Origin of the sequence: Paracoccus sp. M683 (genome assembly GCF_007096355.1) — a bacterium.
In the GTDB taxonomy this organism is placed as follows: domain Bacteria; phylum Pseudomonadota; class Alphaproteobacteria; order Rhodobacterales; family Rhodobacteraceae; genus Paracoccus.
Window position 1 is genome coordinate 55,713 of sequence record NZ_VKDF01000002.1, and the last position, 114,717, is coordinate 170,429.

General features: G+C 64.1%; 103 protein-coding genes (1 of these 103 cut by a window edge). 68 read left to right on the plus strand and 35 right to left on the minus strand.

The window, feature by feature from the left end; genetic code table 11:
* The first annotated feature begins 45 nt into the window (after positions 1-45).
* The 7 genes from FNJ84_RS03480 (at position 46) to FNJ84_RS03510 (ending at position 7,181) form a co-directional block, all read left to right on the plus strand.
* Positions 46-561 (plus strand): DUF2478 domain-containing protein, encoded by a 516-nt coding sequence (locus tag FNJ84_RS03480; RefSeq protein WP_143791545.1) that lies wholly within the window; start codon positions 46-48, stop codon positions 559-561.
* Positions 558-842, plus strand: a complete 285-nt coding sequence (locus FNJ84_RS03485) for a sulfurtransferase TusA family protein (RefSeq protein ID WP_370454561.1) — start codon at positions 558-560, stop codon at positions 840-842. The genes FNJ84_RS03480 and FNJ84_RS03485 overlap by 4 nt, the downstream gene beginning before the upstream one ends.
* Before the next feature lie 14 nt (positions 843-856).
* A complete protein-coding gene (gene mbfA / locus FNJ84_RS03490) occupies positions 857-1,837 on the plus strand; it encodes an iron exporter MbfA (protein ID WP_143791546.1) in 981 nt (326 codons plus the stop codon).
* 20 nt (positions 1,838-1,857) lie between these two features.
* A complete protein-coding gene (locus FNJ84_RS03495) occupies positions 1,858-2,529 on the plus strand; it encodes a nitroreductase family protein (protein WP_143791547.1) in 672 nt (223 codons plus the stop codon).
* Positions 2,529-3,458: an AEC family transporter gene (locus FNJ84_RS03500; RefSeq protein ID WP_143791548.1), complete on the plus strand. Its 930-nt coding sequence runs from the start codon at positions 2,529-2,531 to the stop codon at positions 3,456-3,458. Before FNJ84_RS03495 ends, FNJ84_RS03500 begins: the two co-directional genes overlap by 1 nt.
* A gap of 3 nt (positions 3,459-3,461) precedes the next feature.
* The gene (locus tag FNJ84_RS03505; protein ID WP_143791549.1) at positions 3,462-4,259 is read left to right on the plus strand and encodes a crotonase/enoyl-CoA hydratase family protein; all 798 of its coding nucleotides are present in this window, start codon (positions 3,462-3,464) and stop codon (positions 4,257-4,259) included.
* 84 nt (positions 4,260-4,343) lie between these two features.
* Positions 4,344-7,181 carry a GMC oxidoreductase gene (locus tag FNJ84_RS03510; protein WP_185968409.1) on the plus strand — a complete coding sequence of 946 codons (2,838 nt, stop codon included), beginning with the start codon at positions 4,344-4,346 and terminating at the stop codon, positions 7,179-7,181.
* Here FNJ84_RS03510 and FNJ84_RS03515 read toward each other — a convergent pair.
* Together FNJ84_RS03515 and dapD are read right to left on the minus strand one after the other, a co-directional pair.
* Entirely contained in the window at positions 7,178-7,633 is a 456-nt protein-coding gene (locus FNJ84_RS03515; protein WP_143791551.1) for a YaiI/YqxD family protein, read from the minus strand. The two genes, FNJ84_RS03510 and FNJ84_RS03515, sit on opposite strands and share 4 nt — an antisense overlap.
* Complete coding sequence (gene dapD, locus FNJ84_RS03520) at positions 7,630-8,451, minus strand: 2,3,4,5-tetrahydropyridine-2,6-dicarboxylate N-succinyltransferase (protein ID WP_143791552.1); 822 nt, start codon at positions 8,449-8,451, stop codon at positions 7,630-7,632. Before dapD ends, FNJ84_RS03515 begins: the two co-directional genes overlap by 4 nt.
* Positions 8,452-8,546: 95 nt before the next feature.
* On the opposite strand from dapD, the gene FNJ84_RS03525 reads away from it, so the two are divergent.
* Entirely contained in the window at positions 8,547-9,377 is an 831-nt protein-coding gene (locus FNJ84_RS03525; RefSeq protein ID WP_143791553.1) for a TIGR00730 family Rossman fold protein, read from the plus strand.
* Here the strand turns inward: FNJ84_RS03525 and FNJ84_RS03530 are convergent.
* Positions 9,343-10,284 (minus strand): EamA/RhaT family transporter, encoded by a 942-nt coding sequence (locus tag FNJ84_RS03530; RefSeq protein ID WP_143791554.1) that lies wholly within the window; start codon positions 10,282-10,284, stop codon positions 9,343-9,345. The genes FNJ84_RS03525 and FNJ84_RS03530 overlap by 35 nt on opposite strands.
* Before the next feature lie 60 nt (positions 10,285-10,344).
* Between FNJ84_RS03530 and FNJ84_RS03535 the strand changes: the two genes are divergently transcribed.
* Positions 10,345-10,848, plus strand: coding sequence for a MarR family winged helix-turn-helix transcriptional regulator (locus FNJ84_RS03535; RefSeq protein WP_143791556.1), 504 nt, complete (start codon positions 10,345-10,347; stop codon positions 10,846-10,848).
* Positions 10,849-10,854: 6 nt separating this feature from the next.
* On the opposite strand, the gene FNJ84_RS22310 is transcribed toward FNJ84_RS03535, so the two are convergent.
* From FNJ84_RS22310 to FNJ84_RS03550, 3 genes are all read right to left on the minus strand, one after another.
* Positions 10,855-10,995 (minus strand): hypothetical protein, encoded by a 141-nt coding sequence (locus tag FNJ84_RS22310; protein WP_255471022.1) that lies wholly within the window; start codon positions 10,993-10,995, stop codon positions 10,855-10,857.
* A gap of 201 nt (positions 10,996-11,196) precedes the next feature.
* The gene (gene rlmN / locus FNJ84_RS03545; protein ID WP_143791558.1) at positions 11,197-12,384 is read right to left on the minus strand and encodes a 23S rRNA (adenine(2503)-C(2))-methyltransferase RlmN; all 1,188 of its coding nucleotides are present in this window, start codon (positions 12,382-12,384) and stop codon (positions 11,197-11,199) included.
* Positions 12,385-12,521: 137 nt separating this feature from the next.
* Positions 12,522-13,046 (minus strand): invasion associated locus B family protein, encoded by a 525-nt coding sequence (locus FNJ84_RS03550; RefSeq protein ID WP_143791561.1) that lies wholly within the window; start codon positions 13,044-13,046, stop codon positions 12,522-12,524.
* 150 nt (positions 13,047-13,196) lie between these two features.
* On the opposite strand from FNJ84_RS03550, the gene FNJ84_RS03555 reads away from it, so the two are divergent.
* A complete protein-coding gene (locus tag FNJ84_RS03555; protein ID WP_143791563.1) occupies positions 13,197-14,183 on the plus strand; it encodes an asparaginase in 987 nt (328 codons plus the stop codon).
* 117 nt (positions 14,184-14,300) lie between these two features.
* On the opposite strand, the gene FNJ84_RS03560 is transcribed toward FNJ84_RS03555, so the two are convergent.
* Both FNJ84_RS03560 and FNJ84_RS03565 read right to left on the minus strand, forming a co-directional pair.
* Positions 14,301-14,585 (minus strand): hypothetical protein, encoded by a 285-nt coding sequence (locus FNJ84_RS03560; RefSeq protein WP_143791565.1) that lies wholly within the window; start codon positions 14,583-14,585, stop codon positions 14,301-14,303.
* A 297-nt stretch (positions 14,586-14,882) separates the two neighbouring features.
* Entirely contained in the window at positions 14,883-15,704 is an 822-nt protein-coding gene (locus FNJ84_RS03565; RefSeq protein ID WP_143791568.1) for an ABC transporter permease, read from the minus strand.
* A 129-nt stretch (positions 15,705-15,833) separates the two neighbouring features.
* Here FNJ84_RS03565 and cysQ point away from each other — a divergent pair, with 129 nt between their 5' ends.
* From cysQ to FNJ84_RS03605, 8 genes are all read left to right on the plus strand, one after another.
* The gene (gene cysQ, locus FNJ84_RS03570; RefSeq protein WP_185968410.1) at positions 15,834-16,631 is read left to right on the plus strand and encodes a 3'(2'),5'-bisphosphate nucleotidase CysQ; all 798 of its coding nucleotides are present in this window, start codon (positions 15,834-15,836) and stop codon (positions 16,629-16,631) included.
* Between the two features lie 3 nt (positions 16,632-16,634).
* Entirely contained in the window at positions 16,635-17,435 is an 801-nt protein-coding gene (kdsB, locus tag FNJ84_RS03575) for a 3-deoxy-manno-octulosonate cytidylyltransferase (protein ID WP_143791569.1), read from the plus strand.
* Between the two features lie 148 nt (positions 17,436-17,583).
* Positions 17,584-18,477 (plus strand): UTP--glucose-1-phosphate uridylyltransferase, encoded by an 894-nt coding sequence (locus FNJ84_RS03580; RefSeq protein WP_143791571.1) that lies wholly within the window; start codon positions 17,584-17,586, stop codon positions 18,475-18,477.
* A gap of 3 nt (positions 18,478-18,480) precedes the next feature.
* The gene (galE, locus tag FNJ84_RS03585; RefSeq protein ID WP_143791572.1) at positions 18,481-19,467 is read left to right on the plus strand and encodes a UDP-glucose 4-epimerase GalE; all 987 of its coding nucleotides are present in this window, start codon (positions 18,481-18,483) and stop codon (positions 19,465-19,467) included.
* Complete coding sequence (locus FNJ84_RS03590; RefSeq protein ID WP_255471023.1) at positions 19,464-20,534, plus strand: glycosyltransferase family 2 protein; 1,071 nt, start codon at positions 19,464-19,466, stop codon at positions 20,532-20,534. The genes galE and FNJ84_RS03590 overlap by 4 nt, the downstream gene beginning before the upstream one ends.
* Positions 20,535-20,672: 138 nt before the next feature.
* Positions 20,673-21,623, plus strand: coding sequence for a glycosyltransferase family 2 protein (locus FNJ84_RS03595; RefSeq protein ID WP_143791871.1), 951 nt, complete (start codon positions 20,673-20,675; stop codon positions 21,621-21,623).
* The gene (locus FNJ84_RS03600) at positions 21,620-23,311 is read left to right on the plus strand and encodes a beta-1,6-N-acetylglucosaminyltransferase (protein ID WP_143791576.1); all 1,692 of its coding nucleotides are present in this window, start codon (positions 21,620-21,622) and stop codon (positions 23,309-23,311) included. The genes FNJ84_RS03595 and FNJ84_RS03600 overlap by 4 nt, the downstream gene beginning before the upstream one ends.
* Positions 23,308-24,708 carry a sulfotransferase family protein gene (locus FNJ84_RS03605; RefSeq protein WP_143791578.1) on the plus strand — a complete coding sequence of 467 codons (1,401 nt, stop codon included), beginning with the start codon at positions 23,308-23,310 and terminating at the stop codon, positions 24,706-24,708. The genes FNJ84_RS03600 and FNJ84_RS03605 overlap by 4 nt, the downstream gene beginning before the upstream one ends.
* Here the strand turns inward: FNJ84_RS03605 and FNJ84_RS03610 are convergent.
* Together FNJ84_RS03610 and FNJ84_RS03615 are read right to left on the minus strand one after the other, a co-directional pair.
* Positions 24,675-26,081, minus strand: coding sequence for a phosphomannomutase (locus FNJ84_RS03610; protein WP_143791580.1), 1,407 nt, complete (start codon positions 26,079-26,081; stop codon positions 24,675-24,677). The two genes, FNJ84_RS03605 and FNJ84_RS03610, sit on opposite strands and share 34 nt — an antisense overlap.
* A 150-nt stretch (positions 26,082-26,231) precedes the next feature.
* Positions 26,232-28,319: a response regulator gene (locus FNJ84_RS03615; protein ID WP_143791582.1), complete on the minus strand. Its 2,088-nt coding sequence runs from the start codon at positions 28,317-28,319 to the stop codon at positions 26,232-26,234.
* Positions 28,320-28,463: 144 nt separating this feature from the next.
* On the opposite strand from FNJ84_RS03615, the gene FNJ84_RS03620 reads away from it, so the two are divergent.
* From FNJ84_RS03620 to FNJ84_RS03645, 6 genes are all read left to right on the plus strand, one after another.
* Positions 28,464-28,865 carry a ketosteroid isomerase-related protein gene (locus FNJ84_RS03620; protein ID WP_143791583.1) on the plus strand — a complete coding sequence of 134 codons (402 nt, stop codon included), beginning with the start codon at positions 28,464-28,466 and terminating at the stop codon, positions 28,863-28,865.
* Positions 28,862-29,446 carry a GNAT family N-acetyltransferase gene (locus tag FNJ84_RS03625; RefSeq protein WP_143791585.1) on the plus strand — a complete coding sequence of 195 codons (585 nt, stop codon included), beginning with the start codon at positions 28,862-28,864 and terminating at the stop codon, positions 29,444-29,446. Before FNJ84_RS03620 ends, FNJ84_RS03625 begins: the two co-directional genes overlap by 4 nt.
* Complete coding sequence (locus tag FNJ84_RS03630) at positions 29,443-30,285, plus strand: carbon-nitrogen hydrolase family protein (protein ID WP_143791587.1); 843 nt, start codon at positions 29,443-29,445, stop codon at positions 30,283-30,285. The genes FNJ84_RS03625 and FNJ84_RS03630 overlap by 4 nt, the downstream gene beginning before the upstream one ends.
* Before the next feature lie 100 nt (positions 30,286-30,385).
* Positions 30,386-30,808, plus strand: a complete 423-nt coding sequence (gene arfB, locus FNJ84_RS03635; RefSeq protein ID WP_143791589.1) for an alternative ribosome rescue aminoacyl-tRNA hydrolase ArfB — start codon at positions 30,386-30,388, stop codon at positions 30,806-30,808.
* Positions 30,805-31,254 carry an NUDIX hydrolase gene (locus FNJ84_RS03640; RefSeq protein WP_143791591.1) on the plus strand — a complete coding sequence of 150 codons (450 nt, stop codon included), beginning with the start codon at positions 30,805-30,807 and terminating at the stop codon, positions 31,252-31,254. Before arfB ends, FNJ84_RS03640 begins: the two co-directional genes overlap by 4 nt.
* A 35-nt stretch (positions 31,255-31,289) precedes the next feature.
* Positions 31,290-32,735, plus strand: coding sequence for an inorganic phosphate transporter (locus tag FNJ84_RS03645; protein ID WP_143791593.1), 1,446 nt, complete (start codon positions 31,290-31,292; stop codon positions 32,733-32,735).
* A 13-nt stretch (positions 32,736-32,748) separates the two neighbouring features.
* Here FNJ84_RS03645 and pncB read toward each other — a convergent pair whose 3' ends face one another.
* Together pncB and pncA are read right to left on the minus strand one after the other, a co-directional pair.
* The gene (pncB, locus tag FNJ84_RS03650) at positions 32,749-34,053 is read right to left on the minus strand and encodes a nicotinate phosphoribosyltransferase (RefSeq protein ID WP_143791595.1); all 1,305 of its coding nucleotides are present in this window, start codon (positions 34,051-34,053) and stop codon (positions 32,749-32,751) included.
* On the minus strand, positions 34,050-34,646 hold the full coding sequence (gene pncA / locus FNJ84_RS03655) for a bifunctional nicotinamidase/pyrazinamidase (protein ID WP_143791596.1): 597 nt from the start codon (positions 34,644-34,646) through the stop codon (positions 34,050-34,052). The genes pncB and pncA overlap by 4 nt, the downstream gene beginning before the upstream one ends.
* Positions 34,647-34,828: 182 nt before the next feature.
* Here pncA and FNJ84_RS03660 point away from each other — a divergent pair, with 182 nt between their 5' ends.
* The 3 genes from FNJ84_RS03660 to FNJ84_RS03670 are packed head-to-tail and all read left to right on the plus strand — an operon-like array spanning position 34,829 to position 38,193.
* Complete coding sequence (locus tag FNJ84_RS03660) at positions 34,829-36,418, plus strand: DASS family sodium-coupled anion symporter (RefSeq protein ID WP_143791598.1); 1,590 nt, start codon at positions 34,829-34,831, stop codon at positions 36,416-36,418.
* A 42-nt stretch (positions 36,419-36,460) separates the two neighbouring features.
* A complete protein-coding gene (locus FNJ84_RS03665; RefSeq protein WP_143791600.1) occupies positions 36,461-37,366 on the plus strand; it encodes a rhodanese-related sulfurtransferase in 906 nt (301 codons plus the stop codon).
* The gene (locus tag FNJ84_RS03670; protein WP_143791602.1) at positions 37,363-38,193 is read left to right on the plus strand and encodes a hypothetical protein; all 831 of its coding nucleotides are present in this window, start codon (positions 37,363-37,365) and stop codon (positions 38,191-38,193) included. The genes FNJ84_RS03665 and FNJ84_RS03670 overlap by 4 nt, the downstream gene beginning before the upstream one ends.
* A gap of 6 nt (positions 38,194-38,199) precedes the next feature.
* Here the strand turns inward: FNJ84_RS03670 and FNJ84_RS03675 are convergent, their stop codons facing one another.
* From FNJ84_RS03675 to speB, 5 genes are all read right to left on the minus strand, one after another.
* The gene (locus FNJ84_RS03675; protein WP_143791604.1) at positions 38,200-40,479 is read right to left on the minus strand and encodes an NADP-dependent malic enzyme; all 2,280 of its coding nucleotides are present in this window, start codon (positions 40,477-40,479) and stop codon (positions 38,200-38,202) included.
* 30 nt (positions 40,480-40,509) lie between these two features.
* Positions 40,510-41,793: an MFS transporter gene (locus FNJ84_RS03680; protein WP_143791606.1), complete on the minus strand. Its 1,284-nt coding sequence runs from the start codon at positions 41,791-41,793 to the stop codon at positions 40,510-40,512.
* Positions 41,794-41,901: 108 nt separating this feature from the next.
* Positions 41,902-42,738: a 2-keto-4-pentenoate hydratase gene (locus FNJ84_RS03685; protein WP_255471024.1), complete on the minus strand. Its 837-nt coding sequence runs from the start codon at positions 42,736-42,738 to the stop codon at positions 41,902-41,904.
* Between the two features lie 76 nt (positions 42,739-42,814).
* The gene (locus FNJ84_RS03690; RefSeq protein WP_143791608.1) at positions 42,815-43,543 is read right to left on the minus strand and encodes a peptidase; all 729 of its coding nucleotides are present in this window, start codon (positions 43,541-43,543) and stop codon (positions 42,815-42,817) included.
* 159 nt (positions 43,544-43,702) lie between these two features.
* The gene (gene speB, locus FNJ84_RS03695) at positions 43,703-44,806 is read right to left on the minus strand and encodes an agmatinase (RefSeq protein ID WP_221931928.1); all 1,104 of its coding nucleotides are present in this window, start codon (positions 44,804-44,806) and stop codon (positions 43,703-43,705) included.
* Here speB and FNJ84_RS03700 point away from each other — a divergent pair.
* Positions 44,787-46,760: a bifunctional 2',3'-cyclic-nucleotide 2'-phosphodiesterase/3'-nucleotidase gene (locus FNJ84_RS03700; RefSeq protein ID WP_143791610.1), complete on the plus strand. Its 1,974-nt coding sequence runs from the start codon at positions 44,787-44,789 to the stop codon at positions 46,758-46,760. The two genes, speB and FNJ84_RS03700, sit on opposite strands and share 20 nt — an antisense overlap.
* 88 nt (positions 46,761-46,848) lie before the next feature.
* Here the strand turns inward: FNJ84_RS03700 and FNJ84_RS03705 are convergent, their stop codons facing one another.
* From FNJ84_RS03705 to FNJ84_RS03725, 5 genes are all read right to left on the minus strand, one after another.
* Entirely contained in the window at positions 46,849-47,340 is a 492-nt protein-coding gene (locus tag FNJ84_RS03705) for a GNAT family N-acetyltransferase (RefSeq protein WP_143791612.1), read from the minus strand.
* The gene (locus FNJ84_RS03710) at positions 47,337-48,599 is read right to left on the minus strand and encodes a SulP family inorganic anion transporter (RefSeq protein ID WP_143791614.1); all 1,263 of its coding nucleotides are present in this window, start codon (positions 48,597-48,599) and stop codon (positions 47,337-47,339) included. The genes FNJ84_RS03705 and FNJ84_RS03710 overlap by 4 nt, the downstream gene beginning before the upstream one ends.
* Positions 48,600-48,674: 75 nt before the next feature.
* Positions 48,675-49,430 (minus strand): ABC transporter ATP-binding protein, encoded by a 756-nt coding sequence (locus FNJ84_RS03715; RefSeq protein WP_143791616.1) that lies wholly within the window; start codon positions 49,428-49,430, stop codon positions 48,675-48,677.
* On the minus strand, positions 49,424-50,497 hold the full coding sequence (locus FNJ84_RS03720; RefSeq protein ID WP_143791619.1) for an iron ABC transporter permease: 1,074 nt from the start codon (positions 50,495-50,497) through the stop codon (positions 49,424-49,426). Before FNJ84_RS03720 ends, FNJ84_RS03715 begins: the two co-directional genes overlap by 7 nt.
* Positions 50,498-50,548: 51 nt before the next feature.
* A complete protein-coding gene (locus FNJ84_RS03725) occupies positions 50,549-51,673 on the minus strand; it encodes an ABC transporter substrate-binding protein (protein WP_143791620.1) in 1,125 nt (374 codons plus the stop codon).
* 120 nt (positions 51,674-51,793) lie between these two features.
* Here FNJ84_RS03725 and FNJ84_RS03730 point away from each other — a divergent pair, with 120 nt between their 5' ends.
* On the plus strand, positions 51,794-52,606 hold the full coding sequence (locus FNJ84_RS03730; protein ID WP_255471025.1) for a class I SAM-dependent methyltransferase: 813 nt from the start codon (positions 51,794-51,796) through the stop codon (positions 52,604-52,606).
* 38 nt (positions 52,607-52,644) lie between these two features.
* On the opposite strand, the gene FNJ84_RS03735 is transcribed toward FNJ84_RS03730, so the two are convergent.
* Complete coding sequence (locus FNJ84_RS03735) at positions 52,645-53,211, minus strand: DoxX family protein (protein ID WP_143791625.1); 567 nt, start codon at positions 53,209-53,211, stop codon at positions 52,645-52,647.
* Between the two features lie 282 nt (positions 53,212-53,493).
* Between FNJ84_RS03735 and FNJ84_RS03740 the strand changes: the two genes are divergently transcribed.
* From FNJ84_RS03740 to FNJ84_RS03775, 8 genes are all read left to right on the plus strand, one after another.
* A complete protein-coding gene (locus tag FNJ84_RS03740; RefSeq protein WP_143791627.1) occupies positions 53,494-54,060 on the plus strand; it encodes a LemA family protein in 567 nt (188 codons plus the stop codon).
* A 2-nt stretch (positions 54,061-54,062) separates the two neighbouring features.
* Positions 54,063-56,033, plus strand: coding sequence for a DUF2207 domain-containing protein (locus tag FNJ84_RS03745; protein ID WP_143791629.1), 1,971 nt, complete (start codon positions 54,063-54,065; stop codon positions 56,031-56,033).
* A gap of 90 nt (positions 56,034-56,123) precedes the next feature.
* Positions 56,124-61,556: an alpha-2-macroglobulin family protein gene (locus FNJ84_RS03750; RefSeq protein WP_143791631.1), complete on the plus strand. Its 5,433-nt coding sequence runs from the start codon at positions 56,124-56,126 to the stop codon at positions 61,554-61,556.
* A 2-nt stretch (positions 61,557-61,558) separates the two neighbouring features.
* Positions 61,559-63,607 carry a penicillin-binding protein 1C gene (gene pbpC, locus FNJ84_RS03755; RefSeq protein WP_143791633.1) on the plus strand — a complete coding sequence of 683 codons (2,049 nt, stop codon included), beginning with the start codon at positions 61,559-61,561 and terminating at the stop codon, positions 63,605-63,607.
* A 107-nt stretch (positions 63,608-63,714) separates the two neighbouring features.
* Positions 63,715-64,713, plus strand: coding sequence for a Gfo/Idh/MocA family protein (locus FNJ84_RS03760; protein ID WP_143791634.1), 999 nt, complete (start codon positions 63,715-63,717; stop codon positions 64,711-64,713).
* A 1-nt stretch (position 64,714) separates the two neighbouring features.
* Complete coding sequence (locus FNJ84_RS03765; protein WP_143791636.1) at positions 64,715-66,286, plus strand: acyl CoA:acetate/3-ketoacid CoA transferase; 1,572 nt, start codon at positions 64,715-64,717, stop codon at positions 66,284-66,286.
* Positions 66,283-67,050, plus strand: coding sequence for an enoyl-CoA hydratase/isomerase family protein (locus tag FNJ84_RS03770; protein WP_143791638.1), 768 nt, complete (start codon positions 66,283-66,285; stop codon positions 67,048-67,050). The genes FNJ84_RS03765 and FNJ84_RS03770 overlap by 4 nt, the downstream gene beginning before the upstream one ends.
* A 3-nt stretch (positions 67,051-67,053) precedes the next feature.
* Positions 67,054-68,577 (plus strand): aldehyde dehydrogenase family protein, encoded by a 1,524-nt coding sequence (locus tag FNJ84_RS03775; RefSeq protein ID WP_143791640.1) that lies wholly within the window; start codon positions 67,054-67,056, stop codon positions 68,575-68,577.
* Between the two features lie 14 nt (positions 68,578-68,591).
* On the opposite strand, the gene FNJ84_RS03780 is transcribed toward FNJ84_RS03775, so the two are convergent.
* On the minus strand, positions 68,592-69,614 hold the full coding sequence (locus FNJ84_RS03780) for a LacI family transcriptional regulator (protein WP_143791642.1): 1,023 nt from the start codon (positions 69,612-69,614) through the stop codon (positions 68,592-68,594).
* Positions 69,615-69,832: 218 nt separating this feature from the next.
* On the opposite strand from FNJ84_RS03780, the gene FNJ84_RS03785 reads away from it, so the two are divergent.
* The 11 genes from FNJ84_RS03785 (at position 69,833) to FNJ84_RS03835 (ending at position 81,719) form a co-directional block, all read left to right on the plus strand.
* Positions 69,833-71,089: an ABC transporter substrate-binding protein gene (locus tag FNJ84_RS03785; protein ID WP_143791644.1), complete on the plus strand. Its 1,257-nt coding sequence runs from the start codon at positions 69,833-69,835 to the stop codon at positions 71,087-71,089.
* A 117-nt stretch (positions 71,090-71,206) separates the two neighbouring features.
* Complete coding sequence (locus tag FNJ84_RS03790; RefSeq protein WP_143791646.1) at positions 71,207-72,109, plus strand: carbohydrate ABC transporter permease; 903 nt, start codon at positions 71,207-71,209, stop codon at positions 72,107-72,109.
* On the plus strand, positions 72,109-72,990 hold the full coding sequence (locus tag FNJ84_RS03795) for a carbohydrate ABC transporter permease (RefSeq protein WP_143791649.1): 882 nt from the start codon (positions 72,109-72,111) through the stop codon (positions 72,988-72,990). Before FNJ84_RS03790 ends, FNJ84_RS03795 begins: the two co-directional genes overlap by 1 nt.
* Before the next feature lie 4 nt (positions 72,991-72,994).
* A complete protein-coding gene (locus FNJ84_RS03800; RefSeq protein ID WP_143791651.1) occupies positions 72,995-74,113 on the plus strand; it encodes an ABC transporter ATP-binding protein in 1,119 nt (372 codons plus the stop codon).
* Positions 74,113-75,609 carry a GMC family oxidoreductase gene (locus FNJ84_RS03805; RefSeq protein WP_143791653.1) on the plus strand — a complete coding sequence of 499 codons (1,497 nt, stop codon included), beginning with the start codon at positions 74,113-74,115 and terminating at the stop codon, positions 75,607-75,609. Before FNJ84_RS03800 ends, FNJ84_RS03805 begins: the two co-directional genes overlap by 1 nt.
* Positions 75,606-76,364 carry a 3-ketoacyl-ACP reductase gene (locus tag FNJ84_RS03810; protein ID WP_143791655.1) on the plus strand — a complete coding sequence of 253 codons (759 nt, stop codon included), beginning with the start codon at positions 75,606-75,608 and terminating at the stop codon, positions 76,362-76,364. The genes FNJ84_RS03805 and FNJ84_RS03810 overlap by 4 nt, the downstream gene beginning before the upstream one ends.
* A gap of 7 nt (positions 76,365-76,371) precedes the next feature.
* Positions 76,372-77,967, plus strand: coding sequence for a GMC family oxidoreductase (locus FNJ84_RS03815; protein WP_143791657.1), 1,596 nt, complete (start codon positions 76,372-76,374; stop codon positions 77,965-77,967).
* Positions 77,968-77,971: 4 nt separating this feature from the next.
* Positions 77,972-78,298: a Dabb family protein gene (locus FNJ84_RS03820; protein ID WP_143791659.1), complete on the plus strand. Its 327-nt coding sequence runs from the start codon at positions 77,972-77,974 to the stop codon at positions 78,296-78,298.
* Positions 78,292-79,461 carry a dihydrodipicolinate synthase family protein gene (locus tag FNJ84_RS03825; RefSeq protein ID WP_143791662.1) on the plus strand — a complete coding sequence of 390 codons (1,170 nt, stop codon included), beginning with the start codon at positions 78,292-78,294 and terminating at the stop codon, positions 79,459-79,461. Before FNJ84_RS03820 ends, FNJ84_RS03825 begins: the two co-directional genes overlap by 7 nt.
* A 9-nt stretch (positions 79,462-79,470) precedes the next feature.
* The gene (locus FNJ84_RS03830; protein WP_143791664.1) at positions 79,471-80,484 is read left to right on the plus strand and encodes a LacI family DNA-binding transcriptional regulator; all 1,014 of its coding nucleotides are present in this window, start codon (positions 79,471-79,473) and stop codon (positions 80,482-80,484) included.
* Entirely contained in the window at positions 80,481-81,719 is a 1,239-nt protein-coding gene (locus tag FNJ84_RS03835) for a glycerate kinase (protein ID WP_143791666.1), read from the plus strand. Before FNJ84_RS03830 ends, FNJ84_RS03835 begins: the two co-directional genes overlap by 4 nt.
* A gap of 149 nt (positions 81,720-81,868) precedes the next feature.
* Here the strand turns inward: FNJ84_RS03835 and FNJ84_RS03840 are convergent, their stop codons facing one another.
* The 4 genes from FNJ84_RS03840 to araD are packed head-to-tail and all read right to left on the minus strand — an operon-like array spanning position 81,869 to position 86,762.
* Positions 81,869-82,579, minus strand: a complete 711-nt coding sequence (locus FNJ84_RS03840; protein ID WP_143791668.1) for a ribonuclease activity regulator RraA — start codon at positions 82,577-82,579, stop codon at positions 81,869-81,871.
* A gap of 2 nt (positions 82,580-82,581) precedes the next feature.
* Positions 82,582-84,102: an aldehyde dehydrogenase (NADP(+)) gene (locus FNJ84_RS03845; RefSeq protein ID WP_143791670.1), complete on the minus strand. Its 1,521-nt coding sequence runs from the start codon at positions 84,100-84,102 to the stop codon at positions 82,582-82,584.
* A 12-nt stretch (positions 84,103-84,114) separates the two neighbouring features.
* Positions 84,115-85,011, minus strand: coding sequence for a dihydrodipicolinate synthase family protein (locus FNJ84_RS03850; RefSeq protein WP_143791672.1), 897 nt, complete (start codon positions 85,009-85,011; stop codon positions 84,115-84,117).
* Positions 85,012-85,019: 8 nt separating this feature from the next.
* Positions 85,020-86,762 (minus strand): L-arabinonate dehydratase, encoded by a 1,743-nt coding sequence (gene araD / locus FNJ84_RS03855; RefSeq protein ID WP_143791674.1) that lies wholly within the window; start codon positions 86,760-86,762, stop codon positions 85,020-85,022.
* Between the two features lie 231 nt (positions 86,763-86,993).
* Between araD and FNJ84_RS03860 the strand changes: the two genes are divergently transcribed.
* The 4 genes from FNJ84_RS03860 to FNJ84_RS03875 all read left to right on the plus strand — a co-directional run bounded on the left by FNJ84_RS03860 (position 86,994) and on the right by FNJ84_RS03875 (position 91,165).
* The gene (locus FNJ84_RS03860; RefSeq protein WP_143791676.1) at positions 86,994-88,034 is read left to right on the plus strand and encodes an ABC transporter substrate-binding protein; all 1,041 of its coding nucleotides are present in this window, start codon (positions 86,994-86,996) and stop codon (positions 88,032-88,034) included.
* A 90-nt stretch (positions 88,035-88,124) separates the two neighbouring features.
* Positions 88,125-88,544 carry a tripartite tricarboxylate transporter TctB family protein gene (locus tag FNJ84_RS03865; protein WP_143791679.1) on the plus strand — a complete coding sequence of 140 codons (420 nt, stop codon included), beginning with the start codon at positions 88,125-88,127 and terminating at the stop codon, positions 88,542-88,544.
* Between the two features lie 11 nt (positions 88,545-88,555).
* Positions 88,556-90,076 carry a tripartite tricarboxylate transporter permease gene (locus tag FNJ84_RS03870; protein WP_143791681.1) on the plus strand — a complete coding sequence of 507 codons (1,521 nt, stop codon included), beginning with the start codon at positions 88,556-88,558 and terminating at the stop codon, positions 90,074-90,076.
* Between the two features lie 45 nt (positions 90,077-90,121).
* Positions 90,122-91,165, plus strand: a complete 1,044-nt coding sequence (locus FNJ84_RS03875; RefSeq protein WP_255471026.1) for a LacI family DNA-binding transcriptional regulator — start codon at positions 90,122-90,124, stop codon at positions 91,163-91,165.
* A 324-nt stretch (positions 91,166-91,489) separates the two neighbouring features.
* Here FNJ84_RS03875 and FNJ84_RS03880 read toward each other — a convergent pair whose 3' ends face one another.
* Both FNJ84_RS03880 and FNJ84_RS03885 read right to left on the minus strand, forming a co-directional pair.
* The gene (locus FNJ84_RS03880; RefSeq protein ID WP_143791683.1) at positions 91,490-92,149 is read right to left on the minus strand and encodes a response regulator transcription factor; all 660 of its coding nucleotides are present in this window, start codon (positions 92,147-92,149) and stop codon (positions 91,490-91,492) included.
* Between the two features lie 20 nt (positions 92,150-92,169).
* Positions 92,170-94,479, minus strand: a complete 2,310-nt coding sequence (locus FNJ84_RS03885; RefSeq protein WP_143791685.1) for a cache domain-containing protein — start codon at positions 94,477-94,479, stop codon at positions 92,170-92,172.
* Positions 94,480-94,722: 243 nt separating this feature from the next.
* Here FNJ84_RS03885 and FNJ84_RS03890 point away from each other — a divergent pair, with 243 nt between their 5' ends.
* From FNJ84_RS03890 to FNJ84_RS03905, 4 genes are all read left to right on the plus strand, one after another.
* The gene (locus FNJ84_RS03890) at positions 94,723-95,580 is read left to right on the plus strand and encodes a sulfotransferase (protein WP_143791686.1); all 858 of its coding nucleotides are present in this window, start codon (positions 94,723-94,725) and stop codon (positions 95,578-95,580) included.
* A 203-nt stretch (positions 95,581-95,783) separates the two neighbouring features.
* Positions 95,784-97,106, plus strand: a complete 1,323-nt coding sequence (locus FNJ84_RS03895; protein ID WP_143791689.1) for a hypothetical protein — start codon at positions 95,784-95,786, stop codon at positions 97,104-97,106.
* Positions 97,103-98,290: a glycosyltransferase gene (locus FNJ84_RS03900; RefSeq protein WP_143791692.1), complete on the plus strand. Its 1,188-nt coding sequence runs from the start codon at positions 97,103-97,105 to the stop codon at positions 98,288-98,290. Before FNJ84_RS03895 ends, FNJ84_RS03900 begins: the two co-directional genes overlap by 4 nt.
* A 43-nt stretch (positions 98,291-98,333) precedes the next feature.
* Positions 98,334-99,185 carry a sulfotransferase gene (locus tag FNJ84_RS03905; RefSeq protein WP_143791694.1) on the plus strand — a complete coding sequence of 284 codons (852 nt, stop codon included), beginning with the start codon at positions 98,334-98,336 and terminating at the stop codon, positions 99,183-99,185.
* 70 nt (positions 99,186-99,255) lie between these two features.
* On the opposite strand, the gene FNJ84_RS03910 is transcribed toward FNJ84_RS03905, so the two are convergent.
* Positions 99,256-99,933, minus strand: coding sequence for an ABC transporter ATP-binding protein (locus FNJ84_RS03910; protein WP_143791696.1), 678 nt, complete (start codon positions 99,931-99,933; stop codon positions 99,256-99,258).
* Positions 99,934-99,935: 2 nt separating this feature from the next.
* Positions 99,936-101,354, minus strand: coding sequence for a capsule biosynthesis protein (locus FNJ84_RS03915; protein ID WP_143791698.1), 1,419 nt, complete (start codon positions 101,352-101,354; stop codon positions 99,936-99,938).
* A gap of 100 nt (positions 101,355-101,454) precedes the next feature.
* On the opposite strand from FNJ84_RS03915, the gene FNJ84_RS03920 reads away from it, so the two are divergent.
* Entirely contained in the window at positions 101,455-102,261 is an 807-nt protein-coding gene (locus FNJ84_RS03920; protein WP_255471027.1) for an ABC transporter permease, read from the plus strand.
* 169 nt (positions 102,262-102,430) lie between these two features.
* On the plus strand, positions 102,431-103,444 hold the full coding sequence (locus FNJ84_RS03925) for a nitronate monooxygenase family protein (protein ID WP_143791700.1): 1,014 nt from the start codon (positions 102,431-102,433) through the stop codon (positions 103,442-103,444).
* On the opposite strand, the gene serB is transcribed toward FNJ84_RS03925, so the two are convergent.
* Positions 103,434-104,309 (minus strand): phosphoserine phosphatase SerB, encoded by an 876-nt coding sequence (serB, locus tag FNJ84_RS03930; protein ID WP_143791702.1) that lies wholly within the window; start codon positions 104,307-104,309, stop codon positions 103,434-103,436. The two genes, FNJ84_RS03925 and serB, sit on opposite strands and share 11 nt — an antisense overlap.
* Before the next feature lie 136 nt (positions 104,310-104,445).
* On the opposite strand from serB, the gene FNJ84_RS03935 reads away from it, so the two are divergent.
* The 6 genes from FNJ84_RS03935 to hspQ all read left to right on the plus strand — a co-directional run bounded on the left by FNJ84_RS03935 (position 104,446) and on the right by hspQ (position 109,586).
* The gene (locus FNJ84_RS03935; RefSeq protein WP_143791704.1) at positions 104,446-105,591 is read left to right on the plus strand and encodes a phosphoserine transaminase; all 1,146 of its coding nucleotides are present in this window, start codon (positions 104,446-104,448) and stop codon (positions 105,589-105,591) included.
* 108 nt (positions 105,592-105,699) lie between these two features.
* Entirely contained in the window at positions 105,700-107,289 is a 1,590-nt protein-coding gene (gene serA, locus FNJ84_RS03940) for a phosphoglycerate dehydrogenase (protein ID WP_143791706.1), read from the plus strand.
* Between the two features lie 74 nt (positions 107,290-107,363).
* Complete coding sequence (locus FNJ84_RS03945; RefSeq protein ID WP_143791708.1) at positions 107,364-108,098, plus strand: metallophosphoesterase family protein; 735 nt, start codon at positions 107,364-107,366, stop codon at positions 108,096-108,098.
* Entirely contained in the window at positions 108,095-108,664 is a 570-nt protein-coding gene (locus tag FNJ84_RS03950; protein ID WP_143791710.1) for a DUF2585 family protein, read from the plus strand. Before FNJ84_RS03945 ends, FNJ84_RS03950 begins: the two co-directional genes overlap by 4 nt.
* A gap of 9 nt (positions 108,665-108,673) precedes the next feature.
* Entirely contained in the window at positions 108,674-109,141 is a 468-nt protein-coding gene (locus FNJ84_RS03955) for a CreA family protein (RefSeq protein WP_143791711.1), read from the plus strand.
* A 112-nt stretch (positions 109,142-109,253) separates the two neighbouring features.
* Entirely contained in the window at positions 109,254-109,586 is a 333-nt protein-coding gene (hspQ, locus tag FNJ84_RS03960; protein WP_143791712.1) for a heat shock protein HspQ, read from the plus strand.
* Positions 109,587-109,618: 32 nt separating this feature from the next.
* Here hspQ and FNJ84_RS03965 read toward each other — a convergent pair whose 3' ends face one another.
* Both FNJ84_RS03965 and FNJ84_RS03970 read right to left on the minus strand, forming a co-directional pair.
* Positions 109,619-110,155 (minus strand): ATP-binding protein, encoded by a 537-nt coding sequence (locus tag FNJ84_RS03965; RefSeq protein WP_143791713.1) that lies wholly within the window; start codon positions 110,153-110,155, stop codon positions 109,619-109,621.
* Entirely contained in the window at positions 110,155-110,487 is a 333-nt protein-coding gene (locus FNJ84_RS03970; RefSeq protein ID WP_143791714.1) for an STAS domain-containing protein, read from the minus strand. The genes FNJ84_RS03965 and FNJ84_RS03970 overlap by 1 nt, the downstream gene beginning before the upstream one ends.
* A 99-nt stretch (positions 110,488-110,586) precedes the next feature.
* Here FNJ84_RS03970 and FNJ84_RS03975 point away from each other — a divergent pair, with 99 nt between their 5' ends.
* The 4 genes from FNJ84_RS03975 to FNJ84_RS03990 all read left to right on the plus strand — a co-directional run.
* The gene (locus tag FNJ84_RS03975) at positions 110,587-111,747 is read left to right on the plus strand and encodes an acetyl-CoA C-acyltransferase (protein ID WP_143791876.1); all 1,161 of its coding nucleotides are present in this window, start codon (positions 110,587-110,589) and stop codon (positions 111,745-111,747) included.
* Between the two features lie 241 nt (positions 111,748-111,988).
* Positions 111,989-113,398, plus strand: a complete 1,410-nt coding sequence (locus FNJ84_RS03980) for a circularly permuted type 2 ATP-grasp protein (RefSeq protein ID WP_143791715.1) — start codon at positions 111,989-111,991, stop codon at positions 113,396-113,398.
* Between the two features lie 12 nt (positions 113,399-113,410).
* On the plus strand, positions 113,411-114,367 hold the full coding sequence (locus tag FNJ84_RS03985; protein ID WP_143791716.1) for an alpha-E domain-containing protein: 957 nt from the start codon (positions 113,411-113,413) through the stop codon (positions 114,365-114,367).
* Between the two features lie 3 nt (positions 114,368-114,370).
* Positions 114,371-114,717: the 5' portion of a transglutaminase family protein gene (locus FNJ84_RS03990; protein ID WP_143791717.1), read on the plus strand. 463 nt of this gene lie beyond the right edge of the window; the window shows 347 of its 810 coding nt (coding positions 1-347); its start codon is at positions 114,371-114,373; the stop codon falls past the right edge of the window.

The following is a 114,717-nucleotide window of genomic DNA, read 5'->3' on the forward strand; positions in this document are numbered from 1 at the left end:
TCGGGCGATGCCCATATCCTGCGGCCAGCAAAAGGAGCCGACGCCATGCTGGGTTGTTTCACCCTGACCAATGCCGAAGCCGGCACCGCCGACCGGATGCTGGAATTGCTGGCCACGCAGTTGACGGCCGAAGGGCTGCTGGTCAAAGGCGCGGTGCAGGTCAATACCGCGCCCGATCCCGATTGCGCCTGTGACATGGACCTGCGGGTGCTGGGCGAGGACGGATCAGCCATTCGCATCTCGCAATCGCTTGGTGCGGGCTCCAGCGGTTGCCGGCTGGATACCGGGGCGCTGCAAGTCGCGGCGGGGCGGGTATCGGCACGACTGGCCGAGGGGGCCGATCTGTGCATCCTGCCCAAGTTCGGCAGGCAGGAGGCATCGGGCCTGGGGTTTCGCGAGCTGATCGCGCAGGCGCTGGACCGGGGCATTCCGGTGCTGATCCATGTGCCGGCCGAACAGCGCGCCGCCTTTGACGGCTTTGCCGGTGAGTTCGCCGAATGGCTTGATCCGCAATCGCTGGCCGGCTGGTGCCGCCGCGCGGCCAGTGGCGCGGCCGCATGATGGCCATTGGCGAGAAAGACGAGGTCGATGCGCGCGGGCTGCTTTGCCCCCTGCCGGTTCTGCGGTTGCGCAAGCGGCTGATGGCTTCCCCGCCCGGCACGCGGCTGCGGCTGATCGCCACTGATCCGGCCGCCGTGATCGACGTGCCACATTTCTGCGCCCAGGGTGGTCACAGGTTGATCGGCACGCGCGATCTGGCTGGCGGGGCGCGGGAATATACGGTGGAAAGGGGGCCGCTGGCCCCCTCGGCCGCAAGCGGCCTCACCCCCAGGGATATTTAGACACGGATGATGACATGGCGTTGATCTCGTTTGCCGGCCGAAAGACCTTTTCCGAGTTGAGTGAACAGGAAGTGCTGGCACTGGCGATCTCGGCCGAAGAGGATGACGCCCGGATCTATCGTAACTGGGCCGCCTTTCTGCGCGAGGAATATCCGGCCACGGCGGCGATTTTCGATGGCATGGCCGAGGAAGAGGACAGCCATCGCCAATTGCTGATCGAGGCGCATCAGGCGCGGTTCGGGCAGGCGATTCCGCTGGTGCGGCGCGAGCATGTGGCGGGGTATCACGCGCGGCGGCCGGCCTGGATGATGCAGAACCTGTCGCTGCGCTCGATCCGTGCCGAATCCGCGCATATGGAGCGGGCGGCGGCCAGTTTTTATACCCGTGCCGCCCAGCGCAGCAGCGATGCGGCGACGCGCAAGCTGCTGGGCGATCTGGCCGCTGCCGAGATGGGCCATGAACAGCGGGCCGATGAGCTGGCGCAGCAGCACTTGACCAGCGCGGCAAAGGCTGACGAGGACGAGGCCGCGCATCGCGGCTTTGTGCTGACCTGGGTGCAGCCGGGGCTGGCGGGGTTGATGGATGGCTCGGTCTCGACCCTGGCGCCGATCTTTGCCACGGCCTTTGCCACGCAGGATACCTGGACGACCTTTCTGGTCGGGCTGGCCGCCAGCCTGGGGGCCGGGATCAGCATGGGCTTTACCGAGGCCGCATCCGATGACGGCGTGGTGTCGGGGCGCGGCTCTCCGATCAAGCGAGGCATCGCATCGGGGGTGATGACGGCGATTGGCGGGCTGGGCCATGCGCTGCCCTATCTGATCCCGCATTTCTGGACTGCAACAATCACCGCCATGATCGTCGTTTTCGTCGAGCTTTGGGCGATTGCCTGGATCCAGAATCGTTTTATGAAGACGCCTTTCTGGCGCGCCGCCTTGCAAGTGGTGGTCGGCGGTGGTTTGGTCTTTGCCACCGGGGTGCTGATCGGATCAGGCTGACCCCGCCAAGGGAGGATGCCATGAGCTATGTTCCGCTGCCGTTGCCTGACCGGGTGCAGCTGTCGCCAGGCGCGTCCTTGCAGCAGGTGCAGGCATATCGCGACTATATGCGCCGTCGCCATTCGGTGCGCGATTTCGCCCCCGATCCGGTCGAACGCGCCGTGATCGAGGCCTGTATCGAGGCCGCCGGCACCGCGCCTTCGGGCGCCAACCAGCAGCCCTGGCATTTCGTGGCGATTGCCGATCCCGCCATGAAGGCCCGCATCCGCGAGGCAGCCGAAGAGGAAGAGCGCGCCTTTTATGCGGGCGGTGGCGGTGATGAATGGCTGACCGCGCTGGAGCCGGTCGGCACCGGCCCCGAAAAGCCGCATCTGACCATCGCGCCCTGGCTGATCGTGGTATTCGCCCAGCGTTACGGGCTGGACGACGAGGGTGGGCGGCACAAGCATTATTATGTGCCCGAAAGCGTGGGCATCGCCTGTGGCATGCTGATCGCCGCGATCCATCATGCCGGGCTGGTGACGCTGGAACATACGCCCAATCCGATGAAATTCCTGAATGCGCTGTGCCATCGGCCCGAGAATGAAAAGCCGGTGATGATCCTGCCGGTCGGGCTGCCATCACCCGCCGCGACCGTGCCGGCGGCAGCCAAGCGCAAGAAGCCCCTGTCACAGATCATGTCCGTCTTCTGATGCTGCCGATCTTCCTGAAGACGCTACCCTTCTTTCTGCTGATCGGCACCGGCTGGCTAGCCGTGCGTCTGCGGATCATCCCGTCCGAGGCCGCGGCCTGGCTGACCAAATTCGTATTCTACTTCGCCCTGTCGGCGATGCTGTTCCGGTTTTCGTCACAGCTTGATCTGGCCGAACTGTTCGATGCCCGCTTTGTGGCGGCCTATCTGTCGGGGTCGGTGCTGATCTGGGTGATCGGCATGGCTGTTGCGCGCCGGCGCGGGTTGCCGCTGGATGAGATGGCGATCGAGGCGCAATGCTGCATGATCGGCAATACCGGCTTTCTGGGCGTGCCGATGCTGCTGGTGCTGCTGGGCGAGCGCGCCGTGGGATCGGTTCTGCTGGTGCTGGCCATCGACACGATCGTGTTTTCGACGCTGATCACGCTGGTGATCGGCGTGGCGCGGCAGGGACGCTTCCGGCTGGCGGTGATTTGGCCGGCGCTGAAGGGGGTCGCCGCCAATCCCATGGTCGTGTCGATGCTGGCGGGGCTGGCCTGGGGCTGGTTCCGCCTGCCCATGCCGGCCGCGCTGGATGAATATCTGTCGATCCTGGGTGCTGCCGCGACGCCCGGCGCGCTGTTCGCCATCGGCGCCAGTCTGACCGGCATTCAGCTTGCCCGCACCGGCCCGGCGCTGTGGCTGTCATTCGCCAAGCTGTTCCTGCACCCTTTGGCCGTTGGCATCGCCGCCTTCCTGATCTTCAAGGTCGAGCCCTTTGCCGCCGGCGTCATGGTGGCCGCCGCCGCCCTGCCGGTGGCCGGCAATGTCTATATCCTGGCGCAGTATTTCGGGGTGGGCGTGCAGCGGGTCTCGTCGGCGATCCTGATCTCGACGGCGGCCAGCATCGTCACTATTCCCCTGGTCATTCACTGGATTACTCAAGGCTGAGCCATGCGCAATATCTCTGACCTGCAATTGCAGAACATCCTGCTTGACGTGGATGCCGATGGCATCGCCACCGTCACCCTGAACCGCCCGGCCAAGCGTAACGCGCTGGATCTTGCCACCATCGACGAGTTGGTCGACATCTTTACCACCCTGCCGCGCGCCGGCGTCAAGGCCGCGATCCTGCGCGCCAATGGCGATCATTTCAGCGCCGGTTTGGATCTGGTGGAACATCACCGCGAACAGCGCAGCGCCAGCGATTTCATGCATGTCTGCCTGCGCTGGCACGAGGCCTTCAACAAGATGGAATATGGCGGCGTGCCGATCATCGCCGTCTTGAAAGGCGCGGTCGTCGGCGGCGGGCTGGAACTGGCCTCGGCGGCCCATATCCGCGTGGCGTCGATGGACACCTATTTCGGCCTGCCCGAGGGCCAGCGCGGGCTGTTCACCGGCGGCGGCGCGACGATCCGCGTGGCCGATCTGATCGGCAAGGCGCGGATGATCGACATGATGCTGTCGGGGCGTCTGTATCGCGGCGCCGAGGCGGTGGATGTGGGCCTGTGTCAATACATGGTCGAGGATGCCGAGGCGAAGGCCTGGGACATCGCCCGCGCCGCAGCCCAAAACCCGCCCTTGTCGAATTTCGCCATCTGCTCGGCCATCAGTCATATGCAGAACATGTCGGCGCTGGATGCCGCCTATGCCGAGGCGGTCGTGGCCGGCGTGGTCAACACCCAGGAAGCCGCCAAGGCCCGGCTTGAGGCTTTTGCCAAGGGAACGGCGGCGAAGGTCAAACCCGAGTAAGGACCAGCCACCCGGCCCCTGACTGGCGCATTGTGTTGCAGCGTTATTGCTATAGGCTTCACTGGCATCAGCATGGGGGCCAGCGTGAGCCTGAAAGACCTGAACGACCAGCCTGTGCAGGCGGCAGAATATGACCTGATCATCATCGGTGCGGGCCCTGCGGGATTGGCCATCGCGGCCGAGTTTCTGGGCAGCGGTCTGCGGGTTGCGGTTCTGGAAAGTGGCGGCAAGGAACGCAACGGCGCGGCCGACGATCTGGATGCGTTCGAGAATGTCGGACATGCGCGTGCGCCTCATGCCGAAACGCGCAGCCGGGGTCTTGGCGGCACCAGCGCCATCTGGACCGGCCGTTGCGGCATGCTGGACGATATCGACTTTCACGCCCGGCCCTGGCTGCCGCGATCCGGCTGGCCGATCAGCGCGGCGACCCTGCGGCCCTATTACCACCGCGCCGGCCCCTATCTGGGGCTGTCGGCAACCTTGTCCGGGGCCGAGGCCGGCCACGATCTTTACCAGGGCTTTGACAAGCCGCCATGGGACAGTGCCGTCTTTCGCGATGCGGTCTGGCAATTCAGCAATGCCGACAATGACGGCATGTCGCTGTTGCGCCAGTTGGCCGATGCCGAAGTGATCGACGCCGCAGGGACCGGGGTTTTGCAGCATTCGGGCCGGACCTCGGCGGTCAATCTGGGCGAAAGGCTGCGCAAACCGCTGACCGACAGCACCGATATCGACATTGTCCTGAACGCCACGGCCCTGGAAATCGAGGTTGACCCGGCCAGCGCGACGGCGGCGCGTTCGGTTCTGGTCGCACGGTCGGATGGGCAGCAGGACAGGTTCCACGGCCGGCGCATCGTCCTGGCCTGTGGCGGGATCGAAAATGCCCGGCTGCTGCTTGCGTCCCGCAGCGGCAATCCCAAAGGCCTGGGCAATGATCACGATCAGGTCGGACGCCATCTGACGGATCATCATTTCTCGGAAATCGGTCGCTATACCGATGGCGGCGGCAAACAGATCCGGCGCCGGTTCGGCAGTCGCTGGCATTCGGCCGCTGATTCCAAGACGATCTATTGCATGGGCGTCCGAACCGCGGAAGCCACCCAAAGAGACAAGCAGCTGCTGAACGCGACGATCCATATCGTCGATTTTGGCAGCCGCCTGAATGCGCTGAGCACGCTGGCAAACGGGGCAAGAGCCGCAAAGCAAAAGGATGCGGGCACAGCCGCCAGAAACCTGTCGCAGGCATTGCGGCGTCCGGGCGATCTGGCAGTCTCGGTCCGCGATCGCTTTGTCAGGGGAACGCCGCCGTTGAACCTGCCACAGCTGACGTTGTTGGGATGCGTCCTGGAACAGGAACTTGACCCTGACAGCCGCGTGACCCTGTCCTCGCGGACAAACCGGCTTGGCCAACCCATTGCCAAGATCGACTGGCGCATCTCGGATCGGGAATTTCGCACGGCCCGCGCCATGGCCGGGATGTTTCACGCCGAAACCGACAGGCTTGGCCTTGCGCCTCCGGCGCGGCCCGACTGGCTGGACGGTGATTTCGACGACTGGTCGCAGGGGCTGACCGATCTGGCCCACCCATCCTGCACGACGCGCATGTCCGACGACCCCGCCACCGGCGTCGTCGATGCCAATTGCAAGCTGCATGGCGTCGAGGGTGTGTATGTCGCGGGCAGCTCGGTTTTCTCGACACCCGGACATATGAACCCGACGCAGACCATCCTTGCGCTTGGCATCCGGTTGGCCGACCATCTGAAACAGCAGATATTGTCCGGCCCATCCGCGCCGCCAGCCAGCGTTGCACGCCCGCGCCGCTTGCGCATCGGCTTTATCGGCGGCGGCAATCGCGTCGCCACAATCTATCACCCCGTCACGCAGGCGCTTGCCGACCGGCTGGAGGTCGTCGGCGCCGTCACCGGCAGCGACGAGGGCGCAGCCCGCATCGCCAGCCAGACAGGCTGGACCGCACATACCGATCCTGGCCGCCTTGTGGCCGAGGGCCGGCCGGATTTTCTTGTCGTGGCGCTGCCGCCGTCGATGAATGACGGTCTTTATCCGTCACTGATCGGCCTGGACGTGCCGCTGCTGCTGGAAACGCCCTTTTGCTGGAACGAGGTAAGGGGCCGCAAGTTGCTGCGCCAGATCGGCAAGGCTGGCCGTCTGGTCGGCGTGGCCGAGCAGTTTCCCTTCCTGCCCGAATATCAATTGTGGCAAAAGCTGATCGGGCTGGGGCTGATCGGCAAGATCGAAGCCGTCGTCAATGATTTCGCCGTCTACGACTATCACGGCATCGGCCTGCTGCGGACGCTGATGGGGCGCGAACGTCGCCCGGATCTGGCCAATGGCAGGATTGCCGCACTGAATGACGACGAGGCTTGGGCGCTTGGCTCGGTCAGGTTCACTGATGGCAGTTTTCTGATCAACAATTACTCGGCCAGCTATGCCGCCAACCCACATCGTCCAGCTGGTGAAATCCGCGTCTGCGGAACACAGGGAACGCTGCGGACGGGACAGGCGCTGTTCGCGAATGGCGGCCCCGGCGGCCAGCCGTTGCTGTCCCCAATCCGGCGCGAACAGCAGGGCGGCGCCTTGACCGCGCTGTCTGTCCTGACGCCCGATGGCGAAATCCGGTGGGACAATCCCTATGCCGGCCCCCATGCCGGCCATCGACTGACGGATGAACAGATCGCGGTGGCGGAACTGCTGACGCGCATGGGCGAGGCCGCCCGCAGCGCAGCGCCGCCGCCCTATGCCCCCTGGGCCGCGCTGGAGGACGTAGAGCTGCTGGCGGCCCTGCGCTATTCGGCGGCGCGTGGCGGGGCCGCGATCCCGTTGCCGCTGGCCGCAACCAGGGAAAAACTGCGCGGAAAGGCGCGGCAGACCGCCGGAAAGATCACCGGCCGCCTGCGCCGTTAGGTCAGGCGCCGCGCCTGCCCCAGCACGCGATCCAGCGATTGCAGGAACTGCGCGCGCTCGGCCTTGCCAAAGCCCTTGCCGCCGCCCTGATGGAACGGATCGGCCGAGCGGATATCAGCCATCAGATCGCGCGTGGCCAGCCTTGGCCCGATATTGGCAACCGTCAGCACCTCGCCGTCGTGCTGGATCACCAGCGCCCCCGCCTTCAGGCAGCGATCGGCCAGCGGCAGGTCGCTGGTCACCACCACATCGCCCGGCCCGCATTGATCCGCGATCCATTTGTCAGCCTCGTCCGGCCCTTCCGCCACGATCTTCAGCGTCACCAGGGGATTGGCGGGCATCCGCAGCCCGCCATTGCAGACCAGCACCATGGGCACGCGCAGGCGCGTCGTGACCCGTTCGGCCTCGGCCTTGACCGGGCAGGCATCGGCGTCGATGTAAAGCGTGGTCAATCGCGCAGCAGCTCGTTGATCGAGGTCTTGCTGCGGGTCTTGGCGTCCACGCGCTTCACGATAACCGCGCAGTAAAGGTTGATCCCGTTCTTCGACGGCATGGACCCTGCCACCACCACCGAACCGGCGGGAACCTCGCCATACATGACCTCGCCCGTCTCGCGGTCGACGATCTTGGTCGACTGGCCGATGAATACGCCCATGCCCAGAACGCTGCCTTCGCGGACGATGCAGCCCTCGACCACCTCGGACCGGGCGCCGATGAAGCAATCATCCTCGATGATCGTCGGGCCGGCCTGCAAGGGTTCCAGCACGCCACCGATGCCGACGCCACCCGACAGGTGCACGTTCTTGCCGATCTGCGCGCAGGAACCCACCGTGGCCCAGGTGTCGACCATGGTGCCCTCACCCACATGCGCGCCCAGGTTCACGAAAGAGGGCATCAGCACCGCGCCTTTGGCGATAAAGGCCGAACGCCGCACGATCGCGCCCGGAACGGCGCGAAAGCCCGCCGCGCGCCACTGGTTGTCGCCCCAGCCCTCGAACTTGGTCGGCACCTTGTCCCACCAGCTCGACCCTTCGGGCGCGCCGGACATCGGCCCCATGTCATTCAGCCGGAACCCCAGCAGCACGGCCTTTTTGGCCCATTGGTTCACATGCCAGTCATTGCCGCGCTTTTCCGCCACCCGCAGCGCGCCCGAATCGAGCCGGTTCAGGGCCTCTTCAATGGCCTCGCGCGATTCACCCTTGGTCGCCGGCGTGATGTCCGCCCGGTGTTCCCAAGCGGCTTCGATGGCGGTTTCCAATGCAGCGGTCATGGCAGGCCTCTCTTTGGGTGGTGTTAAGGTTTCATCGGCTATAAGCGTGGAAGCCTGTGGGCGCAATCGCGCCACCCGCCAATGCCGAGGATTAGATGAGCAAAGACGACGACCGCGCCCACCCGTTCCGCGCCAGCCATCAGGACGCCGCCGCCGCCCAGCACACGCCCGACACGCCGCAGACCCGCGCGCCGGCCTATCGGCTGGCCTTTATGGATCCCGATTTCCTGCTGCGCGAAGAATTGCGGCCGGTCCGCTTTCAGCTGGAACTGCTGAAGCCGCAGATGATCATGGACGAACGCGGGATTGAAACCACCGTGGTCATGTTTGGCGGCGCCCGGATTCCCGCACCAGCCGATGCCGACAAGGCGCGGACCAAGACGCTGGCCGAGCTGTCGAAATATTACGACGAGGCCCGGCGCTTTGCCTATCTGATGACCGAGCGCAGCATGAAGACCTATGGCCGCGAATATGTGATCTGTACCGGCGGCGGTCCCGGCGTGATGGAGGCCGGCAATCTGGGCGCGCAAGAGGCCGGCGGCCAGTCCATCGGGCTGAACATCGTGCTGCCCCATGAACAGGCGCCGAACCCCTATGTGACGCCGGACCTGTCGTTCAACTTCCACTATTTCGCCATCCGCAAGATGCATTTCCTGATGCGCGCGGCGGCGATCACGGTCTTTCCCGGCGGCTTCGGCACCATGGATGAACTGTTCGAGACCCTGACCCTGATCCAGACCGGGCGGATGACCCCGATCCCGGTCCTGCTGTTCGGGCGCGAATTCTGGGACAAGGTGATCGACTGGCAGGCGCTGGCCGAGGCGGGCACGATCAGCCAGTCGGATCTGGATCTGTTCCATTTCGTCGAGACCGCGGATCAGGCCGTCGAGATCATCGACAATTGGAAGCCGGCGGAGCGGCGCTGAGCGTCAGGCGTAAACGCCCGCGCCACAGCATCAGGACCACGCCTGCCGCAACCAGCGCCCCGGCCAGGGCAAAGCCGTGTGGCAACGCCTCGCCGAACAGCGGCATCGCGGCAATGGCACCGACGACCGCCGCGACCGGCCCCATCAGCGACAGCGTGACCGGCCCGCCGATCCGTTGCAAATTGAAATATGCGATGTATTGCACCACGAACACCGCGACATCGACCAGCAACAGCACGCGCACGGTGTCGTTGGCTAACAGCGGCGCCGGGCTTCCCTCGATGGCCAGCGCGAAGGGCGCCGTCAGCACCGCACCCGTCAGCAGCAGCAGCGCCGCCAGCGCCACAGGCTGCGCGCCGTCGGGCCAATAGCGGGTGCGAAAGATATTGCCCGCCGCGATGATGACCGGAATCGCGCTGGCCAGCAGCACCCACCCCGTCGCAGCGCCTGAGACGCTGCCCAGCTTGCCCAGCGCCAGAATGACGCCTCCGCCCAGCCCCAACAGCACGGCCAGCAACCGGCGCGGATCGCGCCCCTCCATCCCCAGCAGGCGGGCAAAAACCCAGGTCAGCAGGATCGGGAAGGCAAAGGTCATCGACATATAGCCCGCGCCAACATGGGCCACCGACAGATATCCAAGCGCGGATGGCAACGCCCCGATCGCCCCCGCACCGACCGAATAGGGCATCATCCGCCGCCAGCCCCGCATCTGCCCCAACCGCGCGGCGATAGCCAGTTGCACCAGCCCCGACAGCGCCAGAACCACGGTCAGAAACCACAGCATCGGCACGCCTTGCTGGGCCACCGCCTTGGAAATCAGGACCACGACGGCCAACGATACACCGGCAATCGACAGGCAAAGCAGCGTCAGCCCCGCGCCGCCCTGCGGCTGGGTAAGATTACGCATTGCAGATTCCTCCGATTCGATGATATTATCTTACCAGAAAGTATCTTTATGGCAAGATAAATGTCTGAACAGGATCGGGCGGCGCGGGCCGTGGCAGAATGGCGCAAGGAAATGCCGGGGATGGATGTTCTGGCGATGGAGGTGATCGGTCGCCTGAACGACCTGTCAGCCGTGATCGGCCGCGATCATCTGGAACCTCATTTCGCGGGCTTCGGCCTGCAACGCGGGGAATTCGACGTGCTGGCCACGCTGCGCCGGTCCGGCGCGCCCTTTACCCTGACGCCGACCGATCTTTACGAGGCCACGATGATGACCTCGGGCGGCATGACGGCGCGGCTGGACCGGCTGGAAAAGCGCGGGCTGATCGCACGCCAGCCCAATCCCGACGACCGGCGCGGCACGCTGGTCAGCCTGACCGATCAGGGCCGCGATCTGGTCGAGGCCGCCGTGGTGCCCCATGCCGCGAACGAGACGCGACTGCTGGCAGTGCTGACCCCCGACGAGCGCGACCAGCTTAACGGGCTGCTGCGCAAGCTGCGCGCAGAACTGCCGGATCCTGCCTGAGAAACGCTAGCCACCTGTCCTGCTGATCCGCCCCAGCCTTTTGGTCACAAGTTCGACCAATTCAGGCTTCATGAACTCATAATCGTCAGGAATATCCAGGCAAACCAGACGCTTAACCTTTAAAGACGCGCCCAGCTGACGCTTCATCCGCGACAATTGCGCCTTTACCATGACCGCGATGATGTCGGCACAAGCCAGATGTTCGGGGCCGACCCTTTCATCCGCATCCGCACTAAGCCCGGCGAAATCAGTCGGCTGCCCAAGAAGGTCGGCGGCAACCGCGGCCGCCGTCGGGCTTCATTTCCGGGCTTTGCCGCAAATGAACAGGATATTTGTCGTTCGCAGTCGTCAGCCCTGCGCCTCGGCAGCAATCTGCGCCTTGCTTTTCCGCCCACGCTCGGTCGCGGATTTCAGCTGCCCGCAGGCTGCCATGATATCCTCGCCGCGCGGGGTGCGGATGGGGCTGGCATAGCCGGCTTTGTGGACGATGTCGGCAAAGGCCTCGATCCGCTCCCAGCTGCTGCGCTTATAGGGCGCGCCGGGCCATTCGTTGAAGGGGATCAGGTTGATCTTGGCCGGAATACCCTGGATCAGCTTGACCAGCCGGCGGGCGTCGGCATCGCTGTCGTTCACCCCATCCAGCATCACATATTCAAAGGTGATGCGTTCGCTGTTCGACAGGCGCGGGTATTCGCGCAACGCATCCAGCAAGGTCTTTATGTTCCAGCGCTTGTTGATCGGCACCAGCCGGTCGCGCACCTCGTCGGTGGTGGCGTGGAAACTGACGGCCAGCAAACAGCCGATTTCCTCGGCGGTGCGGGCGATTTCGGGCACGACGCCGCTGGTCGACAAGGTGATGCGACGGCGCGACAGGCTGAGCCCCTCATTATCCATCACCACCTTCATGGCATCGCGGACATTGTCGAAATTATACAACGGCTCGCCCATGCCCATCAGCACGACATTGCTGACCAGCCGGGTTTCATCCTTGGGCGCACCGGGAATCGGCCATTCTTCCAGATCGTCGCGCGCCACCAGAACCTGGCCCACAATCTCGGCCGGGGTCAGGTTGCGCACCAGTTTCTGCGTCCCGGTATGGCAGAAGGAACAGGTCAGCGTGCACCCGACCTGAGACGAGATGCACAGCGTCCCCCGATTCTCTTCGGGGATATAGACCGCCTCGACTTCGTGACCGCCGGCGATGCGCAGCAGATATTTCCGCGTGCCATCGGCGCTGACCTGCCGTGTCACCACCTCCGGCAGGGCGATCTCGAACCGCTCGGCCAGCAGGGCGCGATAGTCCTTGGCCAGGTTCGTCATCTGCCCGAAATCGCGCACGCCCCAGTGATAAATCCACTGCCAGACCTGCCCAACCCGCATCTTTGCCTGTTTCTCGGGCGTCCCGGCCTCGACCAGCGCATCGCGCAGCTGGTCGCGGGTCAGCCCGACAATGTTCACGGGGCCGCCCTCGGGCAGCTTGCGGGGAATGGTCAGAACGTCCTGCGTGATGGGGGCGGACGGAACAAGGGCGGTCATGGCGCTACCGGGATCTGGCGTGAAAGACATGCAGATAAGAGAAAAGGGCCGGCAAATCAACCGACCCTTTCATCATGCCCCAAATATCCCCCGAGAGTCGCCGAAAAGCGACGGGGGCACCAGCCCCAGGACCCGGTCTATTTGCAACGCTCGCGCGCGGTGTTCGTGGCAGCGGTAATGCCCGACAGGCTGAACGTATCCGCCGTCACAGTCCCGCGCGAGGACCGCCCGGTGATCACCGCGCTGGATCCTGCACGCAGCGCGCCGATCAGCTTGCCATCCTCGGCCGGGCTGCCGGTCCAGGCGCTTTCGCCTTCGGTGAACAGGTTGAACTTCTGGCCAGCGACCGCGACCTCGACGGTGGAATCCGGCGCGAAAGGATAACCGCCCGAGAAGGAAATCTCGCCTTCCTGGCCGGGGCGATAGGCGACGTACAGGCGGATATCACCGCGCGTCACGTCTTTCGCATTGCCCTGGGCATCGGTGTTCTTCGTCGAGGTCGGGGGCGAAACCGCCCAGCATTCCTTGGGGCTGTCCATGGCGAACACCGTCCAGTCGCCCTCGGTCGCGACAACATTCGTGGTTTCCTGGGCCTGGGCGGTGGTCATCGCCCCGGCTAGAACTGCAATGGCAACCGTGCCGCGCAGGGTAAATGATTTCATGCTCTGGCCTCCTGCCAACTCGCCGGTTTTCCGGCGTTCTTTCCGATTGCGGTGGCGTTTTCAACCGACTGCCGGCAGGATAACGCAAAATCATCGGCGCGAAAAAGGCCCATTGGCGGGAAATCGCGCAATTGTCAGGGAAAAGTGCAAATGGCGGCGATGGATCTGATCGAGTTGTGGCGGGGCGACATGCTGGAAAGCGTCCATCGGGGGCATGCGGTGGTGTGCGATCCCTCGGGCGTGGTCCAGGCCTGGGGCGATCCCGATGCGGTCATCTTCCCCCGATCCTCTTGCAAGATGATCCAGGCACTGCCGCTTCTGGAAAGCGGCGCGGCGCGCGCGGCGGGGCTGCAACCCGAACAACTGGCGCTGGCCTGTGCCAGCCACAATGGCGCAGCGCTTCATGTCGAGCGCGTGGATAGCTGGCTGAAGGCCCGCGGGATGTCGGAACGCGACCTGCGCTGCGGCTCGCATATGCCCGGCGACAAGGACGAGGCCGCGCGGCTGACCTGCTCTGGGACCAGCCCCTGTCAGCTGCACAACAACTGTTCCGGCAAGCATGCCGGCTTCCTGACGCTGAACCAGCACCTGAAAGGCGGCAGCGAATATGTCGAGCCTGATCATCCGGTTCAGCTGGCCGGAAAGGCCGCCTTTGAAGAGGTGACAGGCGAGACCAGTCCCGGCTTTGGCATCGACGGCTGCTCGGCGCCCAATCACGCCTGCACGGTGACCGGGTTGGCCCGTGCCATGGCCGCCTTTGCCGCGCCGGGTGGCGGCGCGCGGGGCGAAGCGATGACCGCGCTGGTCCAGGCGATGTGCGCCTTTCCCGAACTGGTGGCCGGCAAGGGCCGGGCCTGCACCGCGCTGATGCGCGCGATGAACGGTCGCGTCGCCGTCAAGACCGGGGCCGAGGCCGTCTTTGTTGCGATCATCCCCGAAAAGCAGCTTGGCGTCGCCCTGAAGATCCTGGACGGTGGCACCCGCGCCAGCGAGGCCGCCATCACTGCGCTGATGGTGCATCTGGGCGTGCTGGACCCGGATCATCCGGTGGTCGAGACCTATCTGACCGGCGATCAGAGAAACTGGCGTGGTATTGTCACCGGCCAGTTGCGTCGGTCGGCCGGTTTCCCGGCCTGACCGGCAGGTACTGGTATAGCCAACAATGATCGCAGGGCGGAAGAACCCGCCCTATGTCAGTGGCCGGGCCATGCAGCCTGCTTGCCGGTTTGCGACCGGCGAAGCGGACAGCCCGAATTACAGCGCGGGTTCTTCTGCCGGGGCAGCGGCGGCGGTCGTCGCACCGGATTTTTCGCGCTGACCTTCTTGCAGGCAGATATTGTCGGCGGTCTTGACGTCCATATTGTTCGGGCGCGCGATGGCGCGATCCCAGATCACACGTTCCTTGGTGTAAAGCTGGCAGGTCACCGGCCCGGCGGCGGTCTCGACAACGACGGGCGTTGTTTCGTAATCGCGGGGGTCGACCGAGCAGGCCGCAACAAACACGACCGCAGAAGCGGTCATCACAAGTTTACCATACATATTCTTAGTCCTTGATCGTGGGGTCGCCTGAACACGTGAAACATTCCGGCCAGCAGAATTGGGCGTGACAGCCTCCTCCGCCATCACGATCACACCGGAATACCAACAATCAATCACGATAGCCCACTGGTGTAAAAGGAAAAACAGATCAAAACTGACGTATCTGCCGATTTGGACAGGCTGACGGGGCCACCCGTTGCATTCCGGGCCGCTCTCTCAACCTGTTGGGGTTGCCACACAGGGCCGGGACCATCCTCCGATGAAGCCCGCGAACCGGTCAGGGCAAGGCCACAAAGGCTATCGCCCGGCCGACCAGCTGGCCGAGACGCTGCGGCGGGTTACAAATTCAGCCATCAGCCCGATCATCGCCAAGGTTATGGTGAAATAGATCGGATAGGCCAGGTTGGTCTTGTGCGGCACATAGTTGATGAAGGCATAGCCCCGCGTCTGGTCGATAATGTGGAACAGCGGATTCCACTCAAAATAAGGCAGCATGAAATTCGGCAAGGTATTCGCCACGAACATCTTGCCCGACGCGATCATGTTCAACCGCGCATAAACCGTGGTCAGCAGGCCCGCGGCCTTGGGCGCCCAGGGCCGGATCGACAGGAAGATCAGCCCGACACAGCACCCTGAAAGCCAGGCCAGCATCAGCATGGCCAGACAGCCGACCCAATCGTTGATGACCACCGGCGTCACCAGCGCATGATACAGCCACAAGATCACCACGCAGCTCAGCATCTGGCGATACAGCACCGCCAGGGCAGCCCCCGCGATCAGCACGGCCGAGTTCATCGGTGCATGCTTGGTCATCCCCGATGTCAGCGCGCCCGACCCCGACACCGCCCCCGAGGCCTGCACATGGGTCACAAAGACAAAGATGCCCGTCATGATGAAGATCAGGAAATCGCCGCGAATGGGCGAGGTCCGCACCCCGATCACCAGATACAGCAGCAGAAACATCCCCACCATCAGCGAGGATTGCACGATCGTCAGAAACAGGCCGATGATCGGGCTGCGATGTTCGCTGCGCAGCACATAGATGGTCTGAAAATAGATCAATTGCAGCGTGTTGAACGCCGCCTCGACCAAATTGCGGTTACGGTGCTGTACGAACAAGGCTGAAACCTGCCTGACCCAAACTGCCGGGGCGCTTGCTCATCCCCTTCATGGCGATCATAAGAGGACAAAGGTTAAGATTCAATCAGCGGCGGCTGCGGCCGGCCCTGTCAGAAAAGGCAAAATCCAATGGAATTCGACCGATTGTCAGCCGAGATGCGCCGCCTTGCGCTGGCGGCAGGCGAGAAGATCATGGAAATCTATGATGCCGAGGATTTCGAGGTCCGCGCCAAATCCGACGACTCGCCGGTGACGGCCGCCGACGAAGCCGCCGACCAGCTGATCGCCGCGGGGTTGCGCGCAGCCTTTCCCGAAATCGCCCTGATCACCGAGGAACAGGCCGCGACCCACGCGCAAACCGCCCAGACCTTCCTGATCGTCGACCCGCTGGATGGCACCAAGGAATTCGTCCAGCGCCGGGGCGATTTCACCGTCAATATCGCCTATGTCGAGAATGGCGTGCCGCTGCGCGGCGTGGTCTATGCCCCGGCCAAGGGGCGGCTGTTCTATACCACCGCCGATGGCCGCTCGGTCGAGGAAAAGGGCCCGTTCGGCGATCAGCCCGGCGAAACCAGCCCGATCGGCGTGAACCCCATGCCCGACAATCGCGGGCTGATGGTGGTGGCATCCAAATCGCATCGCGACGCGGCGACCGATGATTACATCGCCCGCTATGCCGCGCGCGACATGACCAGCGCGGGATCCTCATTGAAATTCTGCCTGGTCGCGACGGGCGAGGCAGATCTTTATCCGCGTCTTGGCCGCACGATGGAATGGGACACGGCGGCGGGCGATGCGGTGCTGCGCGGCGCGGGTGGCGAGGTCGTGCGATTCGACGATCACACGCCGATGACCTATGGCAAGCCCGGTTTCGAAAACCCCTTCTTCATCGCCTTCGCCCCCGGCGTCTTGCTGGTCAAGGACTGAACCATGTCGGTGGTGATCATCATTCCCGCGCGCTTTGCCTCGACCCGCTATCCGGGCAAACCGCTGGTCGAACTGCGCGGCGCGGGCGGTCAGGCACGCAGCCTGATCCGGCGCAGCTGGGATGCCGCCATGGCCGTTCCGGGCATCGACCGCGTCGTTGTCGCCACCGATGACGACCGCATCCGCGACCATGCCCAGGGCTTCGGCGCCGAGGTCGTGATGACCTCGACCGCCTGCCGCAATGGCACCGAACGCTGCGCCGAGGCGGTGGCCAATATGGGCATCTCGCCCGAGATCGTGGTCAATCTGCAAGGCGATGCGCCGCTGACCCCGGCCTGGTTCATCGAGGATCTGATCGAGGGCATGCGCGCCGATGCCGGCGCCGATCTGGCAACGCCAGTGCTGATGTGCAACGGCCGGATGCGGGCCGAGCTGATCGCGGACCGGCAGGCCGGCCGCGTCGGCGGCACCACCGCCGTTTTCAACCACGACATGCAGGCGCTGTATTTCTCGAAAGAGGTGGTGCCCTATGCCGCCGGCCCCTTTGCCGATGATGAGGAAACCCCGGTTTTTCATCATGTTGGCGTCTATGCCTATCGCCCCGATGCGCTGGCTGCCTATGCCGGCTGGCCCGAAGGGCGGCTGGAAAAGCTGGAAGGTCTGGAACAGCTGCGCTTTCTGGAACGCGGCCGGCGGATCCGTTGTGTCCGGGTCGAGGCCCGCGGACGCGAGTTCTGGGAACTGAACAACCCCGAGGACGTTGCAAAGCTTGAAACAATGATGACCAGGATGGGTCTCGACTAGCGCAGCGCCATATTCCGCCGAAACTTGCTGTTTGTTAAGCCTGTTGCCCGAGATGGGTTGAAGCGGGCTTGTTGGTGTATGATAATTCTGCTGGGCGCGTCGCGGCTGATGCTGACGACTGTTGGCACTGGTTTGCAGGAGAATAGCGATGAGCCGCAAAGTAACCAAAGCGATCTTTCCGGTCGCGGGGCTGGGAACCCGCTTCCTGCCCGCGACGAAAAGCATCCCGAAAGAGATCATGACGCTGGTTGACCGCCCGCTGATCCAATATGCGATCGACGAGGCGCGGGCGGCCGGCATCAAGGAATTCATCTTCGTCACCTCGCGCGGCAAGGGCGCGCTGGAGGATTATTTCGACCATGCGCATGAACTGGAATCCAGCCTGCGCAAGGCCGGAAAAAAAGACCTGCTGCAATTGCTGAACGAAACCAACATGGAATCGGGGGCCATCGCCTATATTCGCCAGCACAAGGCGCTTGGGCTGGGCCATGCGGTCTGGTGCGCGCGTCGCCTGCTGGCGAACGAACCCTTTGCCGTGATCCTGACCGATGACGTGATCATGGGCGAGCCGCCCTGCCTGCAACAGATGATCGAGGCCTATGGCGAAACCGGCGGCAGTATGGTCGCCACGATGGAAGTCTCGCCGGCAAAGACCTCGTCCTATGGCGTGCTGGACATTGCCGAGGATATGGGCGCGATCGTCAAGGCCAAGGGCATGGTCGAAAAGCCCAAGCCCGGCACCGAGCCGTCAAATCTGGCGGTCATCGGGCGCTATATCCTTGCGCCGACGGTGATGCAGAACCTGAACAAGCTGAAACAGGGATCCGGCGGCGAGATCCAGCTGACCGACGCCATCGCCGACGAGATCACCGAAGGCCGCGATGTCTTTGGCCTGCGCTTCCGTGGCCAGCGTTTCGATTGCGGGTCAAAGGCGGGTTTCCTGCAAGCCACCGTCGCCTTCGGCCTGGCGCGAGACGAGTTGAAGGACGAACTGGCCGAATTCCTGACCGACATCATGTCGATGCGCAAGGCGGCCGAATAGACGATGACCGATTGCGTTCTGGTAACAGGGGGGGCCGGGTATATCGGCTCTCATGCTTGCAAGCAGCTTCGCGCGGCGGGTTACCTGCCGGTCAGCTTTGACAATCTCAGCACCGGCTGGCGCGATGCGGTGAAATTCGGGCCGCTGGTGCAGGGCGATCTGCTGGATGCGCAGGCGCTGCGCGACGCCTTTGCCGAATATCAGCCGGTTGCCGTGATGCATTTCGCCGCGCTTAGCCAGGTGGGCGAGGCAATGGGCGATCCCGGCCGTTACTGGCGCGAGAACGTCACCGGAGCGCTGAACCTGATCGAGGTCGCACTGACCGCCGGGTGCAAGCGCGTGGTGTTTTCCTCGACCTGCGCCACCTATGGCGATCAGGACGGGGTGTTGCTGGACGAAGCGACACGGCAGCAGCCGCTGAACGCCTATGGCGGCAGCAAGCTGGCGATCGAACGGATGCTGACCGATTTTGGCGCCTCGCACGGGCTGGAATCGGTGATCTTCCGCTATTTCAACGTCGCCGGCGCGGACCCGGATGGCGAGATCGGCGAGTATCACCGGCCCGAAACCCACCTGATCCCGCTTGTGCTGGATGCGGCCAGCGGAAGGCGGGCGGCGCTGACGGTATATGGCACCGACTATCCCACCCGCGACGGCACCTGCCTTCGCGACTATGTTCACGTCATGGATCTTGTTGACGCCCATATCCTTGGCCTTCGCTGGCTGTTGGGCGGCAAGGGCAATGCCGTCTTCTGCCTTGGTAGCGGCAGCGGCTTCACCGTCCGCGAGGTCATGGCCAAGGCGGCCGAGGTCACCGGTCTGACCATCCCGGTCGAGGAAGGCCCGCGCCGGGGCGGTGACGCGGTCAGCCTGATCTCGGGCAGTCAGCTGGCGATCGACCAGCTGGGATGGCGCCCCGAACGGTCGCGTCTGGACCAGATGGTCGCGGATGCCTGGCGCTGGCACCAGACGGGCGGCTATCGCGGGTGAGTGGACACGACCGACCACTGCCCTGGTTATCGGACCTGTGGTGGGCCTATCGCCTGCGGTGGAAGCGGCGCGAATATCTGTGGCGGGCGATCCGCGCGCGGCATCAGTTGCGGACACAGGGCAATCGGACGGCGGCGATCCGGCCGGGGCAGGTGCTGTGCTTTGCCACGATCCGCAACGAAAGCCTGCGCCTGCCGGGCTTTTTGCGCCATTATCGCAACCTGGGTGTCGATCATTTCCTTCTGGTCGTTCATGACAGCAGCGATGGCACGCTGGATCTGGTCGCGGATCAGCCCGATATTTCCGTCTGGACAAGCAGCGGATCCTATCGCGACGCCCGGTTCGGGATGGATTGGCTGGGCTGGCTGCTGGCGCGATACGGCCACGGCCACTGGTGCCTGACGGTGGATGCGGACGAGTTGTTGATCTATCCGCATTGGACCGATCAGAATCTGCACAGCCTGACCCGGCAGCTTGACCGGGACGGCCAGCCGGCCCTGGGCGCCCTGATGCTGGACCTTTACCCCAAAGGCCCTGTGGATCAGCCATCACCGCGGGATGATGATCCGCTGTCGGGCCTGGACTGGTTCGATCCCGGCCCCTACCGGATGGCCATCCAATATCCGAAATGGAACCGGTGGGTGCAGGGAGGCCCGCGCGAGCGTGTTTTCTTTCCTGACGCGACCGACCGGGCGCCCACGCTGAACAAGTTGCCACTGATCCGCTGGCACCGGCGCTATGCCTATGCGAATTCGACCCATTCCGTTTTGCCGCGACGGCTGAACCAGCTTTATGACGGACCAGGCGATCCGCGCCTGTCAGGCGTGCTGCTGCATACCAAGTTCATGCCCGACGTGGCCGACCGGGCGCGCGACGAAAAGCGGCGCGGCCAGCATTTCAACGATGCCAAAGCGTTCGACAGCTACTACGATGCCCTGACCCTGGCGCCGCAGCTGTGGCATCAGGGCTCGGTTCAGCTGGCGGGCTGGCAACAATTGGTCGATCTTGGCCTGATGTCGGCTGGCCACTGGAATCCCGACATGCGGATTGTTGACGAAAAAATCTGAATATGCAGGCTTATTGGTGCTATGCAGACCTCAAAAGACCAAAGGCGAATGGCCCGATAGCCCGTGAGCAGTATCTTTCATAGCGAATACGGACGCTTCAAGCGGCGCATCCGGCGGCAGTATTACATGCTGCGCGCCATGCGCCGGGGCGCAAAGATGCGGCTGCTGACCGACCGGACCAACCGGATCCGGCACAGCGATGTGCTGGTCTTTACCACATTGCGCAATGAACGCGCCCGGCTGCCTTATTTCCTGGATTATTACAGAAAGCTTGGGGTCGGCCATTTCCTGTTTGTCGACAATGACAGCACCGATGGCAGCGCCACCTTTCTGGCCGGGCAGCCGGATGCCTCGGTCTGGCTGACCAGTGACAGCTATAAGACCGCGCGTTTCGGGATGGATTGGATCAACCGCCTTTTGCGCCGCTATGGGCACGATCACTGGTGCCTGACCGTCGATCCTGACGAGTTTTTCATCTATCCCCACCATGACAGCCGCCCCCTGCGCGCCTTGACCGAATGGCTGGACGCAGCCGGCGATCGCAGCTTTTCGGCCATGCTGCTGGATGTCTATCCGCGCGGCCCGGTCGAACAGGCCTTTTGCGCGGAAGGCCAGAACCCGCTGGAGGTGGCAAACTGGTTCGACGCCGCGAATTACACGCTTCACAAGAACAACGATTACGGCAATCTGTGGATTCAGGGCGGACCGCGCGGGCGGGTGTTCTTTGCCAACCATCCCGGTCGCAGCCCGGCCCTGAACAAGATTCCGCTGGTCAAATGGAACTGGCGATATGTCTATGCCAGTTCGACCCATATGCTGCTGCCGCGCCATTTGAATGTGGTCTATGATCAGGAAGGTGGCGAACGGGCCTCGGGCTGCCTGCTGCACACCAAATTCCTGTCCAGCCTGACCGAGAAAGCCGCGGAAGAGCTGAACCGGCGTCAACATTATGCCGGCAGCCATGAATACCGGGCCTATCACAACCAGCTGAAGGCCGGCACGGTCCTGTGGTGCGAACAGTCACGAGAGTATCGGGACTGGCGCCAACTGGTCGATCTGGGTCTGATATCGGCGGGGAACTGGTCGTGACGGATGCAACGGTCGATATCCGGCTTGGGGTGCTGCTGCTGTGTCACTGGCAGCTGGAAACCGCGACACGGATGGCGCAGATCTGGGCGGATGGCGGTGCCGAGGTCGTCATCCATGTCGACGCCAAGGCCGATCCGGGCGAGTTTCAGACGATGCAGGCGGTTCTGGCCTCTCATCCGCGCATCCGCTTTTCGGCGCGCCGCGCCTGCCACTGGGGTCGCTTTGATCTGGTTCAGGCGACACAGGATGCCGCCACCGAATTGCTGCGCACGGTGCCCGATGTCAGCCATGTGTTCCTGGCATCAGGGTCATGCCTGCCGCTCCGCCCGGTCGAGGAACTGGTTGCCTATCTGCACGCAAACCGTGATCGCGATTTTATCGAAAGCGTGGCGGTCCAGGACGTGTTCTGGGCGACCGGCGGCCTGAACGAGGAACGCTTTACCTGCTTTTTCCCCTTCGACTGGCGCAATCAGCGCAAGCTGTTCGACATGTCGCTGGAGTGGCAGCGCCGGCTGAAGATCAGGCGCCGACTGCCAAAGGGGCTGGTGCCGCATCTGGGCTCGCAATGGTGGTGTCTGACCCGGAACACGATGGATGCCATCCTGAACGATCCGCGCCGGGCCGAGTTCGATCGCTTTTTCCGCTTCAGCTGGATCCCCGACGAAAGCTATTTCCAGTCGCTTGCGCGATTGCATTCGCGCAATATCGAAAGCCGGTCACTGACGCTGTCACGCTTTGATCATCAGGGAAAACCCTATCTGCTTTACGACGATCACCTGCAAATGCTGGAGGAATCAGGCTGCTTCGTCGCCCGCAAGGTCTGGACCGGGGCTGACCGCCTGCTGTGGCATTTTCCGCGCTCGGCCGGGGCCGACAAAGCGGCGCGAGAACCCGACCCGTCGCGTCTGGAACGAATGCTGAGCCGCGCGACCATGCTGCGAACCCAGGGACGGCCGGGGCTGTACATGCAAAGCCGGTTTCCCCGCCAATACTCGGAACGCGGCAAGACCGCCCGCCGCTATGCCGTCCTGCACGGCTTTTCCGACGTGATCCCCGGTTTCGAGGACTGGCTGGCGCAGCGCGTCAATGCCGATGTCCATGGTCACCTTCTGGCGCCCGATGGGGCGCAGTTCGCCGGCGGCGCCAAATACGGGCCGGGGGCGCTGTCTGGCAATCCGAAGCTGCGCGATTACGACCCCGAGCGCTTTCTCGCATCGCTGCTTCGACTTGGTGACCGGATGCAGATCTTTCAGCAGGGGCCAAACGACAATCAGGCCCTGAACTGGTTCATTGCCACTGATCCCAATGCGCAGCTTCTGGTGATCACCGGCGCCTGGATCGTGCCGCTGTATCGCTCGGACCTGCCTTTCGGCAAGCTGCGGAAGGTGGCCGCCCTGATGCAGCGCGCCGAGATCGAGCAGTTCAAGATCCTGAACTCACCCTGGCTGCGCGCCCGCTTGCAGATCTGGGACCTGGCCGAGTTCGCCGCCCGCCCCGCCGCGGTCGTATCATCCGCCTTGTCGCGGCTTGACCCGACCAACGGTTCGGTTGACGATCTGCCGCCACTTCACGACCTGTCCGGCATCGGGGCGTTTCTGCAAAGCCTGCGCAATGCCGGCCTGCGGCCCGAACTGACCGGGCATTTCCCGCCAACCGGACCAGCGACCGAGAAAAGACCCTTGCCATGAACCAGCCCTTCCGCAGCTTTGTGATCTTTGCCGAGATGCGCACCGGCTCGAACCTGCTGGAGGCGACGATGAACGCCGTCCGCCGCGTCACCTGCTTTGGCGAGGCGTTCAATCCCTATATGCTGGGCTGGCCGGACACCGAGACGCTGCGCGGCATGACCATGCAGGAACGCGATGACGACCCGCTGAAGCTGCTGGGATTGCTGATGGACAAGCCCCAGCATCTGCCGGGCTTCCGCTATTTCCACGATCATGACCCGCGGGTTCTGGATGCAATCATGGCGGAACGCAGCTGCGCCAAGATAATCCTGACGCGCAATCCGCTGGACAGCTATGTCTCGACCCGTCTGGCCTGGGAAACGAACCAGTGGAAGCTGAATGAAACCGAGACGCCGATTCCGGCGCGGATCCGCTTTGACCCCGAAGAATTCCGCAAGACACTTGGCCAGGTCGAGGATTTTCTGGCGCGGATCCAGCACGGTCTGCAAGTGACCGGGCAATCCGCTTTCTGGCTGAATTACGACGACCTGCGCGACCCCGAGGTGATGACCGGCATGCTGCACTGGCTGGGGCGCACCGATCTGGAACGGGTGAACCCGGCCAATGACCAGGTGCCGCAGAACCCACGGGAAATGGCCGAAAAAGTCGAGAATTACGACGAAATGCAGGCGGAATTGCAGAAAATGGACCCGTTTTCCCTGCAACGCATCCCGACATTCGAGCCCCGGCGCGGCCCCGCCGTTCCGTCATTCATGGCCAGCGAAGCCGGGTCGGGGCTGATTTTCATGCCAGTGCGCGGCGGACCGGGCGAAACCGTCAGCGACTGGTTGCGCGGGCTGGGCAAGACGCGGCAGGACTTCACCCAGAACAGCCTGCGCCAGTGGAAACGCGACCATTCCGGTCATCGCAGCTTTACCATTCTGCGCCATCCCGCGCGGCGTGCCTGGGATGTGTTTCGCAATCTGATCACCGGCGGTCGGGCGGCCGAATTGCGGCAGCTGATGCGCGACACGCATCGCATAGCCCTGCCCGAGGACGAGGCGCTGTCGCGGCTGGTGCCGTCGGATATGGCCGAGATATTCGAACAGTTTCTTGGCTTTCTCAGGCGTAACCTGAACGGCCAGACAACGCTGGCGACGCATCCGGGCTGGGCCAGCCAGACCGAGGTTCTGGCCGGTTTCGCGCGGTTTTCCACACCCGATGTCATCCTGCGCGAAGAGACGCTGGACCGGGACATCGGCTGGCTTGCCACCGCCGTCGGACTGGACCCGGACAAGGTCGGCGCGCCGCTGGTTGGCAGCTTTCCCGGCTTTCTGGACGATCCGCAAATCCTGAAGGCCGCGCGGGCCGCCTATCTGCGCGACTATGTCACCTTTGGTTTTGACGATCCGGCCTGAAGCAGCGCCTGGATCCGCGCCTGCTGCGCCCTGACCAGATCTGCATCGCCAGCCGCCTCGACGTTCAGGCGCACCAGCGGCTCGGTGTTTGATTGCCGCAGGTTGAACCGCCAGCCGTCAAATTCCAGCGAAATGCCGTCCTGATCCTCGCGGCGCAGCGCATGGGGCGCAAATTCCGCTACCACGCGGGCAATGGCGGCATCAGGATCATCCAGCAGGTGATTGACCTCGCCCGAGGACGGAAACATCCGCATCCGTCCCTCGACCATCTTGGCCAGGGTCGCGCCCTTGCGTGACAGCAGCTCTACCACCAGCAGCCAGGGGATCATGCCGCTGTCGCAATGAAAGAAATCGCGGAAATAGTGATGCGCTGACATTTCGCCGCCATAGATCGCACCCTCGTCGCGCATCGCCCGTTTGATGAAGGCATGGCCGGTGCGCGACTGCACCGCCTGCCCGCCGGCATCGGCAATGATGGCGCGGGTGTTCATCACCACCCGCGGGTCGTGAACGATCTTTTCCCCCGGTGCCTTTTCCAGAAAGGCCGCGGCCAGCAGGCCCACGATATACTCGCCCGGAATAAACGCGCCGCTGCCGTCAAAGAAAAAGCAGCGGTCGAAATCGCCGTCCCAGGCAATGCCCAGATCGGCGCCGGCCTGACGCAGCGCGGTCGAGGTCATCGGCTGGTTCTCGGGTAACAGCGGGTTCGGGATGCCGTTGGGAAAGGTCGGGTCGACCTGATGATTGACCCGCACAAAGCGCAGCGGCGCCCCCCGCGATTCCAGTTCCGCCGCAATGGCGTCGAAACTTGGCCCGGCCGTGCCGTTTCCGGCATTCACAAGGATCGTCATCGGACGCAGCGCCGCAATGTCGACGAAATCCACAATCGCGCGGGCATAATCCTGCCGCGCCCGGCTGAAATCGCTGATCCGGCCCTTTGCGGCCGGCACAAGGAACTGGCCCGACTGCGCCAGCTCGGCCAAGGGCGCCAGTTCGGTCACAGGATCCAGTGGCGCAGCCCCAGGCCCGACGATCTTCATGCCATTGTAGTCGATCGGATTATGCGAGGCGGTGACCTCGATCCCGCCATCCGTGCCGAAATGACCCGTGGCGAAATAGACCTCTTCGGTCCCGGCGAGGCCCAGATCAAGCACATCGGCACCGCCATCGGTCAAGCCCCGCGCCAGTGCCGCTGCAAGATCCGGCGACGAGGCCCGGCTGTCGCGGCCAATGACAACCTGCCGGGCCTGACGCAATTGCGCAAAGGCCCGTCCGACGCGATAGGCGATGTCGGCATCCAGCTCGGGTCCAAGTCGGCCCCGCAGGTCATAGGCCTTGAAACAGGTGATCTCGCGGTGGCCCAGTGGCTGCATCGGCTGCGGCATATCGGTTGCGTCCTGTCTGTCGGTTTCGCTGATCACAGGGCCTAAGGCTTTGGCGGGCGATTGCAAGCCACCTTGCGGCATTGCGCCCCGCCGCCGCGCGCCCCGCTTGCGAACGGGGCCTGACGGATGGGCCGGACATCAGGCTGCGCCCGCCGGAACAGGAACGGTCACGTTGTCTGGCGCATATCGCAGGATCAGATCCAGCAGCATCGCGCGCCTGACCGGCTTGACCACCACCTCGTTCATGCCGGCTTCGGTCGCGCGATGGCCATCCTGTTCCAGCAGATCGGCCGTGACGGCGACAATGCTGGTGCGCGGCAGTTTGTTGGCAAGCTCGACCTGGCGGATCATCTGGCTGGCCTGACGCCCATCCATCACCGGCATCGAGATATCCATCAGGATCAGATCCGGTCGATGCGTACGCCACATGTCGACGGCCTGCTGGCCATTCTCGGCCGTCAGCAGGGTCAGCGTGCAGTCTGACAGCATCTTTTCGACGATCAGCCGGTTTGTCGCATTGTCATCGGCGACCAGCACCGTCATCTGCCGCTGCTGCGCCGCAGTGGCGCGGGGATCGCTTGCAAGCGCGTCCGTGATCGCAAGGTCCAGCGCCTGCCGGGTCAGCGGCAGCCGCAGCACCCTTGCGAACTGGCTGGTATCACTGGTCGGCCGGGTTGCATTCACCGCCAGCCAGAACTCGGCCTCCCCGGCAGCCGGGGACAGCCGCGATTGGGCGATTTCGGGTGGTTCCGACAGGTTGCAGTCGAACAGCACGATCCAGCGCGCCCGTCCCCGGTCGCGGATCGAGACCGCCGCCGCCTCGGCATCGGGGACAAAACGGGCGCTCAGCCCCGCCACCCGCAACATCCGCCTAAGATTTCGGCGCATCCCCGGATCGGGCTGAACGATCATCAGCAACTGGCTGCCCGGAACAACTGCGCCCGCGAAACCCGGCGGCTTGCCCTCGACCTCCAGCGGCAGGCTGACGCCAAAGCAGGCCCCGCCCCCCGGCAGGTTGGTCTGCCACAATTGCCCGCCCATCGCCTGAACCAGCTGGGCCGTTATCGCCAGCCCAAGCCCGCTGCCGCTGCTATGGGCCGAGGCAGGTTCGCCCAGCTGACTGAATTCTTCAAAAATCGTGTCGGCCTTGTCCTCGGGTATACCTGGACCGCTATCTTCGACCAGCATCATGACCTGATCGCGCTGCCGCAGAATGCGCAGACAGACGGCCCCCGCCGGGGTGTATTTGATGCCATTCCCCAGCAGATTCAGGATGATCTGGCGCAATCGCCCGGCATCGCCGCGATAGGATCGGGGCGCCAGCGGATCATAGACCAGCGACAGACCCAGGCCCTTGGCCGCCGCATTGGGATAGAGCAGCGTCACCGTGTCAGCGGCCAGGGTTTCCAGATCGAAACTTTGGCAAGCGATGCTGGTGCCCTGCGCCTGGCCACGGGTAAATTCCAGAACCTCGTTCACGATCCGCAGCAAAGCCTCGGCCGAGCTGCGGATGGTTTCGGCGAAAAGCTGGCTTTCGCCGTCCAGCCCGGCATCGCAAAGCAGCTCGGCCATGCCCAGGACGCCGTTCAGCGGCGTGCGCAATTCATGGCTCATATGCGTCAGAAACCTGGTTTTGGCCTGCCCGGCCTGTTCCGCCGCCTGCTGGGCCGCGGCCAGTTCGTTCTGGCGATTGATCTCGGCCGAGATGTCGCTGGCCAGACAGACCAGATTGCCCCTGGCGTCGGGCTTGCTGTACCAGCGGTATTTCCGCCCGTCGGCAAAGGCCACAACGTTGGGAACGCCATTGGACAGGATGATCTGATCACGCCATTCCCGCCGGCTCAGCCCCTGAAAGTCGATCAGGTGATGCCGCTCGACCCCCTGGACGAGGTGATGCAGGCTAACCCCTGGCTCGCAGCCGATGACCGAGCCGAAAAAGCTGCGAAAGGATCGGTTGGCCGACAGCAACCGCAAGTCCGCGTCAAACAGGGCAAACCCGTCCCGAATCGTATCAACCCCATCACTGAATACCTGCATCCGCTGCTGGGCAGCCAGGATTTCGTGTGCCAGTTCCTCTGCCAAGGCCACCGATTGCGGCGACAAGCCGGCTGCTGCCGCCGCCACTGGCCGATCCTGCCGCAAGGCCAGCGCCGAGCCACGCAACACGGCCTGAAGGGCGCCAACCTCGTCGCCCGGTGCTTCAACGCCGTGGTCCTGATCACGCACTGGCATTCCCCATTCGCCGCCCGTCTTCGCACAGGACTAGCGCAAGGAAATGAACAGGCGGTTAAGCGCGGCCTGGTCCCAAGGGCCTAGGTGACTTTGCCCGCCCCCCGCGCTAGACCTGAACCGCAGCAAACAGAGGCTTTGATGGACACGAAAACCCTGATCCAGACCTATTACCAGGCTTTCAATGACGGTCGCACCGATGACATGCTGGCCCTGCTGCATGATCAGGTCGAACATCACGTCAACGAAGGCCAGATCCGCCGTGGCAAACACCTGTTTGCCCAGTTCAACGCCCATATGACGACCTCGTATCGCGAGAACCTGACGGATCTGGTGGTTTTCGCCAATGACGCCGGCGACCGCGCCGCGGCCGAGTTCATGGTCAACGGCACCTATCTTCAGACCGATGAGGGCCTGCCGCCCGCGCGTGGCCAGACCTATCGCCTGCCCGCCGGGTCGTTCTTTACCATCCGCGACGGCAGGATCGCGCGGGTGACCACCTATTACAACCTGGCCGACTGGATCCGGCAGGTCAGCGCATGACAGTGACAACCCGCGTTCTGACCGGGCAGCCGCTGGCCGATGCGCTGGAGGATGTTGCCCGGCTGAGGATCGCGGTGTTTCGCGACTGGCCCTATCTCTATGATGGCGATCTGGATTACGAGCGCGACTATCTGAAGGCGTATCAGTCGCCCGGTGCCGTGGTGGTCGTGGCCGAGGATTCAGGGCGTATCGTCGGGGCCTCGACCGGGGCGCCGATGCGCGATCATGCGCAGGATTTCGGCGCCGCCTTCGCCGGGCGGCCGGAACCGCTGGACCAGATCTTCTATTGCGCGGAATCGGTGCTGCTGCCGGATTATCGCGGTCATGGGCTGGGCCATGCCTTCTTTGACGCGCGCGAGGACCACGCCCGCGCGCTTGGCCTTGCGTTCAGTGCCTTTTGCAGCGTGACACGCCCGGCCGACCACCCCGACCGGCCCGCCAATTATCGCCCCTTGGACGGTTTCTGGCGCAAGCGTGGCTACCAGCCGTTGCCCGGCGTGGTGGCGCATTTCGCCTGGAAGGATCACGGGCAGGCCGAACAGACCGACAAACCACTGCAATTCTGGATGCGAACGCTATGAAAATCGCCGCTGCCGCCTATCCTTTCGACTGGTTCGACGGCTTTGCCGATTACCGCGCCAAGCTGACCCGATGGGTCGAACAGGCCGAGGGCGCCGATTTGCTGGTCTTTCCCGAATATGGCGCGATGGAGCTGGCCAGCCTGGGCGGGCGAGAGATTGCAGGCGATCTTGAATCCTCGCTGCACGAGGTCGCGCGCCACGCCGATGCTGCCGCCGATCTGCATGCCGCGCTGGCCGCGCAGCATGGCTGCCATATCCTCGCGGCCTCTGGCCCGTATTTTGACGGGGACCGGCCGGTGAACCGCGCCGTGCTGTTTGGCCCCGCTGGCCGGATCGGCCATCAGGACAAGCAGGTTATGACCCGGTTCGAGCGCGACGAATGGGATGTCCGGGGCGCGCCGGGCTTGCAGGTCTTTGACACGGCGATCGGGCGGATCGGCATCCTGATCTGCTATGACTCGGAATTTCCGCTGTTGGCGCGACGGCTGGTCGAAGCCGGTGCGAATCTGCTGCTGGTGCCCAGTTGCACCGATACGGTCGCGGGCTTCAACCGGGTGCGCATCGGCAGCATGGCCCGCGCGCTGGAGGGGCAATGCGTCGTCGTGCATTCCCCCACGGTCGGCCCCTGCGACTGGAACCCGGCCATCGACCAGAACCGGGGCCGTGCGGCGATCTATGGCCCGCCAGACGGGCTGTGGCCCGAAACCGGAATCATCGCCGAAGGCGCGATGGACCAGCCGGGCTGGGTTTTCGCCCAGGTCGATCTGGCGCGGGTGGCCGAAAGCCGACGCAATGGTGCCGTCCTGCCCTTCGCCCATTGGCCCGAAACGCAGACATAGCGGCCTTTTCGCACCGCCAGACCCGTTTCGGCATGCAAATTTACGCTATCTTCACCTTTCTCGCTTTGAATGAAACGGGAACCGGCCATATCTTGTGGCCATGCTTCATGTGACCGACAATATCTCCATCGAGGAATGGGAACTGACAGAACAATTCACCCGGTCCCAGGGACCGGGCGGTCAGAATGTGAACAAGGTCGAAACCGCCGTCGAATTGCGGTTCGAGGCGGCGCGTTCCCCGAACCTGCCCGATCCGGTCAAGCGCCGGTTGCAGCGGCTGGCCGGGCGACGCTGGACGACGGATGGCGCGGTGGTGATCCTGGCGCAGGAAACCCGCAGCCAGGCGCGCAACCGCGAATTGGCGCGGGACCGGCTGGCCGACCTGATCCGCCGCGCGACCGAGACCCCCAAGCGGCGGATCGCCACGCGCCCGACGCTTGGCAGCCAGCGGCGGCGGCTGAAGGCCAAGGCCGAGCGGGGCGAGGTCAAATCGCTGCGCGGCAGGGTGGAGGCTGACGAATGAACATGTTTCGGCGTTCGTTTCAGATGATTCTCGGCCGCCGGCCACCCGCGTTGCAGGTCGGCGCGATCTGCCGCAATCCCGAAACCGGGCAGGTGCTGCTGATCACCAGCCGCGATACCGGCCGGTGGGTCATCCCCAAAGGCTGGCCGATGGAGGGGCGCAGCCTTGCCCATGCCGCCCTGCAAGAGGCCTGGGAAGAGGCCGGCGTGCGCGGCAAGGTCGAAATGGGCGAACTGGGCCGGTTCCGGTATGACAAGCGGCAGGACAGCGGTTTCGCGCTGCCGGTCGAGGTCGCGCTGTATCCGGTCGAGGTGCTGGAACTGGCCGTCGATTTTCCCGAACATGACGAACGCAGCCGCAAATGGTTCACCCCGGCCGAGGCGGCAGAGCTGGTCGAGGAAACCGGGCTTCAGGCGGTGCTACGCGGCCTGAAGCCGGTCGCATGATGACCCGGCTTTGCGGCACAGGGGCCGGCTAGACCATGGCCCGCCCTGGGACCGAGTTCCGCATTCTCGACAAGGATCTTGACCGGATCTCGAATGCCGAGATGGCGCAGATGCAGGCGGCGCGACCGATGCTGGCCATCGGTGCGGCGCTGATCTTTGTTGCCGCGGTGACGCTGCTGGCCATTGGCGTCTATGGCGGGCGGCCAGATCTGGCATTGATCGCGGCGACCATGGCGGTGGCGGCCTATCTGGCGCTGTCCATCGGGTCGAACGACGTGGCGAACTCGCTTGGTCCGGCGGTGGGGGCGGGCGCGGTGCCGCTGGTCACCGGTCTGATCATCGTGGCCCTGGCCGAGATCGCCGGCGCGCTGCTGGCCGGTGATGCGGTGTCGCAGCGCATCGCGACGGGGATCATCCGGCCCGACATGCTGCCCAGGGATGGGGCAGGTGACTATCATCAGGTCATGTTGTCAGCGCTGCTGGGTGCGGCGATCTGGATCAGCTTTGCCAGCTGGCGCGGGTTGCCCGTCAGCACCACCCATTCCATCGTCGGCGGCATCGCCGGGGCCGGGATGGTCACCTTTGGCGCCGGCGCGGTGGCCTGGGGCAGTCTCGCCTCGATCACGCTTGGCTGGGTCGCGGCGCCCCTGCTGGCGGCCGCCATCGCGGCCGGCCTGCTGGCGCTGATCCGCGTCAAGGTGAACGAGGCCGCCGACCGCACCGCCGCCGCACAGCTGTGGTTGCCGGCGCTGATCGCGGCAATGACGGCGCTGTTCGCACTGTATCTGGGCCTGCTGATCCTGGGTCTGCCGCCGCTTCCGGTGCTGATCGCCGCCTGTCTGACGGCCCTTCCCGTCCATCGCTGGTCCGTCATCCGGCTGCGCGGCGAAATCAGCGCGGATAACGGCGAGAAACCCGCGCTGAAGCGGCTGTTCAGCCTGCCCCTGCTTTGCGCCGCCGCGCTGATGGGCTTTGCCCATGGCGCCAATGACGCGGCCAATGTCGCCGGCCCGCTGACGGTCATTCTGGGCGGAACCCTGTCAACGACCCCGGCGACCAGCCTGCCCTATATCGCGCTGCTGTCAGCCGGCACGGGGATCGCGCTTGGCACGGTGCTGTTCGGCGGCCGGCTGGTGCAGATGGTCGGCAGCGGCATCACTCGCCTGAACCCGGTCCGCGCCTTTTGCATCTCATCGGGGACAGCGATCACCGTCCTGGGCGCGTCGCTGGCCGGGCTGCCGGTCAGCACAACGCATATCGCCGTGGGCGGGGTTTTCGGCGTCGGTTTCTTTCGCGAATGGTATGACCGCCGCCGCCGCAAGAACCGCGAGGCACTGCCCGCCGCCGAGGTGCGCCGCCGCATGCTGGTCCGCCGCAGTCATCTAAGCTCGATCATTGCCGCCTGGCTGATCACGGTGCCGGCGGCGGCGCTGCTGTCCGCCGCAGTGCAGATCATCACCACGGCGCTTTTCTCGGGCTGACCCGCACGCGCCGCTAGACCAGAACGTCGCGCGCCTGTTGCTGGCCAACACCAAAGACGCGCTTGTAGCGCTGGATCTCGGCCGCCGGACCCATGGCCTTGGCGGGATTGTCCGACAGCTTGACGGTGGGCCGGCCTTCGGCTGCAACCGCCTTGCAGACCAGGCTGAACGGCGCCAGCCCGTCATCCGACACCAGGCCGCGAAAGTCATTTGTCAGCAGGGTGCCCCAACCAAAGCTGACCTTAACTCGGCCGTGAAACTGGTGATACAGCTGCGTGATCGTGTCCACATCCAGCCCATCGGAAAAGATCACCAGCTTCTTGCGCGGATCCTCGCCGCGCGATTTCCACCAGGCAATCGCGGTTTCGGCGCCCTCGGCGGGATTGCCGCTGTCGATGCGGATGCCGGTCCAGCCTGCCAGCCAATCCGGCGCGCCTTCCAGAAACCCTTTGGTGCCATAGGTGTCGGGCAGGATGATGCGCAGATTGCCCTCATGTTCCTCGTGCCAGTCGGCCAGCACCTCATAGGGGGCCTTGCGCAGCGCATCGTCGTCATCGGCAAGCGCGGCATAGACCATCGGCAATTCATGCGCATTCGTGCCGATCGCCTCGATGTCGCGATGCATGGCAATCAGGCAGTTCGAGGTTCCGGTGAACCCCTCGCCCAGCCCCTCGATCATCGCCTGCACGCACCAATCCTGCCACAGAAAGCTGTGTCGCCGCCGGGTGCCGAAATCGGCGATGCGCAGGTCGGGCAATTCGCGCAGCTTCTGGATCTTTTCCCACAGCCGGGTCATCGCGCGGGCGTAAAGCACCTGCAATTCGAACCGGCCCATATCCTTCAGCACCGCGCGCGAACGCAGCTCCATCAGGATCGCCAGCGCCGGAATTTCCCACAGCATCACCTCGGGCCAGTTGCCCTCGAAGGTCAGCTCGTACTGGCCGTCGCGCTTTTCCAGGTGATAGGCGGGCAGCCGCAGCTTTTCCAGAAACTCCATGAAATCGGGGCGGAACATCTGGCGCTTGCCATAGAAGGTATTCCCGCGCAGCCAGGTGCTTTCGCCACGGGTCAGGGACAGGCCGCGCACATGGTCCAGCTGTTCGCGCAACTCGCCCTCGTCGATCAGATCGGCAAGGCGGACGGATTTGCTGCGGTTGATCAGGCTGAAGGTGACAGCCGTGTCGGGCCGGTTGCGAAACACCGACTGGCACATCAGGAGCTTGTAGAAATCATCGTCGATCAGTGATCGCACGATCGGGTCGATCTTCCACTTGTGGTTATAAACGCGGGTGGCGATATCGACTGTCGGTCCGCTCATACCAGTTCCACCCCTGCATTGATCATGTCGGTCCGCGCCTGTTCCCGGCTGCCATTCAGGTCGATGGCGCGGGTCGCCGCCTCGATCACGCTGACCTCGAAGCCCAGTTCTGCCGCGTCGCGCGCGCTCCATGCGACGCAGAAATCATGGGCCAACCCCACGAATGTCAGCGCGCCAAGCCGCCGTTCGGTCAAATAGCTGCTAAGCCCGGTGGGCGTCTGATGGTCATTTTCGTAAAAGGCGGAATAGCTGTCGACCTCGCGCCGAAAGCCCTTGCGCAGGATCAGGTCGGCGCGATCGACGCGCAGATCGCGATGAAAGGCGGCGCCGCTGGTGCCCTGAACGCAATGATCGGGCCACAGCACCTGCGGGCCATAGGGCATCTCGACCACTTCGAAGGGCTGGCCCTCGGGGTTATTGCTGGCAAAGCTGCTGTGATCGGCGGGGTGCCAGTCCTGCGTCAGGATGACGGCGTCAAACCTGTCCATCAGCGTGTTGATATGGCCGACGATCTGGTCGCCGCCGGCAACGCCAAGCGCACCGCCGGGGCAGAAATCGTTCTGCATGTCGATGACGATCAGGGCATTGGGCATGGACGGCTCCTGCGTGCTTTTCCAATGGGTATGGGCACAGCGGCCAGCCGTCAATGCCAGCGGCCGGCGCCCGCCATGCAGGCCGCACAAGCCAGGCGCGAAATCACATGGACCGGATCAACCGCGCAGGTTAGCCTTGCCCTTAGGGAAGCGGCAACAACGTCACAAAGGAGACCGGGGGGATGAGCCTGAACGACGAGTTTCACCAACAGGGCGAGTTTGAGGATTTCGACGGCGATCCGAACCTGCCATCTGCGCGCTTTGTCTGGGGGGCGCGGATCGCGGGGCTGGCCGTGGCCGGACTGGTCTGGCTGCTGCTGGGCGGGTCCGAGGGGCTGACCCCCGACGCCCGTTTTGTCGCCGCCATCGGCACGCTGATGGCGATCTGGTGGATGACCGAGGCGATCCCTCTGGCCGCGACCTCGCTGTTGCCGATCGTGCTGATCCCGATGCTGACGGAACGCACGGTGTCGGAATCGACGGCCCCCTATGCCAGTTCCATCGTGTTTCTGTTCGTCGGTGGTTTCCTGATCGCCATCGCGATGGAGAAGTGGAACCTGCATCGCCGCATCGCGCTGCTGACGCTGCGCAAGGTCGGGGTCAAGCCGCGCCAGATCGTGCTGGGCATGATGCTGGCCACCGGGTTTCTGTCGATGTGGGTATCGAACACCGCCACCACGCTGATGATGCTGCCCATCGGATTGTCCATCCTGACCTTGGTGATCGAGCGCGGCAATACCAGCCAGGGTGCCGAGGTAGCGCAGGAATTGCAGGCCGGTGGCAAGATCAGCGATATTGTCGAGGATCCGGACACCCGCACCTTCGGGGTCTGTCTGGTGCTGTCGGTCGCCTGGTCGGCCAGCATCGGGGGGCTGGGCACCCTGCTAGGCAGCCCGCCCAATGCCATCGTCGCCGGCTATGCCGCAGACGAGCTGGGCCGCAAGATCGGATTTCTGGAATGGATGATGGTCGGCGTGCCCTTGGCGCTGACCTTCATTCTGGTCGCGTGGTTTCTGATGACGCGGATCATGTTCCGCTTCAACCTGCCCGAGATTCAGGGCGGCCGGCAGATGATCGAGGATGAAATCGCCAAGCTGGGTCCGCTGAGTCAGGGCGAAAAGATGGTGCTGATCGTGTTTGTCGGCGCGGCCTTCATGTGGATCGTGCCGGGCCTGCTGGCCAATATTCCGGCGCTTGATTTCCTGGGCAATTTCGACGACACCGCCATCGCGATCGCCGCCGGCATCACGCTGTTCATCCTGCCGGGCCAGGGCCGCAGCAAAATGGTGCTGGATTGGAAAGACGCCGAAGAGGGCTTGCCCTGGGGCGTCTTGCTGCTGTTCGGCGGCGGGCTTAGCCTTGCCTCGGCCGTGGCCTCGACCGAGCTTGACAGCTGGTTCGGCGCGCAGGTGCAGGGGCTGGAGAACCTGACCACGATCGCGCTGGTCGCGGCGGTGGTGACGATCATCCTGTTCCTGACGGAAATCACCTCGAATACAGCCACGGCGGCGACCTTCATCCCGATCCTTGGCGGGGTCGCGGTGGGGATCGGGGCCGATCCGATGACGCTGCTGATCCCGGCGGCATTCGCGGCCACCTGCGCCTTCATGCTGCCGGTGGGCACCCCGCCGAATGCGATCGTCTTTGGTTCCGGCGTGGTCAAGATCAGCCAGATGGCGCGGGGCGGCTTTGTGCTGAACCTGACCGGGATCGTGTTGATCACCATGTTCTGCTATCTGATCGGCAGCTGGGCCATGGGCCTGCGCTTCTGACAGTGCTTGCCGGGCGGGGCCGCGCGCGCTATGGCCCCGCCCATGTTCACCGTCGCCGCGCTTTATCACTTTACCCGCTTCGATGATCCCGCCGGCCTGCGCGGGCCGCTGCTGGCCGCCTGCGAGACTGCGGGCATAAAGGGCACGTTGCTGATCGCGCATGAGGGGATCAACGGCACCATCGCGGGCAGCCGCGAAGGGATTGACGCGGTGCTGGCCCATATCCGCGCGCTGCCCGGCTGCGCGGCGCTGGACTGGAAGGAAAGCCGCGCCGAGGCGATGCCCTTTGGCCGCATGAAGGTGCGGCTGAAACGCGAGATCGTCACCATGGGCCAGCCCGATGTGGACCCGGTGGCGGGCGGCACCGGCCATTATGTCGAACCGGCCGACTGGAACGCACTGATCAGCGCCCCCGATGTCGCGGTCATCGACACGCGCAATGATTACGAGGTGCAGATCGGCACCTTCGAAGGCGCCATCGACCCTGGCACCAGTAGTTTTCGCGACTTTCCGGCCTGGTGGCACGAAAATGCGCATCGCTTCCATAACAAGCGCATCGCCATGTTCTGCACCGGCGGCATCCGCTGCGAGAAATCGACCAATTTCCTGCTGGGCAAAGGCGTCCAGGAGGTGTTTCATCTGAAGGGCGGCATCCTGAAATATCTGGAACAGGTGCCCGCAGCCGACAGCAAATGGCAGGGCGAGTGCTTTGTCTTTGATCAGCGCGTCAGCCTGGGTCACGGGCTGCGTCAGGGGCCGCATGTGCTGTGCCATGCCTGCCGCCGACCGCTGGCGCCCGATGACCTGAACCGGCCGGAATACGAGGAAGGCGTCAGCTGCCACCGCTGCGTCGGCGAATATTCCGATGCCGACCGCGCCCGTTTCCGTGAACGCCAGCGGCAGGTGGAATTGTCACAGGTGCGCGGCACCGCACATTTCGGCGAATGAGCGGCTGGTCACATCCGGTCGCGGGCTTCTGGGCCGGCGAGGATCTGTCCTTCATCGAGCAGATGGTGATCCGGTCCTATCTGGATCAGGGCTGCGATTTCACCCTGTATCTTGGCCATCCCGTCGGCGGCGTCCCCGAGGGCACCCCCACCCGCGACGCGGCCGAGATCATGCCGACCCCGGATTTCCTGTCGCCCGAGCCGACGCGAAAGCAGCTGGCGGTCTGGTCCGACCTGTTCCGCCTGCGCCTGCTGACCGAACAGCGGGTGATCTGGGCCGACCTGGATGCCTTTTGCCTGCGCCCCTATGATCTGCCCGATGGCTATGCCTTTGGCGAGAACGGCAGCGGCGGCATTCTGTCAGGGGTTCTGGGCCTGCCACAGTCATCCCCTGCCCTGCGCTGGATGGCGGATCTCGTCGCACAGGATGAAATCGCCGCCCCCTGGGCCGATCCCGTCTGGGTGGAGCGCCGTCGCCAGCAGGGCAGGCTGGGCCCCTCGGATCTGCCCTGGGGCGACACCGGCCCGCGGCTTCTGGCCCATGCCCTGCGCCTGACGGGCGAGGATCACCATGCCATGCCGCCGCAGGTTTTTTATCCATTATTACCCGCGACGATTGCGCATCTGTGGCGCCCCTTGGTCCCGGACGAGGTGTTCATCAGGCCCGAGACCCTGTCGGTGCATATCTTCGGCTATACCAAACGGATACTGACGACCTATTGGCGGGGTCTGCCGCCAAACGGCAGTTGGCTGGCACGGATGGCGGCGCGGCACGGGGTTGACCCTGCCGCCGCGCCGGCCATCGGGCTGCCGCTGGAAAAGCGCTGACCCCGGCTATTTCACCTGCCCCAGCCCACCGGCCGCGATGGCGGCCATGTTCAGGATGTCATTCACGGTCGAACTGGTCGAACAGATCTGGATCGGCTGCGGCACGCCGGTCAGGATCGGCCCGATCACCGTCGCACCCGCCATTTCCTGCATCAGCTTGACCGAGATCGACGCCGAATGCCGCGCCGGCACCACCAGCACATTGGCCGGCCCCGTCAGCCGGCTGAACGGGTAACGCGCCGCCGCATCGGGGTTCAGCGCCACGTCCACGGTCATCTCGCCCTCATATTCGAAATCGACCTTGCGGGCGTCCAGCACCTTGGGCGCCTCGGCCATCTTGATGGCGCGCTCGCTTAGCGGATAGCCGAAATTCGAGAAGGACAGGAAGGCCACGCGCGGATCCAACCCCAGCCCGCGCGCGACATGGGCGGCGCGGGTCGCGATATCGGCCAGATCCTCGGCCTCGGGCCATTCATGAACCAGCGTGTCGCCGATCAGAACGATCTTGCCCTTGTGCAGCACCGCCGTGACGCCCACCGCGCCATCCTGCGGGCGGGCATCGACGACATGGTTGATCTGCGCCAGCACATGCGCCGATTTCCGCGTGGCGCCCGTTACCAACCCGTCGCCATGGCCATGGGCCAGCATCAGCGCGGCAAAGACATGGCGGTCGCGATTGGCCAGCTTATGCGCGTCCTCGCGGTCCACGCCCTGACGTTGCAGCCGGGTGTAAAGATGGGTGTGATAGGCATCCAGATGCCGCGTGTTCGAGGCATTGACCACCGAGATTTCCCGCACCGCATCGCCAAGGCCGGCGGCGGCCAGCTTTTCCTTCACGTCGGTTTCGCGACCGACGACGATGGCCTGACCCATGCCGCCCCGCTGCCAGGCCACGGCCGCGCGCAGCACGCGCAGATCGTCGCCCTCGGCAAAGATCATCCGCGCCTGCTTGCGCCGCGCGCGCGCATGGATGCCTTGCAGGATCGAGGCCGTCGGGTCCATCCGGTTCTTCAGCGACTGGACATATCCCTCCATGTCGATGATCGGGCGACGGGCGACGCCGGTATCCATCCCGGCCTGCGCCACGGCGGGCGGCACCACATGGATCAGGCGCGGGTCAAAGGGGGTCGGAATGATATAGTCGCGCCCGAATTGCAGCTTGCGGCCATAGGCCACGGCAACCTCGTCGGGCACATCCTCGCGCGCCAGTTCGGCCAGCGCGCGGGCGCAGGCGATCTTCATCTCGTCATTGATGGCGCGGGCGTGAATATCCAGCGCGCCCCGGAACAGATAGGGAAAGCCCAGAACGTTGTTGACCTGATTGGGATAGTCGCTGCGCCCGGTGGCGACGATGGCATCGGCGCGAACGGCCTGTGCATCCTCGGGGGTGATTTCGGGATCGGGATTGGCCATGGCAAAGATGACCGGGTTCTCGGCCATGTCCTGCACCATCTGCTGCGTCACCGCGCCCTTGGCGGAAACGCCAAGAAACACGTCAGCACCCTTCATCGCATCTTCCAGTGTCCGCGCCTGCGTCACGACGGCATGGGCCGATTTCCACTGGTTCATGCCCTCGGTGCGGCCCTGGTAGATCACGCCCTTGGTGTCGCACATGATGCAGTTTTCATGCCTGGCACCCATGGATTTCAACAGTTCCAGACAGGCAATCCCCGCCGCACCCGCGCCGTTCAGGACGATCTTCACATCCTCGATCTTCTTGCCCGACAGCTCCAGCGCGTTGATCAGCCCGGCGGCGCAGATCACCGCCGTGCCATGCTGATCGTCGTGAAAGACGGGGATGTCCATCAGTTCCTTCAGGCGCTGCTCGATGATGAAGCATTCGGGCGCCTTGATGTCTTCCAGATTGATGCCACCAAAGGTCGGGCCCATCAGGCGGACGGCATTGATGATTTCCTCGGCATCCTCGCTGTCCAGCTCGATGTCGATGGCGTTCACGTCGGCAAAGCGCTTGAACAGCACCGCCTTGCCTTCCATCACCGGCTTGCTGGCCAGCGCGCCCAGATTACCCAGCCCAAGGATCGCGGTGCCGTTCGAGATGACGGCGACCATGTTGCCCTTGACGGTATAGTCATAGGCGGCTTCCGGCTGTTCGGCGATGGCCTGCACCGGCACCGCGACGCCGGGCGAATAGGCCAGCGACAGGTCGCGCTGCGTGGTCATGGGTGTCGAGGCGACGATGTCGTATTTGCCGGGACGCGGCTCCATGTGATAGGCCAGCGCCTCCTCTGGCGTGATCCGCGCGCGGCCGGTCTTTTTCTCGGTCATCGGTGCCTTCCCCCCTGCTGTTCCGTCTGACTAGCGCGGGGCTTCGTCCGGCTCAACGGGAAAGGCGTGGCCGAGAAAGCGCCAATAGACCAGAATCGTGCAGACAAAGACCGCGAACCCCAGCCAATAGGGCGCCAGCAAAGCCACGGGGCGCCCGGCCAGATCGCTGACAAAGCGGGTCAGCAGCCCCGCCGTCAACATCCCAAGCGGCGCCATGCCGATAGCAAACAAGCGATAGGCCGAGTTCACCCGCCCCAGCAACCGCCCCGGAATATGGCGCTGGCGATAGCTGACGGAGACGGTGTTCCACAACACGCCGCCAAATTCGCTGATGAAGAAGCCGATACAGATCAGCACCAGCCCCGGCATTCCAGCGCCGGACAGAAGCACCACCGCCGGAAAGACCAGCGTGGCGGCCATGCAATATTGCAGCACCCGCGACCGGCCAAGGCGCCTGACCACACGGTCATTGACCAGCCCGGCCAAAATGCCACCCAGCCCCCCCGCCGCCATGATCGCTGACAGGGCCAGCGGGCCAAGGCCAAGCCGTTCCTGCACGATCAGCACCAGCGTGATCATCATCGCCTCGAAAGCAAAGTTGAACATCCCGGTCAGGATCGCCAGCTTGCGCAGGATCGGGCTGCCCAGCAGAAAGGCGATCCCCTCGCGCAGTTCCTCGCGCCAGGGGCGGCGTTCGGTCTGTTGCTGCGGATCGGCGCGGAAATCGCCCCGCAGCCCCGCGACCAGCGCCACCGAAAGCGCCATGGCGGCGGCATTGACCCCGAAAGGCAGCGCCAGCGACAGGCCCAGTAGCAGGCCTGCCGCAGCCGTGCCGACGAAATTGTTCATCACGAATTCGACCGACCACAAGCGGCCATTGGCCCGTTCCAGATCGCGTTCATGGACCAGTGCGGGCAGCATGGTCTGGGCGGCATTGTCGCGCAGGACCTCGGCCACGCCAATGGTGATGGCGCAGAACGCGATCAGGGCAAAAATTCCAGGACGGTCGGTGCCGCGCAGGGGTGGTTCATCAAAGGGCAGTGCGGCCCAGATGGCAAGGCCGGCGGCGGCATAGGTGATGCTGCGCAGCAGATCAGCCGCAAGGATCAACCGCCGGCGGTCGAAGCGATCAACGATGATCCCGGCGGGCAGGGAAAAGACGAACCAAGGCGCCTTCAGCGCCACGGGGACCAGCGCGATCAGCAGCGGATCGCGGGTCAGCTGGGTCGCGATCCAGCCCCATGCGATAATGGCGATACCGTCGCCGAGATTGGTCAGGCCAGTGGCGGCGATGAAACGGTAAAGCGGTGTCATATGCGCAAGACTGCACCGGATGATCGACCGCAGCAAGGGGGCCTTCCGCCCCCTCTTGCGCCTGCCGGCGCAATTCACCCCCGAGGATATTTCGACACGGCTGATGGATCAGTCGGTCAGGTCAAAACCGACATGCATGGGCTGGCCGCCAACCTGATAATCAGCCTCGATCCGCAAGCCGGCCGTGGCGGGCGTCAGCTTGCCCAGAGAGCCAAGAGAGATCAGCGTCCCGGCCGGCATGTCATAGCCGCCCTGCTGGACCAGCCACAGCACGACATCCAGCGGATGACCCAGCAGCATCTCGCCATTGCCGATGCCGACGCTTTCACCATCGACCTTCAGATCGACGCTCAGCGCGGCAAGATCGGCAACGGGATCGGGCAGATCGGCGATCTTGATGCCCTGCCCCATGACCCCGCGCCAGGGCAGCACGCCATAGGCGGCCATGATCGGGCCCGTGGGTTTCAGGCCCTCTGCCAGCGCCAGGTCTGGCAGTTCGACAAAGGGGCGCACCTCGTCAAGCGCGGCGGCGATCTCTTCGCGGGTGGTGGCCTGGGCAATGGCCGGATCAGCGACGGTGACGATCAGATCCGCCTCATATAAGGGCGACCGGGTGCCCGCCAGCGAGACCGCCGTGCCGTCAGGCAGGATCATGTCGCGAAACAACGCGCCTGCGACCGGGCCGGAAACGCCGAAAGCCTCTTGTGCGGGTTTCGAGGTAAAGCCGACCTTGACGCCGATGGGCGCGCCCAGAGGATCCTGTAGCCTTTCGCGGAAATGGCCATAGGCGCAGGCGGCGTCCTGCATCGTGGTGACGAGCGGGTCAGGCAGACGTTCGCCCGCAAGCCAGCTGTCGGCTGCGGCAGACATGGCCTGGGGCGTGGGGCAGTCAGCCTGCGCAATGGCGGGGGCCAGCAGCAGCACGGCGGCAGTCAGGCGGATCATGGCATCATCCCTTCTGGACAGAACGGGATCAGCTTAGCGCCGCCCGCACGGATCGCGCCAGTGTTTCCGATGAGCCCTAGATCGAGACCTTGACAAAGCTGTCACGCAGGGCGGCCGACCAGGCCGCGCTCATCCGCGCGAAATCGGGATCGCCATCAAGAATACGGCGCTTGGCGCTGACCGTGCAGGCGTCCTTTTCGATCACCGCCAGATCCAGCGGCATGCCCACCGACAGATTGGATCGCAGCGTCGAATCCATCGACAACAGAACAGCCTTTTGCGCATCATGCAGGCTGGTCGCCGGGGTAACCACACGGTCGAGGATCGGTTTGCCGTATTTGTGTTCGCCGATCTGCAGGAATGGCGTATCCTCGGTCGCCTCGATGAAATTACCCTCTGGGTAAATCAGGAACATCCGCATATCGCCGCCCGCGCGCTGCCCGGCGACGATAAAGCTGGCCGAGGCCTGGCTCTGGTTCAGCTCGCGGCACTGATCGGCGATCTCGCGTCTGGTGCGCGACAGGGCATCACCGATCAGCGTGGCGACCTGCAACATCGTCGGCGCCTTCATGATCGAGGTGGTCTCGTCCGCCATCTCGTCGTCGATCGCCTCTTGCAGCCGGGCAAGCGTCGTCTGGGTGACCGACAGGGACCCCGCGGTCATGATGGCAATCACACGCTCGCCGGGGTTCTCGAAAAAGAACATCTTGCGATAGGTGGCGATATTGTCCAGCCCGGCATTCGTGCGGGTATCCGACAACAGCACCAGCCCGATATTCAGTTTCAGCCCAACGCAATAGGTCATTCTTGTGCAGCCTGCATATTCATCAGGCAGCATCTTATGTTTGTCGCTGCGGCACCGCAATTGCCAGTTTCGGCGATCCATCAGCCGTGCCCAAATATCCTCGGGGGTGAATTGGCCGTCAGGCCAAGAGGGGGCAGACAGCCCCCTTTTTCGCCGCCATCACCCCCTGGGCCTGATCGCGGGACTGAACTGCATCAGCGACAGGATCTCGAACAGCATCTGCGCGCCGGCATGGGCGGTGTTGTTGGTGGCGTCATAGGCAGGCGCCACCTCGACCAGATCGCCGCCGACGATGTTCAGCCCCTTCAACCCGCGCAGGATCGTCATTGCCTCGCGCGTGGACAGCCCGCCGATTTCGGGCGTGCCGGTGCCCGGCGCATAGGCCGGGTCCAGACTGTCAATGTCGAAGCTGACATAGACCGGGCCGTCACCCGCCACCGCGCGGGCCTGGGCGATGATGTCAGGAATGCGGACCTCGGATATGTCGCGGCCATGCACGACGGTCATGCCCGAGGCATAGGAAAACTCCCACACATAGCCCGACGCCCCACGAATCCCGATCTGGATCGTGCGTTCCGGGTCCAGCACGCCATCCAGCACGGCGTTGCGGAAGGGGCCGCCATGATGGAACTTTTCGCCCTCATAGCTGCCTCCGGTGTCGCAATGGGCGTCGATATGGATCATGCCAACAGGCCGGTCGCGACCCACGGCGCGCAGCACCGCATGGCTGACAGAGTGATCGCCGCCCACACCCAGGGGCAGCGCCCCGGCAGACAGGATGCGGTCGACAAAAGCGGTGATGTCATCCAGGCTTTGATGCAGGTCGAAGCGCGACCGGAACGGCACGTCGCCGATATCGGCCACGGCCATCTCATGCACCGGCGCATTGCCAAGCGCATCGTTCCACGGTCCCACACGCTCGATCGCGCGCAGGGCGCGCGGGCCAAAGCGCGCGCCGTTGCGGTTGGTCACAGCCAGATCCATCGGCATGCCATATAGCGCCACATCCAGCCCGGCGGGATCGCCGGCACGAACCGGCGCATCCAGCAGCGTGGGCATCCCCGCATAGGGCGCGGTCCGGCGGTCGCCGTCGCGAAAGATCAGCCGGGCGATCCGGGCAAATTCCGGATCTCCACTGTCGCCACCCGTGCCATCGGCAAATCGCGCCCTCAGCGCCTGAAGCTTGTCATCGGACCACATGGTGCTAGCCTTTCCCAGAACCGTTTCCACAAGGATCAGACCGATGCGCCAGATTTTCCCCATAACCCGCCGAGGCTTCCTGTCGACCGGCATAGCCGGTGTCGGGCTGGTGGTGATGCACCCGTTCTCGGCCCGTGCGCAGGCCGGGCAGGCGCATCTGAGGATCCTGGAGACGACCGATCTGCATGTGAACATCTGGCCATATGATTACTATGCCGACAAGCCCGTCGATACGGTTGGGCTGGCGCGAACGGCGGCCTTGGTCGACGCGGTGCGCAGCGAGGCGACAAACAGCATGCTGCTGGACAATGGCGACTTTCTTCAGGGTAATCCGATGGGCGATTACATCGCCTATGAACGCGGCTTGGATCAGGGGCAGATGCACCCGATCGTGACGGCGATGAATGCAGCCGGGGTCGAAGGCAGCACATTGGGAAACCACGAATTCAACTATGGCCTGACCTTCCTGAAGGACGCGATTGCAGACGCTGCCTTCCCTGTCGTGTGCTGCAATGTGGTAACGCAGGCCGGCGAGACGCCCGAACAGGATGCCACGCTGGTCCCGCCCTATGTGGTGCTGGAACGCGAAATTATCGACGGCACGGGCGCGACGCATCCGATCCGTATCGGGTTGATTGGCTTTGTGCCGCCGCAGATCATGCAATGGGACCGCAAGCATCTGGAAGGCAACGTAACCACACGCGGCATCGTCGAGGCGGCGCAGGCATGGGTGCCGAAACTGCGCGCCGAGGGTGTCGATCTGGTCATCGCCCTGTCCCATTCCGGCATCGACCCGCTGCCGCTGGACGCCGATGCCGAAAACGCCTCGCTGGCGCTGGCCGGGGTCGAGGGGATCGACGTGGTGCTGACCGGGCATCAGCATCGGGTCTTCCCCGGCCCCGATTACGAGGGGATCGAGGGCGTCGACGCGACCGCCGGCACCCTGGCCGGCAAGCCCGCCGTCATGGCCGGGTTCTGGGGCAGCCATATGGGGCTGATCGACCTGATGCTGGAACGGCAGGGGGATGGCTGGGTCATCACCGGCCATACGGTCGAGGCACGCCCGATCTATGAACGCGATGCCGACCGCAATATCGTGCCGTTGGTCGAAAGCGTTGCTGCGGTTCAGAGCAGCGTCTCCGAAGAACATCAGCAGACGCTGGACTATGTCCGCCAGCCGGTCGGCAAAAGCTCGGCGCCGCTTTACAGCTATTTCGCGCTGGTGGCCGATGATCCAAGCGTTCAGATCGTCACCAATGCGCAGGCCTGGTACATCGCACAGATGATGGCCGGCACCCCGAACGAGGGCCTGCCGGTCCTGTCGGCCGGCGCGCCCTTCAAGGCCGGCGGGCGCGGCGGGCCGGATTACTATACCGACGTGCCGGCGGGCGATGTGGCGATCAGGAACGTGGCGGACCTCTATCTTTATCCCAATACCATCCGCGCCGTGAAAATCACCGGCGCGCAGGTCAAGGACTGGCTGGAACGCAGCGCCGGCATCTTCAACCAGATCACGCCGGGCGGGGCCGATCAGCTGCTGCTGAACCCCGAATTTCCCAGCTATAATTTCGACGTGATCGACGGGGTTACCTATCTCATCGACCTGTCCCAGCCCTCGAAATTCGACAGCGAGGGTGCGCTGGCCGACGAAACCGCCAACCGCATCACCGATCTGGCCTTTGACGGCCAGCCCATCGACCCTAAGGCGGAATTCATCGTCGCCACCAACAACTATCGCGCCGGCGGCGGCGGCAGCTTTCCGGGCAATGACGGCAGCACCATCGTCTTTGAAGGGCCGGACACGAACCGCGACATCATCGTGCGCTATATCGTTGAACAGGGCACCATCGACCCGGCCGCCGATGGCAACTGGTCCTTTGCGCCGCTGGATGGTGCGACCGTGCTGTTCGACACCGGCCCCAGGGCGGCCGACTATCTGGCCGAGGTCAAGGGCCTGACGGTTGAACCCGCCGGCGATGGCGATGACGGCTTCGCCCGTTTCCGCATCACGCTGTAGCGCCCATTCTCAAACGGTCGCGGGACGCAATGAAAGCCGGGCTTTGCCCGGCTTTCCCTTTGGCCTCACCGGCATCGGCCCGGCCACCCTATAGCGGCTTGACCATGCGAAAGACATGATCGCCCTGCTCCGTCCGGCGCCAGTCGCCCGTCGCGGCAAACCCTTCGCGTTCCCAAAAGGCCCGCCCGCGCGGATTGCGATCCAGCACGCCCAGATACAGGCTCGGGCAATCGGCCTGCCGGGCCAGCGCCTCAACATGGGCCAGAAAACGCCGTCCATTGCCGGCGCCCTGCGCCCATGGTCCAAGAATCATCAGCCCCAGATAGGCATCTTCGGGGCGCGGAAAGGCAAAGGACAGCTCTGCCAGCCCCGACAATCTGTCGCCCAGAAACAGCCCAAGCCGATGCGAGGCCTCGGGGTCGCTGCCCGGCGGGCAATCGTCAAAGAACTCTTGCGCCTTTGCCGGGCCGGGGGCCGCGCCCTCGGCCAGCAGCCAGAAATCCGGTGCATCGGCATAGAAGGCGGTAACCAGCGGCAGGTCGGCCACGGGGTCCAGCGGGCGGATATGAAGGTCGGTCATCGCTCGGGCGGGGTCCAGTCAGCGGGGGGCACGTTGCGACGATAAAGCCGCAACGCCAGCCCGATGCCAACCCCCACCCCGATGGCCAGCGCCAGATCGGTCAGCACCGTCAACACCAGTGTCAGCAGCATCAGCGCCCGGTCGGATCGCCTTGCGCGCATGTATTCGGGCCAGCGATGCGGCTCGCTCATGTTCCAGGCGGTCAGGATCAGCAGCCCGGCCAGCGCCGGCATCGCCAGATAGCCGGCCAGCGGCGCGGCCATCAGCATCACGATCAGGATGACCAGCGCATGAACGATGCCGGCAACCGGCGTGCGCCCGCCTGCACCCACATTGGTCGCGGTGCGCGCGATGGCGCCCGTGGCCGGCAGCCCGCCGAACAGCGCCGATCCCAGATTGGCCGCACCCTGCGCCACCAGCTCGGCATTCGGGCGATGGCGCCCGCCGATCATCCGGTCGGCAACAATGGCCGACAGCAACGATTCCACCCCGGCCAGAAAGGCGATGACCAATGCCGAGGGCAGCAGCGTCACCATCCGCTGATAGCCCAGATCAGGCAGGGCCGGCGCAGGCAGCTGATCCGGCAGCGCCCCAAAGCGCGAGGCGATGCTGTCCACCGGCAACCCCGCCACCGCCACCAGCGCCGATGCCACAGCCACCGCCACGATCAGCCCCGGCATCCGCGGGAAGGCGCGGCGCAAAGCTATAATCCCCGCCATGGTGCCAAGCCCGATGGCAAGGCTGGCCGGGTTCAGACTGCCCCGCGCCGCCCAAAGCGCGGGCAGTTTCTCGACGAAATCCGCTGGCACCTGATCCATCGCCAGACCCAGCAGATCCTTGACCTGGCTGGTGGCGATGATGATGGCAATGCCGATGGTGAACCCGTTGATCACCGCCTCGGGGACCAGCGCGATCAGCCGCCCGGCCCGCAACCATCCTGCGAGCAGCAGGATGATCCCGCCCATGAAGGTCGCCAGCACCAGCCCGTCATAGCCATGTTCCGCGATCACGCCATAGACGACGACGATAAAGGCCCCGGTCGGCCCGCCGATCTGCACCCGGCTGCCGCCAAGTGCCGAGATCAGGAACCCCGCAACGATGGCCGTGACCAATCCCGTGCCCGGATCGGCACCCGAGGCAATGGCGATGGCCAGGCTCAGCGGGATCGCGACCATGGCAACCGTCACGCCGGCGGCCAGATCGGCGATGAAGGCTGCGCGGGTATAACCGGGCAAGGTGGTCAATATCTTGGGCTTCATGGCGCATCATTGGCGCCCCAACCCACCATTTTTCAAGACAAATCTCAGCAGGTCAGCCGTTCGGCCCACCCGCCCTCAGCCCCGCGCCTGCCCGTCGACGATCATGATCGGATGGCCCCTGGAACAGGCCTCGAACCGGGCCTCGACGCCGTAAAGCCGCCGCACCAGATCGGAATTGACCACCTCGGTGGTCTCGCCCACCGCCTCCATCCGGCCACCGGCAATCGCGAGGGTCATCTGACAATAGCGCAGGACCTGGTTCAGATCATGCAGCGCAAGGATGACGACGGCACCCGTCGATCGCGCATAGTCGCGCAACAGCTCCAGCACCTCGAACTGGCGATACAGGTCCAGGGCCGAGGTCGGCTCGTCCATCAGCACCACACGGGGCTGGCAGACAAGCGTTTGCGCGATCGAGACCAGCTGGCGCTGACCGCCCGAAAGCTCGGTCAGTTGGCGAAAGGCCAGATCCTCGATCTTCAGCGATTTCAGCGCATCATCGACCGCCGCCAGTTCGGCCGGATCAAGCCGCCAACTGCGCTTGTCCTGTTTCAGCGCCAGAACCACCGCCTCATAGACAGTCAGCGCCGCCGAGGTGTTGGTTTCTTGCGGCATGTAGCGCAGATCATGCGGTGCGGCGCCATGGATCACGGTCGTTCCAGCCCCATCCAACTGCCCGGCAATCCGCCGGAACAGCGTTGATTTGCCGGCAGCGTTCGCCCCGATCAGCGCGGTCAGACGCCCGCCGTGCAGCGCGGGTGTGGTGACATCGCTGAAAATCGCCTTGCGGCCATAGCGCGCCGCCAGGCCCGACAGCGTGACGCTTACCATTGGCGTCTCCCATGGGTGAAGATCAGCGCGGCAAAGAACGGCACCCCGACCAGCGCGGTGATCACCCCGATGGGCATGACCGCGCCGGGCAGCAACACCTTGGACAGAACCGAGGTGGCCGACAGGATCAGCGCCCCGGCCAGGATAGAGCCGGGCAGGAAGAACCGCTGATCCTCGCCCAGCAAAAGCCGGGCGACATGCGGGCCGACAATGCCGATAAAGCCGATCGTGCCGACGAAGGACACCGGCACCGCCGCCAGCAGGCTGACAAGCAGCAGCGTTTCCAGCCGCAGCCGCCGCACCGGCACGCCCATGGCGGCGGCCCGCGTCTCGCCAAGGCGGATCGCGGTCAGCGCCCAGGCCCGGCGGGCGAAATGCGGTGTGCACAGGACCAGGATCAGCGCCGTCACCGCCACCTTGGTCCAGGTCGCCTTGGTCAGGCTGCCCATGGTCCAGAACACCACGGCCGCCAGCGCCTGTTCCGAGGCGACATATTCCAGCAGCGCCAGCGCCGCGTTGAAGGTGAATACCAGCGCGATCCCCAGCAGGATGATGGTTTCCGTCGTCACCCCGCGCATCGAGGACAGCCCATAGATCAGAAACGAGGCCGCCATGGCCATCGCAAAGGCATTCAGCGGCACCATCAGGCCAATCGCGCCGGGTATGATCGTCACGCCCAGAACCATGGCCATGGCCGCGCCGAAACTGGCGGCGGCGGACAGGCCCAGGGTGAAGGGGCTTGCCAGGGGATTGGCCAGGATGGTCTGCATCTGCGCCCCGGCCAGCGACAGGCAGCCGCCGACCGTCACCGCCATCAGCGCCATGGGCATGCGGATGTCCCAGATCACCACGCGCATCTGAAGATCGGCCGAGCCGGGAAACAGGATCGTCCGAAATACATCTGGCAGCGGGTAGCGCGCCGGACCAAGCGAGATGTCCACGCCGACGCTGAGGACAAGCAGCGCCCCCAGAACGAACAGCAGCGCCAGCCGTCTGGTGACGAGCCGCGCGTAGCGATGGGTAGTGGCTGCTTCGGCGGCGGGTGCCGCGTCAGTGACTGTGCTCATCAGAAGTTTCCTTCCGGGTGCGGGCGACCTGCGCCGCCCGCAAGGCCCGCATCAATTCAGCGAGACGAAATATCCAGGGCGATACTCGACCGGCAGGAAGCGCCGGTGCAATTCGGCGAAGGTGGCGTCGGGATCGAGATCCGCAAACAGGTCCGGGTGCAGCCATTTTGCCAGCTGCTGCACGGCGACGAACTGATAAGGACTGTTGTAGAACTGGTGCCAGATCGCATGCACCTGCCCTGTCTCGGCAGCCTTGACGCCCGCATAGGCGGGGCGGTCCATCAGATTGGCCAGCTTTTGCCGCGCGACATCAAGATCGGCACCCGAGCCGACCCCGACCCATGCCCCGCCCGGCACATACATTTCCCAGTTCGCCCCGGTGATCACCACCTGATCGGGGTTCGAGGCCACGACCTGTTCGGGGTTCACCGTTCCAAAGGTGCCGGGAATGAACTCGCTGGCCAGGTTGGTGCCGCCGGCGATCTCGACCATGCGGCCGAAATTCTCGTCCCCGAAGGACATGCAGCAATCCTCGCCATAGCCACCGGCGCGTTCGACAAAGACCAGCGGCCGTTGCAGGTCGGGCTGTGCCTCGATGACATCGGTGACCCGCGCCATTTCCTGACGGTAGAAATCATTGAACTCGCTGGCGCGATCTTCCTTGCCGAACAGGGTGCCGATGATCTCCATCGAGGCGGCGGTGTGTTCCATCGGCTGCTCGCGGAAGTCGACATAGACCAGCGGGATCCCCACTGCCGCAAGCTTCTCGATATAGCCGCCTTCCTCGGTCGCGGCCTTGGATTCAAGGTTCATGATGATGACATCGGGCGACAGCGACACCGCCTGTTCGATGTCGAACGTGCCGTCCTTCATGCCGCCGAACGTGGGAATGTCGTCGATCGCGGGAAAGACCTCTTTATAGGCGTTATAGCCATCAAGATCAGCCTTCATGAAATCGTCGCGCCAGCCGACCACGCGGCCAAAGGGATCCTCGGTATCCAGAACCGAGGCAAAGAAGATCTGGCGCCCCTCGCCAAGAATGACGCGCTGGACCGGAGTTTCGACCTCGACCGTGCGACCGGCGATGTCGGTGATGGTGGTGGTATCGGCCAGCGCGCCGGTCGCCAGCACGCAGCCAAACATCAATGCGCCAAAATGGCCGTGACAAGGTTTCATCGAAAGCCCTCATATGAAATCAGATATGGCCTAAATTACCCGAGTGTTATAGTCAATTATCTTTCATGGTCTGGCCTTTGGGCGGCGGGCCATGGCAGATCGCGCCTTCGGGCAAGGGGAATGTGGCAGGGCATGGACAGGCAGGGCGTTAGCGGGCCGGGCATCGGCGGGGCGAACCGGGATTTGCGCGACGAGATCCGCGAATACTGGTCGGATCGCGCGGCGACCTTTGATCAGGACCCTGGGCACAAGATTTCCCAAGGGGCCGAGCGGCGCGCATGGGCGGCGTTGTTTCAGCGCCATCTGGGGCCTGCCGATGGCCGACGCCTGCTGGATCTGGCCTCGGGGACGGGCGAGATCAGCCTGCTTGGGCATGATCTGGGCTTTTCGGTCACCGGGTTGGACTGGTCCGAGCCGATGCTGCAAAAGGCCCGCGACAAGGCGGCGGCGGCAGGTGCGGATGTGACCTTCCTGCAAGCCGATGCCGAACGAACCCTGGAACCGGATGCCAGCTATGATGCAATCACCGCCCGGCATCTGGTCTGGACGCTGGTAGACCCGTCGGCGGCCTTTAGCGAATGGTATCGCATCTTGAAGCCGGGCGGGGTTGCCCTGCTGGTAGACGGAGATTTCGTCAATCGTTCAGCCGTTCATGCGATGCTGGCGCGCATGCTTGGACTGGCGCAGCGGGGGGCAGGCCATGGTCATGACGCGGAACGCCACGGCGCCATCCTGTCCCGCGTGCATTTTCGGCAGGGCGCCCGCGCCGAAGAGGTCGCCGCCCTGCTGGATCAGGCAGGATTCGTGGATGTCAGGATCGACCGGGCTTTGGGCCGCGTTCACCTGGCGCAGCGAAGAACGCTTGGCTGGCGGAAATCGCTGCTGCGGCTGAATGAACACCGCTATGCGATCAGCGCGCGGAAAAAGGCCTGACCTGCCGGGCAAGGTGCCGCGACAGGTCAGGGTTCACATCAGAACTCGCGTTTCAGGATCGTGCGATCGACAGACAGCGGGCCGGCACCGAACGCCGCCAGAAACAGCGCGGCAACGGTCCACAGCGCCGACAGGCCCTCGGCCTTGAACTGGACCTGATGCAGGAAGGTGGCCCCGCCATCGGCCGCAAGGTTGCGCAGCCCGTCCTCGGTGAACAGCGCCTGCCCGGCGGCTTGCGCGGCGGCGATGCCTTCCTGGGTCAGGGCGAGATCGCCATAGGGATGGGTCAGGTGGAACCAATAGGTCACCGCCAGCATGATGCCATTGGCCAGCGCCGCCGGCCGGGTCAGAAAGCCGGTCAGGATCAGCACCCCGCCTGCGAATTGCATCACCGCCAGCACCGCCGACCACAACCAGCCGGGATAAAGGCCAAGACCCTCGGTAAACCCGGCCATTGCGAAAGGAGCAAGGATCTTGGGCCAACCCTCCAGGATCAGCAGCCAACCGACCACAAGGCGCAAACCGACAAATGCCAGGGGCTTGGCCAAACGGTCATAGAACGGGCCCATGAAGGGCAGGATCAGTGGGGTATTTGAATTTGGCATCGTTCACTCCTCGGGGTTCGGGCAAGACGCCCGGTCAGGATATGACTGAATTGTCTGCCAAATGTGCCCACCAGCGGCCCGCAGCACAAGCATGCCGGGACAGATCGCCATGTTCGAAAAAAGCGAACGACGTGCCCGATCCGGTCACACCACGAAGGACACTGATCCCGCTGCTGCTGTCTCGCAACCACCGATCCGCTGCCCGGCCGTGGCTGGCCTCGCCATTGCGGCCGCCATCCGTTATGAGCAGCGCAAGTTGTAACGGGTGCAAGGAAGGCCAAGATGGGCTGGACGATCTTTCTGGTGGTTTGCGCAGCGGTTGTGGCCGTTGGCCTGTATGTCATCTACGCATATAACGCGCTGGTCACTGCACGGCAGCGCAGCCAGGAAGCCTGGAGCGGCATCGACGTGCAGTTGAAACGGCGCAGCAATCTGGTGCCGAATCTGGTCGAGACGGTCAAAGGCTATGCCGGGCACGAGAAAGACCTGCTGGAAGAGGTGACCCAGATGCGCAGCAAGGTGGATCACAGCGGCGATGCCGCCGTGGACCAGCGCGCCGCGGCCGAAGGCCAGCTTGGTGGCGCCCTTATTCGGCTGATGGCCGTGGCCGAGAACTATCCGGCCCTGCGCGCCAGCGAGAATTTCCAGGCCCTTCAGACGTCGCTGGATGAAATCGAGCGTGATATCCAGCATGCCCGGCGCTATTACAACGGCGCGGCCCGGATGCAGAACATCCGCGTGCAAAGCTTTCCCTCGAACCTGATCGCCACGCGCTTTGGCTTTGATCTGGCGCAGTTCTTCGAGCTGGATTCGCCCGATGAACGCCAGGTTCCGGCCGTCTCGTTCTGATCATGCGGTATCTGCTGCGCCTGGGGCTTTTTCTGCTGATCACGCTGGCCGTCCAGCCGGCGCTGGCCGATGAACGGATCCTGTCCTTTGACAGCCTCATCGAGGTCCAGCCCGATGGCGATTATCTGGTGACCGAGACGATCCGCGTCCAGGCCGAGGGCGATCAGATCGGCCGGGGCATCTATCGCGATTTTCCGATCGTCGTCCGCGACGGCATTCGCAATATGCGTGTGGGATTTACCCTGATCTCGGCCGAGCGCGACGGCAAACCCGAAATCAGCAGCATCGTCAACGGCTCGCGCGCGATCCGCCTTTATCTGGGCGATCCCGACCGGCTGCTGCCCTGGGGTGAATATACATATCGCATCACCTATCGCACCGACCGGCAGCTGCGCCGGTTCGACAGCCATGACGAGGTCTATTGGAACGCCACCGGCACCGAATGGATCTTTCCGATCGACAGGGCGACGGCCACGGTCCGCCTGCCGCAAGGCGCCCAGATCGACCGTCTGGCCGCCTTTACCGGGGCGTTTGGCGAAACCGGAACCGATGCGGTCTGGCAGCAGACCGACCCGCAGACGGTGACCTTCCAGACCACCCGCCCGCTTGATCCGCGCGAGGGAATCACCGTCGCCGTCAGCTTTCAGCCGGGCCTGATCCCGCCTCCCGACCGGGACCGCCAGATCGAATGGCTGCTGCGCGACCACCGCGTGGGACTGTGGGCCGTGGGTGGCCTTATCGTGGTGTTTCTCTATTATTTCCTGGTCTGGTGGCTTTTCGGTCGCGACCCTCCGCGGGGCGTGGTTTTCCCGCGATGGGAACCGCCCAGAGGCCTGACAGCCGCCCTGACCCGCAGTGTCTGGCGCAACAAGGTGCTGGAAGAGGGCGAGGCATTGTCGCTAACCCTTGTCGAAATGGCATCGCGGGGCCTGATCACGCTGGACCGGACCGATGGTGTGATGACCATCACCCGCGCCACAGTGCCGGACCCCGGCAAGCTGACCCCCGAACAGAACCTGGTGCTGAAGGCGGTTCAGCAGGCTGGCTCGACGCTGCCGATCAACCGCGCCAATGGCAGCCGGATCACCGCGCTGCAATCGAGCGTGGCCGGCAGCCTGAACGGCCAGTTCCGCGCCCTGCATGCCTATCGGCGCCAGGGGCTCAGCCGGTTTGTGGGCTTTGCCCTGACGGTGGGGCTGATCATCGCGATCCCGCAGATGCTGCCGCCCAAGCTGAACGTCATCATGGCAGTTTTCGGTCTGCTATGCATGCTGGCGCTGCTGATCGTCCGCCTGATGCTGGCCAATCGCAATGGCCGTATCGCCGGCCGGATCGGCGCGATTTTCGGGCTGTTCATGCTGTCTCCGTTCCTGATCATGATGGGCATCGGCATTGTCGTTCAGGGGGGCGAGCTGCTGATGCCCGCAGCCATGCTGGGCATGACGCTGGTCGGTATGGTCTTTGCCCCGATCCTGGGCGGGCCGACGCATAGCGGCCAGGTCTCGCTGGATCAGATCAGAGGGCTCCAAGACTATATCGAGGTGGCCGAGGCAGACCGGCTGAAACTGGTCGACGCCCCGCCCATGTCGCGCCTGCATTTCGAACGCATCCTTCCCTTCGCGATGGCGCTGGATCTGGAACAGAACTGGGTGGCGCGGTTCAATGAGTGGCTGGCAACGGTCGACGGGACGACGGCCGAGCAGGCGGCCCAGACTGGCAGCAACGACCTCGGCCGGCTTCGCAGCGACGAATTTTCGCTGGCGCGTCTTTACACCGGGCGCGGGGCCGGGCTGGCCCCAAGCATCGAAAGGCAGCTTGCCTCCAGCTATACCTCGGCCTTGCCCATCGCCAGATCGTCATCGTCGGGGTTCTCGTCGGGAGGCGGGTCGTCATCCTCCAGCAGCTCATCGGGCGGCTCATCGGGCGGCTCGTCCGGCGGTGGTGGCGGCGGCGGCGGTGGCGGCGGCTGGTAGCGCGCCGCCCGCACCAGCGGGGCATTGCGGCAGCGCGCCGGCTGTGCGACCCTGCCAGCGGAAACTTGCCAAATTTGTGCCGAGGTTACCATGTATCGCATTACGATTGCCGCGGCACTCGCCGCACTGCTGACCCCATTTGCCGCCCTGCCCACCGCTGCGCAGGACGATTCGCTGATCCCGCCCCGCCGCATGGCGATCACCCAGAATATCGACCTGCCGGGCAGCGACCTGCGGCAGGTTTTCGATGTCAGCATGGATGCCTGCCTGCGCAACTGCCTGGCCGACAGCGCCTGCGCGGCGGTCACCTATAATGCGCAAGCCTCAGCCTGTTTCCCGAAATCGGCCTTCGGCGCCATAGAGCCATTTCAGGGCGCGTTTTCAGGCCGGGTGATCGAAGCTTCGGGCGATGCCGAGGCGCTGGCCCGCCGCCGCGCCGAGGCCGCGCCCTTTATCCAGCCCACCCTGCTGGCAGCCGCAAGGGAACAGGCCGAGGGCATGGCCGACTATATGACCGGCGGGCTGGATGGCGAGACGCTGTCGGAATATGCCCGCAACGCCGTGGGCACGGGCGAGTTCGCGCAGGGCCAACGCCTGCTGGGCGCAGCCGTCGCGCTGGATGACCGGGCCGAGGATTGGGGCGGCTTTGCCGAGCTGATCCTGACGATGGGTTCGGATTATTCCGACCGGCAGGCGACGCAGGCGGCAGCCGTCAATGCCTATCTGCGCGCCCAAAGCGATGCCACCGCCGCCGAGGCGTTGCTGTTGCTGGGTCGGGTCTTCGAGGATGACGATCGCGGCCGCGACGCGCTGGCGGCATTGCGGCTGGCCAATAGCCTGGATTCCCGCGAGGATATTCAGCAGGCCTTGCAGGATGCCGATGAGAAATATGGCTTCCGCATCACCGATCAGGTCGTCGAATCCGACCAGGCCGCGCCGCGTATCTGCGCCACATTCAACGATAACCTTCAGGAATCGCTGGATTACACCCCCTATGTCGCGCTGCCGCAGTCGGGCCTGTCGGTCGAAGCCAACGCCGACCGCCTGTGCATCGTCGGTCTGGACCATGGCGCCCGCTATACGGTGACCTTCCGCGAAGGCTTGCCCTCGACTGCCGGAGAGACGCTGTCGCGCAATGTCGAGATGACGCAATATATCCGTGATCGTCAGCCGCTGGTCCGGTTCGAGGGGCGCAACTACATCCTGCCGCGCATGGCCGATGCCGGGTTGCCAGTGGTGACGGTGAATACCGAACAGCTGGACCTGCGGCTGATCCGCATTTCGGACCGCAACCTCGTGCAGACGCTGCGCGACGGCTATCTGGCGCGGCCGCTGGATTACTGGTCCGAACAGAACCTGACCTATAGTCTGGGCGATGTGGTCTGGGAAGGTCAGGCCGATGTCGGCCGCGAGCTGAACACCGAAATCACCACCCGCCTGCCGATCCAGGAAGTGACCGGCCCGCTTGGCGCGGGCATCTATGCGCTTCAGGTGCAGATCCCCGAGACCAGCCCGGACGAGGTCGCACCGGCAACGCAGTGGTTCGTCATCTCGGATCTTGGCATTTCGGCGCTGGCTGGCGTCGACGGGCTGCATGTCGTGGTGCGCGGGCTGACCGACACGAAAGCCCGCGCCGGCGCGCGCGTGGCGCTGATCTCGCGCGGCAATGATGTGCTGGCCGAAATCCCGACGGACAATCAGGGCGTTGCGCTGTTCCTGCCTGCGATCGCCAATGGCGAGGGTAATTCCGCGCCCGCCGCGATCACCGTGGTCGATGGCGATGACATGGCCTTCCTGCCGCTGACCGACCCCGAGTTTGACCTGTCCGACCGGGGCGTCGAAGGAATGCCCCCCGCCCCGCCGGTCGATGTGTTCCTGACCGCCGACCGGGGCGCCTATCGCGCCGGCGACACGATCCACACGACCATCCTTGCCCGCAATGGCGCCGATCAGCGGGGGCTGTCCGGCCTGCCGCTGACTGCCGTGCTGATGCGTCCCGACGGGGTCGAGATGACCCGCCAGATCGCGCCCGAGGCCGGCGCCGGCGGCCACACGGCCGATTTCGTCCTGCCCGTCACCGCCCCGCGCGGCACCTGGCGCGTCGATGTGCTGGCCGATCCCGAGGCCCCGCCGCTGGCCTCGGCCCGCGTGCTGGTCGAAGATTTCCTACCTGAGCGGCTGGATTTCACCCCGGTGATGCCCGAGGGGCCGCTGGCCATGGACGCGCTGCCCGATATTTCAGTCGATGTGCGCTATCTGTTTGGCGCGCCGGGTGCCGGGCTGACGGTCGAGGGCGAAACACGGCTGTCGGGCGCAACCGAGTTGCCGCAGTTCCAGGGCTATCACTTCGGGCTGTATGACGACCGTTTCGATCCCAGGGCCGATATGCTGCTGGGCGGCGAAACCGATGATCAGGGCCATCTGACGCTGACGGCGACCCTGCCCGATGCGGGAACAGCCGCTGACCGCCCGTTGACCGCCGATTTCATCGTCTCGGTCCGGGAAGGCTCGGGCCGCCCGGTCGAGCGCGTCGTGACCCGGACCGTGCTGCCCAACCAGCCCGTCGCCGGTATCCGCCCCCTGTTCGAGGATGATGCCGTGGCCGAAGGCACCGAGGCCGAATTTTCGGTCATCGCCATCGGCCCGGACGGGCAGCAGACCGCGACGCCGGCCAGTTGGGTCGTGAACCGGATCACCACGGATTATCAGTGGTATTCCATCGGTGGACGGTGGGATTACGAAAGGATCGACCGCCGCGACCGGATCGCCGCCGGCGATCTACAACTGACGGCCGACGCGCCGGCGCAGGTCAAGCTGCCGGTCGATTGGGGCCGCTATGAGATCGTGGTGACGCCGCAGGGCGGTGGCGCTGCCTCTTACAGCTTTGATTCCGGCTGGTATACGGTTGCCGGTTCCTTGCAGACGCCTGACCGGCTGTCTGTCGCGCTGGACCAGCCGCGCTATCGCGCCGGCGACACGGCCACGGCGCTGGTCGAGGCCCCGGCAGATGGCGTCGCGCTGGTTTCGGTGCTGACCAACCGGGTCGTCGACATGAAACTGGTGCCGATCAGTGCCGGTCAGAACCGGATCGAGCTGCCGGTGACCGATGCCTGGGGCACGGGCGCCTATATCACCGCCAGCGCGATCCGCGCGGTGGGGGCGGATGGCGGCCATGCGCCGGTGCGCGCGCTTGGCCTGGCCCATGCCGGGATCGAGCCGGGTGACAGGGCGCTGACCGCCGTGATCGAGGCCCCGGCCGAGGCCGATCCGCGCGGGATGATGCCCGTGACCCTGCGGGTCGAGGGCGCAGAGGGCGGCGATGCCGTCCATGCCACGCTGGCCGCGGTTGATCTGGGTATCCTGAACCTGACCGGCTTCAAATCGCCCGACCCTTCGGCGCATTATTTCGGCCAGCGCAGGCTGGGCGTCGCGATCCGCGACATCTATGGCAGGCTGATCGACGGTCAGGCCGGGGCGCAGGGTGCAATCCGGTCAGGCGGCGATGCAATGGCGCAACTGTCCACGCAATCGCCACCCCCGACCGAGGAATTGCTCAGCTGGTTCTCGGGTCCGCTGGTGCTGGATGACAATGGCGCGGCCGAGGTGCAGATCCCGCTGCCGGCCTTTAACGGCACGGTGCGGCTGATGGCGGTGGTCTGGTCCGACAAGGGCGTGGGCCAGGCTGAACAGGACGTGCTGGTGCGCGACCCGGTGGTGCTGACGGCCTCGGCCCCGCGCTTCATGGCGCCGGGCGATCAGGCGCGGGTGCTGCTGGAACTGACCCATGCCAGCGGGCCGTCCGGCCAGATTGGCCTGGGCGTGACGGCCGACGGGCTGACTGCGGGCGAGTTGCCGCAGACGGTGACGCTGGCCGACAAGGCGACCGAGCGGTTGTCGCTGCCGATCACCGCGCCCAATGCGGTGGGACCGACGCAATTGGCGCTGTCGGTGACGACACCCGATGGCAAGCTGCTGGAAAAGCGGCTGACCATCCCGGTCATCGCCAATGGCGCCACGACCAGCCGCGAAAGCCGCTTTACGCTGGCGGCGGGCGACGATCTGACCCTGCCGGCGGAACTGCTGGAAAACATGCTGCCCGGCACCGCGACGGCCACGCTGGCGCTTGGCCCGGCGGCGCGGTTCGACGCGGCCTCGATCCTGCGCGGGCTGGCCGACTATCCCTATGGCTGCACCGAGCAGATCACCTCGAAGGCCATGCCCTTGCTGGCCTTTTCCGAGGCCGCGCGCGGCATGCCCGATGCCGAGCGCGCCGGCGAACGTGTCGATCAGGCCATCGCCCGCGTGCTGACGCGGCAGGCGGCCAGCGGTGCATTCGGCCTGTGGTCGCCCGAAAACGGCGATGACTGGCTGAACGCCTATGTCACCGACTTCCTGTCGCGGGCGCGTGCGGCCGGTCATGACGTGCCTGATCAGGCCTTCCGCATGGCGCTGGACCGGCTGCGCAACTCGGTCAACTATGCCGCCGATTTCGACGCGGACAGCAATGGCGGCGGGGAATCGCTGGCCTATGCGCTGATGGTCCTGGCCCGCGAGGGCGCCGTGCCGGTCGGTGATCTGCGCTACTATGCCGATGTGAAAGGGGCCGAGTTCGGCACCCCGCTGGCGGCCGCGCAACTGGGTGCGGCGCTGGCCATGTATGGCGATCAGCGCCGGGCGGATGCGATGTTCCGCCATGCCAGCGACATGCTGAACCCGGCGGGCGAGGAGGCCTATACCTATCGCGACGATTATGGCACGCGGCTGCGCGACCTTGCGGGGGTGCTGTCGCTGGCCTCGGCTTCGGGCACGCAGGTTATGTCGCTGGACGGGTTGGGCGACAGCCTGGCCCGCGCGCTGAACGGGCAGACCCTGTCCCCGCAAGAGGCCGTCTGGTCCCTGATGGCGGCGGGGCAACTGGCCGCCGGCGATGGCGGGCGCGGCTTTACGCTGAACGGCGAGCCGCTGGATGGCCGGCTGATCCGCGACGTGACCGGCGATGGCGAAGCGGTGATCCATAACGGATCTGGCCGGGAAGAGTTGGTGACCGTGACCCTGACCGGGGTGCCCGCAACGCCGGAACCGGCGGGCGGCAAGGGCTATACCATCACGCGGGAATATTACACGCATGATGGCGCGGTGGCCGATCCCTCGATGGTGGCGCAGGGCGACCGGCTGGTCGCGGTGCTGACGGTGAGCCCGCATCAGGCCGGTGGTGGCCGGCTGATCATCGACGACCCGCTGCCTGCCGGGTTCGAGATCGAAAACCCGCATCTGATCCGGCAGGGCGACAATACCGCGCTGGACTGGCTGGACGCGCTGAGCGATGTCGAGGCGTCCGAGTTCCGCGATGACCGTTTCATCACGGCGGTCGACTGGCATTCGGATGACAGCTTCCGGCTGGCCTATAACATCCGGGTGATCACGCCGGGCAGCTTTGCCCATCCGGCGGCCAGCGTGATGGACATGTATCGCCCCGACTGGCGCGCATGGACGGATGCCGGTCGCGTCGCCGTGACCGAATAATCATGGGCTGGCTGCGGCGGCATGGGCTGTTCGCGGTGGCGGCGGCGCTGCTGGTCACCGCTGCCGCCCGCGACCAGTTGGATGACTGGGTCGCCCGGACCCAGCTGCCGCCGCTGGTCGTTGCCACCGGCGCCGAGGTGGTGGCGCGCGATGGCAGCCTGCTGCGCGCCTTTGCCGTGGCCGACGGGCGCTGGCGGCTGGAACCGGGGCCGGTCGATCCGGCCTTTGTCGACATGCTGCTGACCTATGAGGATCACCGTTTCTGGCGGCATTCCGGGGTGGACGGGCTGGCGCTGATCCGCGCCGCCGGGCAATCGGTGCTGGCCGGGCGCGTGGTCTCGGGCGGCTCGACACTGACGATGCAGGTCGCGCGGCTGCTGGAGGAAGGCCCGACCGGCCAATGGGGCGGTAAACTTCGCCAGATGCGCGTCGCGCTGGCGCTGGAGCGGCGCCTGGACAAGCAGCAGATCCTGGATCTTTATCTGCGGCTTGCGCCCTATGGCGGCAATCTGGAGGGCGTCCGTGCCGCCAGCCTGTCCTGGTTCGGAAAGGAGCCGCGCCGCCTGACCCCGGCGGAATCGGCACTGCTGGTCGCCCTGCCGCAATCGCCCGCCGCCCGGCAGCCCGACCGCAACCCCGGCAATGCCATGGCGGCGCGGCGCCGGGTGCTGGATCGCGCGCTGGCCGCCGGCCTTCTGGATACCGAACAGGCGCAGGGCGCGAACTCGACCGCTCTGCCCATGACCCGCCGCCCCTTTCCGGCGCTGGCCCCGCATCTGACCGCGCGCCTGCATCGCGAAAGTCCCGAGGCGCTGCGCATCGCCACCACCATCGACGCCGGCCTGCAACGCGCGGCCGAGGCGCTGGCCCGCCGCGCCGTTGCCGGCCAGACCGCGCAGATCACCGTCGCCATGCTGCTGGCCGATCATCGGACGGGCGAAATTCTGGCCCAGGTCGATGGCGCCGAATGGACCAATACTGCACGGGCCGGCTTTGTCGAGATGTCGGGCGCGCTGCGGTCGCCCGGATCGACGCTGAAGCCTTTTGTCTATGGGCTGGCCTTCGATCAGGGGCTGGCCCATCCCGAAACGCTGATCGAGGATCGCCCCGTCGCCTTTGGCGCCTATGCGCCGCAGAATTTCGACCGGCGGTTTCAGGGCACGGTGACGGTGGCCAATGCGCTGCTGGCATCACTGAACATTCCGGTGGTGCGGCTGGCCGATGCGCTTGGCCCCGCGCGGCTGATCGCAGCGCTGGACCGGGCCGGCGCGCCGCTGGTGGTGCCGGGTGGGCAACCGGGACTGGCGGTTGCTCTCGGCGGGGCGGGCATCAGCCTTGGCGGGCTGGTGCAGGCCTATGCCGGTCTGGCCGAGGGCGGGATTGCCGTAACCCTGTCGCCACTGCCGGAACGAGGCGGTTCGACCGGGCGCCGGTTCATGGGCGATGTGGCGGCCTGGCAGGTCGGGCATATCCTGTCGCAGATGCCGCCCCCGCCCGGTGCGGTGCCCGGCCGCATCGCCTATAAGACCGGCACCAGCTATGGCCATCGCGACGCGCTGGCTGTCGGGTTCGACGGTGCCCATGTGGGCGGGGTCTGGATGGGCCGGGCCGATGGCACGCCGGTGCCGGGCGCCTTTGGCGGTGATCTGGCCGCGCCGCTGCTGTTCGAACTGTTCGACCGCGCCCGCGCCGGCGGCACGCCCCTGCCACCGCCGCCGTCCTCGACCCTGATTTTGCCCAATGCCCGCCTGCCCGAACCACTGCGCCGGTTCCGCCCGCCGGGCGAGGCGCTTGCCGAACGCGCCCCGGACGCGCCCGAAATGGCCTTTCCACCCGAGGGTGCGCGGATCGAGACGCCCGACGGGCGGCTGGTGGTCAAGGTTCGCAACGGCGTGCCGCCCTTTACCTGGCTGGCCGACGGCCGCCCTGTGGCCATCGCCCGCCACGAATCGGCGATCGAGCTGGACCTGCCCGAAACCGGGCTGGTGCGTCTCTCGGTCATTGACGTGCAGGGTCGTGCAGATTCGGTAAACGTGGTATTGCAGCGATAGTCGGAACCGAAATGCCGGATTGCCGTACTGACTGAAAAACACGGGTTGACTCATAAATTGGAACGTTCTAATAAAAATTGGAACGATCCATTGCCGGGAGAGATGCGATGCGCTGGGGTTTGGTCGGGGCCAGCAACATAGCGGCCGAACACATGATCGGCGCGATGCGTGCCACGGGCGGCAATGTCCGCTCGGTTCTCAGTTCCAGTGCGGATCGGGCGCGGGACTATGCCGCGCAGAACGGCATTGAAACGGGATACAGCGATCTGGCACAGATGCTGGCCGATCCTGAACTGGACGCGGTCTATATCTCGACCACCAATGAAAAGCACTTCCCGCAGGCGATGGCAGCCATCGCAGCGGGCAAGCATGTGCTTTGCGAAAAGCCGCTGGCGATGTCGGTGGCCGACGCCGTCACAATGGTGCGTGTGGCGCGGGGTGCTGGGCTGGTCTTTGCCACCAACCACCACCTGCGCAACGCGGGCAGCCATCTGGCGATTCGCGACCTGATCGCCTCGGGCCGCATCGGCACGGTGCTGAGCGTACGGGTCTTTCACGCGGTCCACCTGCCGCCGCATCTGCAAGGCTGGCGCATCGACAATCCGGCGGCGGGCGGCGGGGTCATTCCCGACATCACCGTCCATGATGCCGATACCGTGCGCTTCCATCTGGGCGAGGATCCGGTTTCTGTCGTGGCCATGTCGGCGTCATCAGGCATGGGTCAGGGCGTCGAGGACAGCGTCATGTCGGTCTGGGCCATGCCATCAGGCGCGCAGGTGATGGCGCATGAAAGTTTCACACATCAATTCGCGGGAACGGGGATCGAGATCCACGGCACCGAGGGGTCGATCTTCGCGCAAGGCGTGATGACCCAGCAGCCCGTGGGCCAGATCGAACTGGTCACCGAGGCCGGCCGCGAAGCCGTCAGCTATTCCAACCACAATCTATATGAACGCGCGGTCGGCCTGTTCACCGATGCCGTTTCGGGCAATGCCAGCCCGTCGGCCGATGGCCGTGATGGTGTCGCCTCGCTGGCCGTGGCGCAGGCCGTGGCACGGGCCGCACAGACCGGCCAAAGAACTGATGTCGACTATGGGGGTCTGTAAGATGGGCAAGATCGTTTCTGCGGCCGAGGCCGTTTCGCGCATTCAGGACGGCGCCGTTGTGACGGTTTCCTCGTCCTCGGCGCTTGGCTGCCCGGATGCGGTGCTGAAGGCCCTTGGCGCGCGTTTCGATGCCGAGGGGCATCCGCGCGGCCTGACCACGCTGCACCCCATCGCGGCGGGGGACATGTATGGCGTGAAGGGCGTCGATCACATCGCCAAGGATGGGCTGCTGAGCCGGATTCTGGGCGGGTCATACCCTTCGGGTCCGTCCTCGCTGGAGATGCCGGAAATCTGGAAGATGGTCGTGGAAAACCGCGTCCTCGCCTATAACGTGCCCTCGGGGATCATGTTCGACATGCATCGCGACGTGGCCGCGCGCCGGCCCGGCGTGCTGACCCGCGTGGGGCTGGATACCTTTGTCGATCCGATCCGGCAGGGCTGTGCGATGAACGATGTCGCCGCCGCCGAACCGATTGTTTTCCGGCAGGAATTCGCGGGTCAGACCTGGCTGCATTTCCCCAATATCGTGCCGGATGTGGCCATCATCCGCGCCACCACGGCGGATGAGGCAGGCAACCTGACCTATGAACACGAGGGCGCCTATCTGGGCGGTCTGGATCAGGCGATTGCGACCCGCAATCATGGCGGGCTGGTCATCGCGCAGGTCAAGCGGGTGACGGCGGCAGGCAGCTTGCGCCCCCATGACGTGCATGTGCCGGGCCATCTGGTCGATCTGGTCGTCGTCGCGCCCGATCAGCGCCAGACCACCGAAACCGATTACGACCCCGCCATCAGCGGCCAGATCATGCGTCCGTGGAGCAGCTTTTCGCTGGCCGAACATGGCGTCGAAAAGATCATCGCCCGCCGCGCCGCGCTGGAGCTGCGCCGTGGCCAGACCGCGAACCTTGGCTTTGGCATTTCCGCCATGGTGCCGCGCATCCTGCTGGAGGCGGGTGAGGAGCAGGCCGTGACCTGGGCCATCGAACAGGGCGCGGTGGGCGGCATGCCGCTGACCGGCTTTGCCTTTGGCTGCGCGTCCAACGCCTATGGTTTCGTGCCCTCGCCCAACCAGTTCAGCTATTTCCAGGGCGGCGGGTTTGACATGTCGTTCCTGTCGTTTCTGGAAGTGGATGTTCAGGGGAACGTCAATGTCTCGAAACTAGGCAAGAAGCCCTATCTGACGGCGGGCTGCGGCGGGTTCGTGGATATCACCGCGAATGCGAAGAAGATCGTCTTTTCGGGCTTCTTCGAGGCTGCGGCGGAATTCGATCTGTCAGCCGACGGCTTGCGCATCAGCAAACCGGGCAAGTTCACCAAGATGGTGGATGAGGTCGAGCACGTCACTTTCTCGGGCCGCCGTGCGGTCGAGACGGGGCAGGACATTCTGTATATCACCGAACGCTGCGTGATCCGGCTGACGCCCGAGGGGCTGGTTGCCACCGAAATCATGCCGGGGATCGAGCCGCAGCGCGATATCGTCGCCGCCTCGCAGGGTCGGGTAAAGCTGGCGGAAAACGCCTCGGTGATGCCGAAATCGCTGCTGGCCGAAGGGCCGATGGAGCTGGCGCTGTGAGTGCGGTTCACCTGACGGTTGACGGTGGTATTGCCACCTTGCGGCTGGACAATCCGGGCAAGCTGAATGCCTTCACGCCGGATATGCTGGCCGAACTGGCCGCCCATTGCGATACGCTGGACCGCGATGATGCGGTGCGCGCGGTGCTGCTGACCTCGGAAGGTGAGCGGGCCTTTTGTGCGGGCGCGGATATCAAGGCATGGGCCGGCTATGCCCCCGCCGAATTCGCCCGCATCTGGGTGCGCGAAGGGCATCGCATCTTTGACCGGCTGGCGCGGCTGTCCAAGCCGACGATTGCCGTCATTCAGGCCCATGCCTTTGGCGGCGGGCTGGAGCTGGCCTCGGCCTGCGATATCCGGGTGATGGCGCCGGGGGCCACGCTGGCGCTGCCCGAGTCGCAGGTCGGCATCGTGCCGGGCTGGTCTGGAACGCAGCGGCTGGCACGGTTGCTGCCAGAGCCGGTGCTGAAGGAAATGGCGCTGTTCGGGCGCAGGCTGTCGGCTGATCGCGCGCTGGCCTGCGGCTTTGTGGCCGAGATTGCCTCGGACCCGCTGGCCACCGCCAGCGAGATCGCGGCCAAGCTGCTGACCACCTCGCCCCGCGCCACCGAGGTCGCGAAATACATGATCCACGCCGCCGTTGGCGAGGATCGCGATGCCATGATCGAGGCGCTTGGGTCGGGCATGATCGCCGCCAGCGCCGACAAGGCCGAGGGCGTTGCCGCCTTTGCCGAGAAACGCAAACCCGTCTTTCCGGGGAAATGACCGATGAATGACCTGACCCTGATCGCCGCCACCGGCGCGGAACTGCCCGCCCCCTTCAAGGGCCGCCACCTGATCGACGGCGCATGGCTGGGCAGCGCGGATGGCGCAACCTTTGACCGTATCTCGCCCGCGCATGGGGTGCTGGTCAGCCGTTCCGCCAAGGGCGGCGAGGCGGAAACCCTTGCGGCCATCGCCGCCGCCCGCGCCGCCTTTGACAAGGGCGATTGGGCGTTTTCATCGGGCAAGGACCGCGCCGCGATCCTGAACCGCGTGGCCGACCTGATCGACCGCGAGCGTGAGCGGATCGCCCGGATCGAGGTGCTGGAATCCGGCAAGCCCATCGCGCAGGCGAGGGGCGAGATCGAGGGCGCTGCCGATATCTGGCGCTATGCCGCCGCATTGGCGCGGATGATCCACGGCGACAGCGCGAATTCCTTGGGCGCCGACATGCTGGGGCTGGTGCTGAAGGAACCGATCGGCGTGGCGGCGATGATCACGCCGTGGAATTTCCCCTTCCTGATCGTCAGCCAGAAACTGCCCTTCGCGCTGGCCGCTGGCTGCACGGCGGTTGTCAAACCCTCGGAAATGACGCCCTCGACTACGGTCATCCTTGGCGAATTGCTGCAAGAGGCCGGTCTGCCTGCCGGGGTCTGCAATATCGTGCTGGGCTATGGCGATCCGGTGGGGGCGATCATGTCCAGCCATCCCGATGTGGATATGGTCAGCTTCACCGGCTCGACCGGGGTGGGCAAGCGCATCGTCGCGGCGGCCGCAGGCACGCTGAAAAAGGTGTCGCTGGAACTGGGGGGCAAGAACCCTCAGGTCATCTTCCCCGATGCCGATCTGGATGCGGCGGCGGATGCGATCACCTTTGGTATCTATTTCAACGCCGGTGAGTGCTGCAATTCCGGCAGCCGCATCATCGTGCATGAGGACGTGGCCGAGGCGCTGACCGCCCGCATCGCCGAACTGTCGCGCAAGGTGCCCTTCGGCGATCCGCTCAGCGATGCCACGCAGGTCGGCGCGATCATTTCCGATGATCATCTGGCCAAGATCGACGGCTATGTGAAGGGCGCGCAGGCGGCGGGGGCCAAGGTCGTCATCGGCGGCGGCGTGCTGGCCGTGCCGGCGATGGAGGCGGGGCGCTTCTATCAGCCGACCGTGGTCAGCGGCGTCACGCCCGACATGGCCATCGCGCGCGAGGAAGTCTTCGGCCCGGTCCTGTCGGTCCTGACCTTCCGCACCGAAGCCGAGGCGATCCAACTGGCCAATGACGCGTCCTTCGGCCTGTCCGCCGGCGTCTGGAGCCGCGATGTCCATACCTGCCTGAACTTTGCCCGCCGGGTGCGGGCGGGCACGGTCTGGACCAACACCTGGATGGACGGCTTTGCAGAACTGCCCTTTGGCGGCGTCAAGGAAAGCGGGTTGGGCCGGGAATTGGGCCGTTTCGGGATCGAGGAATATCTGGAACTGAAAACCGTGCAGATGCGTGTCGCCCGTGGCCGCAATAACTGGGTCCGGGGATGAAACCGGCCCGCGCCTTACCGGAAATCTGGCAAGGGGGGCAGCAGCACTTGCAGCTTGCCCGCATCCTCGCCCGCCATGGAACGCAGCAGCGTTTCGCCCATGGCGCGTCCGGTCAAGCGCAGATCCTCGTGGAAGGTGTCAAAGCGCGGGCGCATCAGGTCGATGACACGACCGGCGCGCTTGGCCACCACGTCGATGTCGCGGCCGACGACAAGACCCTGATCCTCGATGGCGGCCATGGCGATCATCGCCGCGATCTCGCCCACGCAGACGATGCCATCGGGCCGGTCGGGCTGGCTGATGCGGCGGTGCATCCAGGCCAGGGATTCATCCTGCGGGCTGTCCAGATGAATGTCGCCGGGGATCTCGCAATCGGCACCCGCCTTGCGCGCCGCATCGACAGCACCCCAACGCAGGTGCTGGGCAAAGGAATACTTGTCGGGCGGCAGCACGATCAGCAAGCGGCGGCGCCCCTTGGACAAAAGCCGCTCGACCGCCTGGCGGGCAAAAGCCTCGTTGTCGAAATCCACGAAAGGATGCGGGGTCGTGAATTCGGTGCGCCCGTGGCAGACAAAGGGAAAGCCCTGCTCGGTCAGAAAGCGGACACGGGGATCGAACAGCTCGGTCCGGTTGAAGATCACGCCGTCGCCCAAACGGCCCTCGACGATCTGACGGATGCTGGTCAGCCGGTCGCGTTCAAGGATGTCTGGAAACAGGGTCACGGAATAGCCGGTCCCGGCCAGCGCCTCGCTGAGGCCGCCAATCATCTCATGCGTGAAGCTGAGAAATTCGTGGTCGAGGTTCAGCAGCAGCTGCACGACCTTGGTGCGCCCGGTGCGCAGCCTTTGCGCCGCGCGGTCGGGCACATAGCCAAGGCGCGTCGCGGTTTCGGCCACCAGCGCGCGCGTGCTGGCGGCGATTCGCGGATCGTTGGACAGCGCCCGCGACACGGTTGTAACGGCCAGCCCCGTTTCCGCAGCGATCGTTCGCAGCGTGATCCGGGTTCGGGTCGCGGAAGGAAGGGACGCTTCGGGCAGGGTGGACCTCTGACTGGTTGCCGAATCGAGGTTACGTCAGGAATGTGCAACGATACAACAATTTTCCTTCGCCGCGGCGCAGCGACGGATAACCCTGCAATCATTAAACTTTCCGTGCTGCGATGGCGAAAAGTTTTTTGTTGACGAGTCGGTGGATTATAACGTTTTAATCTGGCATGCCCCGAGGAGACGGGGTTGATATAACCGGGAGGAGCAAGATGAAATTCTTCGGTAAGGCCGGCGTATCGGCCATGGCATTGACGATGGCCCTGGCCGCGACCGCGCAGGCAGAGGATGTCGAGGTGCTGCACTGGTGGACGGCCGGCGGCGAGGCAGCGGCGCTGAACGTGCTGAAAGACGACCTGCAAGCCCAGGGGATCGGCTGGCTGGATATGCCGGTGGCCGGCGGCGGCGGCGAAGCGGCGATGACCGCGCTGCGCGCCCGTGTCACGGCTGGCGATGCGCCGACCGCTGTGCAGATGCTGGGCTTTGACATTCTGGACTGGGCGAACCAGCCCGACGTTCTGGCCGATCTCAGCGCCGTCGCCACGGCCGAGAACTGGGATGCGGTGATCCCTGCGGCGATCCAGAAATTCAGCAAGCCGAACGGCACCTGGATCGCGGCGCCCGTGAACGTGCATTCGACCAACTGGGTCTGGGCCAACAAGGCCGTCCTGGACGAGCTGGGCATCGCCGAGCCGACCACCTGGGACGAATTCATCGCGGCCCTTCAGACGGCCAAGGATGCCGGCAAGGTCGCGTTGGCCCATGGCGGCCAGCCCTGGCAGGAGGCCACGATCTTTGACAGCGCCGTGCTGGCGACGGGTGGTGCCGAGTTCTATCAGAAGTCCATGATCGACCTCGACCCCGAGGCGCTTGGCAGCGAACAGATGGTGCAGGCCTTTGACAAGATGGCCCAGATGCGCAGCTTCGTGGACGACAACTTCTCGGGTCGCGACTGGAACCTGGCCTCGGCCATGGTGATCAATGGCGAGGCCGCCTTTCAGATCATGGGCGATTGGGCCAAGGGCGAGTTCATCAATGCCGGCAAGGTTCCGGGCACCGACTTCCTGTGCTTCCGCGTGCCGGGCACCGAAGGCAACGTGACCTTCAACAGCGACCAGTTCGTGATGTTCAAGCAGGCCGAAGATGCCGCCGCCACGGCGCAGAACGCCATGGCGACCGCGATTGAATCGCCGGCCTTCCAGATTGCCTTCAACAAGGTCAAGGGCTCGGTCCCGGCACGCACCGATGTGCCCAGCGACGAGTTCGACGATTGCGCCAAGAAGGGCATGGAACAGCTGGCCGCCGCCGCCGAGGCAGGCACGCTGCTGGGCTCGATGGGTCATGGCCATGCCAACCCGGCTGCCGTGAAGAACGCGATGTATGATGTCATCACCGCCCATTTCAACGGCGAATATGACAGCGCCACCGCCGCGGAAGAGCTGGTGGCCGCGGTCGAGGCCGCGCAGTAGACCCGACAAATCCGGGGTCGCCCAGGCGGCGACCCCGGAGCTTACCCTGCCCCTGACCGGAAGGCGCCGCGTGGCTTTGCCGCGCCGTAAACCTTCACCCATTGATGGGAGGCTTCAATGGCTACGGCTCGACAGACGGCCGATATCGACCTGCGCACGCGACTTCAGGACTGGCTGCCCAAACTGGTGCTGTCGCCCTCGGTCGCGGCGATCCTGGTCTTTGTCTATGGCTTCATCGCCTATACGATCTATCTGTCCTTCACGGGCAGCAAGATGCTGCCCAGCTATGATCTGGTGGGCTTCGACAATTACGCCACGCTGTTCGGCCTGTCGGCATGGAGCACGGCGCTGATCAACCTGTCGATCTTTGCCAGCCTTTACATCATCATCTGCATGGCCATCGGCCTGCTGCTGGCGATTTTTCTGGACCAGAAGATCCGGGGCGAGGGCCTGCTGCGCCCGATCTATCTGTATCCGATGGCCCTGTCCTTCATCGTGACCGGGACGGCGTGGAAATGGTTCCTGGACCCCGGCATCGGGCTGGAACACACCATGCATCTGTGGGGTTGGGAAAGCTTCAAGTTCGGCTGGATCAAGGATCGCAACATGGCGATCTATACGCTGGTGATTGCCGCCGTCTGGCAATCCTCGGGCTTCGTGATGGCGATGTTTCTGGCCGGCCTGCGCGGCATCGACAACGAGATGCTGAAGGCCGCGCAGATCGACGGCGCCTCGAACTGGCAGCTTTACCGGCGCATTGTCATTCCGCTGCTGCGGCCCGCCTTCATGTCGGCTTTCGTGATTTTGGCGCATCTGGCCATCAAATCCTATGACCTTGTGATCGCCCTGACCGGCGGCGGCCCCGGCCGCGCGACCGAGCTGCCGGCGACCTTCATGTATTCCTATACCTTCACCCGCAACCAGATGGGCGTGGGCGCATCCAGCGCCGTGATCATGCTGATGGGCGTGGCCGCGATCATGGTCCCCTACATCTATGCCGAACTGAAGGAGAAGAAGTGATGTCTGCTGCGACGCAAGACACGGCCGTCCGCACCGGCCGCATCACCCGGACCTTCATCTATGTGGTCCTCATCTTCTTTGCGCTGTTCTATCTGCTGCCCTTCTTCATCATGATGATCAACAGCCTTAAACCGCTGTCCGAGATCACTGCGGGCAATATGATGGCGCTGCCGAAGGAACCCACGCTGGCCCCCTGGGGCGCGGCATGGTCGACAGCCCAGATCGGGGTCGAGGCGACCGGGCTGAAGCCCTATTTCCTGAACTCGATCCTGATGGTCGTGCCGGCGGTTGCCATCTCGACCGTTCTGGGGGCGCTGAACGGCTATATCCTGACCAAGTGGCGCTTTCGCGGTGACACGGTGCTGTTCGGGCTGATGCTGTTTTCCTGCTTCATCCCCTTCCAGATCGTGCTGATCCCGATGGCGCGCATCCTTGGCATGCTGGGTCTTGCCGGTTCGGTGCAGGGGCTGATCCTTGTCCACGTCGTCTATGGCATCGGCTTCGCCACGCTGTATTTCCGCAACTACTATGCGGCTTTCCCGACCGAGCTGGTGAAATCCGCCATGATCGACGGCGCCGGTTTCTTCCGCATCTTCTGGCGGATCATGCTGCCGGTTTCCGGCCCGATTGCCGTTGTCTGCATCATCTGGCAGTTCACGAATATCTGGAACGACTTCCTGTTCGGCGTGTCCTTCGGCGGGCTGAACGCGCAGCCGGTAACCGTGGCGCTGAACAACCTCGTGCAGTCCTCAACCGGGGTCAAGGAGTACAACGTCCATTTCGCGGCCGCGATCCTGGCCGCCCTGCCCACCCTTCTCGTTTACATCGTCGCGGGCCGCTATTTCGTGCGCGGTCTGATGGCTGGCTCGGTCAAAGGATAATCTCATGAGCTTTCTCAACATCGACAATGTGACCAAATCCTATGGCAACGTCGAAGTGCTGCACCGCGTCGACATCGACGTGCAAGAGGGCGAGTTTCTGGTGCTGGTCGGCCCTTCGGGTTGCGGCAAATCCACGCTGCTGAACATGATCGCCGGTCTGGAAAACATCACCGGCGGCACCATCTCGATCAATAACCGGGTGGTGAACGACGTGCATCCGTCCAAGCGCAACATCGCGATGGTGTTCCAAAGCTATGCGCTGTACCCGAACATGACCGTCGGCCAGAACATGACCTTCGGGATGGAGATGCACGGCATTCCGAAACCCGAACGCGAACGCAAGCTGGCCGATGTGGCCAAGCTGTTGCAGATCACCCCCTTGCTGGACCGCAAGCCGGGCCAGTTGTCAGGCGGCCAGCGGCAGCGTGTGGCGATGGGCCGGGCATTGGTGCGCGATCCCGACGTGTTCCTGTTTGACGAGCCGCTGTCCAACCTGGACGCCAAGCTGCGCGTCGACATGCGCACGGAAATCAAGAAACTGCATCAGAAGCTGGGCACCACCATCGTCTATGTGACCCATGACCAGATCGAGGCGCTGACCCTGTCGACCCGCATCGCGGTGATGAACAAGGGCTATGTGCAGCAGCTGGGCACGCCCAAGGAAATCTATGACGACCCCGCAAACATGTTCGTGGCCAGCTTCATGGGCAGCCCGTCGATGAACCTGCTGCCCGCCAGGCTGGTCGAGGATAACGGCCAGCTTGCGGCCGAACTGACCGATGCCGGCGGCACGGGGCTGCGGCTGCGACTGTCGCAGGACGGGCAGGGCCTTCGGTCGCATCTGGGCAAGGATGTGATCCTTGGCGTCCGCCCCGAAGCGATCACCGATGCCGAAGGCGCCGACAAGCGCGCACAGAACCTGCAAATTCTGCGCAACGAGGTGTCGGTGACCGAGCCGGCAGGTTCGGATACCTTTGTCACCATGTCGCTGTCGGGCAAGGATTGCGTGGCCCGGATGCGCGCCGACGCCGAGGCGCGCCCGCATGAAGTGTTCGAGTTCACCGTGAACATGGACAAGGCCGTGCTGTTCGATCCGCAGACAGAAGAAAGGATCGACCGCTGATGCAGCCCGATGTGATCATCATTGGCTCGGGCATGGGCGGGGCGACTGTGGCGGCGGCGCTTGCCCCATCCGGTCGCCGCATCCTTGTGATCGAGCGTGGCGAAAGGCTGGCCGACAGCCCGGCCGCGCGCGATCCGGTGGCGATTTTTCGCGACGGCCGCTTTCGCCCGGATGAACAATGGCTGGACGGGCAAGGCCAGCCCTTCAACCCCGGCAATTACTATAATGTCGGCGGCAATACGAAATTCTACGGCGCGGTTCTGATCCGCTATCGCGCCGAGGATTTTCGCCCCATTACCCATCTGGGCGGCACCACGCCCGGCTGGCCCGTCACCTATGACGAGTTCGAGCCGTGGTACAGCCGCGCCGAGACGATGTTTCAGTTGCGCGGTCAGCTGGGCGAGGATCCGACCGAACCGCCGCATTCCGCCCCCTACCCGCATCCGCCCGTGCCCGACGAACCCGAGATCGCCGATCTGCGGAGGCGGTTGCAGTCGGTTGGGCTGCATCCGTCCAGCCTGCCGCTTGGTGTCGATATTGACCGCTGGCTGTCCCACGGCCAGACGCCATGGGACGCCTTCCCCAACACCACGGGCGGCAAGATGGATGCCGAGACGGTTTCGCTTGCCTTGGCATTGGAACGTTCTAATGTCGAATTGATGACGGGAACGCGGGTGGAAAGACTGGTGGCGGGCGATTCGGGGCAGATCACGGGCGTTGTCGTCACCCGCAATGGCACCACCCAGACGCTGAGCGCGCCGGTCGTTGTGCTTGCGGCAGGGGCGGTGAACTCGGCCGCGATCCTGCTTGGGTCGGCCGATGCCGCGCGGCCGGCGGGGCTGGCCAATGGCTCGGATCAGGTCGGGCGGAATTTCATGAACCACAACTGTTCTGCGGTGCTGGCGATCCATCCGTTCCGCAAGAACCGGACCGTCTATCAAAAGACCTTGCAGGTGAACGATTTCTATCTGTCGGGCGGCCCGGATGATCGGCCGCTTGGCAATATTCAGCTGCTGGGCCGCATATCGGGGCCGATCCTGTCGGCGACGGCGGGATTGCCCGGCTGGCTGGCGGGACCGATCGCGGACCGGGCCATTGACCTTTATGCCATGTCAGAGGATCTGCCCGATCCCGAAAGCCGCGTCAGCCTGAAGGACGGTCAGATCGTGCTGGACTGGAAGCGTTCCAACTGGGCCACGCATGAGGCGCTGGTGGCAAAGCTGAAACAGGTGCTGCGCAAGGCGGGCTTTCCCATCGTGCTGTCGAAACCCTTCGACCGCCGCACACCCTCGCATCAATGCGGCACGGCGCGGATGGGCAATGACCCGACGACAAGCGTGGTCGATACATGGGGCCAAAGCCACGATCATCCCAATCTGTTCATCGCGGATGCAGGCGTGCTGCCGACCTCGGCAGCGGTAAACCCGGCGCTGACGGTCGCGGCCCATGCGCTGCGCGTGGCCGACCGGATCGAGCGAAAGGTATGGCGATCATGACCAGGGTTGCGCTGATTACCGGCGGCCAGCAGGGCATCGGGCTGGGCATTGCACAGGCGCTGGCGGGCGCTGGTTTTACCCCGGTTATCGCGGCTGAACGCCCGGCGGATGACCCTGCCGTGGTGGCGGCGCTGGCATCGCTTGGCGCGGGCGCACGCTATTTCCGGCACGATCTGGCGCAGGTTGAAGCGGTTCCCGCGCTGCTGGACCGGATCGAGGGCGATCTGGGGCCGGTGACAACGCTGGTTCAGAATGCCGGCGTCCCGGCGCGCATCCGGGGCGACATGTTGGACCTGACGCCCGAGAATTTCGATTTCGCCACCGATATCAACCTGCGCGGCGCGTTCTTTCTGGCGCAGCAGGTGGCGCGGCGAATGATGGCTGCGCCAGCCAGTGCCTATCGCGCGATCATCTTCATCACCTCGGTCAGCGCCCAGATGGTTTCGGTCGAGAGGGCGGAATATTGCATATCGAAAGCCGCCGCCTCGATGATGGCACAGTTGTTTGCGGTGCGGCTGGCGGGCGAAGGCATCGGTGTGTTCGAACTGCGTCCCGGCATCATCCAGACCGCGATGACCGCCGGCGTTCAGGATAAATATACCGCGCTGATCGAAGGCGGGCTGGTTCCAGCTTCGCGTTGGGGTCAGCCGGCCGATATCGCGCAGGTCGTTGTGCCGCTGGCCGAGGGCCGCATGAGTTTTGCCAATGGCGCCGTGATCCCGGTGGATGGCGGCCTGTCCATTCCAAGGCTGTGAGGGGGCGATGACGCAGGATTACGATTTCATCATCATCGGTGGCGGCAGCGCGGGCTGTGTGCTGGCCGCGCGTCTGACGGAAAATCCCGATGCCCGCGTGCTGCTGTTGGAAGCCGGGGGCCGCGACTGGCATCCGTTCTACAAGATGCCCGCCGGTTTCGCGAAGATGACCAAGGGCATCGGCAGCTGGGGCTGGAACTCTGTCCCGCAGCGCCACATGAACGACATGGTGATCCGGTTCACGCAGGCACGGGTGCTGGGCGGCGGATCGTCGATCAATGCCCAGATCTATACCCGCGGCAACGCGCTGGATTATGACGAATGGCGGCAGATGGGCTGCACTGGCTGGTCCTATGAGGAGGTTCTGCCCTATTTCCGCAAATCCGAGGATAACGACACCTATAACGACCGCTATCATGGGCAGGGCGGCCCGCTTGGCGTGTCGAAGCCGGCGGCGCCTTTGCCGATCTGCGACGCCTATTTCCGCGCGGCGGGGCAGCTTGGCATCCCTTTCAACGCCGATATGACGGGCGAGACGCAGGACGGCGTGGGTTTTTATCAGCTGACCCAGAAGCATGCGCGGCGGTCATCAACCTCAGTCGCCTTTCTGGATCCGGCGCGAGGTCGGCCGAACCTCACCGTCCGGTCGGGCGCGCAGGTGCTTCGCATCGTGGTCGAGGGCGGGCGTGCCGTCGGCGTCGAACTGGCCAGCGGCAACGGGACAGAGATCATTCACGTCACCGCCGAGGTGCTGTTGTCATCGGGTGCCATCGGCTCGCCCCGGCTGCTGATGCTGTCGGGCATCGGGCCGGCGGATCACCTGGAATCGGTCGGCGTGCCGCTGTTGCTGGATCAGCCGGGTGTGGGGTCTGATCTGCAAGACCATCTGGACCTGTTCGTCATCGCCGAATGCAGCGGGCCATATACCTATGACCGCTATGCAAAGCCGTGGTGGTCGGCCGTCGCCGGGCTGCAATATCTGCTGACCCGCAAGGGGCCAGTGGCGTCCAGCCTGTTTGAAACCGGCGGATTCTGGTATGCCGAAAAAGACGCGCGTTCGCCCGACATTCAGTTCCACCTTGGCCTTGGCTCGGGGATCGAGGCCGGGGTTGCCGCGATGCCCAATGGCGGGGTCACGCTGAACTCTGCCTATTTGCGGCCCCGGTCGCGCGGCACGGTGCGGCTGGCCAGTGCCGACCCCAAGGCCGCGCCGCTGATCGACCCGAATTACTGGGCCGATCCGCATGATCGCGAAATGTCGATCCGCGGGCTTAAAATGGCGCAAGAGATCATGCAGCAGGATGCACTGAAGCCGATGGTCCTGCGCGAGGTGCTGCCCGGCCCTGATGTGCGGACCGATCAGGATTATTTCGACTATGCCTGCCGCAACGCCAAGACCGACCATCACCCGGCTGGCACCTGCCGCATGGGCAGCGATGAAAGCTCGGTTCTGGACACGCGCCTGCGCCTGCGCGGGATCGAGGGGCTGCGCGTCGTCGATGCCTCGGTCATGCCGCGTCTGGTTTCGTCAAATACCAATGCGCCCACGATCATGATCGCGGAAAAGGCCGCCGACATGATCCGCGCCGATAACGGAGTATGACCCGATGATCCGCCATATCGTCCTGATCCGATTTCGCGCCGACGTGACCGACGCGCAGATCGGCGCGATCTTTTCCCAGTTGGACGGCATTCGGGCGGTGCTGCCCGGAATGGGCCGCTTTTTCGCCGGGCGCAGCGAAAGCCCCGAACAGATAGAGCGCGGCTTCCTGCACGGTTTCACCGTCGATTTCGACAGCTGGGACGCGCTGGCCGCCTATCAGGAACATGCCGAACATCGCCGCGTCGGCGACCAGATCGTTGCCGCAGCCGAAGGCGGGATGGATGGCATCCTTGTCTTTGATCTTCCCGTTGAAGGAACTGACCCATGCTGAACTTGCCGACCTATGAAGGAAAACTGGAACCCTATGCGCTGACAGGCCAGCCGCTGACGCCGCGCGCGCCCCGCGTGCCCCTGACCCGCACCGCCTTTGCCGCCGCCCATGTGGTCAGCGACCCGCTGGCCGAACGCGATCCATGGGTCGGGCGCCCTTCCGTGGATTGGGATAACACCCTTGGTTTTCGCAACTGGCTGTGGGACCAGGGGCTGGGTCTGGCCGAGGCGATGGATACCGCGCAGCGCGGCATGGGCGTCGACTGGCTGACCGCGAAGGAACTGATCGAGCGCACCATGGCCGACGCCAAGGTCCACCCGCTGAAACCGCGCGTGGCCTGTGGTGCGGGCACCGACCACAAGGCGCTGGACGAATTGCGCGACGAGGGTGCGATCATCGCCGCCTATGAAACCCAGATGCAGGCGATCGAGGCCGCCGGCGGGCAGATCATCCTGATGGCCACCCGCGCCCTGCCGGCCATCGGCGCCAGGGCCGATACCTATGCCCGCGTCTATGACCGGCTGTTGTCGCAGGCCAGCCAGCCGGTCATTCTGCATTGGCTGGGCGACATGTTCGATCCGGCGCTGAAGGGTTACTGGGGCAGCACTGATGTGGCCGCCGCATCCGATGCGGTTCTGGCGATCATCAACGCCAACAAGGCCAGGGTCGACGGTATCAAGATCTCGCTTCTGGATCAGGCGCATGAGGAGAGCTTCCGGGCCCGCCTGCCCGAGGGGGTGCGGCTGTATACCGGCGACGATTTCAACTATGCCGCCCTGATCGAGGGCGACGGCACGCATTTTTCGCATGCTTTGCTGGGCGCGTTCACGGCGATTGCCCCGGCTGCCTCGCAGGCGCTGGAGGCGCTGGCACAAGGCGACCTTGGAACGTATCACCAGCTTCTGGCCCCGACGGTCCCCCTGTCGCGAGAGATTTTCAAGGCCCCGACCCGGTTCTACAAGGCCGGAATCGCCTTTCTGGCGTGGCTGAACGGCGCGCAAACGCATTTCATCATGCCGGGGGGCTTCCAGTCCTCGCGTGAAATCACCCATTATGCGCAGGTCTATCGGCTGGCGGATCAGGCGCGGGTGCTGTCGCGCCCGGATCTGGCCGAAAGGCGCATGGGCCAGCTGCTGGCCCTGCACGGCATTGGTGAGGGATAAAGGAACACAATGGCACGACGCCCGACGATCCTGGACGTAGCGGCCCATGCGGGGGTGTCGAAATCCACCGTTTCGCTGGTTCTGAAGAACAGCCCCCAGATCAAGCCCGAAACGACCGATCAGGTGCGCCGATCCATGCAGGCGGTGGGTTATGTCTATAACCGGGCGGCGGCCAATCTGCGATCCAGCACCACGGGGCTGGTCGGGCTGGTCATCAACGACTTGCGCAACCCGTTCTTCACGGAATTTGCAGCCTCGTTCCAGATGTCGCTGTTCTCGCGCGGCTATGCCACGGTGATCTCGAATTCGGGCGAGGAACCCGAGGTGCAGGCAAAGATCATCACCTCGATGATCGAACACGGCGTTTCGGCGCTGGTCATCTCGCCCAGCTATGGCGATGTGACCGCGACCTTCGCCCAGATCGCCACGGCCGGGTTGCCGACCTTGCAGGTGCTGCGTCAGGTCAGCCCCGATACCGGGCAATTCCCCTTTGCCTCGTTCGACTATGGCGATGGCGGTTTGCAGGCCGCCCGTCATCTGGTTCAGACCGGCGCACGGCGCATCGCCTTTGTCGGTGGCCTGCCGGGCCGCCCGATCACCGCCGAGCGGATGCAGGGCTATCTGGACGAGATGCGCCGCATCGGCGCCCAGCCCATTGTGCTGTATGGGCGGCCATCGCGACATAACGGGGCGGCACTGGCCGCCGAGCTTCTGCGCGAACATCCCGATGTCGATGCGGTGATCTGTTTCAACGACCTCGTCTCGCTTGGGATGATGTCGCATCTGGCGCGAACAGGGATCCGGCCGGGTCGCGACATCCGCATCGTCGGCTTTGACGATATCGAGGAAAGCGCGCAGACATGGCCGCCGCTCAGTTCAGTCGCCTGTGACATCACCAGCTTCGGCGAAAAAACCGCGGCGGCGCTGCTGGACTGGCTGACCAAGGGCAAGAAACCACCGCCCGTCCATCGCGAGCCCGTGCGCCTGATCGTGCGCGCGTCAAGTTCAGGAGAAACCGCATGACGACCCTGCCTGCCCTGCTGCTGCGCCAGATGTTCGACCGTGCGGTTCAGGTTGCCGATCCGATGCGCAGCCTTGCCGATTTCCTGCCGCCGCGCCCGCCGGGCCGGGTATTCGTCACCGGCGCCGGCAAGGCCAGCGCCCGCATGGCCGAGGCGGTCGAGGCCGTCTGGGGTCCTTGCGAAGGGCTGGTGATCACCCGCTATGGCTATGCCCGCCCAACAACCGGGATCGAGATCGTCGAGGCCGCCCATCCCGTGCCCGATCAGGCCGGGGTTCAGGCGACCGACCGGATCATTGCCCATCTGTCAGCGCTGGATCAGGACGATTTCGTTCTGGCGCTGATTTCGGGCGGGGCCTCGGCCCTTTTATGCGCGCCGGCGGGCCAGATCACATTGGCCGAAAAACAGGCCGTGAATGCCGCGCTGCTGGCCTCGGGTGCGCCGATTGGCGAGATGAACGTGGTCCGAAAGAACCTCAGCCGGGTCAAGGGTGGCAGGCTGGCGGCGGCGGCCCATCCGGCGCGCATGCTGAGCCTGATGATCTCGGACGTGCCGGGGGACGATCCCTCGCTGATCGGGTCTGGGCCGACCGTGGGCGATACGCGCGGCCCCGATGCGGCGCGGGCGATCCTTGATCGCTGGCAGATTCCCCTGCCCGATTCCGTGCGCGCGGTGCTGCACCAGCCCGGCAGCGTGATTGCGCCCGATGATGCCCGCCTGTCCCAGGTAGAAAACGTGATCTATGCCGCCCCCGCCATGTCGCTGGAGGCCGCCGCCGAACTGGCCCGGCAACAGGGCTTCGCGGTCGATATCCTGGGCGACGCGCTGGAAGGCGAGGCCCGCGATGTCGCGACCGCCCATGCCGCGCTGGCCCGTGCGGCGACGGGGCCGCGCATTCTGCTGTCGGGAGGCGAGTTGACGGTGACCCGGCGTGGCGGCGGCATTGGCGGGCCGAACGCGGAATATGCGCTGGCGCTGGCCATCGCGCTGGACGGGTCACCGGGCATTCACGCCATCGCCTGCGACACGGATGGCGTCGATGGCGCCGCCGAGGTCGCCGGCGCGCTGATCGGCCCGGATACGCTGACGCTGGCGGCGAAGGCCGGTCGTGATCCTGCGGCGGCGCTGCGCGACAATGATGCGCACAGCTTCTTTGCCGCCATCGACAGGCAGGTCGTCACCGGACCGACCCTGACCAATGTGAACGATTTCCGCGCGATCCTGATCGAGGGCTAGGCTTCAGACCACAGGATGACGCGCCCCGCTGTCAGGGGTGTGCGCATGCGCGAAACCGGTCCTGGCAATTCCGAAACGGAATGGGCGGCGCATTCGACGCCGCCCATCTGCTTTGGCCTGGGGCCCTGGACCGATGCGCCCTTGAATGATCAGCGACTGTTGGCTTTGCGCCATGCCGTGAATTCCGGCGCAAATTCGGGCTTGGTCTGCGGGTAAAGGCCGATGATCGGCGTGCCGGCCTTGACCTTCTCGATGACGAAATCCTCATAGGCGGTCATTTCGACTGCCTCATCGGCAACCTCGTCGGCCATATCGGCGGGGATCACGATGACGCAATCCGCGTCGCCAACGATGATGTCGCCTGGAAAGACCGGCGCATCGCCGCAGCCGATGGGTTCGTTAAGCGCGATGGCCTCGTTATTGGTCAGGTTCGTGGGGCTGGAAGGCCGGGTGTGATAGGCCGGCATCTCCAGTTCCGCAATGGTCGCCGCATCACGAAAGCCGCCATCGGTGACCACACCTGCGCCGCCACGCACCATCAGCCGCGTGATCAGGATATCGCCGGCCGAGGCCGCGATGGCCTGCTTGCGGCTATCCATCACCAGAACCGCCCCCGGCGGGCAGGTTTCAATCGCGACGCGCTGTGGATGGTCGGCATTGCGAAACACCGTCATCGGGTTGCGGTCCTCGCGCGCCGGGATATAGCGCAGGGTGAAGGCCGGGCCGACCATGTTCCTGCCCTTCCAGCCGACCGGATGAACGCCCTGAATGACCTGGTTGCGCAGGCCGCGCTTGAACATGACACTGCACAGCGTCGCGACCGACACGCCCATCAGCTTTTCGCGGGTGGCATCATTCATTCTCAGGCTCCTTGCAGGTCATCAGGCAGCACGCCTTCGGGAATGTTCTGGAAGCTGACCGGCCGCAGGAAGCGGCGGATCGCCAGCGTGCCGACAGATGTGGCGCCGAAATTGGTGCTGGCCGGATACGGGCCGCCATGGACCATGGCATCGGCCACCTCGACACCCGTGGGGAAGCCATTGGCCAGAACGCGACCCGCCTTGCGTTCCAGAATCGGCAGCAGCCGCCGGGCCTCGGGCGCGTCCTCGGCATCCATATGAATCGTCGCGGTCAGCTGACCTTCGAAACCCTTGGCCAGATGCTCCATATCGTCGGTGCCGTTTACGCGGATCACCAAGCCAAGCGGGCCGAACACCTCTTCGCCAAGCGCATGATCCTGAAGATAGGTCGCGGCGTCGGTTTCATAGAGGTTCGGATTCGCCTCGCGCCCCGTGCTTTCGGTCGACAGAACCGGGGTCACGCTGTTGCGGCCCTCGAACCGGGCCTGACCGTCGCGATAGGCCTTGGCGATGCCGTTGGTCAGCATGACCTGCGGGCCCACAGCGGCAAGCGCATCCTTGGCCGCCGCGACAAAGGCATCACCATCCGCGCCGGTTTCAATGACCGCGATGCCGGGATTGGTGCAGAACTGGCCTGCGCCCATGGTCAGCGACCCGGCCCAGCCCTTGCCGATTTCGGCCCCGCGCGCCTTTGCCGCATGAGGCAGGATGAACATCGGATTCACGCTGCCCAGTTCCCCAAAGAAGGGGATCGGCTCGGGCCGCGCGGCGCACAGGTCGAACAGCGCCCGCCCGCCACCAAGGCTGCCGGTAAAGCCCACCGCCTTGATCAGCGGATGCTGGACGAGGCTGGTGCCCACATCGCGCTTGCCGCCCTGGATCAGGCTGAACACGCCCTTGGGCATGCCGGTCTTTTCGATGGCGGCATGGATCGCCTCGGCAATGATTTCGCCAGTGCCGGGATGGGCGCTGTGGCCCTTGACCACCACCGGGCAACCGGCGGCAAGTGCAGCCGCCGTGTCGCCGCCGGCGGTCGAAAACGCCAGCGGAAAGTTCGAGGCGCCAAACACCGCGACCGGGCCGATGGGCCGCTGGATCACCCGAAGATCGGGGCGCGGCAGCGGCTGGCGGTCGGGCAGGGCGACATCATGGCGACGGTCCAGATAGGCGCCGTCGCGGATATGCGACGCAAACAGGCGCAGCTGGCCCGTGGTGCGGCCACGCTCGCCCTGCAAGCGGGCCTCGGGCAAACCGGTTTCCTGGCTGCCGATCTGGGTGATCGCCTTGGCGCGGGCCTCGATCTCATCGGCGATGGCGTCAAGGAAGACGGCGCGATCCTCGCGCGAGGTATAGGCATAGGTCCAGAAGGCCTCTTCCGCCGCCTCGCAGGCGCGGTTCACCAGATCGACGGTGCCAACGCTGAACTGATGCACGGGCCCATGGGCCGGCTCGGACGGGAAGGTCTGATCCGACCCGACCCATTCACCGGCGATCAGGTGCTTGCCGTGGGGGGTAAAGCTCATGGGAATGTCCTTTCAGATCAGTTTGTTCGCGACCATGAAGGCACGCATCTGCGCCTGCTGCGCATCGGTCAGCGGCCAGGCCGAGGGCGGCCGTGTCGGCCCGCAATCCATTCCCAATGCCTGAAGTGCCGCCTTGACGCCAGTGACATTGGTGCCGTTCAGCTCTTCTGCGCGGATATCTTCGAAAGCGCGCATCTGGGCGATCAGGCGACGTGCTTCGGCATAATCGCCGGCATCCAGCGCGGCATGAATGGCGACGGAACGTTCCGGCCAGACATTGATCAGACCCGACGTGAACCCCCGCGCGCCAACGGCATAAAGCGCGGGCGCCCAGACCTCGGCCAGACCGCAGACCCAGGTGATCGAGGGATCGCAGGCGGCAATTGCATCGGCCAGCTTCATGGGATTGGGCGTGGCCCATTTCACGCCCTTGACGCCCGGAACCTCGCACAGGGCCTGAATGCCCTTGGTGCCGATGGCGTCGTTGCGCAGATACAGCATGATCGGCAGGCCGGACGCATCCGAGACCGCCTTGACATAATCAACCGTGCCGCGCGGGGCGACAAAGGGGTCGGGCGGCTGATGGATCATCAGCGCCGCCGCGCCAGCATCAGCCGATGCCCGCGCCAGCCGCACCGCGTCACGGATACCACGCCCCACGCCGGCCAGCAGCGGTGCACGGCCGCCAATCATCGCGGCCGTCTCGGCCACCATGGCGCAGGCTTCGTCGGTCGTCAGCGCATAAAATTCGCCGGTATTGCCGTTCACCACCGGCATATGAACGCCTGCCGCGATGGCGCGGTCGATGATCGGCACCAGTTTAGCGGGCGCGATTTCGCCGGCTTCGTCGTAAGGGGTCACCAGAATGCCGGAAATTCCCGACAGCGCCTTGTCCAGATCGTGAGCCATAAGTCCTCTCAGAAAATATCGGGTTCGCCGGCGGCACGACCGAAGCCGCGTTCCAGAAAGTCGAAGTCGCAGCCCTTGTCGGCCTGGGTGACGTGGCGCGAGAACATATAGCCCCAGCCCCGTTCATAGCGCGGTTCCGGCGGGGTCCATGCGGCGCGGCGGCGGGCGATTTCTTCGTCGTCGACCAGCATATCCAACCGGCGATTGGGCAGGTCCAGCCGCACGATGTCGCCGTTTTTCAGCAGCGCCAGCGGCCCGCCGATAAAGCTTTCCGGTGCGACATGCAGCACGCAGGCACCGTAAGACGTGCCCGACATCCGCGCATCGGAAATGCGCAGCATGTCGCGGTGCCCCTGCTTGATCAGCGCCTTGGGAATGGGCAGCATCCCCCATTCGGGAAAGCCCGGCCCGCCCAAGGGGCCGGCATTGCGCAGAACCATGACATGATCGGGCGTGATGTCCAGATTCTCGTCGTCCACGGCCTTTTTCATCTCGGGATAGCTGTCAAAAACCAGCGCCGGACCTTCGTGGACATGGTATTTCGGATCGCAGGCGGCAGGCTTGATGACCGCGCCATCCGGGCACAGGTTGCCGCGCAGCAGTGCCAGCGAACCCTCGGCATAGACCGGGTTCGACAGCGGCCGGATCACGTCATCATTATAGACGACAGCGCCCTCGATCCCTTCGCCCAGGGTCTTTCCGGTGACGGTCAGCGCCGACAGGTCCAGCCGTTCGGTCAGCTGGGTCATCAACGCGCGCAGACCGCCGGCATAGAAGAAATCTTCCATCAGATAATCTTTGCCCGACGGGCGAACGTTGCAGATCATCGGCGTTTCGCGGCCAAGTGCATCCAGCTGGTCCAGCGTCAGATCGACGCCTGCACGCCGCGCCATGGCAATCAGATGAACAACGGCATTGGTCGAACAACCGGTAGCCATCGCGACGATGGCCGCGTTGCGAACTGATGCGGGGTTGACGATCTGATCGGGCGTCAGCCCTTCCCAGACCATGTCCACAATCCGACGACCGCATTCGCTGCCCATGCGCTGATGGCCCGCATCTGCTGCGGGAATCGAGGACGCGCCCGGCAGCGACAGGCCCAAAGCCTCGGTGATCGAGGTCATGGTGCTGGCCGTGCCCATGGTCATGCAGGTGCCGACCGATCGGGCGATGCCACCCTGGATACCCAGCCATTCTTCATCCGTAATATTGCCGGCGCGGCGTTCGTCCCAGTATTTCCAGGCGTCCGAACCAGAACCCAGGATCTTGCCCGCGTAATGGCCGCGCAGCATCGGCCCGGCCGGCAGGAAAATCATCGGCACGCCCGCCGTGATCGCACCCATGACCAGACCTGGCGTCGTCTTGTCGCAACCGCCCATCAGCACCACACCATCCAGCGGGTGCGAACGGATCATCTCTTCCGTCTCCATCGCCAGCATGTTGCGATAGATCATCGAGGTCGGCTTGGTAAAGCTTTCATCCACCGACAGGGCCGGCATCTCGACCGGGAAACCGCCCGCCGCCAGCACGCCGCGCTTCACATCCTTGACCCGTTCCGGGAAGTGGCCGTGGCACGAGTTCAGCTCTGACCAGGTGTTCAGGATGCCGATGATCGGCTTTCCCAGAAATTCTTCTTCGGCATAGCCCAGCTGCATCATGCGCGAGCGGTGGCCGAAGCTGCGCAGATCGTCAGGGGCGAACCAGCGCGCGCTGCGCAGCTGATCGGGGGTCAGACGGGAATCCTTGGGCACCGAGTCCTCCAACGGCAAGACGTTCTTGCAGTTAATGTATTCGTATACATTCCGAGTCGTCAAGTTGGTTTCCCACGAAATATCCGTCGAAATGCGAATATATTAGAAAGGTTGACAGGTTGATGCGATTCGTGCTGATTATTTTATGTATGCGAATACATTGCCCCATAGCGGGCGTGAACCATGATCTGACGATGTGAATGGCGCCCCCGATGGGGCAAGGGAGGAAAGATGAAACTGAACCGCAGAACTGTTATGGCTGCCGCTGCTTCGGTGGCGATTCTGGCCCAACCAATGATGGCCGCCGCGCAAGACCTGCCGCGCAATGTGCGCATGGTCATCGGCTCGACCTCGACCGGGGGCGATACCTATCAGGCCGCCTCGATCGTGGCTGATGCGCTGTCCAAGCAATTGGGTATCAATATCAAGGTCGATGCGGTCGGCCCGTCAGAAGGCTTCAAGGCGCTGGGCCGGGACAAGCGCGGCACCACGATCATGCTGTTCCACGACCACGCCTATCTGGGCAATCTGTATGGCATCGCCGGAAATCCCGATCCGTTCGATGGCTATCTGGTCGGCCCGACCCTGACCATCAATCCCGGCAATGCCTATCTGGTGGCCAAAAACTCGCCCTATCAGACCATGGACGACATCCTGACGGCCGCCGCCAATGGCGAACGCATCCGCGTGGCGATCCAGCCCGGCGGCGTGTCGGAAATCGGCTTCACCGCCATGCGCAACGCCGCGCGCGTTCGCGCACCGGGATCCGAGGAAAACATCGTTCCGGTCAATACCGGCTCGCAGGCCGACAAGAACCAGGCCATGTTCGACGGGCTGGCCGATGTCATCAACGGCTCGATCCAGGCGAATGAACAGTTCACCGCCCTGCCCGAAAACGACCAGAAGGCCATGCGCTTTGTCTGGCTGACCGCGACGCCCGAAACCTTGCAGAAAAGCCCCGAGGCCGGCATGGGCGCGCTGAGCCGCGACGACATGCTGCAATATGCCTCGCCCCAGACCTCGGTTACGCTGGACGGCACCACCGACTTCACCTTTGATAAGGAATTTTTCCTGATCTATAACAAGGACATGAAGCCCGAGATGATGCAGGCCATCGACGAAGGGCTGGCCGCCGTATTCGCGCAGGACGAGCTGAACGCACGCCTGCTGGAGGCCTTCTTCATTCCCGACTTTCAACCGATGGCCGAGGGTTCCGCGCATCTGATGAAAAAGCGCGACACCTATCGCGAAGTCATCGACGCGCTGAAGTAAGCCACTTTCCGACGACGGGGCGGGCGGCGTGATCCGCCACCGCCCGACCCCATTCGTCACCGCGATCCGCTGTTGGAGGAGGGCGCACGCATGGCCGACCTGTTCAAGGTCTCTATCGACTTCGAAACCTCGCATCTGATCTTTCCCCGGCTGATCATCGCGATCCTGCTGGTGCTGGGCACGATCATCGTGATCCGCAACCGACAGGCCATCGCCGGATCGGGCGCGATGTGGGCCGAAACCCTGCGGCGCATGGACAAGCCGCGTTTTCTGGGAACGATCGCCCTGACCGTCATCTATTTCCTGCTGATGGTGCCTGTGGGTGACATCTGGCCGAATACCGGGCTGGGCTTTCTGATCTGCTCCATCCCCTTCGTTGCGCTGATCGGCGTGCTGTACATGCATGAACGCAGCCTGCGCAGCATGATCCCGATGCTGATCGTCGCCGTGGTCGCCCCTGCGATCGTCTGGTGGCTGTTCACCTATGTCTTCGCACTGACGCTGCCGTAAGGGGTTTGACGATGCCTATCCTAGAGTTTCTGACGCCGATGTATGTGTTCCTGATTTTGGCGGGCACGCTGGTCGGCATCATCTTCGGCGCGATTCCCGGCATGACCGCCACCATGGCCGTCGCCGTCTGTCTGCCGCTGACCTATTCGCTGGGCCTGGATAACGGGCTGGCGCTGTTGCTGGGCCTGTATGTGGGCGGTATCTCTGGCGGGCTGGTGCCTGCAATCCTGCTGGGCATTCCAGGCACGCCATCATCCATCACCACGACATTCGACGGCTATCCCATGGCACAGCGCGGCGAGGGCGAAAAGGCGCTGCGAATCGGCATCGTTTCGTCGCTGGTCGGCGGGCTGATCTCGTTGGCCGCGCTGTTCTTTTTCGCGCCGGCGCTGGCCGAGTTCGCGATCAAGTTTTCCTATGTCGAGAAATTCCTGATCATCTTTTTCGCCCTGACCGTCATGGCCGCCCTGTCCGAGGATATGCTGCTGGGCATCTTTTCAGGCTTTCTGGGCATCTTCATCAGCCTGATCGGTGTCTATGACGTGACCGATGGCGGCAATGGCGAATACCGGCTGATCCCGCCGGGACTGGAATATTGGCTTGATTACGGCTTTTCGCTGCTGCCGGTGCTGATCGGCCTGTTCGGGCTGGCCACCATTCTTGAAGCGGCCGAGGTCGGCATGCCCAAGGGCCAGTCGCTGAAGGACATCAAGGTCGGTGCGCATTCGCGCTTTTCCTGGGGCGTGTTCAAGGGCCAGGTGACCAATCTGGTCCGGTCCTCGGGGATCGGCACATTCGTGGGCATCCTGCCCGGTGTGGGCGGATCGGCGGCCTCGATCCTGTCCTATACGGCGGCAAAGACCAGTTCGAAGAACCCCGAAAGCTTTGGCAAGGGCAATCCGGCCGGAATCATTGCGTCCGAGTCCGGCAATAACGGCCTGACCGGCGGGGCCATGGTGCCGCTGCTGTCGCTGGGGATTCCGGGCGACGCGACCACCGCGCTGCTGATCGGGGCGTTTACCTTGCAGGGCGTTCAGGTCGGCCCGCTGTTCATCGGCAACAACCCGGCGACCTGGGATTCGATGATCATCGCCATGCTGCTGGCCAATATCGCGATGTTCATCATGATGTATTTCGCGATCCGCTGGCTGGCTATGGTCGTGGCCGTGCCCAAGCACATCCTGTTTCCGGTGATCCTGATGATGTGCGTGATCGGCGCCTATACGATCAATTACGGCATCATGTTCGACGTCTGGACGCTGCTGATCTTTGGCATCTTCGGCTGGCTTGCGACAAAGCTGCGGCTAGAGGTGGCGCCGTTCATCATCGGCTTCATCCTTGGACCCTCGGCCGAGATCTATTTCATCAAAAGCCTGGAAAGTTTTGGCACGCTGACGATCTTCTTCACCAAAAGCTGGATCGCGATGCTGCTTTGGGCGTTGATCCTGGGATCGGTCATCGGGTCGATCATGCTGGCACGGCGCAAGGCAGCGCTGGAACTGGCACAGGCGCAGGCGCAGGCCGAACCCTGATCGCAAGGCTTGCACATGACACGGCTTCGCAGGGATAAGGCGTTCATGGACGAGCCAGACAAAACCAGAAAGCGCCGCGGCCCGTTACCGGGTGGCGGCGCTGTGACGATGACGACCGTGGGGCGCATGGCCGGCGTGTCGCAGGTGACCGTATCGCGGGCGCTGTCGGACCCCTCGAAAGTGTCGCCCGAAACGCTGGCCCGCATCCGCGAGGCCATCAGGACCACGGGCTTTGTGCCCAATGCGCTGGCGGGCGCGCTGGCCTCGCGCAAAAGCAATTTGATCGCGGCACTGGTGCCGTCTTTCACGAATATCGTCTATTCCAGCCTGCTGCATGGCTTTTCCGAGATCATGCGCCAGAATGGCTATCAGATCATGCTGTCGGAAACCGGACATGATTCCGAACGCGAACATTCACTGATCGAGACCCATCTGAGCCGCCGCCCGGATGGGGTGCTGCTGACAGGTGTGCATCATTCGCCCGGCGCGCGGCGGATGTTGATCGGGTCGGGCATCCCGGTGGTCGAGGTCTGGGACATCAGCGAGACGCCGATTGATTGCTGTGTCGGGTTTTCCCATGCGGCAACCGGGCGCGAGGCGGCGGAATTTGCCGTGGCCGCCGGCTATGGTCGGGCGGCCACGGTGACGGCCAATGACGCGCGGGCCCGCCGCCGGCGCGATGCCTTTGTCCGGCGCTTCCAGGAATTGACCGGAACCGAGGTGCTGACAATGGACTACGCACCGGGCACGGCCACCTTGGGGCATGGCCGCGCGGCACTGTGTGATCTGGTCGATCACCAGGGCTTCATGAATGGCGTGGTGTTTTGCAGTTCGGACCAATATGCCCATGGCCTGCTGACCGAGGCGGCCGCGCGCGGGCTTGCGGTGCCCCGGCAGATCGCGGTGATCGGCTTTGGCGATCAGGATTTCGCCGCCAATACCTATCCGGCGCTGACCACGGTTCGTGTCGATCGCGGTGCCCTGGGCGAGGCCGCGGCCGGCGCAATGCTAAGCCGCTTTCGCGACGAACCCCTGCCCGACAGCGTGATCGACGTTGGATTTCAGCTGATCCGGCGCGAATCGGCCTGACGGCAAATGCCGGCATTTGCGCCGATAGGTTGCAAACTTATTGACCGTCTCTGCTGCACTTTTGTGGATTTAGGCAAACTTGCCTAGGCAAAGCCACGCATTTACCGGCGCATGACCCGAACCTAGATTTACCATCATAAAGGATAGATCTCGAAGGGCGCGCAGCGGTGCCACCGCTTTGACCGCCGCCCCGGCAGGATCGACGGGGTTTGTAACGAGTGCTGTTTTACCCGCAACGATAATCCCATACCCACCTGACTGACCGTCGGAACAGGTTCCCTTATGCCCGTTCCGGCGGTTTCTTTTGACGGGCAACCACAGCGGTCAGTCGGTGCGGGGCGCCGCCGGCAGATCATCCAGCCGCAGCGCCAGGTCGATCAGTTCGGCGACCGAGCCGACCTCCATCTTTTCCAGAATCCGGGCGCGGTGATGGTCGACGGTGCGCGGGCTGATGACCAGCGCCCGCGCGATGCCCTTGCTGGACACATCCGAAGGGTTGGCCAGCATGTGATCGACGATCTCGCGTTCGCGGGGCGTCAGCCGCTTGAACCGTGACTGCGTGTCGCGATTGCGCCGGACCGTCAGCATCTGCGCCTCGGCCGAATCCAGCGCCGATCTGATCCGCTCGATCAGGTCGGCTTGCCGAAAGGGCTTTTCCAGGAAATCCACCGCGCCGCCCTTGATTGCCTGCACCGATTCCGGCACGCCACCATGGCCGGTGATGAAGATGATCGGTAAAAGATGGCCCTGGCGGTTCAGGTGCTTTTGCAATTCCAGGCCCGTCATGCCGGGCAGGCCCTGATCCAGGATCAGGCAGCCGAAGGGATTGCCGTCATAGCCATCCAGAAACGCGGTCGCGGATTCGAAGGTCTCGACCAGATAGCCCCGGACCTTCAATGCCCGCGACAGCGACGACCGGATATCGGGATCGTCGTCGACGATAAAGACCGTCGGGTCCGCAGGGGGGTGGTTATCCTTTGCCATTGTCGGATTTCCGTTCCTGTTCATTCCGGGGGTAGCGGCAGGGTAAAGCAGAAGCGCGCGCCATCTGGATGATCATGATCCAGCCACAGCTTGCCACCATTCGCCTCGACGAGCGAGCGGCTAATGGAAAGGCCAAGCCCCATGCCGGTCGGCTTTGTCGTTTCAAACTTGGTAAAGACGCTGATCGAGGGATCGACGCCAGGCCCGGTATCGGTGACGCAGATATTGATCGTGGGGCCCTTGCGGATCGCCTGGACGGTCAACCGGCGTTCGTCAGCTTCGGCCTTGGCCATCGCCTCGATGCCGTTGCGCATCAGGTTGACCAGCACCTGCGCGATCTGCACCCGGTTCCCCGGCACCGGCGGCAGCGGCGACAGCTCGGTCGTGATCTGCACATTGGCCTCGGTCGCCTCGGGTTGCACCAGGATGCGGGTCTGTTCGACAAGCTCGCCCAGGTCAAAGGGGACGCTGGTGACCTCTTCCTTGCGGATAAAGCCGCGCAGGGCCCGGATGATGTCCCCGGCGCGCAGCGACTGCTTTTCGATCTCGGTCAGGATCTCGCGCAGTTCGGGCGGGCTGCCGGTCGCATTATCCAGAACCAGCAGCGCGGTATCGGCATTCTGGGCGATGGCGGCCAGCGGCTGATTGACCTCGTGCGCCAGGCCAGCGGCCAGCTCGCCCATGGTTTCGCCCCTTGCCAGATGCGACAGGTCGCGGTTCAGCCGGGCGATCTGGGCCTCTTTGACCTTGATTTCGGTGATGTCGTCAAAGGCCGCGACCGCGTGCAGCGGTTCGCCATTATGGTCGCGGATCAGAATGGCGTTGACGGTGACGCTGATGATCACGCCATCCTTGCGGATCAGCCGTGCCTCGCGATGGGTCGCGAAATATTCGTCCTGCAAGGGCGCCTGCGGCCGGAACGGCCCAATATCCTCGGGCGGGGTCAGGTCGGCATAGACCATATCCGACAGTTCCTCGGGGCTATAGCCGGTGATATCGGAAAAGCGGGCGTTCACCTTGATGAAGCGGCCTGTATCAGGCGCGATCTGGGCCATGCCGCGCGTCGACAGGTCGAAGGTCAGGCCGTATTCGCGTTCGGTCTTTTTGCGCTCGACGATCTGGCGCACAAGCGAGGCATTGGCTTCGGCCAGTTCGCTATAGGTCCTGGGCATAGGCTCGGACGGGTCGATCTCGCCCTGCGAAATCAGCGAAGAGCGGACGGCAAAGGCCCGCACCGGCCGGTGGATGAAATTCGCCAGCACCAGCCCCACCAGCCCGGTCACGATCGCCACCAGCGCGGCGATCCAGATATTCTCGGCGCGGTTCTGCTTAATCTCGCCGATAAAGTCGTTCTCGGGGGCATAGACCGCGATCGTCCAGGGCAGTTCGGCGCTGATGACCGGCATCATGCTGGCGACATATGAGGCATCGTCATAGCTGAATTCCGAAAATGTCGCGAGCTTGTCCTCGGCGGCCTTCTGGCGCCGGTTGCTGCTGCCAAAGGCGGCGCGGGCGATGGGGTCGTCCAATTCGTCGATCTGGGTGAAACGCAGGGTGCCATCGGCATTTTCGGTTCGGATCAGGTCCAGATTGGGATGCGCGATCACGTCGCCATTCTGGTTGATCATCAGCGCCTTGCCCGAATTTCCGATGCGCAGCCGCGACAGGAATCCGGAAATACTGCTGATCTCGATATCAACACCGACGACCCCGCGGATCGAGCCGTCCTGCCCCAGCACGGGCGAGGCCAGCGTTATGCCCGGCGCCTTGGACGAGAAAAAGATATAGGGATCGGTCCAGATCGTCGCCCGCCGGTCATGCGCGCGCTGATACCAGGGACGGCTGCGGGGATCGAATGTATCCAGCGGATCGGTCCGCGATTCGACCATGCTGAAATCTTCGTTGCGCCAGATCAGGTCGACCGAGCGCTGCGGTCCGGTCAGCACGATCTTTGACCGGAACGGCCCCGGCCCGTCGCTGCGCATGATATAGACGAAATTGCCCTCTTCGTCGCCGTAATACAGGCCCGAGAAATTCGGCGTTACGCGCAATTGCTGAAACAGGAACTGTTCCAGCAGGATGGGATTGTCGCTGGCCACGACGCGATGCTGTGCCAGCCGGGCGGCCAGTTCCGCCGCGCTGCGGGCGGGATCGAGAAATCCCTTGGTATGTTCGGTCGCATTCACGCCCACATCAGTCAGCAATGACTGTGCGTGATTCAGCAGCGTGCGCTCTGACGTCAGATAGGATGACAGCACCACCGCAAGAATCGCGACGAATTGCAGCCCGGCCATACCGAGCGCAAGCAACGCCGCAAGCGAGTTTCTCATATTCAGGTCTTTCCGACGGTTCGGCGGAATATTGCTGATTCAACGGCCCTGCGGCAAGCACGCAGTCGGTATTTGATCCGATTTCGCTGCGTAGCAACAGCGCCGATATGTCTGCCGTTGCGAAACCGCCACAAACAGGCACCCCCCTTAACCGGCGGATTCCGGTGCCGAACGTTGACATTCCCCCGCAAATCGTGACAGCGCCATCCCGCGAAAGATCATGAAAACTGACGTTGGACAGCGATGAGCGGTAGCAAGACCTTTCTTCTGGGTGTCGGGGCGCAGAAATGCGGCACATCCTGGCTGCATGACTATCTGGGCGGCCATCCGTCCTGCGACATGGGCATCGTCAAGGAATATCATGTCCTCGATGCGTTATATGTGCCTCATTGTGCCGATTTCCTGACCCGCGTGGTCAAGCGTCTGGGCCAGCCCGACCGCAAACCGAATATCGGCGATCAGGAACGTGTGGATTTCTGCCGGGATCTGAACAGCTATTACGACTATTTTGGCGGGCTTCTGGCGCAGGACGGGATCACCGTCACCGGCGATCTGACGCCGTCCTATTCCATGGTGCCGGCCGCCGGCATGGCGCGTATCAAGGCCGGCCTTGCCGAGCGCGGCGTTCAGACGCGGGTGCTGTTTCTGATGCGCGACCCGTTCGAGCGTATCTGGTCGCAAGTCAGGATGGCCCGGCGCGAGGCCCGCAACGGCCGCGCCCGCCAATCCATGTTGCAGCGGACCGAGGCCGGGCAGATCGCCAAGTCCTATGACTCGCTGCACAACGAAGCGCGGACCAAATACGATCGGACGCTGCGGGCGATGGATCAGGTCTTTGACCGGTCCGAAATGCTGGTCGGCTTCTATGAGGAAATGTTCCGCCCGGAATTCGTGCGCAGCGTGACCGATTTCCTGGGGATCGACTATGTCACGCCCGATTTCGGCAAGCAGGTCAATCCCTCGGCCAAGACCGACGACCTGCCGCAAGATCTGAAGGCGACGATTGCCGCGCATTATGCCGGCACCTACAATTTCGTCGCCGACCGTTTCGGCGCCGACCGCCTTGCCGGCATTTGGGAAGGATACCGGCTGCTGAGCTAGGCAGCCGCCCCGGATCAGCGGTTTTCCGCCCTTGGCAGACTGGCATGGATCAAATCCCTTGTTCAGCAGTTGTAGATGGTGCGGCGCCGACTTTTGCCCGCCCGGCCCCAACTTGACATCCAAAGGGGCCTCGGGCAGTGCGTCGGACAACGGGTTGTTTGGTTGGTGACATCTGTCATGTCACGAAAGAGTGCTTTGGCGATATGAGATCGACGTTTCTGGCGGCACAGCACTATCTGCGGACCTTTCGGGAATCGGTGCTGATGGGCGGCTGGCGCTATGCCTCGCGCAGAACCGCCATCTTCATCGGCAACCGGGCCCGCGCGGTGCTGCGCAAACTGGCCGGCGGTATCTTTCCAGGCACGGCCAGATGGCGGATACGAGGGCTGGAAAGCCCCTTCAGCGCCATCATCCAGACATTGCCCGCAACGCCGGCGGACAGGCCGCTGCTGCTGATCGTGTCGGATTCGCAGATCAAGCAATGCGTGCATTTCCGCATCCACCAGAAACTGCGCTATCTGGAACAGACCGGGCTGAAGGCCATGCATCTGGCGCCCGCAGACAAGGGCCGCTTGCTGTCCTTTGCGGGACTGGCCCATACGGTCATCATCTATCGGACCGCGTTGGACAAGGACACGATCCAGATGTTCCGCGATGCCGGCGCAAGGGTCATCTTCGAATTTGACGATCTGGTCGTCGGCAGCACGATGCTGAAGAATTCGGGCATTCTGGATCAGTTGACCGAACATCAGGTCAGCGGCCTGACGCGGCTGGCCGACCGCTTTCTGGAAACCGCGCAGGCCAGCGATGCGATAATCGTCTCGACCCCGTTTCTGGCCCAGCTTTACGCTGCGCCTGACAGCGGATTGGCGCATCTGCCCATCCATGTGCTGCCGAATTTCGTGGAAACCGACATCTATCCTGTCCCCGGCGAGAAGAACGTGACCTTTGCCTATACCTCGCCTTCGGGGTCGGTGCGGGACGAATTGACCATGCTGAGCGATTTCCTGACCAGCTATGACCAGACCGCGACACGCGACTGGAGCATTCTGGTCATGGGCAATCCGCTGGCGCAGAAGGCCCTGGGCGACATGACGTTTCGCCGCGGCAAGGTGATCGCCCGGCCATTTTCCGATTTCGATGCCTATCTGGAAACCATCGCCGGGGCCGAGACCGTGCTGATCCCGCTTTCTGACAGCGTCTTCAACCGCTCGAAGACGGCCATCCGGCTGATGGATGCCGCGCTGGCCGGTTCGCAGGCGGTGTTCTGTCCGGTGGGTGCCTATCGCGATGTCCAGACCGAGTTGGCCGAAGACCGCCTGTGCGTGCCGGTCGATGACTGGGCAAAGGCAGGCGTGGCCATTGCGCCGGCGCTGACAGACATTCAGGCCAATACCCGCGACCTGCAACAGGCGGTGCGCAAGGTCTATGGCACGCAGACCGCACGCGGGCGCTATCGTCAGGTCTTTCTGGACGAATTGCAAATGCAACCATATGCCGATGCCGAACGGGCGCAGCAGGGATGAAGATCGTCAACATCAATCTCAGCTTCTATCCCGACTCGATCGGCGGAGCAGCGGTCGTGGCCGAGAAACTGGCCTGGGGGCTGGTTCAGGCCGGGCACGAGGTCAACAGCATCTATCTGTCGCGCCAGCCTGTCGATTCCGATTTCACCGTGATGGAAACGCCCTTTGGCCGCAGCATCGCGATCAACAACGTCACGCAATCGCCAGCGACGCGCTTTTTCAACCCGGTCGTCACATCGCTGCTGAAAGAGCTGATCGACCTGCTGAACCCGGACCTGATCTTCGTCCATGCGGTGCAGCATATGGGCATCCACGAATTGCTGGCCGACCCGGACCTGCGGTCACGCTGCTGCATCGTGGCGCATGACTTTTTCTGGACCTGCCTTCAGGGCTTTCGCAATCTGCCCGACGGCCAGCCCTGCAATCTGGCACCCAACGGCCAGAATTGCCGTCAATGCGCCTGGTTCCCCGGTCTGACCGACGGCATCTATGCCGCGTCCCGGACGATCCTGAACGATTGCCGCGCTGTCGTTTTCCCGTCCCACTATCTCTATGCCGAATATGTGCGGCTGCTGGGCGAGGGCGCAGGCAATTTCGTCGTGCAGTCCAATCCTGACATTGCCGAAACCATCATCACCGACCAGACCGTGCTGCCCGACGCACCGGGCGCCGAGGCAAAGGCGCGCGGCAAGACCGTGTTCGGCTTTGTCGGCGGGCCGGGTGAGACGAAGGGCTGGGGGCTGGTGCGCGACTTCATGCAGCGGGCAAAGGACTGCGCCGCTGATCCGGGCGGCCCGCATGTGGTGCTGTATGACATCGGGCGGTCGATCAATGTGCCGTGGTATCCGGGCATGAAGCAGCCCGGCACCACCATCACCGACCCCTTTCACTGGAGCTTTGGCCGGCATGCGCTGAGCCAGCTGGACGTGTTGCTGATGCCCAGCAGGGTTCGCGAAAGCTTTGGCCTTGCCGCGCGCGAGATCCTGTCGATGGACCGCGATTGCATCATCCGACCCTCGGGCGCGCTGGCCGAGATTCAGGATTGCGCGGGTGTCGCCGTCGCCGAGCAGGACGATGATGTTGACAGTCTGATGGCGAAACTTAAAGACAGCCGCAGATCCGAACGCAGGCCATGGCCAGGCACCTCGATTTCGGATTATGTAGCGAAACTAACGTCGCTCTGACCTGTTCGGGGCGCCAGGCATCATTCAAGGCTGACGACAATCCATGGCGGAAAAACTGAAGAAACTGTATCTGAACGCCGGACAGATGAAGGCGGGCACCACCTTTCTTTACAGCGTGCTGAAATCACACCGCCGGATTTATTTCTCGCCGGAGAAAGAGATTCACTATCTGTCGCAGCAATACGGCTATTTCCGCATTCTTTCGGATTTCGTCCGCCTGCGGAAAGCCAAGTCAATGACCGACATCGCCAATAAGCTGGATCGCCCGATCGAGCATTATCAGCGGATCATCAACTGGACCAACAATTACCTGCGTCCGCCCGAAACCCCAGGCTGGTACGAGGATATGTTCCAGGGCCATCGCGACGACCAGTGGTGCGCCGATTTCTCGAACCTGACCTGCACCATTCCGCCCAAGGGCCTGGCCCAGGTGGCCGAACTGGCCGATGATGTGCGCGTCACCTATTGCATCCGCGATTCCGTCTCGCGCGCGATCAGCCATGCCAAGTTTCATCTGCGCTTTGCCGGCGTCGATCACGACCTGGCGGCGATGCCGGCCGACAAGCTGAAAGAACTGCTGCTGTCGGACAATATCTTCCCGCAATCGCGGTCCGAAGATCACATCGCCGCGCTGCATCAGGTCTTTGGCGACAAGCGCTTGCGGATCATCCGCTGCGAAACGCTGTGGTCCGATCCGCGCGCCGTGCTTGATCCGCTGTGCGATTTTCTGGAAATCCCGCCGGTCAAGGGCGACATCCGCAGCGAGGCCGTGAATGTCGGCCCCTCATCGACGATGAATGACGATGTCCGTCAGGTCTTCGAGGATGTGTTCGGCCCGCTGCGCGAAAGCAATGATGCCATGCTGCACCGGCACCGCAATATCGTGATCGGCTGACGTTTCCTTGACTGCGGCCCTGCCTCTGTGACCAACGGGGGCGTGGCCTTCGGCTGCGCAAGGCGTCTTGTCAGGCGCCCTTGCGCGACAAGGGAACGCCCATCAGCGTCTCGTGATGGGCAATGGCGTCCTCAAGATCATCGAACACCTCCAGCCGGCCGTTCTCCAGCACCGCGCCCATGGTACACAGGCCGCGGATAAAGGGCATCGAGTGGCTGACCACCACCGAGCTGGCATTCTGCATCCGGTCGGCAAAGACGATGCTGGATTTCTGGCGGAAGGTCGCGTCACCGACACTGCTGACCTCGTCCACCAGATAGGTGTCAAAGTCGATGCCCATGCTGGTGCCCATGGCCAGACGCGCCCGCATCCCCGAGGAATAGGTGGCAAAGGGCTTGTGATAATTCTGCCCGAGCTCGGCGAAATCACCGACATAATCGACCAGCTGATCGGTATCGACGCCATAGATGCGCGCGACGAAGCGGACGTTCTGCGCCCCCGTCAGCTCGCCATGGAAACTGCCGGCGAAACCCACCGGCCAGGACACCGTTCCATCGCTGAGAACCCGACCGGAACTGGGCAGCATGGTGCCGGCGATCATCCGCAGCAGGCTGGACTTGCCCGCGCCGTTGCGCCCCAGAAGCGCGACCGAATGGCCCGTCGGAAAGACCGCCGAGATATTGTCGGCGACAACCGTTTTTTTCCCGACCCGCCGATAGATCTTGGTCAGGTTGTCCAGCACGATCATGATCAGCGCCGGTCGCGAACGCTGTAATAGATCAGCAACAGCACCGACCAGCCCAGCAGCAGCGAACAGAACACGATCAGCAGCAGCTTGGGGCGATCGGGTACCAGCGATGCCTCGGCCAGCTTCGGCTCGATATGCGCGGCCAGATAGCGCGACTGCCGGCGGGCCTCGGCCACGGCGACATCATAGGATGCCTGCGCCGAAAGATAGGCGGTGCGGTCAAATTCCAGATCCGAGGCCAGGCGTTCATATTCGGCGACCAGCTGGGCATAGCTTTCGCCGCCCGGCCCGTCATTGGTGCCGAACTTGGACCGTTCCTCATTGATGCGTTCGCGGATGGCCGAGATCCGCTTTTCCGCCTGGATTACCCGCTGATCGCTTTCGCTGGCGTTTTCGCGCAGGGTGTCCAGCTCGATCAGGGCCTCGGCAAGCGTGGCCTGAAGCGTATTCAGAATGCCCATCTGGCCGGCAAGGTCGGCGGCGGGATCGACGATCTTGGTTTCCATGCGGAACGCCGTCAACGCCTGCCGCGTCTCGGTCAGCCGTTCCTGCGCCTTGATCAGTTCCTCGCGGCCAAAGCGGGTGGCGTCGTCGCGGGCGATGTCGGACAGGCGGTTGATGGTGCGGCTGCTTTCCTCGAACGTGGCCTGGGCGATTTCCAGCGCGTCCTCGGCCGAATAGGCGGAAACGCGCAGGGTGATCAGCTGGGTCGTGGTGTCATACAGCACCTTGACCCGGCGCTGCCAATGTTCGGTCAGATCCTCGATCGTGCCTTCGGGGTTATAGGCAAAGACCGGGTCATTCGGCCATTCCTTCGAGAATTTGCCGCGCAGATCGACGGCCGCGTCGATGCGCGACACGATATCCTCGCTGCGCAGGAAGTCATACAGAATGTCGGTATCCGAGGCCGAGGAGTTGCCGGTGATCTGGGTCAGCCCGCCCAGCACGTCCAGGGTCGGGGCGGAATCTTCCTTGCGGACCGAAAAACCGATGGTGGACAGATACTGATCCTCGGCTCGCGTCCACAGATACCAGGCCGAAATCGCCGTCGGCAGCACCACCAGCAGCAGGAAAGACAGCGCCAGAACGACATGGCGGCGCTCGAACGCGGCGGTTTGAACCGGCGGGCGGGGGCGCGTCTCGGGCGTCTGCGGATTGGGGCGGCCTGCGGGTTTGCCGCCCGGCCCTGCGGCGCGGGCACCGGCACCGGCACCGGCCGGTTTCTTCGCGGCCCCGGCACCCGGCGCCGGCGTCGCAGCAGCGGCGGCTGCCGGTTTGGCGGTGGCGTTATCGGCCTGTGGCGCGGCGGCGGCATCTTTGCTTTCGTCGCCTTTGTTGATATCGGCGCGGCTGAAAGGTGCAGTCGCGTCCTTGACGGGCTTGGCCGTCGCGCCGGCATTAGGCGAAGAGGATTGGCTCACGTCACGACGCTTTCAGTTGTTTCCCGTGCTGCGGGCTTGTTACATGCGGGCCAGCAGCAATACCAGAGCTTCAGTTCACATGACCGCTAGTCCCGATTCCATGCAGCCCCCCAACAAACGCCTGCATGCCGTGCGCAAAAGACCCCGTTTCCAGATGACGCGGACGGTCATGGCGCTGATGCTGCGCGAGATGTCGACGACCTATGGCCGTTCGGCGGGCGGCTATTTCTGGGCCATCCTTGAACCCGTTCTGGGCATCGCCTTGCTTTCGCTGATCTTTTCGCTGGCGCTGCGGTCGCCCGCCATGGGCACCAACTTTGCGCTGTTCTATGCCAGCGGCTATCTGCCCTTTTCGATGACCTTGCAGACGATCAACAAGGTGGCGCAGTCGGTGCGGTTCTCGCGCCCGTTCATGGCCTATCCTTGCGTCACCTTCATCGACGCGCTGCTGGCGCGGCTGATTCTCAGCGCGCTGACCAATATCGTGGTCATGGCCGTCGTTCTGACAGGCATCATGGTGATCTTTGACCTGCCGCTTTGGGCCGACCCGGTCAGCCTGGCCGCGACCGTGGGGCTGTCAATGCTGCTGGCCGCCGGAATCGGGACGATCAACTGCTTTCTGATGACCTCTTTCCCGATCTACGAACAGATCTGGGCCATTGCCACCCGGCCACTGTTCATCATCTCGGGCGTGTTCTTCACCTTCGAGTCGCTGCCCGGCATTGCCCGCGACGTGCTGTGGTACAATCCGCTGATCCACCTGATCGGCCTGATGCGACGCGGCCTGTATCCCACCTATGACGGCGAATATATCAGCATGGGCTTCGTCGCGCTGATCGGCTCGGTCACGCTGTTCTTCGGCCTGCTGCTGCTGTCGCGCCATTTCAAGCGCCTGATGGAATCCTGATCCGCAAGGCGCGGACCAGCCGGCCATATTCGGAATCAAATGTCCTTTTACACTACGCCCCAGGGTCGTATCCAGTGGGGGTGAGTTCTGTTCGTCTTTGCCTGATCGTGTGGCGACTTTTCCCCGGCGGCCGGGCGTGGAATAGTTCCCCGATACAAGGGGGCACGCCATGTTTCAGACGCTGGGGATCGACTGCACTGCCGTTCAGGCACCCATGGCCGGGGTGTCGACCCCGGCCCTGACCGCCGCCATCGCCAATGCCGGGGGTTTGGGCTTTGTCGCACTGGGCACCTTTGGCGTGGCCGAGGCGCGGCGGGCGCTGGATCAGACCCGCGCCCTGACCGCGCGCCCCTTTGGCGTCAACCTGTTCTGCCACGAACCCGCCCGGCGCGACCCCGAACGCGAGGCCCGCTGGCTGGATCGGCTGCGGCCGGATTTTGCCCGCTTCGGGGCCGAACCCCCGGCCGCACTGGCCGAAATCTATGACAGTTTCCGGGTGAACGATGCCCTGCTGGCCCTGCTTCTGGCTGAAAAGCCTGCGGTGATCAGCTTTCACTTCGGCCTGCCGCGCGAGGACCATCTGCGCGCCCTGCGCGACAGCGGCGCGATGCTGCTGGCCACGGCGACCTGCCCCGAGGATGGCCGCATTCTCGCCAAGGCCGGGCTGGACGGAATTGTTGCGCAGGGCTGGCAGGCCGGCGGCCATCGCGGGCTGTTCGATCCGGTCGACATGGCGCAGGATCAGCGACTGCCCACGCTGGAATTGCTGGGCCAGCTGCGCGATCTGGGCCTGCCGCTGATTGCTGCGGGTGGCATCATGACCGCCAAGGACCGGCGCGAGGCAATGGCCGCCGGCGCCGCTGCCGTGCAATGCGGCACGGCCTTCCTGCTGTCGCCCGAAGTCACGACCAGCGCCGATCACCGGGCCCGTCTGGCCAGCTCGCAGACGCAGATGACGCGGGCGATCTCGGGCCGGCCGGCACGCGGGCTGGTGAATGGCTTCATGCAGATGAACGAATCCGAGGCGCCCGACTATCCGGTCGCCTATGACGCGGCCAAGGCGTTGAACGCGGCAGCCGTGGCAAAAGGCGACCACAGTTTCGCGGCGCAATGGGCCGGGACCGGTGCTGCGCAGGCGGTGGCGCGACCGGCGGCCGAGACCTTGGCGGCGATCAGCGGCTGAATTCTTCCGCCGAATAGCCCTGAAGATACAGCAGCGCCGTCAGGTCGCCGTGATTGATGATGATCCCGGCCTGTTGCGCCACCACCGGCTTGGCATGCAGCGCAACGCCGGACCCTGCCAGTTGCAGCATGCCCAGATCATTCGCGCCGTCACCCACGGCAATCACATCGGCGGGCGTCAGGCCCAGCCTTTCGGTGATCTCGTTCAGCGCCTCGACCTTCGCCTCGCGACCCAGAACCGGCAGGGTCACATGGCCGGTCAGCACCCCGCCATCGGCCAACAGCGTATTGGCCCGATCCTCGTCAAAGCCCAGTTTTCTGGCGATCGGCCCGGTGAAATCGGTAAACCCGCCGGAAACCAGCGCCGCATAGGCCCCATGCGCCCGCATCGTCGCCACCAGTTCCGGCCCGCCCGAGGCCAGTGTGATCCGCTCGGCCAGGACCTTGCCGATGACGGTTTCGGGCAGGCCGGCCAACAGGCCGACACGTTCGATCAGGGCCTCGTGGAAATTCAGCTCGCCGTTCATGGCCCGCGCGGTGATGGCGGCGACACGCTCGCCCACGCCGGCCTCGGCGGCCAGTTCGTCGATGCATTCCTGGTCGATCATGGTCGAATCCATATCCGCCAGCAGCACCCGCTTGCGCCGCCCCGCGGTGGGCTGGATGGCCAGGTCGATGGCGATGGATTGCAGATCCGACCAGACCTCGTCCCATGCGTCGGGCACCGTGGCCATCTGAAATTCGGCCGCAATGCCGGGGTTCAGCCAGCGCGTTTCTGACCCGCCCCAGTTCTTGCGCAAACTGTCGATCAGCACGGCCTCAAGATTGGCATTTTCCGGCGCGGCGATCAGGGACAGGGTGAACATCGGCATCGCTTTCGATCAGAATGAATGCCGCCGGATGTATGCGAAACTTTCTTCTTGCGCCAGATGGGGTCGGGGCTGTATGGCCGTCGGTGGGACACCCCTCCCCAACGAGGGGCTTTTAGCTGGAAGGCTAGCCATGACCGATCTGACGATCCCGGTTGCGCGCCCGGTAAATCCGCGCTTTTCCTCTGGCCCCTGTGCCAAGATTCCCCATTACAACCTGAACCTGCTGTCTGACGCGCCGCTTGGCCGCTCGCATCGTGCCGCTGTCGGCAAGGCGAAGCTGGCCGAGGCGATCGACCTGACGCGCGACGTGCTGGGCGTGCCCGCCGATTATCGCATCGGCATCGTGCCGGGTTCGGATACCGGCGCGGTCGAGATGGCCATGTGGTCGCTGCTGGGCGCCCGGCCCGCGGAAATGCTGGCCTGGGAAAGCTTTGGCGAAGGCTGGGTCACCGATGTGGTCAAGCAGCTGAAGCTGGATGCCGTGGTCCGCAAGGCCGATTATGGTCAGATCGTCGATCTGGCAGAGGTCGATTTCGACAAGGATGTGGTGTTCACCTGGAACGGCACGACCAGCGGCGTGCGGGTGCCGAATGGCGATGCGATCCCGGCGGATCGCGATGGTCTGACCATCTGCGACGCGACCAGCGCAGCATTTGCCATGGACCTGCCCTGGGACAAGCTGGATGTGGTGACCTTCAGCTGGCAGAAGGTGCTGGGCGGCGAGGGCGCGCATGGGATGCTGATCCTGTCGCCGCGCGCCGTGGAACGGCTGGAAAGCTATGTTCCCGCCTGGCCGCTGCCCAAGATTTTCCGCATGACCAAGGGCGGCAAGCTGATCGAGGGCATCTTCAGGGGCGAGACGATCAACACGCCCTCGATGCTGGCGGTCGAGGACTATCTTGTCTCGCTGAAATGGGCGCAGTCCATCGGCGGGCTGGCCGGCCTTATCGGGCGTTGTGACGCAAATTCCGGTGCCGTGCGCGATTTCATCGCCGGCAAGGATTGGATTGCCGATCTGGCCGAGGATCCGGCGACGGCCTCGACCACCAGTGTTTGCCTGAAGTTCACCGATCCGGCGATCAAGGATGGCGCCGCTTTCGCCAAGGCGGTCGCCAAGCGGCTGGAAAAAGAGGGCGTGGCGCTGGATGCAGGCGCCTATCGCGATGCGCCCGCCGGTCTGCGGATCTGGTGCGGTGCCACGGTCGAGGCCAGCGACGTCGCGGCGCTGATGCCTTGGATCGAATACGCCTATCGCGCCGAACTGGCCGCGCAATAGGCGGAAAGCCAAGGACCGGGGGCCAGCCCCCGGACCCCCGAGATATTTTCATGAAGAAGAAAGCGTCAGCGCGGCAGATGCCCGGACGCGAGTGAAAGGATAACAGAGATGCCGAAGGTTCTCGTATCGGACAAACTGTCGGAAACCGCCGTCCAGATTTTCCGCGATCGCGGGGTCGAGGTCGATTACCTGCCTGATCTGGGCAAGGACAAGGACAAACTGGCCGAGGTGATCGGGCAATATGATGGGCTGGCCATTCGGTCCGCGACCAAGGTGACCGAGAAGCTGCTGGAACATGCCACGAATCTGAAGGTCGTGGGTCGCGCCGGGATCGGGGTGGACAACGTCGACATTCCGGCCGCCAGCAAGAAGGGCGTGATCGTGATGAACACGCCTTTCGGCAACAGCGTGACCACCGCCGAGCATGCCATTGCAATGATGTTCGCCGTGGCGCGGCAATTGCCCGAGGCCAGCGTGTCGACCCATGCCGGGAAATGGGAAAAGAACCGCTTCATGGGGGTCGAGCTGTTCAACAAGACCCTGGGTGTGATCGGGGCGGGCAATATCGGCAGCATCGTGATCGACCGGGCGCTTGGGTTGCACATGAAGGTTCTGGCCTTTGATCCCTTCCTGTCGGAAGAACGGGCCAAGGATCTGGGCGTCACCAAGGTCGAGCTGGACGATCTGCTGGCCAAGGCCGATTTCATCACCTTCCACGTCCCGCTGACCGACAAGACCCGCAATATCCTGTCGCGCGAGGCAATCGCCAAGCTGAAGCCCGGCGCGCGGATCATCAATTGCGCCCGCGGCGGTCTGGTCGACGAAGAAGCGCTGGCCGAGGCGTTGAAGGACGGCCGCGTGGCCGGTGCGGCATTCGATGTCTTTGCCGTCGAGCCGGCGACTGAAAGCCCGCTGTTCAACCTGCCCAATGTGGTGGTGACGCCGCATCTGGGGGCCTCGACCACCGAGGCGCAGGAAAACGTCGCCCTGCAAGTGGCCGAGCAGATGTCGGACTATCTGCTGACCGGCGCAGTCGAGAATGCGCTGAACATGCCGTCGGTCACCGCAGAAGAGGCCGCTGTCATGGGGCCATGGATCGCCCTGGCCGGTCATCTTGGTGCCTTTGTCGGGCAGATGACCGATGAGCCGATCAAGGCCATCAACGTACTGTATGACGGTGTCGTGTCGGAAATGAACCTGAACGCGCTGAATGCCGCCGTGATCTCGGGCGTGATGAAGGCGACCAATCCCGATGTGAACATGGTCTCGGCCCCGGTCATCGCCAAGGAACGTGGCGTGCAGATCGCCACCACCCGTCAGGACAAGGCCGGCGTGTTCGAGGGCTATATCAAGCTGACGGTCGTGACCGGCGAACGCGAGCGGTCCATCGCCGGCACCGTGTTCAGCGATGGCAAGCCGCGTTTCATCCAGATCCGTGGTATCAACATCGACGCCGAGGTTGGCGAGCACATGCTGTATACCCGCAACCGCGACGTGCCGGGCGTGATCGGGGCGCTGGGCATGACGCTGGGCGAATTGGGCGTGAACATCGCGAACTTTACGCTGGGTCGCGCGGGTGCCGGCGATGATGCGATCGCCATCCTGTATCTGGACGAGGCGATCTCGGACGAGGCGCTGGCATCGCTGCAAAAGACCGGCAAGTTCCTGCAAGCCCGCCGTCTGCATTTCCAGATCTGAACCCTGTCAGACTTGCCAAAGCAAAGGATCCCGGCCAGACAGGCCGGGATCTTTGTCATTCGGCAGGAGGACCAATGCGGGTCTATACTATCGGCGACATTCACGGCCAGTTGCAGCTGTTGAAGGACGCGCATCGGCTGATCGAGGCCGATGGCGGGCAGGATGCCCGGATCGTGCATCTGGGCGATCTGATCGACCGCGGACCCGATTCGCGCGGGGTCGTCGACCATCTGATGAACGGGCAGGCACAGGGTCGCGACTGGATCGTGCTGCGCGGCAATCACGACCGCTTTCTGCCTGCCTTTCTTGCCGATCCCGATTGGGCCGATCCGGGGCTGGCCACGCCGGTGGTCTGGACCGATCATCCGGGGCTTGGGGCGGCGGCGACGCTGGCATCGTACGGGGTCGATGCGGATCAGCCACGGGCCGCGCTGCACAAGGCGGCGCGGGCTGCCGTGCCGGTCGAGCATGCCGAATTTCTGGCTGGCCTGCCGCTGTGGTATTTGCAGGATCGGCTGCTGTTCGTTCACGCCGGGATCCGGCCCGGCATCGACTTGCAGTCGCAGACCGAGCAGGATCTGGTCTGGATCCGCAAGGGGTTTCTGGACAGCCCCGTCGATCATGGCCCGCTGGTGGTGCATGGTCATACCGCAATCGACCGCGCCACCCATTACGGCAACCGCCTGAATATAGATAGCGGCGCGGCCTATGGCGGGCCCCTGTCTGCCGTTCGGCTGGATGCAGATGGCGCCTGGCTGCTGGGTCCGGGCGGCAGCCAGCCTCTGCGGCCGCAGCACGACGCATCATGAACAGCAGTTCGCGATCCTGGCTGCCGGCTCTTCTTGCCGGCCTGGTCATGGCCGGTGCCGCCATCATCCTGCTGACCATGGGACGAGAACCCATCTGCACCTGCGGCGTGGTCAAGCTGTGGCATGGCGTCACCAACAGCGCGGAAAATTCGCAGCATTTGACCGATTGGTACACGCCGTCACATGTGCTGCATGGGCTGGTTTTCTATGCGCTGCTGCATTGGTTGCTGCCGCGATTGGGGCTGGGCTGGCGGTTCCTGCTGGCCACGATGATCGAGGCGGCATGGGAAATCGCCGAAAACACCGATGCGGTGATCGAACGCTATCGCGCGGTGACCATCTCACTGGATTACTATGGCGATGCGGTGGTCAACTCGATGGCCGATATGGTCGCCATGATGTTTGGCTTCTGGCTGGCGCGGGTGCTGCCGGTCTGGCTGTCGGTCCTCCTGTTCCTGGCGACCGAGGCGCTATTGCTTCTGGTGATCCGCGACGGATTGTTGCTGAATGTGCTGATGCTGCTGTGGCCGGTCGAGGTGATCCGGCAATGGCAGGCGGCGGGATAGGAGATCGAGATGAAGCGAATCATTCTTGCGGCACTGCTGGCGGCCGGTCCGGCAATGGCCGAGGAAGTGGGCGAGATCAGCGTCGATTGGGTCGGCAACGACATCATCATCGAGGCGATCCGCGATCCCGACGTGGCGGGCGTGACCTGCCATCTGGCCTATTTCGATCGCTCGGTGATCGACCGGCTAAGCCAGGGCAACTGGTTCGAGGATCCGTCAAATTCGGCGATCGAATGCAGCCGCACCGGGCCGATCCAGATTGGTGACATTGCCCGCGGGAAGGGTGGCGAGAACGTGTTTTCGGAAGGACGCTCGCTGATCATCAAATCGCTGCGGGTCAAACGGGTCTTTGACGAGACGAATGGCGTTCTGGTCTATCTGGCTCATGCAAATGAACTGACCGAAGGCTCGGCCAAGATGGCGATCTCGACCGTTGCCCTGACAGCCGAGGAAAGGGCTGCGGCGCAGGCCCGATAGCTGCCTTGCCGTAGCGATAGGGACAGTTTGCGGATCGGATGTCGTTCCGGCCCCCGTGACAGTGGACAGCGGCCCAGGATTGGATTACTGCATTTTCGCTTGGGATGCACACATGACACCACACCGCCGAGTCGCAAAATATAATCTGGGGCAGATCGTTCGCCATCGCAGCCGCGATTTTCGCGGGGTGGTGTTCGATGTCGACCCGGAATTTGCGAATACCGAGGAATGGTATGAATCCATCCCCGAGGATATCCGGCCAGCCAAGGACCAGCCCTTCTATCACCTGTTTGCCGAGACCGAAGCGACCTATTACGTCGCCTATGTGTCCGAACAGAACCTGGTGCCAGACGGATCGGGCGAGCCGTTGGACCACCCCGAAGTGACCGAGTTGTTTGGCGAGTTCGAGGACGGGCGCTATCCGCTGCAATCGCCAATGAACTGATCGGGGTTGGTTCCAGACGTTCGGGAAGGTCGTCAGCCCGCCGGCTTTTCAGGGTCGCTCGACGCATCTTCCGAAACCGGGACGCGGAAGGCCAGGAAGTTTCGGGTTTCCTCGCGGTAATAACACAGCTCTTGGGTCAGGTCGTGGATCAGGAACCAGCCAAAACCACCTTCGGGCAGGTCGACGCTGTGGGCATCGGGGATCGCGCCGGGCAGAAGGCAACCATCAGGCAGTGAAATACCGTCATCGGTGACGGCGCAGGACAAGCCGCCGGCATGCCGGACGATGCAGATATGGATCATGGGTGCCGCCCGGAGCGTGCCGCCATCTGGTCCGGTCTCGCCGATCCAGGGGCCATGTTCGGCGACATTGTTCATGACCTCGGCCAGCACCAGCTCCAGCCGGCCAAGCGCATCCTCGTCGATATCGGCGGCAAAGCGGCGACGGATATCGGCCAGCGTGTCACGGACCAGCAATGGCTGGGCCCGAAGAACCCGGTGAAACATTGGCTGCGCGCCCCGGTCCAGATCGCCGGTTTGTCCGGGGTCATGGCTGTTGGCCGCGTTCATCAACCTACCTCCCTCTCCGTGCGCGGGGCATCCGAGATGGTAAAGACGGTATCCATCCGCGTCAGGCGAAAGACCCGTTCGACATTCGGCTGCAACCCTTCCAGAACCAAGGATATACCATGAGGCATCGCCTTGTGGATGGCGATCATCGCGCCAAGGCCGGAACTGTCCATGAACTGCACCTGACGCAGATCCAGCAGCACGGGTGTGCTGCATTTCGACACGATCTCGCGCATGCGATCCTTGAACCGCGTTGCGATGGCGGCATCCAGCCGCTGCTCTTCAACCCGGATCACGATTCGATGCGCGTCCGGCGCGACAGTCAGGTTCATCGGACAATCCCTTGCATCTTCGGTGCCGGGATCCTTACTAGACGGAAATGGTTACGATCCGGTAAGCGTGGCAGAAATCTGCGGAGGACGATCATGACAATTCGAAATGTCTATATCCTGGGTGCGGCGCGCACGCCGATGGGCGGATTGCAGGGCGCGTTTGCGGATGTAACCGCCGCCCAGCTGGGCGGGGTCGCCATCGCCGCCGCGCTGGATCGGGCCGGGGCCGCGCCCGATGCGCCACAGGCGCTGTTGATGGGCTGCGTGCTGCCCGCCGGACAGGGGCAGGCGCCGGCGCGGCAGGCGGGTTTTGCGGCCGGGCTGCCGCAATCGGTGCCGGCGACCACGCTGAACAAGATGTGCGGGTCGGGCATGCAGGCGGTGATGATGGCCGCCGATCAGATCCGCGCCGGCAGCGCCGATCTGGTCGTTGCCGGCGGCATGGAAAGCATGACCAATGCCCCCTATCTGCTGCCCAAAATGCGCGGCGGCGCCCGTCTGGGGCATACGCAGGCGCTGGACCACATGTTCCTGGACGGGCTGGAGGACGCCTATGACAAGGGCCGGCTGATGGGCACCTTCGCCGAGGATTGCGCCAGCGCCTTCGGCTTTACCCGCGAGGCGCAGGACGATTACGCCCTGGCCAGCCTGAGCCGCGCCAATGCCGCAATCACCAGTGGCAGCTTTGCCGCCGAGATCGCCCCGGTTACGGTCAACGGACGCAAGGGTGCGGTCGTGGTCGATACCGACGAACAGCCCGGCAATGCCCGGCCCGAAAAGATCCCGACGCTGAAGCCCGCCTTCCGCAAGGATGGCACGGTGACGGCGGCAAACAGCAGCTCGATTTCGGATGGGGCGGCGGCGCTGGTCGTGGGCGCCCGTGCCGAGGGCGCCATTGCCCGGATCGTTGGCTATGCCGGCCATGCCCAGGCCCCGGCTGATTTTCCAACGGCGCCGGTTCCCGCAGCCGAAAAGCTGCTGGATCAGATCGGATGGAGCAAGGATGACGTCGATCTGTGGGAGGTGAACGAGGCCTTTGCCGTTGTTCCCATGGCCTTCATGGCGCGGATGGGCCTGTCCCATGACAAGGTCAACGTGAATGGCGGTGCCTGCGCGCTTGGCCATCCGATCGGCGCATCAGGTGCGCGGATCATCGTCACGCTGATCCATGCCTTGCAGGCGCGGGGCGGCAAGCGGGGCGTGGCCGCGATCTGCATCGGCGGTGGCGAGGGCACGGCCATCGCGGTCGAGCTGGTCTGACCCCGCGCGGAACTGCCGGGCGATCGCCATGCCGGCACGGTTGGCAGCCTCCGGCGGGGATATTTGGCTCAAAGCGAGGGCAGTTTCGTCGCCCGAAATACAGGCAATGCGCGCTGAGCCCCGTGAAACCGTGGAGTTTTTCGCGGAAACCTGTGCTTGTGTCATAGACATTCGCGCGCCGCATGCTGATCATCGGTCGAAACGGCCGGGTCCGGTAGGTGGTCGCAGTCAGGGGGGCGCAATGAGTTACTATAACGAGATGTTTGAGGGCAAGCAGGTCCGCGAGCCCTATGCCATGCTGCGCGCATGGGTCGATACCATGCCCGACGATTTTCGCCAGATGAAGCAGGCCGAGGCCGAGGCGCTGTTTCGCCGCATCGGCATCACCTTTGCCGTTTATGGCGAGGGCGGCGACCCGGACAGGCTGATTCCCTTCGACATGATGCCGCGGGTGTTCGAACAGAACGAATGGCGCAAGCTGGAGCGCGGGATCAAGCAGCGGGCGCGGGCGCTGAACGCCTTTTTGCGCGATGTCTATGGCCGGGCCGAGATCGTCCGCGCCGGGCGCATCCCCGCGCGGCTGGTCTATCAGAACGAAGCCTATGAGAAATCGGTCGTCGGCGTGGTGCCGCCGCGCGGGGTTTACAGCCATATCATCGGCATCGACCTGGTGCGCACCGGCAAGGACGAGTTCTTCGTGCTGGAGGACAACTGCCGCACGCCATCGGGTGTCAGCTATATGCTGGAGAACCGCGAGATCATGATGCGGATGTTCCCGCAATTGTTCCGCAACAACCGGATCGAGCCGGTGGACCAATATCCCGAACTGCTGCGCCGCACGCTGGAATCGGTGGCCCCGGCGAAATGCGACGGCCGGCCCACCTGTGTGATCCTGACGCCGGGCCATTTCAACAGCGCCTATTACGAACACAGCTTTCTGGCCAACCTGATGGGCGTAGAGCTGGTCGAGGGACAGGATCTGTTCGTGGATGGCGAGTTTGTCTATATGCGCACGACACAGGGGCCCAAACGTGTCGACGTGATCTATCGCCGGCTGGACGATCCTTATCTGGACCCGCTGTGTTTCCGCCCCGATTCGATGCTGGGCGTGCCTGGGCTGATGGATGTCTATCGCTCGGGCGGGGTGTCGATCTGTTCGGCCCCCGGCGCGGGTGTCGCCGATGACAAGGCGATCTATACCTTCGTCCCCGAGATGGTGCGCTTTTATCTGGGGGAAGAGCCGATCCTGAACAATGTGCAGACATGGACGCTGTGGAAGGATGACGACTATAAATACGTGATGGAGAACCTGCCCGAACTGGTGGTGAAAGAGGTTCATGGCTCGGGCGGCTATGGCATGCTGGTCGGGCCGAAATCGACCAAGGCCGAGGTCGAGGAGTTTCGAAAGAAGATCGAGGCCAATCCCGGCAACTATATCGCCCAGCCCACCTTGTCGCTGTCGACCTGCCCCACGTTTGTCGAGGAGGGCATCGCGCCCCGGCATGTCGATCTGCGCCCCTTCTGCCTGTGCGGCGACCGGATCGAACTGGTGCCGGGCGGGTTGACCCGCGTGGCCCTGCGCGAAGGGTCGCTGGTGGTGAACTCGTCGCAAGGCGGGGGGGTCAAGGATACCTGGGTCCTGTCGGAATAGGGGGAAGACGAAATGCTTAGCCGTACCGCCGCCAACCTGTTCTGGATGGGCCGCCATCTGGAACGTGCCGAAACCGCTGCCCGGCTGATCGACGTGGGCCAGCGCATCACCCTGCTGCCCAATACCGAGCAGGGCTATCAGAACGAATGGACCTCTCTGTTGCAGGCCTCGGGCACGGCCGATGCCTTTGCCGCGAAATATGGCGAGGTCACGCAGGAGAAGATCGAAGAATTCTTGTTCTTTGACCGCGAAAACCCGTCATCCGTGGTTTATTGCCTTGAAAAAGCGCGTGAAAGCGGCCGGATAGTGAGAACCGCGCTGACCGGGCAGGTCTGGGACGCGCTGAATGTCGCCTATCAGGAACTGCGCCGGATGGAGCGGATTCCGCGCGGCAAGCTGGACACGGCCGAGATGACCGAGTTCACCACCCGCCATGCCTCGACCGTGCGGGGGGCGATCAACGCCACCCAATTGCGCAATGATGGCTGGCATTTCATGAATCTCGGCTATGGTCTGGAACGGGCCGATGCGACCGCCCGGCTGCTGGACGTCAAATATTTCGTGCTGTTGCCGCGGATCGAATTTGTCGGTTCGGGCTTGGATACCTATCAATGGCAGGTAATCTTGCGGGCTTTGTCGGCGCATCGGGCCTTTCACTGGGCCTATGGCGGCGATGTCACGGCCGGCCGCGTAGCCGATTTCCTGATCCTGAACGGGGAAAGCCCGCGTTCGCTGATCACCTCGCTTTACGAGGCGGTCTGGCATCTGGAAGGCCTGGCGCGACGTTATGGGGATCAGGTGCCAACGACGGCGCGCGACAAATCGCGCGAGGTGCTGGATCGCTTGCAGAACCAACAGATCGACACGATCTTCGATGATGGGCTGCACGAATTCCTGACCTGGTTCATCACCGAGATCGGCAATATCGCGACGCTGACACATCAGGATTATCTGCGGGGGGGATCCTAGGCCATGAAGTTGCAGATTTCGCACGAGACGGTCTATGGCTATGACCAACCGATCCGTAACCTGGTGCAAAGCCTGCGGCTGACGCCGTCGGTCTTTGAGGGGCAAAAGACCCATGAATGGGAGATCGACGTGACCGGCGGCATGCGCGGCCCCGGTTTTCGCGACGGTGCCGGCGACTGGATCGAGGGCTGGACCGTTCGCGGCCCGGTTCAAGAGGTGACGGTGCGGATTTCAGGCAGGGTGGATACCCGTGACACGGCGGGCGTGCTGCGCGGCCACCGCGAGATGATTCACCCGCTTGCCTATCTGCGCGACACCCGGCCCACGCGCGCAGATGACGGTCTGCGCGA

Coding starts and splice junctions, on each gene's coding strand:
- FNJ84_RS03860 (WP_143791676.1), top strand. CDS start 86,994: ATGAAACTGAACCGCAGAACTGTTATGGCTGCCGCTGCTTCGGTGGCG.
- FNJ84_RS03685 (WP_255471024.1), bottom strand. CDS start 42,738: ATGATCCGCCTGACTGCCGCCGTGCTGCTGCTGGCCCCCGCCATTGCG.
- FNJ84_RS03730 (WP_255471025.1), top strand. CDS start 51,794: ATGTGGCAGGGCATGGACAGGCAGGGCGTTAGCGGGCCGGGCATCGGC.
- FNJ84_RS03555 (WP_143791563.1), top strand. CDS start 13,197: ATGGCGGCGATGGATCTGATCGAGTTGTGGCGGGGCGACATGCTGGAA.
- FNJ84_RS03870 (WP_143791681.1), top strand. CDS start 88,556: ATGCCTATCCTAGAGTTTCTGACGCCGATGTATGTGTTCCTGATTTTG.
- FNJ84_RS03480 (WP_143791545.1), top strand. CDS start 46: ATGCTGGGTTGTTTCACCCTGACCAATGCCGAAGCCGGCACCGCCGAC.
- pbpC (WP_143791633.1), top strand. CDS start 61,559: ATGGGCTGGCTGCGGCGGCATGGGCTGTTCGCGGTGGCGGCGGCGCTG.
- FNJ84_RS03740 (WP_143791627.1), top strand. CDS start 53,494: ATGGGCTGGACGATCTTTCTGGTGGTTTGCGCAGCGGTTGTGGCCGTT.
- serB (WP_143791702.1), bottom strand. CDS start 104,309: ATGTTCACCCTGTCCCTGATCGCCGCGCCGGAAAATGCCAATCTTGAG.
- FNJ84_RS03550 (WP_143791561.1), bottom strand. CDS start 13,046: ATGAAATCATTTACCCTGCGCGGCACGGTTGCCATTGCAGTTCTAGCC.
- FNJ84_RS03970 (WP_143791714.1), bottom strand. CDS start 110,487: ATGAACCTGACTGTCGCGCCGGACGCGCATCGAATCGTGATCCGGGTT.
- FNJ84_RS03765 (WP_143791636.1), top strand. CDS start 64,715: ATGGGCAAGATCGTTTCTGCGGCCGAGGCCGTTTCGCGCATTCAGGAC.
- FNJ84_RS03825 (WP_143791662.1), top strand. CDS start 78,292: ATGCTGAACTTGCCGACCTATGAAGGAAAACTGGAACCCTATGCGCTG.
- FNJ84_RS03595 (WP_143791871.1), top strand. CDS start 20,673: ATGCGCCGGGGCGCAAAGATGCGGCTGCTGACCGACCGGACCAACCGG.
- FNJ84_RS03645 (WP_143791593.1), top strand. CDS start 31,290: ATGGCCCGCCCTGGGACCGAGTTCCGCATTCTCGACAAGGATCTTGAC.
- FNJ84_RS03605 (WP_143791578.1), top strand. CDS start 23,308: ATGAACCAGCCCTTCCGCAGCTTTGTGATCTTTGCCGAGATGCGCACC.
- FNJ84_RS03965 (WP_143791713.1), bottom strand. CDS start 110,155: ATGAACGCGGCCAACAGCCATGACCCCGGACAAACCGGCGATCTGGAC.
- FNJ84_RS03705 (WP_143791612.1), bottom strand. CDS start 47,340: ATGACCGACCTTCATATCCGCCCGCTGGACCCCGTGGCCGACCTGCCG.
- FNJ84_RS03815 (WP_143791657.1), top strand. CDS start 76,372: ATGACGCAGGATTACGATTTCATCATCATCGGTGGCGGCAGCGCGGGC.
- FNJ84_RS03840 (WP_143791668.1), bottom strand. CDS start 82,579: ATGAATGATGCCACCCGCGAAAAGCTGATGGGCGTGTCGGTCGCGACG.
- FNJ84_RS22310 (WP_255471022.1), bottom strand. CDS start 10,995: ATGAAGCGTCAGCTGGGCGCGTCTTTAAAGGTTAAGCGTCTGGTTTGC.
- FNJ84_RS03875 (WP_255471026.1), top strand. CDS start 90,122: ATGGACGAGCCAGACAAAACCAGAAAGCGCCGCGGCCCGTTACCGGGT.
- FNJ84_RS03580 (WP_143791571.1), top strand. CDS start 17,584: ATGAGCCGCAAAGTAACCAAAGCGATCTTTCCGGTCGCGGGGCTGGGA.
- FNJ84_RS03820 (WP_143791659.1), top strand. CDS start 77,972: ATGATCCGCCATATCGTCCTGATCCGATTTCGCGCCGACGTGACCGAC.
- FNJ84_RS03945 (WP_143791708.1), top strand. CDS start 107,364: ATGCGGGTCTATACTATCGGCGACATTCACGGCCAGTTGCAGCTGTTG.
- FNJ84_RS03620 (WP_143791583.1), top strand. CDS start 28,464: ATGGACACGAAAACCCTGATCCAGACCTATTACCAGGCTTTCAATGAC.
- FNJ84_RS03700 (WP_143791610.1), top strand. CDS start 44,787: ATGCGCCAGATTTTCCCCATAACCCGCCGAGGCTTCCTGTCGACCGGC.
- arfB (WP_143791589.1), top strand. CDS start 30,386: ATGCTTCATGTGACCGACAATATCTCCATCGAGGAATGGGAACTGACA.
- FNJ84_RS03955 (WP_143791711.1), top strand. CDS start 108,674: ATGAAGCGAATCATTCTTGCGGCACTGCTGGCGGCCGGTCCGGCAATG.
- FNJ84_RS03795 (WP_143791649.1), top strand. CDS start 72,109: ATGTCTGCTGCGACGCAAGACACGGCCGTCCGCACCGGCCGCATCACC.
- FNJ84_RS03890 (WP_143791686.1), top strand. CDS start 94,723: ATGAGCGGTAGCAAGACCTTTCTTCTGGGTGTCGGGGCGCAGAAATGC.
- FNJ84_RS03925 (WP_143791700.1), top strand. CDS start 102,431: ATGTTTCAGACGCTGGGGATCGACTGCACTGCCGTTCAGGCACCCATG.
- speB (WP_221931928.1), bottom strand. CDS start 44,806: ATGGGGAAAATCTGGCGCATCGGTCTGATCCTTGTGGAAACGGTTCTG.
- pncB (WP_143791595.1), bottom strand. CDS start 34,053: ATGAGCGGACCGACAGTCGATATCGCCACCCGCGTTTATAACCACAAG.
- FNJ84_RS03680 (WP_143791606.1), bottom strand. CDS start 41,793: ATGACACCGCTTTACCGTTTCATCGCCGCCACTGGCCTGACCAATCTC.
- FNJ84_RS03785 (WP_143791644.1), top strand. CDS start 69,833: ATGAAATTCTTCGGTAAGGCCGGCGTATCGGCCATGGCATTGACGATG.
- cysQ (WP_185968410.1), top strand. CDS start 15,834: ATGGAATTCGACCGATTGTCAGCCGAGATGCGCCGCCTTGCGCTGGCG.
- FNJ84_RS03800 (WP_143791651.1), top strand. CDS start 72,995: ATGAGCTTTCTCAACATCGACAATGTGACCAAATCCTATGGCAACGTC.
- FNJ84_RS03625 (WP_143791585.1), top strand. CDS start 28,862: ATGACAGTGACAACCCGCGTTCTGACCGGGCAGCCGCTGGCCGATGCG.
- pncA (WP_143791596.1), bottom strand. CDS start 34,646: ATGCCCAATGCCCTGATCGTCATCGACATGCAGAACGATTTCTGCCCC.
- FNJ84_RS03865 (WP_143791679.1), top strand. CDS start 88,125: ATGGCCGACCTGTTCAAGGTCTCTATCGACTTCGAAACCTCGCATCTG.
- FNJ84_RS03850 (WP_143791672.1), bottom strand. CDS start 85,011: ATGGCTCACGATCTGGACAAGGCGCTGTCGGGAATTTCCGGCATTCTG.
- FNJ84_RS03805 (WP_143791653.1), top strand. CDS start 74,113: ATGCAGCCCGATGTGATCATCATTGGCTCGGGCATGGGCGGGGCGACT.
- FNJ84_RS03710 (WP_143791614.1), bottom strand. CDS start 48,599: ATGAAGCCCAAGATATTGACCACCTTGCCCGGTTATACCCGCGCAGCC.
- dapD (WP_143791552.1), bottom strand. CDS start 8,451: ATGACCGCTGCATTGGAAACCGCCATCGAAGCCGCTTGGGAACACCGG.
- FNJ84_RS03900 (WP_143791692.1), top strand. CDS start 97,103: ATGAAGATCGTCAACATCAATCTCAGCTTCTATCCCGACTCGATCGGC.
- FNJ84_RS03905 (WP_143791694.1), top strand. CDS start 98,334: ATGGCGGAAAAACTGAAGAAACTGTATCTGAACGCCGGACAGATGAAG.
- FNJ84_RS03675 (WP_143791604.1), bottom strand. CDS start 40,479: ATGACCGAGAAAAAGACCGGCCGCGCGCGGATCACGCCAGAGGAGGCG.
- FNJ84_RS03535 (WP_143791556.1), top strand. CDS start 10,345: ATGTCTGAACAGGATCGGGCGGCGCGGGCCGTGGCAGAATGGCGCAAG.
- FNJ84_RS03775 (WP_143791640.1), top strand. CDS start 67,054: ATGAATGACCTGACCCTGATCGCCGCCACCGGCGCGGAACTGCCCGCC.
- FNJ84_RS03810 (WP_143791655.1), top strand. CDS start 75,606: ATGACCAGGGTTGCGCTGATTACCGGCGGCCAGCAGGGCATCGGGCTG.
- FNJ84_RS03485 (WP_370454561.1), top strand. CDS start 558: ATGATGGCCATTGGCGAGAAAGACGAGGTCGATGCGCGCGGGCTGCTT.
- FNJ84_RS03735 (WP_143791625.1), bottom strand. CDS start 53,211: ATGCCAAATTCAAATACCCCACTGATCCTGCCCTTCATGGGCCCGTTC.
- mbfA (WP_143791546.1), top strand. CDS start 857: ATGGCGTTGATCTCGTTTGCCGGCCGAAAGACCTTTTCCGAGTTGAGT.
- FNJ84_RS03500 (WP_143791548.1), top strand. CDS start 2,529: ATGCTGCCGATCTTCCTGAAGACGCTACCCTTCTTTCTGCTGATCGGC.
- FNJ84_RS03505 (WP_143791549.1), top strand. CDS start 3,462: ATGCGCAATATCTCTGACCTGCAATTGCAGAACATCCTGCTTGACGTG.
- FNJ84_RS03750 (WP_143791631.1), top strand. CDS start 56,124: ATGTATCGCATTACGATTGCCGCGGCACTCGCCGCACTGCTGACCCCA.
- FNJ84_RS03835 (WP_143791666.1), top strand. CDS start 80,481: ATGACGACCCTGCCTGCCCTGCTGCTGCGCCAGATGTTCGACCGTGCG.
- FNJ84_RS03720 (WP_143791619.1), bottom strand. CDS start 50,497: ATGAGCACAGTCACTGACGCGGCACCCGCCGCCGAAGCAGCCACTACC.
- FNJ84_RS03640 (WP_143791591.1), top strand. CDS start 30,805: ATGAACATGTTTCGGCGTTCGTTTCAGATGATTCTCGGCCGCCGGCCA.
- FNJ84_RS03845 (WP_143791670.1), bottom strand. CDS start 84,102: ATGAGCTTTACCCCCCACGGCAAGCACCTGATCGCCGGTGAATGGGTC.
- FNJ84_RS03950 (WP_143791710.1), top strand. CDS start 108,095: ATGAACAGCAGTTCGCGATCCTGGCTGCCGGCTCTTCTTGCCGGCCTG.
- FNJ84_RS03980 (WP_143791715.1), top strand. CDS start 111,989: ATGAGTTACTATAACGAGATGTTTGAGGGCAAGCAGGTCCGCGAGCCC.
- FNJ84_RS03830 (WP_143791664.1), top strand. CDS start 79,471: ATGGCACGACGCCCGACGATCCTGGACGTAGCGGCCCATGCGGGGGTG.
- rlmN (WP_143791558.1), bottom strand. CDS start 12,384: ATGACCGCCCTTGTTCCGTCCGCCCCCATCACGCAGGACGTTCTGACC.
- FNJ84_RS03985 (WP_143791716.1), top strand. CDS start 113,411: ATGCTTAGCCGTACCGCCGCCAACCTGTTCTGGATGGGCCGCCATCTG.
- FNJ84_RS03725 (WP_143791620.1), bottom strand. CDS start 51,673: ATGAAACCTTGTCACGGCCATTTTGGCGCATTGATGTTTGGCTGCGTG.
- FNJ84_RS03885 (WP_143791685.1), bottom strand. CDS start 94,479: ATGAGAAACTCGCTTGCGGCGTTGCTTGCGCTCGGTATGGCCGGGCTG.
- FNJ84_RS03760 (WP_143791634.1), top strand. CDS start 63,715: ATGCGCTGGGGTTTGGTCGGGGCCAGCAACATAGCGGCCGAACACATG.
- FNJ84_RS03910 (WP_143791696.1), bottom strand. CDS start 99,933: ATGATCGTGCTGGACAACCTGACCAAGATCTATCGGCGGGTCGGGAAA.
- FNJ84_RS03895 (WP_143791689.1), top strand. CDS start 95,784: ATGAGATCGACGTTTCTGGCGGCACAGCACTATCTGCGGACCTTTCGG.
- hspQ (WP_143791712.1), top strand. CDS start 109,254: ATGACACCACACCGCCGAGTCGCAAAATATAATCTGGGGCAGATCGTT.
- FNJ84_RS03690 (WP_143791608.1), bottom strand. CDS start 43,543: ATGACCTATTGCGTTGGGCTGAAACTGAATATCGGGCTGGTGCTGTTG.
- FNJ84_RS03880 (WP_143791683.1), bottom strand. CDS start 92,149: ATGGCAAAGGATAACCACCCCCCTGCGGACCCGACGGTCTTTATCGTC.
- FNJ84_RS03495 (WP_143791547.1), top strand. CDS start 1,858: ATGAGCTATGTTCCGCTGCCGTTGCCTGACCGGGTGCAGCTGTCGCCA.
- FNJ84_RS03790 (WP_143791646.1), top strand. CDS start 71,207: ATGGCTACGGCTCGACAGACGGCCGATATCGACCTGCGCACGCGACTT.
- FNJ84_RS03715 (WP_143791616.1), bottom strand. CDS start 49,430: ATGGTAAGCGTCACGCTGTCGGGCCTGGCGGCGCGCTATGGCCGCAAG.
- FNJ84_RS03665 (WP_143791600.1), top strand. CDS start 36,461: ATGTTCACCGTCGCCGCGCTTTATCACTTTACCCGCTTCGATGATCCC.
- FNJ84_RS03670 (WP_143791602.1), top strand. CDS start 37,363: ATGAGCGGCTGGTCACATCCGGTCGCGGGCTTCTGGGCCGGCGAGGAT.
- FNJ84_RS03660 (WP_143791598.1), top strand. CDS start 34,829: ATGAGCCTGAACGACGAGTTTCACCAACAGGGCGAGTTTGAGGATTTC.
- FNJ84_RS03745 (WP_143791629.1), top strand. CDS start 54,063: ATGCGGTATCTGCTGCGCCTGGGGCTTTTTCTGCTGATCACGCTGGCC.
- FNJ84_RS03530 (WP_143791554.1), bottom strand. CDS start 10,284: ATGCGTAATCTTACCCAGCCGCAGGGCGGCGCGGGGCTGACGCTGCTT.
- kdsB (WP_143791569.1), top strand. CDS start 16,635: ATGTCGGTGGTGATCATCATTCCCGCGCGCTTTGCCTCGACCCGCTAT.
- FNJ84_RS03560 (WP_143791565.1), bottom strand. CDS start 14,585: ATGTATGGTAAACTTGTGATGACCGCTTCTGCGGTCGTGTTTGTTGCG.
- FNJ84_RS03920 (WP_255471027.1), top strand. CDS start 101,455: ATGCAGCCCCCCAACAAACGCCTGCATGCCGTGCGCAAAAGACCCCGT.
- FNJ84_RS03610 (WP_143791580.1), bottom strand. CDS start 26,081: ATGCAGCCACTGGGCCACCGCGAGATCACCTGTTTCAAGGCCTATGAC.
- FNJ84_RS03935 (WP_143791704.1), top strand. CDS start 104,446: ATGACCGATCTGACGATCCCGGTTGCGCGCCCGGTAAATCCGCGCTTT.
- galE (WP_143791572.1), top strand. CDS start 18,481: ATGACCGATTGCGTTCTGGTAACAGGGGGGGCCGGGTATATCGGCTCT.
- FNJ84_RS03630 (WP_143791587.1), top strand. CDS start 29,443: ATGAAAATCGCCGCTGCCGCCTATCCTTTCGACTGGTTCGACGGCTTT.
- FNJ84_RS03525 (WP_143791553.1), top strand. CDS start 8,547: ATGAGCAAAGACGACGACCGCGCCCACCCGTTCCGCGCCAGCCATCAG.
- serA (WP_143791706.1), top strand. CDS start 105,700: ATGCCGAAGGTTCTCGTATCGGACAAACTGTCGGAAACCGCCGTCCAG.